The organism is Flavobacterium sp. (assembly GCF_004295795.1).
Lineage (GTDB): Bacteria > Bacteroidota > Bacteroidia > Flavobacteriales > Flavobacteriaceae > Flavobacterium.
In genome coordinates this window covers 173,015-288,357 of record NZ_SEBR01000004.1, presented here as the reverse complement: position 1 = coordinate 288,357, position 115,343 = coordinate 173,015, and the positions used below count along the sequence as shown (strand labels likewise).

Here is a 115,343-nt window from a genome sequence, read left to right as displayed (position 1 = left end):
TGGAATTTACTTCGGTATACCCCAAAAAAAAAGCATCCGCGTATTACGGATGCTTTCGTTTTGACTTGGTGTCTTGTCTTACAACTCAGTGATGATGAACTGGCTGCGACGGTTTTTCTGGTGTTGCTCTTCGGTACAAGTAGCTCCGTCTGCACAACCGTTTTGGCCGGCTTCGGTTTCCCCGTAACCTTTCGAGGTCAATCTTTCCTTGGCCACGCCGTGTGAGACCAGCCAATCAAGTGTTGACTTGGCGCGACGGTCTGACAACTTGAGGTTGTATTTGGCCGATCCGCGGCTGTCTGTGTGGGAACGGATGTCGATTTTCATATCCGGATATTGTGTCAACACGTCGAGAACTTTCGCGATGTCGACCGCTGCGTCCGGTCTGATGTCCCATTTGTCGAAGTCGAACAAGATGTAGTTGATTCCGAAGACATCGGCCAAATCATCTCCAACCTTAACAGCTTTGACTTTCTTCTCGAGTTGGATAGGCACATCTGTCTTTCCTTCGTTTTTCGGAATCTCGACCTTTTGTTCCTTGGTCTCGTATTCTTCTTTTTCGGCGCGGACGTAATAAACTTTTCCGCAATCGACAACTCCGAAATTGTAAGCGCCTTTTTCGTCGCTCATGACTTCGTTGAGTTTGTTGAACTTGTTGTCGAACAACGTCACTTTGGTATTAGGAAGTACTTCTCCCGTTTTGAGATCGGTTACGATTCCCGCCAATTCCTGCTCGCAGATCAATTTGCGGGTTTCGAGGAATTTATAGATATCGTCACTTCCGGCGCCGCCTTCGCGATTCGAGGTAAGGAAACCTTTGCGTGTTTTGGTGTTGATGTAGTAAGCGAAATCGTCCATTTTCGAGTTGGCCGGCGCTCCTAGATTTTGCGGTTCGTCGTAAGTTTTTCCATCTTTGCTGATGCGCGACATGTACAGATCCATACCACCAAGGCCTTGGTATCCGTCAGATGAGAAGTAAAGTTCGTTCTCGTCGGTCACGAACGGGAATGTTTCTTTTCCTTCGGTGTTGATCGCCTCGAGGTTGATTGGAGTTCCGAAAGCGCCTTCACCTGTGATTTCGACTTTCCAGATGTCCGATTGTCCTTTTCCGCCTGGCATGTCCGAAGCGAAGTACAACCATTTTCCGTCAGGACTCAAAGCCGGATGCGCCACACTGTAATTGCTGCTGTTGAACTGCACTTCCTTGATGTTCGTCCAGCTGACGGTGCTGTCTTTTTTGGTCTTGTCCTTGGATTCTTTCGTTTCCACGGATTTGGTCGCCATGTAGATCTTCAAAAGCGTGATGCGTTCGGCATTCTTGCCTTTTTTTCCGTCGTTGAAATCGTTTCTCGTAAAGTACATCGTCTTTCCGTCTTTCGAGAAAACCGGAGTCGACTCGTGGAAACGCGTGTTGATGTTCTTGTCGAACTTCAGCACTTTTCCGACAGAATCTGCCGTGATAGGCGCGCCGTAGATGTTCGTGAAATATTGGTTCGACCACTTGTGCTTGCGCTGGGCGACACTTCCCGTATCACGTGCCGATGCGAAAACGAGCTGACCTTGATAGACCGTGCTTCCGTAATCTGAATATTGGGAATTCACGCCCGCATCACCGATTTCGTAGCGACCCGAATTGGCCTCGATCTGTTTCATGTAATCTTTCTTGTCGGCGAATTTCTTTCCGCGGATGTCCTCGTTCGACTTGGTGATGAACTGCTCCATCATCTGGTCTGACTTGGCATAATTTCCGACAGCTTTCAAAGACTGAGAGTAGCGGTAGTAAACTTCGGCTTCCACATCGCTCGTCATCGCGAAAAGCTGATCGTACCAATTCGCAGCCTTGTCGAACTGAGAGTTGAAATAATAGGCGTTACCGAGTTTCTTGAACAGATCGGCGTTCTTGAAACCTTTCTCGGCAATGCGCTCGTAGGTCTTGATCGCATCTATATACGCGTAACCGTCGTAGTTCTTGTCGGCTTTTTTCAAGCCCACCTGTCCGTATGAATAAACGGCAAGGAAACCGAATAATAGACTGAATAGTACTTTTTTCATTTGTTGTTGCGTATTAGAAGAATCGTGGGGAAATGATCTTGTTTTTGTTGTTGAAGAACTCGTAGCGCAAGAAGATCTCGTGTGATCCGCTGTTGTAGTTGCGCAATTTCGTAGTCTCCAGATCGTATCCGTATCCGAGGAACAAACCTTCGGAAATCTGGAATCCGGCCATGGCACTCACGGCTGCATCCCAACGGTAAGCGACTCCAAGCATGAACTTGTCGTTGTAAAGTGTGTTAAGCGATACGTCGACCTGCACAGGCGCTCCTGTTATGGCTTTTGAAAGCACGGCCGGCTTTAGTTTCCACATCGGGTTGAGTTCGAAAACGTAACCTCCGATAAGGTAAAAGTTCATGCGCTCTTTGTTGATGGAAACGTCATTGTCGCTGTAACGCGTAGTCTGGATAAAGTTCGGAACGGACAAACCGATGTAATATTTGTCAGTGTGCCAGTAAACACCAGCTCCCACGTTAGGAGTGAACTCGTTCCTGAATCCCATAAGGCTAGGGTCGTTCTGATCTACCGGATTCAGCTTGCTCCTGTCTAGGTTGAACAGGTTGGCCGTTCCTTTTATACCGAACGATAGTTTGTGGATTTCGTCTGTGCGGATGGTGTAGGAGATGTCTGCGCTGAAAGCATTCTCGGTAGTAGGACCGATCCTGTCATTCACGAAAGAGACACCCAAACCAAGGTTGCTTTCACCCAGCGGCGTATTCACGGATACGGCGTTTGTCACCGGAGCTCCGTCGAGACCGATCCATTGCGAACGGTGTAGGCCGAATACGCTAAGGACGCCTCGTGAACCCGCATATGCAGGGTTGATGTTGATGGTGTTGTACATGTACATGGTGTACTGCGCATCTTGCTGTGCCCACGACGAGAACCCTGCCAACATCAAAACGAAAATTAATAATCTTGTTTTCATTAGTCTATTGTTTTTTACCCGGGGTTTTGGCGCCCCGGGCGTTAGATTTGAGTTTCTTATCTTGAAAGGTATAAATATCCGTCTTTTTTCACAGTATTGCTGCTGCTGGCAAACTTGTACGTGATGATGTAGAAGTAAGTTCCTGTAGGCAATTCGTCGTCTTTCTTCAACGTTACGCGTCCTTCGGATACGCCGCGGAAAGCGCGATCGTTGTTGTTGTAGCCTTTGGTTTCGTAAACCAGGATACCCCATCTGTTGTAAACTTCGACTGTGTTGCTTTCGATACACGTTGAATCTTCAAATCCATCGATTACGAAAACGTCATTTATACCATCATTGTTAGGGCTGAAAGCGTTGTGGATAACAACTGTTCCACATGGCTCTACGATACAATAGATGTCGTTTACCTTGAGTTCGATGCGAACCGTTCTAGGGCAAGTCGGATCAGCGATCACGTAGTCTACGTTGTAGATTCCGTTGGCGATCTGGAAGGGTGAGAACACCGTTCCGTTCAAGCCTGCCACGTTGTCTACGTTCACCCATGTTCCGCCGGCAGGTGTTCCTGCAGGAAGCAAAGTGACAAGATCAACATTCGCACTACTATCGGTGTTACACAACTCGCTTGATACAGTAACTAGCGCATTGCTAACTGTTACGTTCACCACTTGAGTGAATACAGCTTGGTTTGCGCAGTCGTCTGCAACTGTCCACGTCCATGTGATCGAATAGTTTCCGTTTACCGGAGTCGAGATCACTTCTGTGAAGACCGGAGTTCCAACTGTAGAACAAGCATCGCTGAAAGTCAATACAGGAACTGTAGGCACCTGGTCGCAAGTCACGTTCACTACTGGAGCGAGCGTTTCGTTTACGGTAGGAGCGGTAGTGTCCTGAACAGTCACGATCTGTGTGAATGTTTGTGGGTTGCCACAAGCATCGGTTGCAGTCCATGTACGTGTGATGACTTCTTTTACCGGACAGGTTCCAGGAACACTTGTCTCGGCGTAGACCACATTCACAGGTGTTGCGTTACATCCGTCAACTGCAGTGAGGACTGTTGGCGTCGGAACGCTTCCGCACTCAGCCGTGATGGCCGGAGCAGGCGTTGCTTCCACGAAAGTAGGAGCATCGTTGTCGATTACATTGATGTTCTGTGAAACTGTGGCAACGTTTCCGCAAGCGTCCGTCGCAGTCCAGGTTCTTACTATCGTGTAAGATCCGGCGCATGTTCCAGGAACGGTTGATTCTGTCATTGTCACGTTCACTGCAACGCTTCCGCAGTTGTCAGTGGCCGTTAGTGTCGCAGCTGCCGGGATTTGGGCGCAAGCCACAGTGACGTCGGCCGGAGCCGCAGTATTGAATGCCGGAGCAGTCGTGTCGTTTACCGTGATCGTTTGTGTGGCAACCGAAGTGTTTCCGCAAGCATCAGCAAATGTCCAGGTACGAGTGATCACGAATGAATTGGCACAACTTCCTGCAACGACCGTATCAACCGGAGCGACAGTGATTGGAGTAGTGCTACAATTATCGGTAGCTGTCAATGAAATTCCAGATGGAACATCAGCAGCACATTGAACCGTCACGTCAGCCGGAACGTTCGTTGGAAGAACCGGAGCCGTAGTATCGCCAACAGCGATGTTTTGTGATACAGATGAAGTGTTTCCACAAGCATCGGTGAACGTCCAAGTACGTACGATCGTGTATGAATTCGCGCAAGCACCTTGAGTGGTTACGTCAACACCTTGGGCAGAAATTGCACCTTGGCAGTTGTCCTGAGCAGTCAAAGTACTGTTCGCAGGAACGTCTCCACCACATGAAGCGGTCACGTCTGCCGGAGCTGCAGGAGCAACCGGAGCTTCGTTATCATCAACAGTGATTGTTTGCGATACGGTAGAAGTATTTCCACAAGCATCGGTAAACGACCAAGTGCGTACCAAAATGTATGAGTTAGGACAATCTCCAGGAGTAACTGTTTCAACCGGTTTCGGTGCAACAACTTCTCCGCTGCAAGCGTCAGTCGCTGACAATGAAACGGCTGCAGGAACTTGTCCGGCACAAGCCACGGTCACATCGGCTGGAGCCGCAGGAGCAACCGGAGCCACAGTGTCGATGACGTTGATCGTTTGAGATATAGACGATGTGTTTCCACAAGCATCGGTGAAAGTCCAGGTACGAACGATAGTCGAAGTACCGGCGCAAGCACCAGCAGTTGTCACATCAACACCTTGAGCAGTGATTTGGTCACCACAATTGTCAGTAGCTGTAAGCGTTGCGTTTGCAGGCAAAGCGTCTCCACACTGGACAGTTACGTCGGCTGGAGCCGTTGGAGCTGTAGGCGCCACGTTGTCGATGACGTTGATGATTTGTGAAACCGAAGTCGTGTTGGCACAAGCATCGGTGAATGTCCAAGTACGAACGATTGTGTACGTTCCGGCGCATGGACCGGCAGTTTGCACGTCAACACCTTGTACAGCGATTGCGCCAAGACAGTTGTCGGTCGCGGTCAATGTCACGTTAGCAGGGACATCGGCAGCACAAGCAACCGTTACATTAGCAGGAGCTGCAGGAGCAACCGGAGCCACAGTATCGGAAATCGTGAAAGTAGCCGATGTGGTCGAAGCGTTTCCGCAAGCATCAGTAGCAGTGAAGATCACCGTTACGGCAGCCGAACAATCGTTTCCGATTCCGTTGTAGTTGTTTGTCCAGGTCACGTTTGAACAAGTATCTGTCGCAGTAGCGCCACCGTTGTTGGCCAACCAGTCTTCGAGACCAGCGTTGGTTCCGTTTCCGCACTGGATTGACAGGTTTTGCGCCTGGGCAGTGATTGTCGGAGCAGTAACATCCTGAACATTGATAGTTTGTGAAGCTGTCGCTGTGTTTCCACAAACATCGGTAGCAGTCCAGGTTCTTACGATTGAGTAAGCGCTTGGGCAAGAACCTGCGATTGTCGCATCGACGAAAGTCAAAGTCACGGCACCGACGCAGTTGTCAGTAGCGGTAGCTTGAGCGAATGCAGGCGTTGCAGGACAGTCGATTGTTGTCGGCTGTGGCAATGCGGCGATCGTTGGAGGAACAGTGTCGGCAACAGTTATAGTTTGGGCTACAGATGAAGTGTTTCCACAAGCATCGGTAAATGTCCAGGTACGAACGATTACGAACGAGTTGGCACATTGGCCGGGAGTAGTCACGTCAACACCTTGAGCAGTGATCGCACCCGAACAATTGTCCTGTGCAGTCAAAGTCACGTTGGCAGGAACGTCTCCGGCGCAAGCCAAAGTAACGTCAGCAGGAACGTTTGTAGGAACTACCGGAGCAGTCGTATCGTTTACGGAGATCGTCTGTGATACAGATGAAGTGTTTCCGCAAGCATCGACAAACGTCCAGGTACGGACGATCGTGTAAGATCCGGCGCAAGTACCTTGAGTCGTAACGTCTACACCTTGAACAGCGATCGCACCAGAACAGTTGTCTTGGCCAGTCAGAGTCACATTGGCAGGAACGTCAGCAGAACACTGGGCAGTTACATCGGTAGGAACGTCTGTAGGAACAACCGGAGCAATGGTGTCATTTACGTTGATAGTCTGTGATACAGATGAAGTGTTTCCACAAGCATCGGCGAAAGTCCAGGTACGGACGATCACGAACGAGTTAGGGCAAGAACCCGGAGTCGTCACATCAACACCTTGAGCAGTGATCGCACCTTGACAAGCATCTTGAGCAGTCAAAGTCACATTTGCAGGAACTTCGCCAGCACATTGAGCAGTCACGTTGGCCGGAGCTGCTGGAGCAACCGGAGCGATAGTGTCGTTCACGTTGATAGTCTGTGAAACAGATGAAGTGTTTCCACAAGCATCGGCAAATGTCCAAGTACGAACTATGACGAACGAGTTGGCGCACTGACCTGGAGTCGTCACATCGACACCTTGAGCAGTGATCGCACCTTGACAAGCGTCTTGGGCGGTCAAAGTCACGTTGGCCGGAACATCAGCAGCACATTGCACAGTCACGGTTTGCGGAGCTGTTGGAGCAACCGGAGCGATCGTATCGTTTACGGTGATAGTCTGCGAAACCGATACCGAGTTGGCACAAGCGTCAGTGAAAGTCCAGGTACGGACTATAGTGTAAGATCCGGCGCAAGCACCAGGAGTCGTTACATCCACACCTTGAACGGCGATTGCACCTGCACAGTTGTCAGTAGCGGTAAGAGTTACGTTAGCCGGAACATCAGCAGCACATTGAACAGTCACGGCTTGCGGAGCTGCAGGAGCAACCGGAGCAGTCGTGTCAGATACAGAGAATGTAGCCGAAGTAGTAGAGGCGTTTCCACAAGCGTCAGTAGCAGTGAAGATCACCGTTACAGCCGATGTACAATCGTTTCCGATTCCGTTATAGTTGTTTGTCCAAGTTACGGCAGAGCAAGAATCTGTTGCTGTTGCGCCTGCGTTGTTGGCCAACCATTCGTTCAGGGCATTTGCGTTTCCGGCACCACACTGGATTGCCAAGTCTTGGGCTTGAGCAGTGATAGTCGGAGCAGTAACGTCCTGAACATTGATAGTTTGTGTAGCGGTCGCCGTGTTTCCACAAGCGTCAGTCGCAGTCCATGTTCTTACGATCGAGTAAGCACTTGGGCAAGAACCGGCAGTTGTTGCATCGACGAAAGTCAAAGTTACAGCGCCAGCGCAGTTGTCAGTAGCCGTAGCCTGTGCGAATTGTGGCGTTGCAGGACAATCGATTGTCGTAGTAGCAGGCAAAGCTGCGATTACAGGAGCGATGTTGTCGTTTACGTTGATCGTTTGTGAAACCGATGAAGTGTTTCCGCAAGCATCGGCAAAAGTCCAGGTACGGACGATCACGAATGAATTGGCACACTGGCCGGCAGTCGTTACATCAACACCTTGAGCGGTGATCGCACCCTGACAATTGTCCTGAGCAGTCAAAGTAACGTTAGCCGGAACTTCAGAAGCACAAGCCAAAGTCACATCTGCCGGAGCAGTCGGAGCAACCGGAGCAGTCGTATCGTTTACAGAAATTGTCTGTGATACAGATGAAGTGTTGTTACAAGCATCGGTGAAAGTCCAGGTTCTTACGATAGTGTAAGATCCGGCACAAGCGCCTGGAGTCGTAACGTCAACACCTTGTGCAGTGATCGCACCCTGACAATTGTCCTGGGCAGTCAAAGTCACATTCGCCGGAACATCAGCAGCACATTGAGCAGTCACGTTCGCCGGAGCGGCAGGAGCCACAGGAGCGATAGTGTCGCTTACATTGATTGTCTGTGAAACCGATGAAGTGTTGTTACAAGCATCAGTGAAAGTCCAGGTACGTACGATAACGAAAGAGTTAGCGCAAGATCCGGGAGTTGTCACATCGACACCTTGAGCGGTGATCGCACCGGAACAATTGTCCTGAGCGGTCAAAGTCACGTTCGCCGGAACTTCAGAAGCGCAAGCTACATCCACAGTAGCCGGAGCAGCAGGAGCAACCGGAGCGATCGTGTCACTTACGTTGATTGTCTGTGAAACCGATGATGTATTTCCGCAAGCATCGGCGAAAGTCCACGTACGAACGATCACGAAAGAGTTTGCGCAAGATCCCGGAGTCGTTACATCGACACCGGAAACTGAGATAGCACCTTGACAAGCATCTTGTGCGGTCAATTCGATATTCGCAGGAACTTCAAAGGCACAAGCCACAGTTACAGTAGCCGGAGCGGCCGGAGCAACCGGAGCGATCGTATCATTTACAGTGATAGTCTGAGATACGGATGATGAGTTGGCGCAGGCATCAGTGAATGTCCAGGTTCTTACGATCGTGTAAGATCCGGCGCAAGCACCAGGAGTCGTTACATCCACACCTTGAACGGTAATGTTCCCTGCGCAGTTGTCAACCGCGGTCAAAGAAACATTGGCCGGAACATCAGCAGTACACTGAACAGCAACAGCGGTTGGAGCAGCAGGTGCAACCGGAGCGGTCGTGTCCTGAACCGTGAAAGTAGCCGAAGTCGTAGCAGCGTTTCCACAAGCGTCAGTCGCAGTAAAGATTACGGTAACCGCAGCAGTACAATCGTTGGAGATTCCGCTGTAGTTGTTTGTCCAAGTCACGGCAGAACAAGTATCGGCGGCAGTTGCACCTCCGTTGTTGGCCAACCACTCGTTAAGAGCGTTCTGGTTTCCTGCACCACATTGGATCGTCAAGTTTTGCGCTTGAGCAGTGATCGTAGGAGCAGTAATATCTTGAACATTGATAGTTTGTGTAGCAGTAGCCGTGTTTCCGCAAACATCGGTTGCAGTCCATGTTCTTACGATCGTGTAAGCACTTGGGCAAGAACCTTGAGTAGTCACATCGGCGAAAGTCAACTGAACCGCACCAACGCAATTGTCAGTAGCTGTCGGGGTCGTCCAAGACGGAGTCGCCGGGCAGTTGATAGTAGTAGCGGCTGGCAATGCAGAGATTGTCGGAGCCACAGTATCGTTTACAGTGATTGTCTGCGATACAGATGAAGCGTTTCCGCAAGCATCGCAGCACAAGCAACGGTCACAGCTGCCGGAGCAGTTGGAGCAACCGGAGCAGTCGTGTCGTTTACGTTGATAGTCTGTGAAACCGATGAAGTGTTTCCGCAAGCATCGGCGAAAGTCCAAGTTCTGACGATAGTGAACGAGTTCGGGCAAGCACCCGCAGTCGTTACATCGACACCTTGAGCAGTGATCGCTCCAGAACAGTTGTCCTGTGCAGTCAAAGTCACGTTTGCCGGAACTTCAGATGAACACTGAGCCGTAACATTTGCCGGAGCTGCAGGAGCGACCGGAGCGATGTTGTCGTTTACGTTGATAGTCTGTGAAACCGATGAAGTGTTTCCGCAAGCATCGGCGAAAGTCCAAGTTCTGACGATAGTGAACGAATTAGGGCAAGCACCCGGAGTCGTCACGTCAACACCTTGAACAGTTACGTTGCCGGCGCAATTGTCAACCGCAGTCAAAGAAACGTTGGCCGGAACTTGTGAAGCACAAGCGACAGTAACGTTTGCAGGAGTGGCCGGAGCAACCGGAGCGATGTTGTCGTTTACGTTGATAGTCTGTGAAACCGATGAAGTGTTTCCGCAAGCATCGGCGAAAGTCCAGGTACGGACAATCGTATAGGATCCGGCACAAGCGCCAGGAGTCGTAACGTCAACACCTTGAGCAGTGATAGCGCCAGAACAGTTGTCCTGAGCAGTCAAAGTCACGTTGGCAGGAACGGCAGCACCACAAGAAACGGTAACAGCAGCCGGAGCAGCAGGTGCAACCGGAGCGATGTTGTCATTCACGTTGATAGTCTGTGAAACCGATGAAGTGTTTCCGCAAGCATCGGCGAAAGTCCAGGTTCTGACGATAGTGAACGAATTAGGACAAGCACCCGGAGTCGTCACATCGACACCTTGAGCAGTAATGTTTCCGCCACAGTTGTCAGTAGCAGTAAGCGAAACGTTGGCCGGAACTTGTGAAGCACAAGCGACAGTAACGGCAGCCGGAGCAGCCGGAGCAACCGGAGCAGTCGTATCGTTTACAGTAAAAGTAGCTGTTGTAGTGGCCGTGTTTCCGCAAGCGTCAGTCGCTGTAAAGATTACAGGAACCGCAGCAGAGCATCCGCCAGTTACGCCAGTGAAATTATTTGTCCAAGTTACCGCAGAACATGCGTCTGAAGCGACAGCACCACCGTGGTTGTTCAACCAGGCCGTCAAAGTCGCGTCACCTGCAGTGCTACACTGAACAGTGAGGTTTTGCGCTTGCGTCGTGATTGCCGGAGCAGTATTGTCTTGAACAGTAATTGTTTGTGAAGCCGTAGCAGCATTGCCACAAGCATCAGTAGCAGTCCAAGTGCGAACGATGGTGTAAGAACCAGGGCAAGAACCCGCAGTTGTCACATCGGCAGAAGTCAAAGTGACGTTTCCACCACAAGCGTCAGTAGCCGTTGGAGTTGTCCAAGATGGCGTCGCAGGACAGTTGATAGTCGTAGCGGCAGGCAATGCAGAGATCACCGGAGCAGTCGTATCGACAATATTGAAGACTTGAGAAGCCGTGGCGGTATTTCCGCAAAGGTCAGTAGCCGTCCAGGTTCTTGTGATCGTGCGAGCATTTCCGCAAGTTCCCTGAGTTGTTACGTCGGCTGAAGTCAAGCTCACGAAACCTTCGCAGTTGTCACCCGCAGATGGCGTGGCCCAAGTTGGCGTAGCGGGACATTGGATCGTCGTGGCAGTCGTCGGAACACCTGAAATCGTAGGAGCGATGTTGTCAAGGATGGAGATAGTCTGGGTAACCGAAGTCACACCGCAGGCAGAAGTTACCTTGAATGTACGCACAAGGCTCACCGGACAGTTTCCTGTGGCGACATCCTGATACGTAATAGTGTAAGTTCCGATGGCGGCGGCGTTGGTGATGTTTCCTCCGGCAGCCTGGAATTGCGCCAAAGTGATAGTCACGGGGTTCACGCTGCTGTAAGTCAAACCTGTCACTGCAGAAGTTCCACAGCCGTTAAGGTTCAAAGCGGCAGGTGGTGTAACGACCGGCGCAGGATATACGTTGACGGTAATAGGCACTTTCGGACCGATACAAGTCGGGCTTTGGGCTTCGGCCACATAATAAGTGAACGTTCCCGCCTGAGCTGTAGACGGCGTGATCGAAGGCTGTGCCTGACCGTTTTGCGTCATATAATAGTAGAGTGTCAAACCTGGCGAGCTCGGTGTAGCCGTAAGTGGTACAGCCGTAGCGCCTTGACAGTAGTTTACCGGACCGGCGACGTTTGGAGTCGTAGTGATGGTGGTAACGGTGATCGTGAACTGGAAGAAACATCCGTTCAAAGCGCCCGGTGGAACAGCATAATAGGTAATCGTTCCTTGAGTTGCCGGGAACGGGTTGCTGATCGTATACTGGATAGCGTTCGGTCCTACCGGATATTGGTTGTAGAACAAAGATCCGTTAGGGAAACTTCCAGATACAGCAGTGATAGGAATAGCCGAAGCACTACAGAATGTAAACGCAGTAATTGGCGGCGTAGACTGACAGTTCTGGTTGACGAAATCCTGTGCGTTGATCTGGACCAAAAGCGGAGCCGCAATCGCAGTTCCCTGACAGTTCCCGTTTTGTGTGTAACCTTGGATAAGATCCTTGTCGTTAAAAGTGATTCCCGTGATTGCTCCCGATCCTGTGAAAGATCCGTTTACAGCCACGATGTTCTGACAGTTGGCATTCTTTAGAAGTTCGCAATCCTCGGTTACTTTGATCTTGAAAGTCAAAGTTCCCAAAATATCGTCCGAGTTGGCGGGAACAGGAAGCGTTCCGATGTCCCAAACCACCGAACCATTGGAACCAACCGTCGGGTTGAACTGCAAGTTGTTGGGCGTTGGAGCTGGAGTAAAGAACACTTGTCTCGTGGCACTGTTGGCCACATAATTGGTGTTGTAAGGAATCGGAACGGTCAATTTGGCGTTGTTGATCGCTTCGGTACCACGGTTGCGAACGTTCACCTTGAACTCGAGTTCCTGACCTGGCAAAGCCGTATAAGGACCTGTCGCCGGAACCGGAGTACCGTTGATCGTAACAGCCGCAAGGTCGCCTTCCACATCCGGAACATAAGCATCGACGGCCATTGCGATGGCGAAGATCACATAAGTATCCTGAGTGGAACCGTACCTGAAAGTGGTCGCGGTCTGGTTGTTGGTGATCAGTCCGTTGTTCGTATTCGGAAGGTTGAACATACAAATGTCCAAACCGGAGTTGTTTTGTAAACTCGGAGTCCGCGCGCCCGGCACACTTATACTCGAGTTGAAGAAGTTGCCCGTCGTGTTCGATGAGTGGTTGAGACTTTGCCATGCATTGTTGTCCTGACGTCGAATCTGGAAGTAATCTCCCGAAATTCCGTTGTCACCTTCACCGGCAATCATACCCATCTTGATTCCAACAGGTCCTGATTGTACCGTGTTGAAACCGGAAATAGGCAAGTTGTAGTTTGCCGTTCCGCTAAGTACGTAAGCGTGCCCGTCAAAGATGGTCACGTCGCGGTATTTCATTTTGGAGTTTTCGTAAACCACGATCATTCCCCATCCACCGTAGTAGCCTGTTCCTCCGCCATCACCTTGTACAAGCGCGATATCGGCAGCCGTGTAAGCTCCCAAACCGTTCGTCTTTACGTAATCGGTAACTTCAGTGTAGGCAGAATACATATAATCATCCTGGTTCGTAGGATAATAGATGTTGTTGGCCGCAGCCATAAATTCCGTGTAACCGGAAGCGTTCGGTCCTTTGAGTTGGATCTTGCGCTTGTCGAAGTTTTTGGTCACACCATTTCTGGTCACGTTGAATGTGTTGGCGCTCGGATTGGTATTCGAGGCACGGCCGGTCCAGTAAAGTCCGGCGTAGATGATGTTCGAACACGCAGGCACGGCACCATTTTCCGTAGAAAGTGTCAGCGTCGCCGTAGACGAGTTGAACGTCGGTGTGCCGCCAAGACCTGTGAGTGTAGGCGAATCGACGTCTACGTAGATCATGGTATTTCCACCGTTCTGTGTCGTGTTGCCATAGTTCTGCAACGTAAGGTTCGTATTCCCCAACATGGTGAAGTCACCTTTGATGTTGTAGATCTGCTTTGTCGGCGTGTACTGTGAGGTACGTTGCGTAAAAGGGACGCGAACCTGGGCGCTTGTGGCAAAAACGAATCCGATTACCGCCAAAAGTGTCAGCAGGAGTTTCGAAGTCGTAATTTGAAGCTTAGAGTATAGGTCTTTCATATTCATATCTTTTGGAATACCAGCTTATTTCAGCGAAAGGATGTTATAGAAAACGCTGTAACGCGGATCGTTGTCCTTCACCGCAGCGACGATTTTCGGACCTTGCGTTTCCACCTCGCTCACGATGTAGACATATTGCAATCTCGGAAAAGCCGAAAGCGAAGCAAGATTCAATCCCGACAACTCGCCAAGGTTCTTGACTTTCACCGACACCAATTCGATCGTCTTTGGAAGATTAAGGGTTCCCAGACTCGAAAGCGAGCGGACATCCGTAAACAGGCATACCGGGTTTTCCCCGTACGTTTTCACATTGCCGGTCTCAACATAGACGGCAGATTGAGGTTCGTACAAAAGGCTTCGCACCTGCGAATCACCTCCTGATTTCGACTGTAAAGCCGAAAGGAACTGGTCCACGTGCAGAATCGCCTTTGTGCTTGTCTCGCTTTGTGCGACAGCGGCGCCGTTTTTGGTGCCTTTGGCCGTTTGGGCCCAAATGCCTGTCGAGGCGAAGACAAATGCCAAGAGGAGTAAAATTCTCATCATAGATTGGATTTGGTTTTCAGAATGCAAACGCATTTCTGGTCGGTTAGGTAATCTGATTGGGATCTTGTGTTTCATTTGAGTGTTTTTTGATTCTCACGACGATTGAACACATCGCTGCGATTTATCATCGGTGGGCTAAATTAGATACTCACTCCATTTTTGGATTAAATAGTCTATCAACAACCCGAAAAGTCGTTCAAAGACATTTTTTAACGCATTTTCCAACCGATTTTTGACGAGAAATAATCGATTTATAAAGAAATGTCTTACATAAATTTTACAGGATTTGGCGTTCAGTCTGACATATTTTTAGGTTTAATTTATGTTAATAGTCGTCGAAAGTATGTGTAATAAAAATAATTACCAAATTTGGGTTCGACAAAATGCATTATTTTATCGATAAAGTACATTTTATATCTTTAATTGAAATATAAAACTTACAAATAGCTGTCAACTAAGAATTGTTGATAACATTTCAACAACTGTTAATTTTTCTATTTCGAAAGTATTTTGCCGAATTTAATCGCACTTGGTCGGAAGGGCATGCGTAAATCATCGACGAACTGCTTCGGGATTTAAAAAATGTGCGAAAATACGTTCGTCGGTGATAGCTGTCTTTCGTCGGATAAATAGCTGTTTCGGCAGTTGCCGTTTTGAATCCGATGCGCCTCGTACACCTTCATAAATAATTGCCGACTATGGAGACTGGCAACAAAATTTTGACTAAATTGAAACTACAACACAACTAAGTAATCATGAAGAACTTAATCGTAGTAAGACATGCAAAGTCAAGTTGGGACGCTCCACTGCGGGATTTCGACCGACCGTTGCAGCAAAGAGGCATTATGGATGCCCACAAAGTATCGACTTCAGTGGCCCCGCATCTGCCAAAAACCTTTACAATCATAAGCAGCCCGGCCAAACGCGCGTCCGAAACCGCCATCATTTTCGCACAGAATTTTTCCTATCCTGTAGAAAGCATCCGCTACGACGAAGAACTTTACACTTTTGACGAACGCCAGCTCGAGGCGATCGTGAGAAGCATCGACAATGATTACGATAATGTTATTCTTTTCGGACATAACGAGGCCATCACGAATTTTGTCAATAAATTTGGGGATATCTTTGTAGATAATGTAACGACTTCGGGTTTTGTCTCTCTTACATTTGATTCTGACGACTGGAGCGGAATCTCGAAAGGGAAGACCCGAAATGTCGTTTTCCCAAGAGACCTCAAGAATGAATTCAAACCAATATAGGTATACAGACCGAGAGAAAAGCTGGTTGGCCTTCAACGCCAGAGTATTACAGGAAGCCGCAGACGAAACCGTTCCATTGTTGGAAAGGCTTCGGTTTTTGGGCATCTTTTCAAACAACTTCGACGAATTTTTCAGGGTGCGTTTCGCCGCGATACGTCGCTTGGTGCTTTCCGGCGAATCGGGTGAGAAAGTCCTGGGCGGATCGACCGCTCAACAACTCATAAAAGAAATCACCGAGATCGTGATCCGTCAGCAATCCGAAAGCTTGAGAATCCTCAATGTGATCGAGAACCAGTTGGCCAAGGAGAACATCTACATGGTCAACGAACAAGAGGTTTCGGCAGAACAAGGCGCGTTCATCAAGGATTACTTTATCCAAAAAGTGAGTCCGGCCTTGCTTACTATCATCCTCAACGATCTGGCCGAATTCCCTTTGCTCAAAGACACCGCGGGCTATCTCGCCGTCAAGTTGGTACTGAACACGACGCCGGACAAAAATCCGATCCTGAATCTGGTCAAGCCAAAACGCGAAGTGCGGTATGCGCTTATCGAAATGCCCAAGACCATCAACCGTTTCGTGGTGCTTCCTTCCCAGGACGACAAGCAATATGTGATGCTGTTGGACGACGTAATCCGATACAATCTCGACAGCCTTTTCAATATTTTCGACTACAAAAGCGTCAAGGCGCACATGATAAAAATTACGCGTGACGCCGAACTTGACATCGATTCGGATCTTTCGAAATCGATGCTCGAGAAGATCGCGACTTCGGTAAAAGAGCGAAGAATCGGCGAGCCCGTGCGTTTCGTGTACGATCAGTCGATTGGGAAAGACACGCTGAAATTTTTCCTGACGCACCTCAATATCGATTCTTCCGATTCCATAATTCCGGGCGGACGCTATCACAACAGGCGCGATTACATGGATTTCCCGAACTTAGGGCGCTACGATCTTTTGTATAAAGCCAAGCCGCCGGTTCCGGTGAAAGGCCTTGATCTCGACGGAAGCGTACTGAACAAGATCGCCCACAAAGACTACATGGTTTACGCACCGTTCGAGTCTTTTTCGTACCTGATCAAATTTCTAAGGGAGGCGGCGCTCGACCCGAACGTCACCACGATCAAGATTACCTTATATAGGTTGGCGCCGAATTCCCAGATCATCAGTTCGCTTGTCAACGCGGCCAAAAACGGCAAGAAAGTCACGGTCCAGATCGAGCTTCAGGCGCGTTTCGACGAAGCCAGCAACATTTCTTATGCCGAACAGATGCAAACCGAAGGCATCAACCTCATTTTCGGGATCAAAGGCCTAAAGGTTCACAGCAAAATCTGTGTCGTGGAGCGCATCGAAAAAGGAAAACTCAAGCGCTACGGCTTCATTTCCACGGGAAATTTCAACGAAAGCACGGCCAGATTCTATACCGATATTACGCTTTTCACGAGCCATCAGCAAATTCTCAAGGACGCCTCCAAAGTCTTCGAATTTTTCGAGGTCAATTACCGTTTGCACCGATACAAACACCTGATCGTCTCTCCGCATTACACGCGAACCAAATTCGGAAAGCTCATCGACCGCGAGATATTGAACGCTACTCTGGGACGTCCCGCCTACATCGACATGAAGATGAACAGCCTTTCGGATTTCCCGATGATCGACAAATTATACGATGCAAGCCGCGCCGGAGTCAAGATCCGTCTGCAGGTTCGCGGCATTTGCGCTTTGATTCCGGGCGTTCCGGGAATGAGCGAAAACATCGAAGCGATAAGTATCGTCGACAATTTTCTCGAGCACGCGCGGGTTTTTATTTTCTGCAACGACGATCGTCCCGAGGTTTTTATCGGTTCTGCCGATCTGATGCGAAGGAATCTCGACGCAAGGGTAGAAGTGACGTGCCCAATCTATGACGAGGAAATCAAACGCGAGCTTATAGAAACGTTCGAGATCGGCTGGAAAGGAAACGTGAAAGCGCGTCTTCACTCGGAAAAGCTCGACAATGTTTATCGTCCTAGAGGTGAGAATCCGGTGTTTCGCGCCCAATTCGAGATGTACAATTACTATTTGGACAAGATCGAACGGAGTCAACAGTTGCCTGAGAGTTTGGTGAAGTAGCAGTTGCAGTTGCAGAAGCAGTTGCAGAAGCAGTTGCAGATGCAGAAGCAGAAGCAGAAGCAGAAGCAGAAGCAGAAGCAGTTGCAGGAGCAATTTTGGAAATGGGACGCATCCGCGGAAGCGAAATATTGGTTTATCGAATATCGAATAACGAACGAAGAATAACGAATACCGAAATATAGTTGATTACAATCCGTAAATATGCTGCGATCGATATTGGCTCAAATGCCATCAGGTTGCTCGTGGCCAACATTGTCGAAGAAGAAGGAAAAGAGACGCAATTTTCAAAGAGTTCACTGGTTCGCGTGCCGATCCGTTTGGGTCAGGACGTTTTTACCAAAGGCGAGATTTCCGAGGAAAACATCGCACGTATGGTCGACGCCATGTCAGCTTACAAACTGCTGATGAAAGTGCACAAAGTCGAGAAATACATGGCTTGCGCGACCTCGGCCATGCGTGAAGCCGACAATGCAAAAGAAGTCGTAGAAAGAATTTCACGCGAATCCGGAATCGACATCGAGATCATCGACGGAAAAAAAGAAGCCGCGATCATCGCCTCGACAGACCTTCACTTTTTGCTCAAAACCGACAATACCTACCTATATGTGGACGTTGGCGGCGGAAGCACCGAATTTTCGCTGTTCTCGAACGGGAAAATCGTCGCTTCGAAATCGTTCCGAATTGGAACCGTGCGTTTTATAAACAATATGGTGCACGAATCGGTTTGGCCCGAAATCGAGAGCTGGATTCGCGAACACACGGCCGGCTACGAAAACATCAGCCTTATAGGATCGGGCGGAAACATCAACAAAATCTTCAAACTTTCGGGTAAATTGCAGGAAAAACCGCTGTCCTATATGTACCTGAATTCCCAATATTCGGTCATGAATGCGATGTCTTATGAACAGCGAATTTCAGATCTCGGACTCAATGCCGACCGTGCCGACGTAATCATTCCGGCGCTCCAGATTTACCTCAATGCAATGAAATGGAGCGGCGCGCGAAACATTTACGTACCCAAAATCGGGCTGTCGGACGGAATCATAAAAGCCTTATATTACGGGAAGATTTAAATCTTTCCACCATGAAATCACTCGTTATTTGTGCGTTGGCTTTGGCTTTTGCTTTTGTCGGATGCGATCGCGAACCGAAGTCGGAACAGTCCGCAACTGCGACTGCAACTGAAACTTATTTCGCCCGGACGTCGGATGGCGTCCAAAACGGAAACGTCAAAATGGTAGAGATTTCAACCGTAAAAGGAAATTTCAGGGTTTGGACGAAGCGGTTCGGGAACAATCCGAAAATGAAACTTTTGTTGTTGAACGGCGGACCGGGCGCTTCGCACGAGTATTTCGAGTGTATGGAAAATTTCCTGCCCGAAAAAAATATCGAGTTCATCTACTACGACCAACTCGGAACGGGTTTTTCAGATAATCCGAACGATACGATCCTGTGGGATTTGCCGCGCTACGTCGAGGAAGTCGAGCAAGTTCGCAAGGCCTTGCATCTCACGAAGGACAATTTTTTCGTACTCGGACATTCGTGGGGCGGAATCCTCGCGATGGAATACGCACTCAAATATCCAAACGAAATCAAGGGCTTGATCGTCTCGAACATGATGGCGAGTGCGCCCAAATACGGTGCGTATTCTGAAGTTTTGGCAAAACAGATGAATCCTCAAGTTCTGAAACAAGTTCGCGAAATCGAGGCCAAAAAGGATTTCTCCAATCCGAAATACATGGAACTTTTACTCCCGAATTTCTACGAAAAACATATTTTGAGATTGCCCGCAAAGCAATGGCCAGATCCCGTGAATCGCGGTTTGGGTAAGATGAACCAATCGCTGTATGTCACGATGCAAGGTCCGAGCGAGTTTGGGATTTCGGGCAAACTCGAGAGATGGGATAGAAGTGAAGACCTCAGAAATATCCAGATTCCGACGCTTGTGATAGGCGCCAAATATGACACCATGGATCCGACTTATATGGAATGGATGTCGAAACAGTTTCCCAACGGACAATATCTGTACTGCAAAAACGGAAGCCACATGAGTTTGTACGACGACCAACAAACCTATTTTGACGGACTTACCAAATTTATCACGTCAGTAAAATAAACGAAGATCTTGTACGCTCACTTTCGAACTTTGCACATGAAATTGGTGTTTCTTTTTTTTTTGGATTCCGATGTCGGTTGCGGCACAAACCCGCGTTTTGGCATATCGGCAATTTGACGAACTAGACGACGGACCTTGTTCGATTGTGAGTTACTTACAGAAGAATGACACTATACTGATAAAATCGGCGAAAAGTTCAAGCTCTGAACTGGCGTTGAAATTGTCAAGAGTGAAAAAAAAAGGTGGAAAGTGGCGCAAGATTTCATGGCCGTGCAAACCCGGAATGATCGGAGCCGAACAGATTCCGGTGCTATTGGTTTTCAAGGCCAATCGGGTAAATGACACACTTTTTCTGTCGGAAGATCTAAGATACGTGTTCGATCCGAAAAAGGGAAGATCGCGAATGGACGAAAAAAGTGAAATCAAGAAACTACTTTTTGCGGATGCCAAAATGCGGCCGCTTTTCGAACCCGATCTGCGCAGGCTTTATTCCGAATCCATTGCTCGCTACAAACCAGATTCCGTGAGTTTTGCCAACATCGGGATTCCGCTTTACGACTTGCATCTCAATGACCGATTGCGTTTGAGCCGCGATTTTGGATGGGAATTTTCGGTGGAAGAAAATAAGGTTTCAGCTGCAAAAATCGACTTGGAAAAAGCCAAAGGAAGAATATCCGAGGAGGTGTTTGGAATAAAATTGGCCGATCCGGAATCGAAAGTCGTCTCGCTCTTTCCATCATCCACAAAAGACATTGGAACTATCAGGACTTATTTCCCGAATTCGGACGGCAGTTATACCGTTGGCGTGCGAATTTCCGAGAACAGAGGTTGGTGCGATTTTGTGCTCAAGGATGCAAAAGTCGTAGCGATTGCGCTGGAGTTTCTGTATCCGAATTAGAAATCGAGATCGAAAGTACGCCTCAATGTATCCAACTGCGGATTGATCTGGTTGAGTCGATTGTAGCGATCTTGTGGTGTGAAGGCGCGTTTCGTCTCCATTTTCTCGTTCACGACCAGCCTGATGTTGAGATCGTGGTTGTGCAATTTTCCTCTCAGATAGCCGACCAAATCGTGAAGTCCGCTTTCAAAATCCATTTTCGAGCCTTCGTTTGGCAGCTCGTGGACAATGGTCGTGCCATCGAGTTTCGGATCGTTGATAAGCAATAAAGCTTCCATGATTTTCTGGCCGTTGTCCGAAAGTCGCTGTGCATATTTGTTCCATTGCAGCAACACGTCGTTTTCGGTAAAAGCCTCGGTAAGATGTTCGGTCGTGCGAACGATGGCTTTTTGGGATTGCTCGAGTTCACGCTTGGCGCGGATGCTCGAAAGCGAAAGCGCCGATACCGGAGTGACTTGTTTTGAGACAGTGGTTTCGGTTACCGAATTTTGTCCGTCAGAAACAGCGATTTGCGTGACTTGCGTAATTTCCTGGGTCAGGATTTGTTTTGGAGCTTCCTGGATTGGTGGCGCGACAACTACGACTTCGGGTGTTTCGACCTCGATTTCCTTGACGCGTCCGTAGAAAAAATTGGCGGGAATTATAAACCCGTCAACTTTTTTTTTTCTCCATCGTAAGTGATGGAGGCGAGTTGCATCAGCGTAAGTTCAACAAGCAGTCGCTGGTTTTGGCTGACTTTGTATTTTAGGTCGGAATCGTTCGCGACCTCGATTCCCTTGAGAAGAAAATCGCGGCTCGCGCGCAAAGACTGGCTCGAATAAAGTTCGCGTGCCGCTTCGCCTTTTTCCAGAAGTTTTAGCGTGGCCGGCGTTTGGCAAACCAGCAAATCCCTGAAATGCGACGCCAATCCTGAGACGAAATGATGCCCGTCGAAACCTTTTGCCAAAATGTCGTTGTATAACACGAGGAGTTCCGGGATCTTGTTTTCGAGAACCAGATCTGTTACCTGGACGTAAGTTTCGTAATCGAGCACATTCAGGTTTTCGGTTACGGCTTGTCTTGTCAAGTTTGTTCCGCAGTAGGAAACGACTCTGTCAAAAATCGACAAGGCATCCCGCATCGCACCGTCGGCCTTTTGGGCGATGATGTGCAAAGCGTCGTCTTCGGCCGTTATGCCTTGGCTTTTGGCGACTTCTGCCAAATGGTCTTTTGCGTCCTTGACCGTGATTCGCTTGAAGTCAAAAATCTGGCAACGCGAAAGGATCGTGGGAAGGATTTTGTGTTTTTCGGTAGTGGCAAGGATGAAAATCGCGTGCTTTGGCGGTTCTTCGAGCGTCTTTAGAAAAGCGTTGAAAGCCGAAGTCGAAAGCATGTGCACCTCGTCGATGATGTACACTTTGTATTGTCCGGTTTGTGGCGGGATGCGCACCTGATCGATCAGGCTTCTTATGTCGTCTACGGAGTTGTTCGAAGCCGCATCCAACTCAAAAACGTTGAAAGCGAAATCCTCGTTGGGATCGTCATAACCGGGTTGGTTGATCTTGCGCGCCAGAATTCTCGCACAAGTCGTTTTTCCTACACCACGCGGTCCTGTAAACAAAAGTGCCGAAGCCAAGTGGTTGGTTTCGATCGCATTGAGCAAAGTGTTCGTAATGGCCTGTTGTCCCACGACGTCCTTGAACGTCTGCGGGCGATACTTTCGGGCTGATACTACGAATTGTTCCATTTTTTCAATCGGGAAAGCACAAATATAATCTTAATTGGCAAGTCGTAAATAGCATTTGCCAATTAGTAATTAACAATGGAATCTGGAAAAATATAAGTTTTGGGGAATCAGGATTTTATATCTACAGTCGCTATTTGTCTGGCACTGACATTATCCATAATCGCTTGAAAACACGCCTTCTTATCGACAGCATAAAATTCTTTACACCGTTATTTTTGTTGGTAAGACGGCAGAATTTATTCGTGTATTCGTGGCCAATATTTTATCAGGCTACGACTCAGGAAGCGCTATCAACTCCCAGGCAATGCACGCATTTTCTTTCTAATTCTGGAGCAAAACGCCTTAACGTTCTTAATGAACTTAATGAACTTAATGGTTCAACAGCAATCTCGAGAAAATTGCCTCGCCGTCGCGTTGATTCTTCACTTATAATAAATACTTTGATTTGGAAGTCAGATCGCTCCGCATTTTGTTGGTGTTTAGTCGCTTCGCTCTTATTTAATCGCTTTGCTCTTTTTTGAACCATTAAGGTCGTTAAGGGCATTAAGGCGCTTCGCTTTTTTTCGGAGTCGCAGACTCCGTCACGCCCTTCTCGAAGTCACAGACTTCTCGAAGCCAAAAAAAGCCTCCATCCCAATAATTCCACCAAAACCCAGCCCGGATGGCAGCGGCTAGGCTTTTGCAGGAAACGTCCTGGTTTTGCAGGTTTGGCGCAGCGACCGAAGGAAGCTCGCGCCAAACCTCGCAAAAACCCGGCGTTTTCAAAAAAGCTAAAAGCGGACAGCCGGATTCAGCTGCAAAAACAAACACTTCCTATATTAAGGAGAATGCCTATTTTTGGGCAACATTCAAAACCATGCACCACAACTTACTTCTTATCCTCGGTTTACTTTTTGTCGTGATGTTGCTCGTCATGCTCGCGCGAAAAATCAAGGTCGCTTATCCCATTTTTCTCGTTTTGTCAGGACTTGGCATCAGTTTTATTCCCGGAATGCCGGAATTGGAACTCGATCCCGAGATCATTTTCCTGATTTTCCTGCCGCCGTTGTTGTATGAAGCCGCGTGGTATACGTCCTGGAAAGACTTTTGGAAATGGAGAAGGCCGATTGGTTTGCTGGCTTTCGGACTCGTGTTTTTCACCTCACTTGCCGTTGCTTACGCGACAAAAGCGTTCATTCCGGGATTTACTTTGGCTTTCGGATTTTTGCTCGGCGGAATCATTTCTCCGCCCGATGCCGTGGCCGCCGCGACAGTCTTGAAAGGTTTGCCGGTGCCGAAACGCATGCTCACGATTCTCGAGGGCGAAAGTCTCGTGAACGACGCGTCCTCGCTGATCGTTTTCCGATTCGCTTTGGCCGCCGTGATGACAGGCGTTTTTTCGTTCGAAGTTGCCGTTGGACAGTTTTTTTTGGTCGCCGGAATGGGAATCGTGGTTGGAATCGCGATTGGACACATCATGTATGCGATCCACAGGTTTTTGCCGACGACACCAGCAATCGACGCGACGCTGACGGTAATGACACCTTATATCATGTTTCTGGCTGCCGAACAATTCCATTTTTCGGGCGTGATGTCGGTTGTGAGCGGCGGACTTTTCATCTCGTTCCGATCGCATGAAATCTTCAAGACGGGATCGACACGCCTCAATATGTTGGGCGTTTGGACGACGCTTATTTTCGGGATGAACGCTTTGGTTTTTATCCTTATCGGACTCGAACTTCCGCACATCGTCAACGGATTAGGCGAATATTCGATGTCCGAAGCGATCACTTACGGATTGATTGTAAGTGCTATAGTTATCGTTCTAAGGTTTATTTGGGTTTTTCCGGCGACTTTCGTTCCGAGGTTGATGAGCAGGAAAATAGCTAAAAAGGAACCGAATCCGACCTGGAAAGGCGCAGTTGGCGTGAGTTGGGCCGGAATGCGTGGCGTGGTTTCGCTTGCAACGGCTTTGTCGATTCCGGTGGCTTTGCCAAGTGGTGAAGATTTTCCGCACCGCAGCCTGATCCTTTTCATCACTTTTATCGTGATTTTGGTGACGTTGGTTTTTCAGGGATTGACGCTCCCGTTTCTTGTGAAAGCCATCGGACTCAAGGAATTCGACTCGATCGTGCCCGAGGAAGAACAGCAAGCCGGAATTCGACTGCGACTCAAAAGAGCTGCGTTGACACGTCTGAATCGCCATTTCCAAAAAGAACTGGCCGAGAACGAACTCGTCGCGTTTTTGAAACAGGATTTGGAGAATGAGGTCGAAATTACATCCAAAAAATTGGCTTCGCTCGAATGCGACGCGAGCCAGATGCTGGAAGTGCAAGTTTACCGGGGCGTTCTTGAAGATCTATATTCGGTGCAAAGGCGCGAACTGATCGACTTGAGACGCGAACATTTTTTTAGCGACGAGGAAATCAGGAAGGCGCAAATGCAGCTCGATCTTGATGAGACGAAACTTAACCGACAGATCCACTTTTGATCATTTAAGCGTCATGTCGGGACGGAACATGCGATAATCCAGCGTCACGTCCTTGTCCTTCGGATGCACGATTACCGCGATGCAACTGTCTTTGACGAATTCGAATGCAACACCTTTTGCTTCATCGTCGTAAATCGAAACGAAATCCTTGGTTTTCCCAAAGGCATAATCGCCGACGTTTTTCAGTTGCGGGAATTTGGACTTGACATCCGGCAATTTACGTCCGGCGCCAATCGAATCCACTTGGAATTCGGGTGAAGTAGCTCGGATCAGCCTGACGACTTTTTCCTTCATCTCGTCGTCTTTGTAAGTCACGTAAATGTTGAGTTCGGTCTTTCCCGAAATCGCTTCGGAATTGTCGCTGTACCAGGTCAGCCAGGATTTTCCCATGGCCGAATCTGACAAATCGGGTTGTCCGAGGATTTGTTCAAGTTTTTGCGAATCCATTTCGAGGCTGATGTTTCCGATGGATTCGCCCGCGATTACCGATACGTTCGGTTTTGGTTTTTCGATTTCCGTTTTGGTTGCCGTCTCCGTCACCGGGATTATCGCTTCCGGTTCCGACTTTTTGCACGCCAGAGCCGTCAATGTCACAAATAGTAATGTTGTTTTTTGGAAGCTTCTCATTTTCATCGGACTTTACTTTAAAGGTTTAGGTTCTCTAACAACAGTGAACTTCTTTACGATATTTACTCTGAAGAAAAATTTTAACCGCGAATTCGCGAATTTACTTAGATACTTATGAGAAAATTCGCGAATTCGCGGTTAAAGATAAATTTGCTGTTAACCCAAAACTTCGGCAATCTTTTCGGTAGAAAGCAAACGCACCAAAGCTTCTTCTTCGGCATTAAGCTGGTTGTCCTTGATGTTTTTCCTGACCTCGTAGTTGTCGATGTGGCCGCTTTCATACGCTGCGATAACCGTCGGATGCACGTAATATTTGCGGCAGACCGAACGCGTGTTCCCAAGTTTGGATGCAACGCAATCGATCACTTCCACAACTTTTTTCTTCATTTCGGTGGCGGTTTCGGCCGGACCGATTTCCCGGAAACATTGCAAGGCGGTCACGCTTCCTGACCAGGCGCGAAAATCCTTGGCAGTAAAATCTTCACCGGTTATTTCCTTGAGATAGGAATTTACGTCAGACGAACCTATCGTGCAATGGTTTCCGTTGTCGTCATAATACTGGAACAATTCCTGACCCGGAATTTCCTTGCACTTCTGCACGAGATTCGCGAGTTTTTTGCTTCGAAGCGAAATACTGTGCTTGACGCCTTTCTTGCCCACGAATTCGAACTTCATGCTGGACTTGTCCATTTTGACGTGTTTGTCGCGCAATGTCGTGAGTCCGAAACTTCCGTATAGTTTTTTGTAGGCGTCGTTTCCAATCCTGATGTTCGTGTCCTCGATCAGGCTTACGACCAATGCCAGCACTTTTTCGTACGGCAAACCTTTTCGCTTCAGGTCTTTCTCGATCTGCTTTCGGATAATCGGCAGCGCTTTCGAAAAGTTGCGTAGCCGGAAGAACTTCGATTGGTTCCGGATCTTATTCCAATCCGGATGATACCTGTATTGCTTGCGTCCGCGCTTGTCCGTGCCCGTAACCTGTAAGTGTCCGTTCTCGAAAGGAGAAATCCAGACATCTTCCCAGGCAGGCGGAATGACCAGCTTTTTGATCCTATCGAGAACCTCAGGACTTTTGACCGTATTTCCATTTTCATCTGCATAAGTGAATGCGCTACCTTTCTTTTTTCTGAAATATCCCTTGCCTGAAAAAGCCGCATACCTCAATCCGACAGCTTTCGCAGTGGTTTTTGGGTCGCGGCCGATTTTTTCAAGTTTCGCCTGTAAGCGGTCCATATCAGTTCAGGTGTTCCTGACGGCCTTTGATGCTCAGGTCGTGCAATACTTGTGTGGCGCTTTTGTCATCCATGGACAAGTCTCCGGCAACGAAAACGCCCATTTCTCCTTTAGTCGACCGGATTCCGTAGACTGTCGCTTCGTCTCCGGGATCGCTTTCGCCTTCATATCTGTAAATGTGGACGATCTCGAATTCCTCCGGATTGTTCACGATTCTTTCTTCTTCGCGGTTAAAGTCTGTGGTAAAACCTTTCTGTGCCAACTCTTCCAATGCTTTGGAAACCGTTGCGTAATGATACATATTGCGTTCCATGTCGTTTGCTTTTAAATGATTTGTTTTTTTAGGTTATTGTGTATAGTGAAGTTAGTTCCGCAGCACTTAAAATCCCTTATACTTTTAATCCGAAAGTTTGCATTATTATAAAAACCGAAACTTATCTTTGCACCGCAGGCCGCCTTATCGCTGCTCTTTTTGAGTGGAGGAAAGTCCGGGCACCGTAGAGCAGCATAGCGGGTAACGCCCGTCACATCCAAGTAATTGGGTGGAGGACAAGTGCAACAGAAAGCAAGTACAGTTCGGCTGTAGTGAAACCAGGTAAACTCTATGCGGTGAAATGTCAAGTATACCGACTCCCGATTTTTTTGGGAAAGGGCGGCTCGCCTGATGTCGGAGGGTAGGCAGATAGAATTGTCCAGCAATGGACGATCCAGATAAATGATAAGGGCTCTTTCGAGTACAGAACCCGGCTTACAGGCCTGCTTTTTTTTAGTTCCTGAGTGCGGATCGTGGTGAGAGATTTTTTTTGTCGAGACTTTGTTGTTCGAGAAGTCTGTGACTTCGAGAAAGGCGTGGCGGAGTCTGTGACTCCGAAAAAAGCGAACCGCCTTAATTTCCTTAAACTATCTTAATGGTTCAAAAAAAAAGCGCAGCGCTTTAAGAAGTTTAGGCAAACAAGCTAAGCGCCTAAACAGCCAACGATCTTACCAGCATTTGCGGTAAACGAGCGAAGCGAGTGAGAATTCGCGAAAAGAGTCAAAAGAATATGAGCGCAGCGAGTCTGGTCATCTACCAAACTCAATCTTCAAACTCCGTTTCATCAGAAGCAAACTCGAAAAAAGAAAAACGCGATCCGCCGTAATTCTTCTGGAAACTGAAATTCGGCAAAGCATCCATCAAAGTATATTTCGAGTGTTCGATGACCATCATCCCTTCCTGAGACAAAAGTTCCCGATCAAAAACCGACAACACCACTTTCTCAAAGTCTTTCTGCGCCATATCATAAGGCGGATCGGCGAATATTATGTCGTATTCTCCCGAAGCCTTTTCCAAAAACGAAAGCACATTCGCCTTGATAGCCGTGATAGGAAACTCGAACTCGGCGGCCGTTTGCTTGATAAACTTCACACAGCCGAAATCTGCGTCGACAGAAACAATATGCCCGGCGCCACGCGACCCGAATTCATAAGAGATATTTCCCGTCCCGGAGAACAAGTCCAAAATCCGCAATCCGTCAAAATCGAAGTGATTGTTGAGAATGTTGAACAAAGATTCCTTGCTCATGTCGGTCGTCGGGCGAACCGGAAGATTTTTTGGAGCCGTCAACCGTCGGCCTTTGAACTGTCCAGAGATGATTCTCACGATTGGAAAAGTATGAAGTGTTTGCGGTTCTCGGCTTCTGTAAACTCATTTTTGGCCTGCAATCCCGAAACGTCCAAAAGCGAGACATTCCTTATATAAGTATAAGCAATTTTGTAGCAATCGTCATCCTGAGAGATATCGCCCAAAAGCTGAAGCTGGAAAAACTCCGGATTCAGGTTGAGCTGTTCGGCCGAAAAAAGCAAGTAGTAAATAAAGTCTTCTTTTGTGCGGTAATCGAAAGAGTTAAACAGGAGCAATTTTTGGTTCTGCACGACTATCAAATCGAAACGCCTGTCCGAAAAATGCACAAAAACCTGTTTCTCGTCGTTGTTCTTCGAGCTGTCGAGCAACCTCGCAACCAAAACCGAACTCGCATGGCGATATCGGACAGGCCCGAATTTGCCTTCCAGAAAAGAATTGATTCCGGCAAACGGCAAATAAACATTGTTCATCTCGTAAGTCGGCATTTCGTCGTAAGTCACTAAATCGGTCTCGAAAACCTTCACATTATATTGCAGGTAACTTCCGATGAAATTCTCGTCGAACAAAGCCCGCGGCACAAAAGTGCTCCAACCGTTTTCATGCGTCGCGACCACTTCGTCGAATCTTTGTGACAACTCGTCATTTTCGGCGAAAGCCCGAGCATAGTACTCATCGGCAGTGTTACCGTTGCCAACTTCGGAAAAACGCACTTCCTTGACGGAAAGAATTTTGTTTGTCAAAGTGTCGGTCGTACAAAACGAAAAACCGCTTGCATTCAAGCCAAGACTGAGTTTGCGGTAGTTTTTTTCGGTGATGTTCGGTCGGTTCACTAGCATTGGCGCGAAGTTAGGATTTAATTGGTGAATTCGGAAATTTAGAAATGGCGTAATGCCACATTTTCGGTGCAATTCAATGCCTACAAGTTTTTGGGCGTTGCGCCGATCGGATCTCCGGCATTATACACGCCCGTGCGGCGCCGGGCTGTCCGCTGTATCTTTTGCCTGGGCGAAATCTTTTTGCCGGAAATCCGGGGCAAGCAAAAGGATGCCGCTGCCATCCCTAACGCGGGCACGTTGTCCGCAGTCAAAACTTGCTTTGAGTGAAGTCTGTGACTTCGCGAACTGCGTGACGGAGTCTGTGACTCCGAAAAAGCGAAGCGCCTTAATTTCCTTAATGACCTTAATGGTTTAAAAAGAAAAAGGAGCGAAGCGACGTTTCCAAAATTTAAAAGCCACTATTATTGTCAGGCGAAAGCGACTCCGCCAATTGTCGTCGGTTCAAAAGTCCCGTAAAACATTTGTCCCCAAACTTAAAATACAGCCCGCCAAGCCGTAATTTTGCAAAATGTCATCACCGAATCTCTACAAGTTACTGCGCCAGGAATTCCCGTTTCAACCCACGGCCAAACAAGACATTTTTTTCCAGATGATCGCCGATTTCGCCACAAACCCGAATCCCGACGAAATGTTCGTGCTCAAAGGGTACGCCGGAACAGGAAAAACCTCAGTGATTTCGGCGTTGGTCAACGTCTTGCCGTCAATCCACAAAAAGTACGTTTTGCTTGCCCCGACAGGTCGTGCAGCCAAAGTCATCTCAGGTTACTCCGGACGTTTGGCGCAAACCATCCACAGAAAAATCTATTACCCGAAAAAAGGAAGCGGCGGCGGCGTACAGTTCCAGTTGATGCCAAACAAGCACACGAACACGATTTTCATAGTCGACGAATCTTCGATGATAGGCGATGGCACGCAAGATTCCAAATTCTATGAAAACGGCTCGCTTCTCGACGATTTGATCGAATACGTCTACACGGGAAAAAACTGCAAACTGTTGCTTTTGGGCGACACGGCCCAGTTGCCGCCAGTAGGGTCGGAGGTAAGTCCGGCTTTGGAAATCCGGACTTTGGCGAACTCTTACGGCATGGACATTCCAAACATCGAATTCGACGAAGTCATGCGACAGGCCGAAACTTCGGGGATTTTGTACAACGCCACCCAATTGCGCGAACTTCTCGACGAAGATTTTTATGAAGAATTCAAGTTCGACGTCAAACACTTCAAGGACATCATCCGCTTGACGGACGGATACGACATTCAGGACGCGATTCAGTCGGCATACGGGAATTTCTCGATCGAGGACACGGCGTTCATCGTGCGTTCGAACAAGCGCGCCAATCAGTACAACCAACAAATCCGGATGCGGATTCTCGACAACGAGAACGAGCTTTCGGTGGGCGATTTCCTGATGGTCGTCAAGAACAATTATTTCTGGCTCAAGGAATCGGACGAGGCGAGTTTCATCGCCAACGGCGACATCGTCGAGGTTTTGGAAATCTTCGGATTCAAGGAGCTGTACGGCTTCCGGTTTGCCAAAGTCAAGGTCAGGATGATCGATTACCCGAATCAGCGTCCGCTCGAAACCGTTTTGCTGCTCGACACTTTGACCAGCGAATCGCCATCGCTCACTTACGACGAATCGAACAGGTTGTACCAAGCAGTGATGGAAGATTATGAGGACGAACGCGCCCAATATCGCAAACTTCAGAAAGTCAAAGCGAACGAATACTTCAACGCGCTTCAGGTAAAATTCTCTTACGCAATCACTTGCCACAAATCCCAAGGCGGGCAATGGGAAACGGTTTTTATAGAACACCCATATCTGCCCGATGGAATTTCACGCGATTACGTGCGCTGGCTTTACACGGCGATCACGCGTGCGCAAGGGAAATTGTACCTTATCGGTTTCCCGGATACTTATTTTGAGGAATGATTTTTTGAAGTAGTTTTGTGATAATTTTTTTATCAGATTTCCGACAGTCCGAAAATTCGCCAATCCAAAAAAATCCAAACCCAATGAAAACAATCGCCGTCATTCCAGCCCGTTACGCATCAACCCGTTTTCCCGCAAAACTCATGCAGGATTTGGGTGGTAAAACCGTGATTTTGAGAACGTATGAGGCAGCCATTTCGACCAATTTGTTCGACGATGTTTTTGTTGTCACCGATTCCGATCTGATTCGCGACGAGATTATTTCAAACGGCGGAAAAGCGATCATGAGCGTGACAGAACACGAATCGGGCAGCGACAGGATTGCCGAAGCCGTGGCTGACATCGACTGCGATATCGTCGTAAACGTGCAAGGAGACGAACCGTTCATCAACGCTGAGCCTTTGGCAGAAGTGCTTGGAGTTTTCAAAAACGATCCGGGACGCGCCATCGATCTGGCATCGCTCATGATAAATATCACCGATTGGAACGACATCGAAAATCCGAATATCGTGAAAGTCGTCACCGATCAAAGCGGGTTTGCGCTGTATTTTTCGCGTTCGGTCATTCCTTTTCCACGCGATAGGGAAGCGGGCGCGAGGTATTTTCGCCACATCGGGATTTATGCTTTCCGCAAGCAGGCGATCCTTGATTTTGCCGCGCTTCCCATGAAATCACTTGAAGCCACCGAAAAGCTGGAACAGTTGCGTTATCTGGAATTTGGAAAGCGCATTAAAATGGTCGAAACTTTGCACGCGGGAATAGGCATTGATACGGCAGAAGATTTGGAAAAGGCAAGATTGCTGTTGTCGTAGGAAATTGCAGTTGGCCAGGCAGCTCTCGGGATGTCTTTTAATGGAAACTTGTCGAACGGGCTGTTGCTTTGCTTCTTTTTTGAACCATTAACGCGCTAAGGACATTAAGGAAGTTTGACTAGTTCAGCTTTCGGTCTTGGAAATTTAAAGCATTTGTTTTTAGGTTTTTACCATCGGGAAATCAGGGTCGCTCTGACTGCTTTAATTTTTCGGAGTCGCAGACTCCGTCACACAACTCGGGAAGTCACAGACTTCCCTCAACTCAAAACATCAAAAAAAGCCAACCCAAATTGTCCATCGCCAACTCACGATTTGCCGCCAAAATTCCATTCGAAATCGCTAAAAAATCAATCTTCCTGCTCGTTATAGAGATAGTGATAAGACTCAGTATTGTCGAGATAAGCGCCGTCGAACCCGACATTTATGATTTTCTTGAGATAGGAATCAGGCCCGCGGAACATGATGCCTTTCCACTCCGGATTCCAGAATTCGACATAAAATTCGCCTTCGTATCCCTCGTACTTTTTCTTGATCCAGGACGGTTTCCCCACTTTCCAGGACTTGTTCCAGTAGTAGCGCCATTTTTCGGCCGAACCGATGTTGATGTAACAGATCACAAGCCTTTTTCCACCGTCGGTTTTGGTTTTGAGACGCGCCACATCAGACTTTGAAACTTGTTCCATATCGTAGAACAGATCGATGATGAGCAGGTCGAAGTTGGTGTCGGAAATGGCCTTTAGATAAGCTTCCTTGTTTTCGAATTCCTTCGGATTGATCAGATACAGATAGTTCCTAACCTGATCCATGTTAGTCACATCGTCCTGATTCTGGTTTCGGATTCGCTCCGGAATGTGCGAATAGGCATAGTTCGACTTCATCCGGATAAAAGGCGTAAAACCCGCATCATTGTTGAGTTTTACGATTTTATCGATTTTTTTGGAATCGGGCACGAATTCAGAAACCAGCACCTTTTTGTCGTTCTTCAAGGCGTTCAGCAACGCGACTCTCGCAGAATCTATCGAACCGTCTTCGGTGTAGAAAAGTTCCTCCACACCAAATCCGTCTACCGACTGGATGTACTCGTAATTTTTTCCTTGCTTCGGATTCAGGTTCGTGTAGGCGAGCACCGACCCGTTTTGAGGTACGATGTTGAAATTCTTGTTTTCGGCTTTGGCATAGTTCGAGATTTGTCTCACGAATTTCTGCATTTCGAGGCCGGCCTCAAGTTCGTTCCTTGGGATTTCGCGAGGTGCCGCAGTGGGTTTTTCCTTTTTGGAACAGCAAACCAACAAAAGGGAAAGTAGAAAAAAGACAGAAAATCGCTTCATCGTAATTTTTTGGAAAAGGCTCAAAAATAGACATTTCACACGTGTCGGAATCCCAAGATTTGATGTTTTTTCACAAATTTCCGACAAATCCCAAAAACCGTATCGAAAGCGTTTGCGTAGATGAGCCTATAACAATCTAAATCACAACTTATGAAAACGAGAAATTTTTTTTCGACCGCGATCGCTGCTCTGGCACTGTTTGTTTCCGTTAGTGCTGTTGCTCAGGAAAAGACAAAAATGGTTGGAGGCGCAGCGATGTATCCGTCCAAAAACATTGTCGAGAATGCCGTGAATTCAAAAGACCACACGACTTTGGTCGCTGCAGTGAAAGCCGCCGGACTTGTCGAGACACTTTCCGGTAAAGGTCCGTTCACCGTTTTTGCCCCAACAAATGCGGCTTTTGACAAACTTCCGAAAGGAACTGTAGAAACCTTGTTGAAACCAGAGAACAAAACAATGCTGCAAAGCGTACTCACGTATCACGTCGTATCGGGAAAATGGAGCAGCGACGATATTGCCAAAGCTATCAAAAAAGGCAATGGCAAAGCCGAATTGACAACAGTACAAGGTGGAAAACTTTGGGCGATGATGGATGGGAAAAAGTTGGTATTGAAAGATGAAAAAGGAATGAAATCTACAGTAACCATCGCCGACGTGGATCAATCGAATGGTGTAATCCACGTTGTGGACGCCGTTTTGATGCACAAGTAATCCAACTTGAGATTTGGGTAGGAAGAGCTTTCGGATTCGGAGGCTCTTTTTTTTTGGAGTTCCTGAGTTCCTTAGCCGCTGATTCTGCCGCTGGAAAATAGTTATACTTAGTAAGGCTAACCGCGAATTCGCGAATTTATCCAGCAGCCGTGAAGGAATTCGCGAATTCGCGGTTGAAAAAAATAGCAGTTTGTTTAGATTATTTGCGTCGGATTTGAAAAGACGTCAGCCGAATTACGTGAGCATCTGAGATAAAAATCGCGTCAACGACAAATAGCTTAGGTGCCGATTTGTCTACTGTTTGTGACGCCACTAATTTATGAGGCCACGAATGCACGAATGATCACCGTTGTAGATTCGTGCATTCGTGGCAAAATAATGATGCCAGTTTTTGCGCATCTAAAAAAAGACAAAAACTTGTTTAAAATTATTTGCGTCGGATTTGTGGAAGTCAACATTCTGAGGCGAAAAAATCCGTGGCAACGAAAAAAAATAGCTTCCAAAAATCGGAAGCTATTATAGGTTTAGTAAGCAATCTCAGGCACTCAGAAACTTCACCTCAAACTCGCGCCAAGCTGACCTTCGAAATTCTTGAGCAACTTGCCCATGATCTTGTCGATCTGATCGTCTGTCAGGGTTTTGGTCGTGTCTTGAAGCGTGAAACTCACGGCGTATGATTTCTTGCCTTCCGGAAGATTTTTCCCTTCGTAGACATCGAAAAGGTTCACGTTTTTGAGCAAGCCTTTTTCGGTCTGTTTCGCCAGGTTGTAAATCGCGTCGAAATTGACAGATTGGTCTACCAGCAAAGCCAGATCACGTCGCACTTCCGGATATTTCGGGATGTCGGTGAACTTGATTTTATTGGATACGAATTTGAGCACGGCATCCCAATTGAAATCGGCGAAAAGCACTTCTTGCTTGATGTCGAAATGCTTCAACACCGATTTTTTGACGACTCCGAATTCCACGACAAGTTCTTCGCCTACATAAAGCGAAATCCCGTCCGAAATCAGATCGGTCACAAGCGGTCTGGTTTGTGTTTTCTCGATTCCGAGGCGCGACAGGATTCCGGTCACAAAACCTTTGAACAAGAAGAAATCCGATGGTTTTTGAGCGCCTGTCCAGGTTTCGCCAGAGCGATTTCCTGAAACGGTAAGCGTAAGGTGTTTCTTTTCATCAAATCCCAACAAAACTTTTTGGTAGCTTTTTCCGAATTCAAACAAACGCAAATCACCGTTTCTTCGATTGACGTTGTATGAAACCGCTTCCAAAGCCGAGAAAAGCAACGACTGGCGCATCACGGCCAAATCGCTCGAAAGCGGATTCAGCATGGCGACATTGGCTTCTTCCTTGAGCATTTCCGACAGTTGGATGTACTCAGGCGTGGTAAGCGAATTGGCCATCATCTCGTTAAAACCTTGAGAGGTCAATTGTCCGGCGATGATGTTCTGCAATTTATGGTCTTCGGTACGGGCCGAATTGGCGACCGTAGCGTTGAGTTTCTTGGTGAAATTGATGTTGTTGTAGCCGTAGACGCGCAAAATTTCCTCGATCACGTCAATCTCGCGTTGTACATCGACGCGATAAGAAGGAATCTGAAGTCCCAAATTGGCGTCGGAAGTGCTGTTGACCTTGATGTCAAGAGAAGCCAAAATCTTCTTGATCGTCTCTTTGGGCAAATCCTGACCGATGAGTTTTGCCGCTTTGGCGAAGTTCAATACGACCGGGAAGTCTTCGATTTTCTTCGGATACAGATCGATCACGTCCGAAGTGACTTCTCCGCCGGCAACTTCCTTGATCAACAAGGCCGCGCGTTTCAGCGCATATTCTGTAATCGAAGGATCGATTCCTCTTTCAAAACGGAAAGAAGCATCTGTATTCAAACCGTGGCGTTTTGCGGTTTTTCTGACGGAAACCGGATTAAAGTAAGCGCTCTCAAGGAAAATCGAGGTCGTGCTTTCGGTCACTCCCGAATTTTGGCCGCCAAAAACTCCGGCGATGCACATTGGGCCTTTGTCGTCGCAAATCATCAGATCTTCGGCCGAAAGCGTGCGTTCGACGCCGTCCAAAGTGATGAATTTCGTTCCGGCTTCGAGCGTTTTGACACAGACTTTGCCGTTTATTTTGGAGGCGTCGAAAGCGTGCAATGGCTGCCCAAGTTCGTGCAGCACATAGTTGGTCACGTCGACGATGTTGTTTTTTGGTGTGAGTCCGATGGCTTTCAGACGATTCTGCAACCATTCGGGCGAAGGTTTTACAGTGAGTCCGGACATGGTCACACCGCAATATCTCGGAGCCAGTTTCGCATCGGCCACGACCGCATCTATCTTCAGGATCCTTTTGTCCAAACGAAAAGCCGAAACAGATGGCGTGATCATCTCGACGTGTACGTTCTTCTGCAAAAGTCCGGCGCGCAAGTCTCTGGCAACGCCCCAATGGCTCATCGCATCGGCGCGGTTCGGAGTAAGCCCGATTTCAAAAACCTCGTCGTTTTCCACTTTGAAAACCTGTGCGACAGGCGTTCCCGGCTTAAGATTTTCGTCGAGGATCAGGATTCCATCGTGGCTTTGCCCGAGTCCGAGTTCGTCTTCGGCACAAATCATTCCCCAACTTTCCTCGTCGCGGATCTTTCCTTTTTTGATCGTGAAAGCTTCTCCGTCCTTTGAGTACAAAACCGTTCCTATCGTCGCCACCGGAACTTTTTGTCCTTCGGCTACATTCGGCGCGCCGCACACGATTTGCACCGGAGCGTTCCCGTCGCCCAAATCTACGGTTGTAACGCGCAATCTGTCGGCATTCGGATGTTGTTTGCACGTAAGTACATGGCCAACCACGACGCCCTGAAGCCCGCCTTTGACCGATTGGTATTTGTCAACGACTTCCACTTCGAGTCCAAGATCGGTTAGCAAGGCAGCGGTTTCTTCGCTTGTCCAATCGGTCTTGATGAATTGTTTGAGCCAGTTGTAGGAGATTTTCATAAACGGAATTTTGAAGCGCAAAGATAGTGATGCGAAGCTGCAAATTCCAAATAACAAATTCCAAAATACGGTGTCTATTTGCCTTCCAAAAGGTCGAAAAGTCGAAAATTGAGGTAAAGTTTCTCTTTTCCGACTTTAACCGATTTCAGAAATCCGTTTTGCTCCAACGAAATCAGGTAATTCCCGACGGTTTTCGGAGTGCCCAAACCGGAGTCGATCAGGTTCTGACGCTTGGTATAGGGAAGCCGGAACAGGATTTCGATCAGGTCTTTTGAGTAGACTTTTGGTAGTTTTGTCTTTATTTGGCTGGCAGTTTCGTCCATCAGCGAGACGATTTTTTCCAGTCTGGCAAAGCCGTTCTTCGCCGTTTTTTCGACCATGTCAAGCATGTAGACGATATAGGTTTCCCAATCGCCGTTTTCTGTGACATTGCGAAGATTCCGGTAATAGTCAATTTTGTTTTCCATGATGTATTCCGAAAGAAAAATCGCAGGAACCGCAAGCAATCCGGACATTTTCAAAAAGAGCAGCAACAAGATTCTTCCGGTTCGTCCATTGCCGTTGGCAAACGGGTGGATCGCTTCGAATTGGTAATGCATAAGTGCCATTTTTATCAGCGGATCGAGATCTTGGCTCTCGTTGATGAACTTTTCGAGATTGGCCATTTTTTCGCGGATCACGTTCTCGCCCGATGGAGGCGTGTAAACGACATCGCCATTCACGTTTGTAAGCGTGGTGCCAGGCGTAGGGCGAATTCCCGATTGGTTCTGTTTGATGCATTGCACGATTTCGACACACAGGTTTGTGGTGATAAACGGTTTTTTTTCGAGTTTTTCAAGTCCGAGCCAAATTGCTTCCTTGTAGCTCAAGACTTCTTTGGTAGCGTTGTTTTCGAACTTCTTGTCGGCGATCCAGGATTAATATAAGTCGTCGTTTGTCGTGATGATGTTCTCTATTTCTGAACTTGCTTTTGCCTCCTGAAGTTGTATCGTATCCAGGAACAACGTCGGATTCGGGAGGTTCGTGATCGCTCCGTTGAGTTGTGCCAGTGCGCGGCTTGCCGAAATGGTTTTGAGCAAAATCGCTTTTGATTCCACATCGACCTTCGGTGGAAGCGCAGGCAAATCATTATAAGGCTTTTCTCTGTCGTACATAGTAAGCAGGTAAAAAGTACACGCGTTTGTTTTATAAGTGTAAAAATAATTAAAAATTACCTTCGTTCGTCGTAGTGAGGTAAATTTTACGCTCGTTCCGTCCGGATTTCGTCGACTACATTTTAGTATCGTTAACCAAAAAATCTCCAGTAAAAATTGACGTATCTCCAATAAGCTGATGTTAAAATTGACGATGTGGAAGTTTCGTGCTATCGTCTGAACTTTTTGTGCTAGTCCGAAATCGATTTCGGGAATAACTTTGGGTGAAATCAAATACACAAATTATGAGCGAAGTAGCAACCGAACAACAAGCCAATATTGCGCAACGTCCGCAATTCAAAGAGAAATACGGAAATTTTATAGGCGGAAAATTCGTCGAACCTGCAAACGGACAATATTTCGACAATTCGTCTCCAATCGACGGAAAGAATTTCACGCAGGCGGCGCGTTCCACCAAAGAAGACGTCGAAAAAGCAATCGACGCTGCTCACGAAGCGTTCAAGACCTGGGGAAAAACGTCGGCCACATATAGAAGCAACCTTCTCAATAAAATCGCCGACAAGATCGAGCAGAATCTCGAATATCTCGCGGTCGTCGAGGCGATCGACAACGGAAAGGCGATCCGCGAAACCAGAGCTGCCGATTTGCCGCTAGTCATCGACCATTTCCGATATTTTGCAGGCGTTATCCGTGCTGAGGAAGGAAGCGCATCGGAACACGATGAAAATACGGTTTCACTTATAATCCACGAACCGCTTGGCGTGGTCGGACAGATCATTCCGTGGAATTTTCCGCTTTTGATGGCGACATGGAAAATCGCGCCCGCAATCGCCGCAGGAAACTGTTGTGTCGTAAAACCAGCCGAGCAAACCCCGACATCGATCATGGTTTTGATGGAATTGCTGCAGGACATTTTGCCCGCCGGCGTCGTCAACGTCGTGACAGGTTTCGGTCCGGAAGCCGGAAAACCGCTTGCGCAGTCCGAACGCATCTCGAAAGTTTCGTTTACGGGCGAGACTACGACGGGTAGACTGATCATGCAGTACGCGTCCGAAAACCTGATTCCGGTTACTATGGAATTGGGCGGAAAATCCCCAAATATCTTCTTTAAATCGGTTGCCGATGCTGATGACGAGTATTTCGACAAAGCCGTCGAAGGTGCGGTAATGTTCGCGTTGAACCAGGGCGAAGTCTGTACTTGTCCGTCGAGAATCCTGGTGCATGAGGACATTTACGACAAGTTCATGGAGAAAGTCGTAGAACGCACGAAAGCGATCAAAATCGGACATCCGCTCGCCGGCGATACGATGATGGGCGCACAGGCTTCGAACGATCAATACGAGAAAATCCAATCCTACCTAAAAATCGGTAAGGAAGAAGGAGCCGAAGTTTTGGCCGGAGGCGATGCCAACAAACTCGAAGGCGAATTGGCCGGAGGTTTTTACATCCAGCCGACAATCTTCAAAGGCCACAACAAAATGCGCATTTTCCAGGAAGAAATTTTCGGGCCTGTGGTTTGCGTGACGACTTTCAAGACAGTAGAAGAAGCCATCGAGATTGCCAACGACACCATGTACGGACTCGGTGCGGGCGTCTGGACTCGCGACGCGCACGAGTTGTATCAAGTGCCACGCGCCATCAAGGCAGGACGTGTCTGGGTTAATAATTACCACGCTTATCCGGCTCACGCGCCGTTCGGAGGTTACAAAAAATCGGGCTTCGGGCGCGAAAACCACCATATGATGCTCGCGCATTACCGTCAGACGAAAAACATGCTTATTTCTTACGACAAGAACAAACTGGGATTTTTCTAAAGAGCTGATTTTTGGGTTGGCGGACTTCCAGATCAGCGGATTGTCCATCAATCTCAAATCCGATACTAGGAGCAAAAGAATTAATTAGTTGGTTCGGAATGCCTGGCGGTTCATTTGCCGGGCGTTCTTTTTCAATTAATGATTAACAATTAATAATTAATAGTTAATAATTAATAATTGAGATGTTTAAGAGAGTTTCGCTGACAACCGCCGCCTTCGATTTGATCGAAGAATTGAAATCGCTTCACGGCGAACTTATGTTTCACCAATCGGGAGGTTGTTGCGACGGATCACAACCCATGTGTTTCGCAAAAGGCGATTTTCGGCTTGGTTCGAGCGATGTTTGTTTGGGCGAAATCGACAATTGTGAATTCTGGATGAGCAAAGACCAGTTCGAATATTGGAAACACACGCATTTGACGATCGATGCTGCCAACGGAAGAGGTTCAAGTTTTTCATTGGAGATTCCGCTCGGAAAGCGATTCATCACGCGTTCGAGATTGTTTACCGAAGAAGAAAGTGGCGATTTGGAACCGGTTCGGTTTGTGGAAGATTGAATCGTTGATCAAAGGATTGCCGGATTATAGGAAAATCCGAAAGTCCAAAAAATTCAATTCACCTGAAGCAACTGATATTGTTTTGGAGTGATTCCCTCGTGCTTCTTGAAAATTCGCGTGAAGTAATTCGCGTCTTCAAACCCCGACATATAACAAACTTCGTTGATCTGGATTTCCTGGTTTTTGAGCAGATGTTTGGCATGCCTTATCTTTTCGCTCAACACGAATTCGATCGGGCTCATTCCGAGTTCGCGTTTGAAAAATCTATAGAAAGATGTCGTGCTCATGCAGGCTTTGTCTGACAAATGCTTGAGGTTGATGTCTTCGGTCAGGTTTTTTCGGATGTAATCGACAACTTGTCCTATAGGATTTTTGGGATCGTTGAACACATTTTGGTCGAGCGATTTGACCGTTTGCGTCTGCACAATCCGGATTAGAAGTTCCTGCAAGGTCAAATCGGCAAGCGCGTCTTTGGTGACATCCGAACTCATGCATTCCTTGATGAGCTTGTTGATCGTCGTGGCCAGATCGACATTGTTGTAGAAAAAATAGTTCTGATAATTGAGTTGCCACGGCTGATTGCCTTCTTTGGGATATCGGTTGTTAAGAAAATCGAGCGTGTCGGTAATTTTGGATTGGTCGATAGCCAGCGCCAGACATTGTGTAGGATTGTCCTGACGCGCCTCGGGAAAATCGATCTTCATTTCCACATTCGACGGAATCACCACAGTTTCGCCCGGCAAATAAACAAACTCAGGATCGTCGAACAAATGCATCACTTTCTTGCCACGCAACATGCTCGTGACGACCAGATCGTTGAATTTCAAAGGCACGAGCTGTGATTCCTGATAGGTCTCGAACAAATTCAGCTCACAATTGTCAAGCGAGTAGATCGTGCGGTTCTCAACCAGGGTTTTCAGCGATTTCTCGTGCGTCAACTTTGGGGCGTGAAGCAGGTTTTTTTGGGCGTTCATGATCGAAATCGGTTTGTTGGTATGGGATGGAATTTACGGCTAAAAATTGCAAATCCCAAATTCCAAACCCCGATAAAAATTCCCATCCCGATAGCTATCGGGATGGAATTTGGAATTTGGAATTTGGGACTTGGAATTTGGGATTTGGAATTCAAATAAGTTCCTCCACATGCTTGCGGATATTCTCAGCGATCTTGCGCGTCGGCAAATCGTTTTCGTCGTCCCCGAAAGGTTCTTCGATTTCTTCGGCAATCAACTCGAGACTCGCCAAAACATAGAAAACAAAAACCACGACCGGCGCGACGTAATAGCCAAGCGTGAAAGCGTATCCGAAAGGCAAAGTCAGCACATAGATAAAGATGAATTTCTTGATGAAAGCGCTGTAAGAGTAGGGAATGGGTGTGTTTTTGATTCTTTCGCAAGCACCGCAAATATCGGTAAACGACTGGATTTCGGCATTCAGGATGATGAGTTGGTCGCCCGTTATCTTTCCGCTTTTGTATAGCGAATTTACGCGCTCGAACATTTGGGCGGCAATTTGGTTCGGATAATGCTTGTGGCGCTCGATGGCCAAATCGAGATCGTCAAAAAGCTGTTTTCCGGTGTCGGCGTCGTTCAGGTGCGTTTTCAGCACGGCGGCATAATCGGGAATCGTCTTGCGGAAAAACGCGCGGTCGTTCTCGTCGTCGAGCATAGCCGATAATTTGAGCGCGAAATTGCGGCTGTTGTTTACGAGCGAGCCCCAAAGTTTGCGGCCTTCCCACCAACGGTCATAAGCGGTGTTGGTCCGGAAAACCAACAACATTGAAATCACGAATCCCAAAAGGCCGTGAACCGCGTTGATATTGCTGATGTAATGATCTTCGCCAAGTTTCCAGTATTCGACCTCGAGCCAGCCCAAAAGAGCCGAGTAGATGCCGATTCCGACAACCATTGGCCACAATTTGTGGAAAGTGTCCGATTTCTTGACCTGGAAAATAAAGGAAACCCAATCTTTGGTATTGTACGAGTGCATTTTTATCGTGAAATTATCGAACGAATATACGTTTTTTCACATTTCGTCGACCGATGAAAAATGCTTGGCAAATCAAATTCCCGATCAATTCAAAACCAAATTTCCGGCCAATTCGCGCAACGTGATTTCCGAGACCTTGGCATTGTATTTGGCCACCGAAAAACGCAGATGCGCATTTACGAAGTTGAGTTGCGCCGTGCGATATTCGATCGTCGGGATTGTTCCGATGCGGTACTTTTCCATCGTGATATACAGGTTTTCCTTCGCGATTTCCTCGTTTTTCGACTCGAGATCGATGAGTCCGATATTAGTCAGATACGTTTGGTAAGCCTGACCCAAACTCGCGATAACGGCCTGGCTTTGTTGGGCAAGCTGAAGTTTCGTGGTCTCGATTTGCAGTTTGGCGACTTTCTCGTTGCGGTTTTGGTTGAGTCCGTTGAAGACGTTCATCGTCGCGGCGAATCCGTAAGCCCAACCGTTCGATGAAGTTTGCGTCGTAAACCCGAGACTGTTGCGCGTTTCGACGAAGTTATAGCCCGTACTGACACTCACCACGGGATAGCGATTGGCCTTGACCGCGCGAAGGTTGAATTCGGCGATCTTTTGGTTGATGATCTGGACTTGTATCGCCGGATTCTGTTTGGAAGCCAAGGTCTCGAGTTCGGGAAGCAGCAAGGCCGAATCGACCGCAATCTCATCCACGACAATGAAATCGATCTTTGTATCTCGCGCCATGATTTGATTGAGCACGATTTTCGAATTGGCGTACATTTCTTTTGCCCGAAGCAGATTCGTCTGGTCGGTATTTAGATCGACTTGGGCGTTCAAGACCTCGAGTTTGCTGGATTTCCCGATCGTATACCGATTTTGCGCAAGGTCGACCCGTTGGCGCGAAATCACCAAAGTCGTGTCGAGCGCATTCAGGTTCTGTTTTTGTTGGACAAGGTCGTAGTATGCGGTCAAAACGTCCGAGACGCGCGTCATCACCATGAGCTGCAATTCGGCTTTTCCCTGATTTTCGATCTGTTTCAACTGGTCGTAGCGCGCGAACATTCCGAGTCCGTCAAAGACCGTCCAATCGAGGGCCACGCCATAGTTGAGATTGCTGTTTCTGGCGTTGTCGAGTTCTTGCGTTGTGCCGTCGTTGCGGGTTTGCGAACTGCTTTGTACCGAATTGTTGTCGGTCACGCTGGCCAAAACACTTGGCAACATTCCGGCGTTCCCGATCGTGCGGTTGGTTTCGTCAATGCGGAATTCATTTTTGGCGATCCGGATGTCGAAATTGTTCTCGACCGCAATCTTTATCGCGTCTTCGGGCGTCAGCAATTCCTGGGCTTTTCCAAAAAATCCGACCAATAAAATCAATGTGGTTGCAAAAATTCTCATACAGATGCGCGGCTTTCTTTTTCGTATTGTTCGGCGTGCTCGAATTCAGGTCGGTGCACGCGTTCTCTTGACCACATGGAATAGATCGCCGGAATGACGAAAAGTGTCAACACGAGCGAGAAAATCGTTCCGCCCACGATCACGACACCCATCCCGATACGGCTTGTAGCGGCGGCTCCAAGCGACATTGCGATCGGCAAGGCGCCAAGTGCGATTGCCAGTGAAGTCATCAGGATCGGACGCAAACGCGCTTCCGAAGCCTCGACGATGGCTTCCATTTTGGGCCTGCCTTGTTCGCGCAACTGATTGGCGAATTCCACGATGAGGATTCCGTTTTTGGTCACCAATCCGATGAGCATCACCGTTCCGATCTGGCTGAAGATATTCCACGTCTGACCAAAAAGCCAAAGCGAGAAAAGTGCTCCGGCAACAGCCATCGGAACCGTCAAGATGATGATGAACGGATCGAGAAAACTCTCGAATTGCGCGGCCAGAATCAGGTAAATCAGCAAAAGTGCAAGTCCGAAGGCGAACAACGTATTCGACGAACTTTCAACGAAATCACGTGATTCTCCGCCCAAATCTGTCGTAAAAGTATCGTCCAAAACCTTTGCCTTGATACGATCCATGGCCTCGATTCCGTCGCTTATCGAATTTCCGGGAGAAAGTCCGGCGGAAACCGTCGCGGCCATATAGCGGTTGTTGTGGTACAATTGCGGCGGACTGCTTTGTTCCTGAACCTTGACGACATTGTCGAGCTGGATCAATTGTCCGTCTTTGTTCTTGACGAACATCGAGGTCAGATCGAGCGGTTTGGAACGGTCGACTTCCTCGAATTGTCCCATGACCTGATATTGTTTCCCGTTCATCATGAAGTAACCGAAGCGTTGTCCGGACAGCGAAAGTTGCAATGTCTGGGCAATGTCCATAACCGAAATCCCAAGACTCTCGGCCTTTTCGCGATCGATTTCCACGTTGATTTCGGGTTTGTTGAACTTGAGGTTGACGTCGGAATTCGAGAACGACGGATCGTTTGCGACCTCGTCCATGAACTGCGGGATTTTTTCGCGCAGCTGCTCGAAATTCTGGGCTTGGATAATGTATTGGATCGGGAAACCGCCTCGTCTGTTCACGGCGATCGTCGGTTGTTCCGAAACCGAAACGCGCGCTTCCGGATAGCGTTTGGTCCATTTGGTGAGATCGGCAGCGATTTCCTTTTGCGGACGATCGCGGTCTTCGGCCTCGGTAAGCGCCACACGGACGCGTCCGCTGTTGACCGAAGCAGATCCGAAACCTGGCGATGTGATCACAAGTGCAACCTTTTTTTCGGGGATCGAGTCGTTGATCAATTGCGACATTTCCGTCATGAACCGATCCATGTATTGGTACGTCGCGCCTTCCGGTCCTGTGACGTTGATTCCGACAAAACTCCTGTCGTCATAAGGCGCGGTCTCTTTGGGAAGAATCGAGAAAAACAACGCGATAAGTCCGAGACAGCCAATGATTATCGGAAAACTCAACCAGCGTTTGCCCATGAATTTCTTGAGCGAATTGGCATAACCTGTGTTCATTTTGACGAAATACGGTTCTGACCATTCGTAGAACTTCGACTTCTTGTGAGCTGTTTCGGCTTTCATCAGATAAGCGTTCAACATCGGCGTAAGCGTCAATGAAACGAATGCCGAAATGAGCACGGCCGCGCCAATCACGACACCGAATTCCCTAAAGAGTCGGCCCACGAAACCTTCGAGGAAAATGATCGGAAGGAAAACCGCGGCAAGCGTGATGGAAATCGAGATCACGGCGAAGAAAATCTCGTTCGAACCGCGAATCGCAGCCTCGATCGGTGACATGCCTTCCTCGACTTTTTTGTAAATGTTCTCGGTTACGACAATTCCGTCGTCGACCACCAATCCTGTCGCCAGCACAATGGCCAAAAGTGTGAGTACGTTGACCGAAAATCCAAGTAAATACATGATGAAAAACGTCCCGATAAGCGAAACCGGAATGTCGATCAAAGGCCGGAAAGCAATTGCCCAATCGCGGAAAAACAAGTAGATGATCAGGATTACCAAAACCAGTGAAATGCCCAGTGTCTCCACAACTTCCGTAACCGATTTCTTGATAAAGACCGTGTTGTCGATGGCGATGTTGAGCTTCAGATCCTGCGGAAGCGTATTCTTGAGCTGGTCGTATTGCTTGTAGAATTCGTCGGCGATCTCGATGTAGTTCGTTCCCGGTTGCGGCACGATGGCCAATCCGACCAACGGCAAGCCCGATTCCTCCATTTTGGTCTCGAGGTTTTCGGGCCCGAGTTCGGCATATCCGACATCGCTCAAACGCACGATCTTGTCTCCGACGGCAAGCACGATGATGTTGTTGAATTGTTCGGGTTTGGACAGATTGCCCATCGTTTTCACGAGCAATTCGGTGTTTTTTCCGGTCAATTTTCCCGATGGAAGTTCGATGTTCTGCGCATCCAAAGCGGTTCTCACGTCAGAAACCGTCACGCCGTACGAATTGAGCTTTATCGGATCGAGCCAGATTCGCATCGCGTAGCGCTTTTGCCCCCAGATCTGTACCGAGGATACGCCCGGAATCGTCTGCAAGCGCTCGGCAATCACGTTTTCGGCATAATCGCTGAGCTCGAGCGGATTCTTGGTGGTGCTTTGGACCGTCATGGTGATGATCGGTTCGGAATCGGCATCTGCCTTTGAAACGACAGGCGGCGCATCGATATCCTGCGGAAGTTGGCGCGTAGCCTGGGAAACCTTGTCACGGACGTCATTTGCGGCTTCCTCGAGGTTTTTCTCGAGCTCGAATTCGACCGTGATGTTGCTCGAACCTTGGTTGCTCGACGAGGTGATGTTGCGGATTCCGTCGATCTGGTTGATCGCTTTCTCGAGCGGTTCGGTGATCTGGGATTCGATGATATCGGCATTTGCGCCCGTGTAACTTGTCCTGACGGATATTTGGGCCGGATCGATAGAAGGAAATTCGCGAATTCCCAAATACGTGAATCCGACCACGCCAAAAAGGATGATGGCCAGATTCATCACGATCGTCAGCACCGGACGTTTGATACTCAACGTGGAAAGACTCATGATTTGGTCGGTTTTGAGATTTTGACCTTGACCGGCGCTTCATCCTTCAACGTCATCACGCCCGTCGTAATCACGGTGTCGCCGGCTTTGAGTCCGGATAGAACAAGGATTTCGGAATCTGTTCTCGTGGCCGTTTCAACCTTGACTTCCCTAGCTTTTCCGTTGTTCGACACAAAAACTTTCTTGCCGTCCTGAACCGGAACGACCGCTTCTGTGGGAATCACGATCGCGTTCTCGATTTTCTGTAGCGGAAGTTCGACGTTGGCGAATGTGCCAGGAAGCAGTTTTCCGTCAGAATTGCTGGCCAATGCGCGCATTCTCAGCGTTCGTGTATCGACTGCGATTTCGGGTTCGATCGCGTAGATTTTGGCCGAAAACTTGTCTTTTGAACCCGCGATCGCAAAAGTGATCTGGGAATTGATCTTCATTTGGGAAGCGTATTTTTCCGGAACCGAAAACGTAATCTTGACCTCGGAACTGTTCACGAGCTTGGCCACGATGGTTTCGGCCGTGACGTACGTTCCGGGTGAAATGGCGCGCAATCCGATCTTTCCGGAAAACGGTGCACGGACTGACGTCTTGCCGAGTTGGGCGTTTATGAGTTGGGTTTCGGCTTTCGCAGACTTGAAATCGGCCGAGGCGATGTCGTATTCTTCCTTGCTGATCGCTTCTTTCTCGAGCAGCAGTTTTGCGCGTCTCTCGTTCTCGCTGGCAAGTGTCTGGGCGGTTTTCGCTTTTGACAATTGGGCTCGCAACTCCACGTCGTTTACCTGAAAAAGAACCTGGCCTTTTTGGACGACCGTGCCTTCGCTAAAGTAGATTTTCTCGACGATTCCCGGCACTTCGCTGCGCACGTCGATCGATTCGTTGGCGTCGATCGATCCCGATAGCGCGAGGTTGTTGTCGAAGTCTTGCGGTTGGGCAACGATTCCGGCGACCGTCTGGGCTTTTTTGGAGCCTTTGTCCTCTTTTTTGGAATCTTTGTTGGCGGTGATCCGATAGAAAACCAAAGCACCGACGCCAAGGGCTAAAACGGTGTAAACGATGTATTTTACTTTCATTTGTCGTGTGGGCGAGTGCGTTTCTTTAGCTACAAATCTAGTGGAATGCGAAATGGTTTTCGCGAGGTGTTAATTTTTATTTAACAGGTAGATTTTATAGGGATTTTCATGCACTTTTCGCCTTGTTGGTGGTTGTTGTTTCTTTTGGAATCATTGTTCGGCAAAAGGTTTAATCAGATTGGGATTTTTGTATACAGGCTCACTTCAGGTTTTCAGATTGTCGGAAACTGGAACTTGCGCTTACAGCCAAATTTCACTCCCAACCATTTATTTATTTATTAGCTGTAAATCTGTAAGGCTTTTTATCAACCTCGTTGGTTTGTGGATTTTCAACATTAAGTTCATTAAGGACATTAATTTCATTGCAGTTTTTTTTCATTTGGGATAAGAATTTAAGAGCAGTAAGGCGCTTCGCTAATGTTGTATCGGATTTTTATCGCCGATCTGAAACATTAGGCTCGAAGCTTGGAACTTTAATGTCGTAATTTCTGCCACTGCCACTACAACTACAACTACAACTGCAACTACTACTGCTACTGCTACTGCAACTACCACTGCTACTGCACTGCAACTGCAACTGCAACTGCAACTGCAACTGCAACTGCTACTGCCACTGCAACTGCCACTGCAACCACAACCGCACCAAAAACTTCAACAATTTCAGCTATCTTTCCCGAAATAATCTTTCCGACATGAAAATAATCTCCTTGCTAGAACTGGAAAAACACAAGAATCCAGATGATTACAAGTTTGCCGAAGACTGGATTTACGAAGATTTGCACGATGAAATGGACGGTTCGCGCCATCGCATCGGATTGGTTCTGGAACTTGAGGAAGGCGAAGACTCGCAATATCCGCTTGAGGATTTGCTCGATGCCTATTTTTTGCATGTAGCCGATTTTCTCGATACTGATATGGAAGCCTATTTTTCTGTCGGAAGCGTGATGAATCTCGAGCTTGGCGGCGATCTGGAAGACATCCGAAAAATCAAGGAAATCGTCGGCAAACGCGCCTTTACTGAGGAATTTGACGAGGACGGCAGCACTTATCTTAGGCTGAAAATCGAATAGGAAACTTGTGTCAGATGTCCAATTGCCGGATGTCGAAATATCGCGCCACCACGAATTCGCCTCGCTTTATGGCAAAGCTTACAAATTGTCCTGATGCGATTTTTTCTGTTATTTTCAACACTTTGTCCGATTCTTTGAGCACCGACAGGAATTGTTCGCCTCTTTGTTTTTCCAATTTATTCAAGTTGGTATTTGTCGGATATTCGTCAATTTCCGATTCCAATTTCTCCAAATCCTCCAATGTAGCCGCAGTGATCATAGCCGATGCTGGGATTTCGGGCAATTCCCAAATTCCTTCCCATTCAGGCCCGATCGTCTTTTTTACGAATAATTCGCAGTTCGGACAAAATGCTTCAAATGTCCAGATAGGATGCGCCGGATTTTCTGCCGTCGCGAATGTTCTTGCGCGTATCAGTAGCTTCTCGTTTACAGGTTCGGTTTGGCAGATCGGACAACCTTTCATGTCAGCTGATGTAGTTCCAGATATTTTTCTTGTGGGTCAACTCGATATAAACCTGTCGCATCGCCGCGTGTTCGGGTTTGGCCATGCTCGGATCGTCCTTGAGGATTTGGATGGCAAAATGTCTCGCGTGAGCCAAAATGTCGCGATCCCGGACGATGTCGGCGATCTGGAGATTCAGCACGCCGCTTTGTTGCGTGCCCATCAAATCGCCCGGACCGCGCAGTCTCAGGTCTACTTCGGCAATCTCGAATCCGTCGTTTGTTCTCACCATGGTTTGCATTCGCGTTTTGGAATCGTGGGAAAGTTTGTGTCCGGTCATCAGGATGCAATAACTCTGTTCGGCTCCGCGACCCACGCGCCCTCTCAATTGGTGCAGTTGCGAAAGCCCGAATCTTTCTGCCGATTCGATGATCATGACCGATGCGTTCGGAACATTCACGCCAACTTCGATCACGGTCGTGGCCACCATAATATTGGTTTTGCCTTGGGAAAAACGCACCATTTCGGAATCTTTTTCGGACGGTTTCATTTTTCCGTGCACGATCGAGACCGAATACTGCGGAAGTGGAAAATCGCGGGAAATGCTTTCGTATCCGTCCATAAGATCCTTGTAATCCAACGTGGACGATTCCTCGATTAGCGGATAGACGATGTAAATCTGCCGGCCTTTGGCGATTTCGTCCCTGATGAATTTCCAGATCTTGAGCCTGTTGGAATCGAATTGGTGGATCGTTTTTATGGGTTTTCTTCCAGGCGGAAGCTCGTCGATCACCGAAACGTCCAGATCGCCATACAAACTCATGGCAAGCGTGCGAGGAATCGGCGTGGCGGTCATGACCAGAACATGAGGCGGGATCGTGTTTTTCTTCCAAAGCTTCGACCGTTGCTCGACGCCAAAGCGGTGTTGCTCGTCTATCACGGCCAGTCCGAGGTTTTGGAACCTGACTTTGTCCTCGAGGAGCGCATGTGTGCCAATCAAAATGTGAAGCGTGCCGTTCTCCAATTCCTCGTGGATGATCTTTCTGTCATTCGGCTTGACCGAACCCGTCAAAATCCTGATATTGATTCCCAAACCATCAGCCATTTCACTCAATCCTTTAAAGTGTTGGTTGGCGAGGATTTCGGTTGGCGCCATCAGGCAACTTTGGAAACCGTTGTCGAGCGCAATCAACATCGACATCAATGCGACCATCGTCTTTCCTGATCCTACGTCGCCTTGCAACATGCGGTTCATTTGGGCTTCGTTGCCCATATCGTTCCGGATTTCCTTGATCACGCGTTTTTGTGCGCCAGTAAGTTCAAACGGCAAATGATTGTTGAAAAAATCGTTGAAATAGGAGCCGATATTCTTGAAAGCGTGGCCTTTGATCTTGCTTTTCCTGACCAGATTCTTGGTAATCAACTGCAATTGGATAAAGAAAAGTTCCTCGAACTTGAGCCGGAATTGCGCTTTGGCCAGAATGTCGGTATTTTTTGGAAAATGGATGTTGAACATCGCGGCTTTCTTCGGGATCAGATTTGCCTGTTTGATCAGATTTTCGGGCAAAGTCTCGACGAAATTGGCCTGCGTCTCGAGAAAAAGCTGTTGCATCATCTTGTTCACGGTGCGATTGCTGATGCCGCGTTTGGACAGATTTTCGGTCGACGGATAAACCGGCTGCAGTGTCGAACGCAAACTCTGTTCGTGTTCACTGAGCGATTCCATTTCCGGATGCACCATATTGTGCTGGTTCGCGAATGCGGTCGCCTTTCCGAAAATTACCAAAGGCACACCGATCCTGAGCGCTTCCCGGATCCATTTTATGCCTTGGAACCAAACGAGTTCCATTTCGCCGGTTTCGTCCGCAAAGGTCGCGACAAGCCTTTTTCCCTTGCCTTCGACGGTTTTCACGTGTGTGATTTTCCCAACGATCTGAACCTCGGCATTGCTTTGGTTGAGTTCGTTTATCTTGTAATAACGCGTGCGGTCGATGTATCGGTTCGGGAAAAAATTCGCAAGTTCGGCATAGGTCGAAATGCCCAATTCCTTGCGCAAAAGCGCTCCGCGCGCCGGTCCGACGCCTTTTAGGTATTCGATTGGAGTTTGGAGTATATCGGCCATGGGAATTGTTGCGAATATAGTGATTGTGGCTGTTTTTTGAAACCGTTGGCGTATCTTGAAAGTTCAAAATCTGCTATGGAAAATTTGCTTTTGCATTTGTCGGATAAGTTCAGGTTTCAGATCAATCAAGTCACGGCAATCGCGGGCGGAGACATAAATCGCGCGTTCCGGTTGCGAACTTCCGGGGCAAATTTGCTGCTCAAAGTCAATACGACCGAGTATCCGAAATTGTTCGAAACAGAAAATGTTTCGCTTCAACGATTGCGTCAAACCGACACTGTCAAAGTTCCGAAAGTCATCGGATTCGGAAATAGAGAAAAGCTGCAATTTTTGTTGATGGATTGGATTCCGACCCAAAAAGCATCGGTTGGTAAATGGCGCGAATTCGGACGTTCGCTCGCGCGGATGCACAAATTGCCACAACCCAATTTCGGTCTCGAAAACGCAAATTATCTCGGAACGCATTTACAGGACAATTCTCCAAAGCAAACCTGGAGCGCTTTTTATTCGGAAAATCGCATTCTTCCGATGGCTCTTTTGTTGCGCGACCAGAAAAAGTTCGTTGATCAAGACGTTATTTTGGCCGAAAATTTCTGTCGGAAACTCGATGAAATCTATCCGAAGGAAAATCCTTCGTTGGTTCACGGCGATTTGTGGAGCAGCAATTTCGTGATGTCGGGCGAAGCGTTTTTGATCGATCCGGCGGTTTGTCGCGCCCATCGCGAAATGGATCTGGCCATGACGAAGCTTTTCGGCGGATTCGCTGCTGATTTTTACCTCGGATACGAACAGGAATTCCCGCTTGAAAAAGGATTCGAAAACAGGATGGAAGCTTCCCAACTTTATCCCTTGCTGTTTCACGCACTGGCTTTCGGCGGACATTACGTTGGGAAATGTCTGGAGATTTTGCGCGCGTTCGCGTGAATTTTGTTAAACCCAACCAAAACCGGACGCGTCCAAAAATCCACAATTCGTATATTTGGCTACTTCACGACCGCCATGAAATACCTTATTTTGCTCCTTTCGGCCTTCAGTTTTGCCCAACAGACGGCCAAAGTCGATTTCAGAACCCTTAACGGAAACATCAAAGTCGACTATGAAACGCGTTCCATAAAAGGATCGGGCGTTTATACTTTCGACGTGCTGAAATCGATCGACACGATTCGCATCGACGCTCGCGACATGGCATTTACCGAGGTCAAGATCAACGGGAAACCAGTGAAATTCGGCAACGACAAAAAACAGCTCAAACTTTACGCAGGTTTCAAAAAGGGAAAGAACGAGCTGACTTTCGATTTTTCGGCAAAACCAAAACAGACACTTTACTTCGTGACTGCCGCGAACGACTACCAAATCTGGACGCAAGGCCAAGGCAAATACACGAGCCATTGGTTTCCGAGTTTCGACGACGTGAACGAAAAAGCGGTTTTCGGACTGTCGATCACGCACGAAAACGGGTATGAGGTCGTCTCGAACGGCGTGCTTGCAAGCAAGGAATCTTCTGACGCAAAAAATTCGGTCTGGAAGTATCAGATGAAACATCCGATGAGTTCTTATCTGCTCATGCTTGCCATAGGGAAATTCAGCGATCACGAGCTTTTGGCCGAATCCAAAACGCCTTTGCATTTGCTGATTGAACCGTCCGATGAAGCCAAGTTCGAACCGACTTATCGCTATTCCAAGGAGATTTTCGATTATCTCGAAAAAGAGATCCAAGTGGCTTATCCGTGGGAAGTTTACCGACAGCTTCCGGTGCGCGACTTTCTGTACGGCGGAATGGAAAACACGACGGCTACGTTATTTACGAGAGATTATGTGTGCGACGAGATCGCGTTCAACGACCGGAATTACGTAAACGTGAACGGGCACGAACTCGCGCACCAATGGTTCGGCGACGTGGTAACGGCCAAGTCTGGCACGCATCACTGGCTTCAGGAAGGTTTCGCGACTTATTATGCGTTGTTGGCCGAAAGGGAAGTTTTTGGTGAAGATTACTTCCACTACAAATTATATGACATGGCCATAAACCTGCGTCAGGCGGCTCAAACCGACACGATTCCGATCCTGAACGAAAAAGCGAGCTCGCTGAGTTTTTACCAAAAAGGCGCTTGGGCATTGCACATTCTCAGGGAAAATGTCGGAGCGGAAAATTTCCGGAAAGCCGTAAAAAACTATCTCGAAAAGTACAAGTTCAGCAATGTCGAAACCGACGAGTTTCTCGACGAGATCGCCAAAGTTTCCAAATATGACGTGAAAGCTTTCAAAAAACGCTGGCTCGAGAGCAACAAATTCGAGGTGAACGAAGCCATCGACCTGCTTCGCAAAAACAAGTTCATGCAACAATTTTTCGAGGTCGGTGAACTTGGCAATCGCGCTTTCGCGGACAACAGGCCAACATTCGAAACCATGATGAAATCGGAAGCTTATTTTCCGGTCAAGGAACAGATTGTCTATCTCGTGAGCGATGTAGCTTTCGCCGACAAAAAACCGCTGATCGATCTGGCCATGCAGACCAATGAAATCGATGTTCGTCAGGCGGTTGCGCGCACGATGAAGAAAATCCCATCGGAATTCAAAACCCAATACGAGACTTTCCTGGACGACAAATCTTACATCACGCAAGAGATCGCATTGAACGCTTTGTGCCGCGACTTTCCCGAAGACCGCGCCAAATATCTCGACAAAACCGACGGCCGCATCGGCATGAACGACAAAAACATGCGGTTGCTTTGGCTCGCACTTGCGTTGTCGACGAAAGAATATCGCATGGACAAAAAAGCCGGTTACTATGACGAATTGCTCGCCTATGCACAAGCTGGAGAGGAAGCTTCTGTGCGCCAGGACGCAATCGAAAAACTGCTTTACATCAACAAAGCCGACCAAAATGTGCTGCCGTTGCTCGTAAATGCGACCGTTCACCACAAATGGCAATTTTCCAAATATGGACGCGACAAGATCCGCGAAAAGCTGAAACTTCAGAATACGCGAAAATTCTATGAGGAAATGATCCCGAAACTGCCCGAAAACGAAAAAGCACAACTGCAAAGATTGTTGGACGAAAAATGAGAGCACTCGTAATTTCAGGAGGCGGAAGCAAAGGCGCGTTCGCAGGCGGCGTAGCCCAATATCTGATGGAAGTCAAAGGCGCGAAATACGATCTTTTGCTCGGCACTTCCACGGGAAGCTTGCTCATTCCGCATCTGGCTTTGGGCAAAGTCGAGAAAATCCACGGCATCTACACCAATGTCAACATGGACAAGATTTTCAACGTGAATCCTTTTGTGGTCAAAAAACGCGATGGGATCGAAACCGTCGCGATCAACCACTTCAACGTGATCTGGCAATTCCTTCGCGGTCGCAAGACTTTCGGGGAGAGCAAATACCTGAGGAAATACATCCGCAAGAATTTTACGAGAGAAGAATTCCACGAGCTCAAATCGTCCAAATGCGACATTGTGGTGGCCGTGACGAATCTGTCGCACAACGAATGCGAGTACAAATGCCTTCGCGATTTCAACTACGACGAATTTTGCGACTGGATCTGGATTTCGTGCAATTATGTGCCGTTCATGAGTTTGGTCAAAAAAGGAAAGTCGGTGTATGGAGACGGCGGATTTTCGGCGCTTGTGCCAATTCGCGAAGCCATCCAAAGAGGTGCGACGGAAGTTGACGTCGTCGTTTTGGAAACCGAGACCTTGAGTACTCCGAGAGCTGTCGGAAAAAATCCTTTCTCGCTTATGGTCGATCTGTTCGGAACGTTGCTCGATCAGGTCGAAAAGCACGATATCACGATTGGGAAATTATCGGCCAAGAACAAAAATGTCAAGCTCAACATTTACTACACGCCAACTTCGCTTACTACCAACGCATTGGTTTTCAATAAAGAAGCGATGAAACTTTGGTGGGAGCAAGGGTATGAGTACGCGCAGAACAAGAGCGAGATCATGAGCGAGATTAAGCAGATGTGATTTTTTTTACTTTCTGATTTGCGGATTTTTGGAACGAGGATTTTGGCAGATTTTCACGGGATTGGCGCAGATTTTACTTTGCGGAATCTCTACCGATAATTTTCGACCAAATCAAGGCCTAACCTTATTACGCGTAATCACATTTTTCAACTTCGCCTTCAAATCTTCGCCGGTATCAAAAACGATCTGTTCGTTCGACGGAAATGGCATCGGACGTTGGTTGAACATCGGCAGATAATCTTTGGCCACGGCGCGTTTGTCGCCTTTGTAAGTCGCATAAACGTTCTGGAAAACGAATTCGCTCGAAATTGGGAAAGTGCGCAAAAGCTGGTTGTTTCCGAAGTCGATATAATCCACTTTCGCCACGACCTGAGCTGATTTGGTCTGCGTAAATTCGCGTACACGGCATTTAACGACCTTGAAAACGTCCTCGTAAACCTGTTTTCCGAGACTGTCCAAAACAGGCGTTCTTCCTCGCATTTTCTTGCGTCGGCCTGCCTTGACTTCCTTTTCGCGCTCGAATTCGCGTTCGCGGATCTGCTCCGGAGAAACATTTATCTGACGGAAATTCACGATGATTCCGTAATCGTATTTGGTGTTCGGCGATTTATTGCTGTGGTAAACCGTCCATTCGTCATTCAAACCATAAGTGCTGAAATCGAGCAGATCGCTTTCGAGCCTTTTCGGAATGATCACGTCCGTCTCATTTTTGGTGTAGACGTTCACGTAGTCGCAACCTTTTTGTTTGGCCGTCTTGATCAGTTCTGGAACGTCCTTGAAATTTGGTGAAATCTGGTTCAGATAGGTCAAATCGTCGTAAGCGCGGCGAAAAGTCATCTTGTCGTTAGTCGCCATAAGCGCTTTGGTGTTGTCGTAGAGATATTTCGACAGCGCATTTTTGCTGCTGATGATCTGGTCGGAATAATCGCCAAACTCGAACTTGGCGTCCTTGTTTTCGGCCAACTTGCGGAGCGGCAAAAGCGGACGTATTTTCTCCTGACGGTTGTTGAGTTGCATGTAAGTGTTGAAAATCTTCTCGAGATTGCGCGGACTTGCGTCTTTCATCATCAGGTCGATATCGCGCAGATCGCGTTCCCTTGCCTTGGCGAAAGCTTCCTCGAGAATGTAGACGTAATCCTGATTTCCCTTTTTGTCTTTGTTCGAGCGCAGTCCGTAAACCGCGTTGTCGATCGCATTGTCGTAATCGCCCGAAACCAGTAATTTCTTGGTCTGCTTGACTGCACAAGCCGAAATGGCGATAAATAGTACGAAGAGTATCGTTTTTTTCATGGTGTCTGTTTGGTGGCGTAAATTTATAAAAACAGACGACTTTGGGGCGAATTTGGTTGTATCGGTTTTTAATTTTTGATTTTCGGATACCGGAGCTTTTAGAACATGGACTTTAGGATGTTCGCGAATCTTTCGGATTTTATGTCGGATTCAAGAAAATCATTGTAATCAGTGTCATCCGTTCACTCCATATTTTCAAAGTGTTTCGTTAAAATGGACACATTTGACTGATGACTCAAGTCGGATTTTTTACCGGATTGGAATCGTTGGACTTTGAGATTTTGAAAGCCGGAAAGCAAATGCTGTTTCTCGTTTTCATGGCGCGATCAATCCAATCGAAGAAACGCGTCGTCGAGCTTTACATGGAAACTGATTTCTGTTTTCAGTGCTTTGAAAACCTTGAGGATCGTGTCTATCGTGGCGCTGTTCGTGCTGCTTTCGAGTTTTGATATCTGGGCTTTTTGCACGCCGACCAATTTGCCTAATTCTTCCTGGGTGAGGTTTCGTTCGAGCCGAGCGGTCCTTATCATTTTACCCAAAACTTCCATGCTAAGTTCGTATTCGTAGGAATCTCTTTCGTCTGTACCGATTTTTCCGAGGTATTTGTCTTTCATCTCGGAAAGTGAGACCTTCTTCATTTGCTGTTTTTCCATTTTTTTAAAGTTTTGAATCAAAATAGTTTTCTTTTATCCGCGCTGCTCTTTCAATTTCGTTTACCGCAACTTTGTCTGTCTTTTTTACGAAGCCGTGTGTCGCCAGAACGAGTGTTTCTTTCGCGCTCGTTTTGTCCCAAAAGGCGAGAATCCTGATTTGGGAACCGTTGTAGTTGGTTCGGAACTCCCAGATTTCGCTTTGCAGTTTCTTGAAAAGCCGCGGATCGTTTGTTTGTTGCGACAAATCGATATTGTAAAGCACTTTTCGGATCGTCTTTTTATCAAGAGTTGAAAGGAACTTTTCGGCCTCTTCCAGAAATACGGTTTCAAAAAAACTCAAACTCATCGCGTCTACAAAAGTATTAAAAGTTTCCAAATATAGAAACTAAATTAAAAATTATTTTGATTTTTTACTTTGCAACAAGTTCTGTGAAAGTGAGAAACTCCAATTACAGATTTTCTGTAAAATTTGTTAAATGAAGGTAGCCGGCGAAAGTCGAGGCTTTGGTCGCCATTGTCGTGATCACGCTTGAGTAATCTTAAGTTTTTCTGCGCCGGCAATTCGCAAATTATTTTCTAACGAATTGGTGCATCAGTATCGCCATTTCCAAGTGAAAAAAATTAACCGCGAATTCGCGAATTTACATTCAGTTCGAGCGTAAATTCGCGTATTCGCGGCTAAAAATTATCTCTTGGCAACGCAAGTTACCAATGCAGTCAAAAAATCCGTTGGAGTTTCGATATAGCCAAAAAAAAACGCCCCGAATTACCGGGACGTTTCCATTCAAAAAGCACGTAGCTTATTGCTTTTTCATATTTTTCATTTCCTTCTCGATCATATCGTAGAATTGGTCGATTTTCGGCATGATCACGATTCTGGTTCTGCGGTTGATCGCGCGGTTGTCGGCCGTATTGTTGTCGACAAGCGGAATGTATTCGCTACGTCCGGCGGCGATAAGCTGTTTGGCAGGAACGCCGAGATCTTTTGTCAACACTCTGATGATCGAGGTCGAACGCTTGACTGACAAATCCCAGTTGTCGATCAATGTTCCGTTCGAGATGTAAGGCACGTTGTCTGTGTGGCCTTCGACCATACATTCGAAATCTGGTTTGGAATTGATGACTTTCGCCACTTTTCCAAGTACTTCTTTCGCGCGGTCGCTTACGTTGTAACTTCCTGATTTAAAGAGAAGTTTGTCGGAAATCGAGATGAATACGACCCCTTTTTCGACATTCACCTGGATGTCCGGATCGCTGATTCCGACCTCGCGTTTCAAGCTCGTGACCAAGGCTAGAGTAACCGAATCCTTGCGCGTCAAAGCGTCTTGCAAGCGCGTGATCTTCAAGTCTTTCTCTTTCATGCTCTCGAGTGATTTCTCAAGATTTTCGGCACCTTTCGAAGACAATGTGGTCATGTTGCCCACGTTGTTGATCAGGTCACTGTTGTTCTTTTTGAGATAGTCGATCTGGCTGTTAAGAGCTTCTTTTTCAGATAGACACGTATTGAGTTTCACGGTTGCTGAATTCAGCAAATCCTGAATCTCCTTATTTTTAGCTTCGCATTCGGCAAGCTTTTTCTTGGTTCCGCACGATGTCATCAATACACCGACGACAGATAATGCGAGGAAGACTTTTTTCATAAGATTTCTATTTTTTGTCGAGTTACAAATTTAGCCCTTTAGCATTTTTAGCCGATACGATTCGACATAAACTATTGTTAAAATAGCTCTTTGAAAGTCTTTCGACCTACTACAAAATGCGCATAAACGATGCTTTTTAACTTAAAATAATTCTTTTTTTGCAAGGATTGACGCTTTAAATATGTTATTCTCAACATTTTGTAAAACACGAGGTGCGCAACGAAAACCTGCCAGAACAAATTGACCTTTCCTTGCGATAAAAATCGGAAGGCGGCAATTCCGTCGAGCAGCATACGCGAAAAGATTTTCGGTAAGATCTGTCCTGACGGAAGATTCTTGACAAGCATCAAAAGCGAATTACGAAAGTTCAGATGCGTCTTCTTCGGACTGCCTTCGCTCAAAGTTGCCCCACCGACGTGAAAAACCGTGGAATTTCCGACATATTTGACGATGTGTCCGGCGTTGAAGGCGCGCCAACACAAGTCGATTTCTTCCTGATGCACGAAAAAATCGGCATCGAATCCGCCCAATTCATCGAATACTGCTTTTCTTATAAAGAAACAAGCGCCCGATGCCCACAAAATTTCACAATCGTCGTCGTATTGGCCGTTGTCTATTTCCAGCTCGTCGAAAATCCGGCCGCGGCAAAACGGATATCCGTAAGCGTCGATGAAACCTCCGGCGGCTCCGGCATATTCGAAGTAATCCTTTCGTTTATAATCCCTGATTTTGGGTTGGATAACCGCAGTTTTTGGCTCGTTTTCAAAAGTCGTCAAAATAGGAGTCAGCCAATTCTCGGTAACTTCTATATCGGAGTTCACCAATACGTAAATGTTGGCATCGATCGATTTCAAGGCTTCGTTATAACCGCCGGCAAAACCTAGATTCGTTTGGTTCCTGACGATTTTGACCGATGGAAAGGCTTGTTGCGTAAACAAAATCGAGTCGTCGGACGAAGCGTTGTCAGCCAACCAGATTTCTGCTCCATCAGAATAGTTGACGACCGACGGCAGAAATTGTTCGAGAAGTTTGCGTCCGTTCCAGTTCAGTATTACTATGGCTGTTTTCATGGCTTGTACAAATGTAGTTCGGTTTGTCGTTTATCCTGTTGTGACATAATTTGTGTAAGCGAATCTTTTAGACTGTTATAAATCCGATTTTCGGGATAAACCATAATTTTATTCGCATATCCTGCCCATTCGGACAATTGTAGCACGAAAATATAGTAAGTCGGCTGAAGTCTGTTTATGTCGGTTTCGACCAAGGCCAGCATCGAGATTGCGATCAGTGCGAAATTGTAGTTTTTGGGCACGAATCCGAAAGTGAAAATCAAGATCGACACTGCCAAAAACACGATATCGGAAATCGAATCGGGAAAAACCAAAATCTGCGAAAAAGCCGGAATGAGCGGAAAAACGTGATTGGCCAGCCACAATTCTTTCGAAACCCAGAACGTCGTCAGTACCGCGATAACCGCAAGCCAACGCGAAGTGGCGATTTTATGGGCTTCCGCAATCATCTCGACGGAATCTCCTTGAGGAAAACGTAGCGTTTCTGCTCATAATCCAATTTGCAAAAATAGTGAACCAAGCCATTTGTGACCATCAGATATTGAGCTTTCATCTTGAGGTTGTAACGCGCGATCTGGTCGAAAACGCTTTGGGAGATCGCGACTTCTGGCGCTTTGCATTCCACCAAAAGGAAAATCGATCCGTCGGGATTGAAGACCACGGCATCGTAGCGCTTCGAAATTCCGTTGATCTTCAACAGTTTCTCGACGTTCACGAGTGATTTCGGATACTTTTTGGTCTCGAGCAAATACTTTACCACATGCTGGCGAACCCATTCTTCGGGCGTCAGGACCACGAATTTCCGCCTGGTTTCGCAAAAAATGGAAACGCGGCCGTCGGCATTTTTGAACCGGAATTGATAAGCGTCGAAGTTGAGCGCGGTCATGCGGCAAAGAAACGAAATCGCGGCCAAAATCCCCAATGCGAAAAGCGCGCGAAAAATACCTACTTGTGGCGATTGTACAACCCGAAATTCGCGCCTTAATTTGTCGTGTCGGCCGTAATCGTGTGGTATCTTTTGCGGTCGTCGAAACGCTCCTCGGCTTTGGTCGGGGAGTTTGCGTTTTACACCGTCACACGATTGCCCAAACCTGCATTTGGTATATTTAATTCGTATTTTTAGACAGATTGCCCGTAGGTTTACAATTCGCTTGATCTGGATGAACTTTCTTACCGCTTGGCGCTTGCTTCTGGTTTTTTTCGTGCTTTGGCTTTCGCCGATGCGCGCCCAGCAAGTGTGGCACGACGAGATTGTGCGCACTTTTCAGGGTTTGCCGTCAGATATCGTGCTCAAAACCCAAACCGACGACAACGGATTCGTCTACATCGCCACGGCAAAAGGCCTTTCGCGTTACGACGGTTATCGGTTCGTGCAAAGCCAATCGGTACGAACCAAAGTCACCGATTTCGTTTCTTGCGCGGGCGAACTCTATTTTCACGATGCCGTCGGATTGGCTTCGGTCGCCGATGTCTATTCAGATCCGAAAATCGTGCAGGCCAACAATTATCAGGACGAAAATCCGGACAATGACCATTTCGAGCATATTTTCGTCGATAGCAAGAAACGCATTTGGAGCAGCGATTTTTCGAACGTGAAGTATTTTTCGCAAGCCGATAAAAAACCAGTGATTTTCCATTTGGATTTGGGTCGCAAGGAAGAAAACCTCAAACTGCATTTCGTCGAGATTTCAAACGGAACGATTTGGGCTTTGACCTCGTCCGGCGTTTTCGTGTGGACCGAAAATTCAGGGAAATTGGTGCGTCACCCAAATCCTGAATTGGCGAAACTCTCGTGTTCGTCGGCGATCCGGTTGTCGAAAAACAGGATTGTGGTGGCGACTTCCGACAATAAAATAATCAGGATCGATCCCAAAATCGGGAAACCGGAAATCGTCGCGAATTCTCTGGAAACCATTATCGGAATGGCAAAACTTCCCGGGCGCGGCCTGACCTTGTACTCGAGAAACGCGGTCTATCTGCTCTTTGACAAACAACTGAAACAGATTTACGTTCCGCAGAAAAGCCAGATCAATCACGTGCTAGCCGACGGTTTTTCGGAGATTTTATGGATTTCGACCAACAAAGGCCTGGTGAAACTCTCGCCTGTGGACGCGATTTCGAATTTTCGGATTCCGGCAAAAAACCTCGAGAATTTCGTCGTGACCTCGATTGCCGAAGACAATTCGCGAAAATTGTGGCTCGTCGAGAACAAAACCGGTTTGTGGTCGCACGATGCAAGCGGGAATTTCATGCATTACGACATGCCGGCGGTTCGCGTGCTTTCGGTCAGTGCTTACGGGAATCTGGTTTTTATCGGAACGGACAAAGGTTTGTATTTGATGGAATCGGGGAAACCCAAAAAAGTGAAGCTGCATGATTTTGGCGATTTTCCGATAAAGAAAACAGTGCTGACCCAAAAATCCGAGTTGTGGCTTTTGGTCGAGGGCAAGCCGATAAGCCGATTTTCGTGGCCCGACCTGAATCCGCTTCAAGCGCTGAAAAACAAGTCCGAATTTTGGACGGAAAACACGTGGAATGACATTTTCGAGGCCAAAAACGGACAGATATGGCTTGGCGGATGGGCGCCGAAAGCTTACGGAATAGATCTGTTCAATACCAAAAACCAAGCGTTCATCGAAGTTTCCGATCTCAAATCAAACAAAAACCGCGACAAATTTTTCGGCGATTACGTGAACCGGATCGCGGAAAACAGCGATGGAAACTTGTTGTTTTCGGGTTATGGCGGATTTTCGATCGTACAACCTGATGGCAATCTCAAAAGATCGATAGACATCAACGCCTACGCGATCGCGGACGGACATTTTGAGGGAATCGCATCGGACGGAAACGGCAACATCGTCTTTGCGACCGGCGACGGACTGCATCTGTACAACCAAAAACGCGACGACATTCTCAGGCTTTCCCAATTCGACGGTTTGCCATCGGACGATCTGATCTACGGATTCCTGAAGCGCCGCGACGGAAAATTCGCCATCGGAACAGAAAACGGATATGCGCTTGTGAACCTGCAAAAGTTGCTTGAACCTTTGGGCGAAAGGACTTTGCGTCTCAGCGGCGTATCGGTTGACGGGAAAATGCGCCAACACGTTTCGGGCGCGATCGAATTGTCGAAAGAGGAAAGCGATGCGACGATCTTTTTCTCCGATCTTTCTTTTTCGGAAAAAAACAAGATCCAATACCGCTACAGATTCGCCGACGAAAAACATTGGAACGAACTCGGCAATTCGCCCGAAGTCTCTCTCAACCACATCGCTCCGGGCACGTACAATCTCGTGATCCAGAAAAAACACGCTTTCGGGACGTGGCAAAAAGCCGGGCTTGAACTGGTTTTGATCGCGCATCCGCCGTTTTACAGATCGCCGGTTTTCTACGTCTTTTGCTTTTTGCTGGCGATTTTGTCGGTGACGGGAATCTATTCGTATCTGCTAAGGCGGCAAAGAAAAGAGGCGGCCTTCGTGCAAAAGATCCGCGAAGCCGAAATGACGACCTTGAGAGTGCAGATGAATCCGCATTTCATGTTCAACACGCTAAATTCGATCAACAGTTATATCATCCAGAACCAAACCGAATCGGCCAGCGATTATCTGACGACTTTCTCGAAATTGATGCGCAACATTCTCGAATATTCGAAGGAAGAACTCATCCCGCTTGACAGTGAATTGCGCGCGCTCAGGCTTTATATGGAACTCGAATCGATGCGTTTGGAACAATCTTTCGATTATACGATCAAGGTAGATTCGGAACTCAAAGGCAATCCGTTGGTCAAAGTGCCGCCGCTGATCGTGCAGCCTTTCGTGGAAAACGCGATCTGGCATGGACTTTTGCACAAATCCGAACCCGGGAATCTGTTGGTCAAAGCCGAAATTGTGGACGAAGAGAAATTTTGCATCCGAATTGAAGACGACGGCATCGGACGCGAAAGAGCCGCCACTTTGAAAACGAGACAGACGAGCCATAAATCGTACGGGATCGACATCACGATTGAACGGATCAGGTTGTTGCATCCGGAAAATTCGGTGGAAATCCTCGATCTCAAAAATGCCGACGGAAGCGCCAAAGGCACGGCTGTCCTGATAACCCTAAAATTATAGATCATGATAAAAGTAATCCTGATAGACGACGAAAAGCATGCCATCGTCACCTTGCAACACATGTTGGAAAAGTTTGACGACGTGCAAATCCTGGCCACGACCCAAAAAAGTACCGAGGCCAAAGAACTGATCGAGAAACACAAGCCCGATCTGGTTTTTCTCGATATCGAAATGCCTTTCTTGAACGGCTTCGAGGTTTTGGAACAGTTTGCCGAAATTCCGTTCAAGGTGGTTTTCACGACCGCTTACAACCAATATGCGATCAAGGCTTTGCGCGTGAATGCGCTTGACTACCTGATGAAACCCATCGACAAGGACGAGCTGCGCGAGGCTTTGGACAAATATGTGAACAATGAACTTTCGACCACGCCCGAACAAGTGCAGCAAGTGAGCCAGTTTTCGTCTGGAAAAATTCCCGATACGCTGGCGCTTTCAACCCAGGAAGGCCTGCATTTCGTAAAAGTGGAAGACATCAGTTATCTCGAGGCCAGCGGTTGCTACACCTATATTTTTATGAGCGACAACACCAAACATCTCGTGAGCAAGAATCTCGCGATTTTCGAGGACGTGCTCAAGGAAAATCCTTTGTTTTTCAGGCCTCACAAGTCGCATGTCGTGAATTTGAAGTGCATCCGGAACTACATTCGCGGCGAGGGCGGCGAACTCATCATGGCCAACGGGTCGAGCATTACTTTGAGCCGCAATAAGAAACAGGAGTTTTTGGGGCTTTTTCACAAGGTTTGATTTTTCGATTTTTTGGATTGGTGGATTTTCAGATGCCCTGAAATGCGGATTCTTCGCGTGACTTTATTGCTCGATTTCTGCGGATGCTGTTTTGGAAATTTCGCCATTTTGGATTTTTGCAGCTTATAGAACTCAAAGGTTTAATAGAAAATCAGACTGACCCAAAATTCCCGCGTCGAGTGTCGTTTATCGATTAAACAACAACGACTTCCGCAGTTCATATAGCAAAAAAGACCGTTCGTATAAAATCATGCGAGCGGTCTTTTTTTTGTGGGTACACTTGTCCTGATAAAAAGACAGACCATGAAAAAAATGCTTTTACTCTTTGGGATTTCGGTTTTGACTTTGGCTTGTTCGGGTGACGATGGCGGCGGATGCGGGGTTGCAAATGCTTCGGAGAAAACCTCATCGGCCTTCCAGAACGGCTGCGGAATGGCGGTTTCGCCTCGCGGAAGAATCGCGGTCACGGTCTACAACGGCGGTTACGGACAGCCGGGACAAGTGAAAATTTTCGAGAATCTCGCAGCGCTTAAGGCGAACGACGTTCAGGTAACGCTTGAAGTCACCGCGCCCGAAGCTGTTGCTTTCGACTCCGAAGAAAATCTCTACGTAGCCGAAACCGAGGCTGTCGCCGGAGTTCGCGTGTACAATTCGAACGATTACTACTTTATACTGAACCGCGTGATCCAGCTGAACTTTGTGAATCCGCGCGGATTGGCCGTTGACAGTGAAGATCGGCTTTATGTGTGCGACGACGGAAACGGCCGCATCGTGCGCTTCAACAATCCAACGACGAGCAACGATTTTGTGGAGTTGACCAATCAGGGCGCGGGTGTGAAAGGCATCGCGATCTCGGGAAACAAGATGTATGTGACCAATTATGGCCTGAACCGCGTAACGGCTTACGAAATTGGCCCGGACGCGGCCGTGATAAATGCAACGCTTGGTTTTGTTACCGTCGAAAAGGCTACGGATATAAGTGCGAAAGGCAACAAGATCGTCGTGACTTCTTTTGATACCGGGAAGATTACGGTTTTGTCGGGTTGCGATTTCTCGGATGCCAATAAGAAGGAGTTTGGACTTGGGCAGTGTTTTGGGACGGCTTTTTTGAATGGCGGGAAGGTTTTGGGTGCTTTTTATGCGGAGGGTTTGGTTACGGAGTTGGCTGTGAATTGACTCATATGGCTTTTTTTGAACCATTAAGGACATTAAGGACATTAAGGTCATTAAGGTTTGGTTTTTTAAAGCCGAGAATTTTTAACCGTTGAGAAGTTAAGGTTAGTTAAGTCGGATGTATTTTTTAAGCCGAAAATTTTTAACCAGTAAGGACATTAAGTGCATTAAGGCTTGGTTTTTTAAAGCTGGAAATTTTTAACCGTTGAGAAGTTAAGGTTAGCTAAGGTGATGCCGATGAACTTTTAATTGGAAACCGCGCCCGCGTTAGGGATTCGCGGCATTGTCTGAGCTCTTTTTGCCAGCCTGGATTTACGGTTTGAAGGATCTTGGTGCAAAAAAGCGAGTGCCGCAAGCCCGGCGACGGCCCGCCACTGCATCTGCCACCGCCACTGCATCTGCAACTGCATCTGCAACTGCATCTGCCACTGAATAAACGGCCGGCGCAACGCCCAAAAAAATAAACAACAATAAATAAACAACGACATGAAGAAAATTTTGATTTTGGCATTGGCGGTTTTGGCCTTGCCGGCTTTCGGACAGAAAAAAAAGGAGGCAAAACCAGCGAAAAAGGCGAGTTCGAATTTTTACGGCGAGCCCTACAATTCGCGCAATTCGGGCAGTTTCGACAAGGGAACGCATTTGATAAGCCTCACTTACGGTTTTCCAAACACGCTCGATTATGAGAATTATGTGTTCGCGGACGACAACAAAGTGGGAATCGGGCCGGTGAACCTGCGGTATGAATTTCCGGTTCGCGATGAAGTAGGCGTGGGCATCGCGCTTGGCGGAGCGACCAAAAAATGGGATTACGCGGGCGGTTACGAGTATCGCATCACGGGAATCTCCATTTCGCCGCTTGGGTTTTACCATTTCAACAAACTCATTCCGATCAAGCAGTTGGATGTTTTTGCGGGCGTCGGGGCAAATGTGAATTATCTGATGTACGATTACGACGACAATCTGATCGACGACGATAACGAGATCGAGCTCTATCCGACGGCTTTGGTTGGCGCGCGCTATTATTTCAGCGACAATTTCTCGGGATTGCTCGAGGTTGGCGGCAGCTCTTTCGCCATTGTGAAAATCGGGGTTAGTTTCAGATTGTGAAATCCAAATATACCGATGCGATGAAAAAGCTGATTTTACTCCTTATTGGCATTCTTGCGATTTCGTGTTCAGGCGACGACTCGAACTCGGGCAAGAAATACCTGCCGACTGCGATCTTGAGCTCGACCGGACAATTTACGCTGGACTACGATTCCGAAAGGCGGCTCTCGAATTTGACTGTCGTCGGAAACGAGGCTTATGATTTCACCTACGAAGGCGACAGGGTCGCGACAATCACCAAACTCGGCGGAAATGGTCAGGGAATTTACACCTTCACTTATGAAGGCGAAACGATTACGGCTTACAATTTCAACGGACAGACTTATCCCGTGGTCTACAACCAACCGGCGAACATACTCAACAACGGTATCGAGCTGTATGAAAACGGCGAGCTCAAATCTTGCCGGGAAAACGACGGCGATGTCGTGATCTTCACTTACGACCACAGCCAAAAAGGCGCGTGGCACAACGGAAACGATTTTATCGTGCCATTGCTCATCATCAATCCGGAAGCTTACCAATTCGCGATTTACCTGAGCCGACCGGCACTCGCGAATTTTGCCGTTGCCGGAAATCTTTACACGACGACTTACGAACCCAACAACCGCAATTTGCCTCAAATGGCTTATTTTGTGGGAAGCCAGAACGAGGTCGTCGCCCAATACGAATACCAAAACCTATGATCATGAAAAAACTATATATGAGCCTGTTGCTTATCGGAAGTATCGCTTTCGCGCAACAAACCACACTTGAAGTGAACGGAAAAGTCCTGACGACGGTTTCCGGCCAGCAAATAACGTTGCGCGGCATCAATTATCCGATAATCGATGACGGGACGATCTCGCTTTCGAACGCGACCCAATATCAGCACAAGATCGATCAGGCGGCGCTTACGGGTGCCAACGCTATCCGGATTCCTTGGTATACGAACGGCACGCATTGGCGCGATGTGCAAACGCCCGGCACTATTTCGGGTTATGTCAACAACGGCCATTTGGGCAACATTCTGGCGTATTGTCACACGAAAGGCATGATTCCGATCCTGGAAATCCACAACGCCACGTGTTCGAACGACTGGACGTATTTCAACAACACCGTACTGCCTTTTTGGACGAATCCGACGATTCTCAACCTAATAGAAACCCACAAGCAATATCTCGTGATCAACCTAGCCAACGAGTTCGGATACGTGCGTTGGGCGGGCAATCAGGCGACGGCCACGACAACTTTCGTGAACAATTACAATGCGGCGATCTCGAACCTTCGCACTTTGGGCGTCGATGTCCCGATCATGGTCGATGCGCCCGATTGCGGCCAATCTTCGACCGAATTACTAGCCGTGGCGCAATCGATGGTGACTTCCGATCCGAATCACAACCTCATCTTTTCGTCTCACGCTTACTGGTTCGGATATGCGGCCACGACGGCTTTGGTCGAACAGAAACTGAACGAAGCCGATGCGACCAACGTATGTTTCATTCTCGGGGAAGTCGCCAATACGCAGGACGGCGATTCGTGCGGAAGCATTTCGCTGGCAACCTTGTATCCGACGATTCTCACGAAAGCTTGTGAGCGCAACATCGGCTGGCTTGCCTGGACGTTCGATCAGGATTGTTCGGCGCCACGCGAGATGATTACCAACGGCGAATTCAACACACTCACGGCTTGGGGAAATGACTTGGTAAACAACGTCGATTACGGACTTTTGTCGAGTTCGCCTTGTGCTGCACAGGAATTGTCGGTAAAACAAACAGCGGAATCGGCAGTTAAAATGTTCCCGAATCCGGCGGTTTCCGCTATAGGATTCTCGAACTCGGGCGAGATCACTTCGGCCGAGATCTACGATTTGTCGGGACGCCTTGTCCGAAAGGTGACTTCCAATTTCGAGGCTATTTCAATAGCTGATCTGCAATCTGGCAATTACCTGGTAAAAGTCAGCACCGCAGGAAATTCCGTCCAAACCTTCAAATTGCTCAAAGGCTAGACGCACTTCGTTTATCGGTTCACGCACTTGGTTTGTCGGCATGTTGGATGCTGGTCGAACGGAACTATCATTGTCCTGATTTTCGGATCATCCGATTGACCGACAGACCATTGGCAACCTTAACTCCAACACAGCATCAAATGAAAAAACTGGTAGTTCTACTATTGACAAGCTTTGCGCTGTTTTCCTGCGGGGACGACGATTCCGGCGCGGTTTCGGGACTGAGGCCGAGCGCTGTGAGCCTGAACGGCAATGTGCGCACTTACTCGTATGACGAAAAAGGCAGGATGGCCACCGTCACGAGATTCGGGGAAACCGCGACGTTCCACTATAACGACAAAAACCAGGTCGAGACAATCTCGAGTCCTCAAGGTGCGATAGGTTTCACTTATGACGAAGACGGGAAATACGCAAGTTTTACCAATGAAAACGGGCAACCGGTCGTATTGACGTACGTAGGTGACGACGTTTACACGGCCAATGGCGAGACTTTGGCTTTTCACCCAAATGGCGATTGGAAAATTTACCTTGGCGGTACTTTCGAATATTCGTCCGGCAAAGGCGCTTTCGCGAACGTGAGGCATCTCAATTTGTTGGCCTTGGCGGCGATCGATGGAGAATCGGTTTATTTCGCCTCCAAAAAGCGGCAGACATCGGTGCAAATACAAACGCAGACCATTCCTTATGTGACGATCGAAGGCGAAAAAGGCCTTCCGGAATCTGCAACCGTTTCCAATTATGGGGTTTCTTATACCTATTCGGATTGATTGCCGTCAAGCGGATAAAAAAAACAACTAAAAACGACCTATCATGAAAAAATTACTTCCACTTTTTCTGCTCGCACTTTGCCTTTTCGGATGTTCGGGCGACGATTCCGGCTCCAATTCCAAAGCCAAACCGACATCTGTGCTCTATGAGCTACAAGGCTTGTTCTCGAAGACCAACTATTTCACTTATGACTCGAAAAGCCGTATCTCGACAGTTTCCGACGGCCAACATCTGTCTACCATAAGTTACAATCCTGACAATTCCGTAGACGAGATCGTCGGTCCGGATCTGTTCTACAAATTCAACTACGACCAAAGCAAAAAACTGATTTCATTGACCGATGCCGACGAGAATCTCATCCCTGTTCAATCGCCGTCAAACGGTGTTCGTATCATCGAAGGACAGACATTTTCGACGAACAGTTCGGGCGATTGGACTTTGGTCGATGGCATTACATTCACTTACGGATCAAAAAAAGGCGCTTTCGCCAATGTTAAGAACGTCGATGCGCTTGCGATTTGGCTCGTCGAAAACATGTCGACGGTCTATCTGTCGAAAAAACGCATGGCTACGGGTTCGGCTAACGGCTCGAACTGGACTTTCGATGTGACGACCGAGGAAAAAGGACTTCCGAAAACGGCGATGTCAGGCGATGTTTCGGTGGTTTTTACCTATTCGGAATAAGCTTTCCCATCGACACAAAAATCATTTCGGCTTGACCGATAAAAAAACAAAACAAACACAAAAATCCATGAAAAAACTACTATTGATTTTGGCTTTCGCCGGATTGGTTTCGGCTTGCGGAGACGACGATTCGGGTGAGGCAAAAGGCCCAAAACCGATCACCGTCGAATGGGAACAGAATGGTGTCACCGAAACCCGGACTTTCACCTACGACGACAAGGACAGGATTTCGAGTGTCGCACTTGACGACCAATTGATCGTGTTCACCTACAACGAAAAAAACAAAGTCGCCAAATTGACCTTGGATCAGGACGAGTTCGTATTTAATTATGAGGGAAATACGCTTGTTTCGCTATCGTCTGGTCAAGATCAGCAAATCCCGATCACTTCGTTGGGTGACAACGCCTTTACGTATGCCGGAGTTCCGTTTTCGAGAAACAGCGTCGGCGATTGGTCTACGCTTTCCATCGCGAGCTACACTTACAAGTCGGGCAAAGGCGTTTTTGCCAACGTGCGCCATTTGGATCTTTTCGCGCTTTATCTGGTCGACAACCAATCGTATCTGTATGCCTCGAAAAAACGCATCAGCGCACTTTCGGGTGAAGGGCAAACGTATCCGTTTTTGGCCAGCGACGGCCAAAGCGGACTTCCGGCAACCGCCAACATTTTCGACAGGACTTTCACTTTCACTTATCTGGAATAGCGCAGAGTCACCTTTGGAACTCACGTCGGCTTGACCGATAAAAAAACAACACAAACACAAAAATCATGAAAAAACTTCTTTTGATTTTGGCTTTCGCCGGACTGGTTTCGGCTTGTTCCAGTGACGATTCAGGTTCGAATTCAGGTTTGAAACCCGCTTCGATAACCTTGCAAAGCAACGGAAACACTCCGGTGACACGCAATTTTACATACGACGGCAAAGGCCGACTGGCTACGGTGTCGAGTGAAAATTTCTTTGTGACGCTCACGTATCTGAACAACAATAAAATTGATAAGTTGATCAGTGATACAGGAAATCTCTCTTTCGTTTACGATGGAAATAATTTGGTGGCACTACAAGGCGACAACGGCAGCCTCCCGGTGACTTCTCAGTCTCAAGGCGTGCTTGTCTTTTCGAACCAGACTTTCGTAAGGAACGGTGCCGGCGACTGGAGCTCTATTTCCAATTTGACGTTTGCGTACACGTCGGGCAAAGGTGTTTTCGCCAATGTGAAAAGCCTCGATCTTTTCGCGTTGTACTTGATTGACAACCAGTCTTTGGTTTACGCCTCGAAAAAGCGCGTGGAAAGTATTGCGTCCGGCGGCGAGACGTTTCCTTATGTGGCGGGCGCTTTGCAGAAAGGCCTTCCGATTACTGCGACTCTTGCCGGAACGACCATCACGGCCACGTATTCGGAGTGAATTTCCCGCGAAACCAGATCGCATCGGCTTGACCGAAAAAACAGAAAATACTAACCTTAATACGAAAATCCCATGAAAAAACTTCTTTTGATTTTGGCTTTCGCCGGATTTGTCTCGGCTTGCGGAGACGACGATTCAAGCGGTGGCGGAAAAGTGCCCGCCAGTATCGTCATGACCAGTCCGGATGCGGCCTACACAGGCACTTACAGTTTTTCTTACGACAACAAAAACAGGCTGACGCAACTCGTGAGAACCGGTGCGCAAAACCTGATTTACGTTTTCGACTACGGCAGTAACGGCAAACCACAGACGATTTCCGTGACAGGCGACTCCGAGGCGACGGTGAATTTGACTTATGACAACAAAAAGCGGCTTGTGAACGCTACAAGCCAATTTTCCTCGCTTGACGTCACTTATACCGATGCAGGTTTTATCGTCAACGGCACGCCGGGCACGATTGCATCAAACGGCGATCTGACTTCGCTGGCGACTTTGCAGTTCAATTACGATACGTCCAAAAAAGGGGCGTTCGCCAACGTGAAAGGTCTTGATGGACTGATTATGGCGATCGTCGAAACGAATTCGCCTTATTACGCCTCCAAAAAGGCGATTTCGAGTTTGACGAATTCGGCGAGTCCGGCCGCGAATACGACGGTCTTGAACACTTACGAAGATGGACTTCCGGCGACGACACAAGTGAGCGGTGGTGCGACTTTCACCATGGCGTTCACTTACAACTAGGGTTAGGTTAGTTTTTTTATTGCGGACTCCGAAGTCGAAAGGCTTCGGAGTTTGCATTTTGATTGGTCAACGCCGCAGTTGGTATATCGGAACAAAAACAACGCTTGAACCGGATGTATTTTTGGCAGGTAATTCTTCTTGAGATGAAACGGATATTTCTTTACTCCATGTCAATTTTGCTTTTTGCTTTCGGATGCGGATGCGGCAACGATGACAACGCCAAAGCGCCATTCGAAGGCCGTTTGCTCAAACGCATGACGATCGAGGCCAATTATCCTGAAAATAACCAAACTGCTGATTTCACTTACGATTCCAAACACAGGATCGCGACGATAACGCTCGTTGGAGAAATTGACGACTTTTTCACGTATGCTTACAACAATAGAAATCAGGTCACGTCGATCAGCAAGGCAAATGGCGAAGATTTTGCTTTCGAGTACGATAACGAAGGTCGTCTATCGGGTTATACCGAAGGCAATGTCGATCATGCCGTGGTCTACAATTCGGGCAACCAGACCTATACGATAAACGGAAGCGCGTTCGTGCTCAAGGAAAACGGCGACATCCTGACCGAAAACGGCATGACTTACAATTATTCGTCGGTTGGATCGGCAACTTTGAAAGGGCCGCTTCGCGATGTTGTGGGAAGTTCGTACCAGCTTACGACTTATCTGGCGCAATATGACGCGATCGTCTACATGGTCAAGGACTCGTTTACGGGAAGAAGCGGCAATCCTGACGCACTTTTCAATTTCACGCTGACCAACGGATACGATTATCAGGATTATACCATGCAAACCAATTACGGAAGTTTCGGACTCACGTTCCATTGCACGTTCGAATATTTCCAGAACGAATAGCCTGACGGTTGTCAATACAGGAATTTGTCAGGTTTTGATGCCTCGATTGCGTGGTGGCACTTCGGGGCATTATTTTTTAAATTTCAAATCCCAAATCCCAAATCTCAAATTCCAAATCCCAAATCCCAAATCCCAAATCCCAAATCTCAAATCTCAAATCTCAAATCCCAAATCTCAAATCTCAAATCCCAAATCTCAAATTCCAAATTCCAAATTCCAAATTCCAAATCCCAAATTCCAAATCCCAAATTCCAAATCCCAAATTCCGTCTTGAAGGCTACCGGAACCAAAATCCGACGATCTGAAAATCCTTCGATCCGAAGCTTTTGATCCATCAAAAATTCACAAATCCAATAAATCTCAAATATGAAAAAAGTAGTACTGTTTTTACTCGCCATTTTCTTTGCAAGCTGTTCAGACGACGATTCGGGAACGAAAGTCAAATTGGTCCGGAGACTCGTGGTTTCGAGCCAGGAAAATCCTGATTTCAATTACACATACACTTTCAAATACGACAAATCGGGGCGTTTGACGCGCTATGATTCCGATTACGCCAATGGTCCCGATTGGGTCATGATCTCGTACAATTCGAACAATACAATTTCGCGCATTGAGCAGTCGAAAAACGGACAGATCAATTTGGTCGAAATGACCTATCTGGATGAAATACTGAGTCAATTCACCAAAAATGGAGTAGTTTACCAAGTGAGTTACAACGAGTCGACCCAAACCTATACCGCCGGACAGAACTCGTTTTCCCTCAATGCAAATGGCGACTGTACTGCTTTGCCTTTGCTTTCTTTTGGGTTTGAACCTTCCAGATTCGGGCCGTTTTACAATGCTCCGGTATCGCCGCATCGTCTGGATTTTTTCATTTCTGACAGCAATATTCTGTTTTTCGCTACGAGAATTCCGGTGCGTACGATTCAATATGGCAGTTTGTCGATTCCTTTGGAGAACACTTACGACAGCGAAGGCTTTCTCAAAACGTCTGATTTCGTAGCCGAATTCGATGTGCATTACGAGCTTACCTATTGAGTTTCGCACTCGTCTATAAATTTCGTCGTTTGTATATTGGTTTTCAAACCGATATAATCCGTTCTTACTTTTGGATTCAATCTAACCGTTTTATAATGATTTTGGCCCGGACGGAATCGTTCGATGTCTGACAGCAAAAGTTTGGGCTAGATTTCTGCTTTGGAACTTCGGATTTCGGTCCAAATTCTAAATCCCAATCCCGATAGCTATCGGGACAAATCCCAAATCCCAATAGCTATCGGAACAAAATCCAAAATCCAAATCGATAAAAAGTAATGCTGATTTACGAATGACACGGATCACACCGATTTCTTGCGTCCAGAATCAAATCCGAAAAAATGAAAATCCGTGAAAATCCGTTAAAATTTGCCAAAAGTCCGCGTTCCAAAAATTTAAAAACCAGACATCCAAAAATCCAAAAAAAATCCCTTTGTCTATAAATTTCGTCGTTCGTCTATTTACATCCGAAAGGAATTTTCCCGACTATAATTTTGCACAAACTAAAACTGACACCAATGAAAAAACTACTCTTTATCTTATCGGCGATCGTATTGCTCACTGCTTGTTCGGGCGACGACAGCGGCGGAACGAAGACCAAACTCGTCCGGAAAATCACCACAACAGGTTCTGACGAAGGCGACAACAGGACGTATTCGTTTTCCTACGACAAACAGGATCGCGTCAAGAAAATGAAAGTCGTGCTCGAAACGGCGACTTTCGAAATGACTTATACTTACAACGAACTCGACTATCTCGTCAAAGCGGTCAGGACAGGCAATAGTCCCGGTACGACTTTGTTGACTTACGACGAAGCGAATCACCTGAGTTCGATCTCGAGTTCAGAAGGCGTAATTCCGGTCACGTTTGACAACGCTACCCAAACTTACAATGTGGGCGGACAGTTTCCGTTCAAGGTCGATTCGGGTTGGGATTTCCTTTCGTATTATTCGTTTTCTATAGAATCTGAAGGGCAGATGAAAGGCGCGTTCTACAACGCCAAAGGAAATATCGGCGCTTTGCAGTTTGGAGGAATGCCGGATTTCTTTTACCTGGGCGGAAGAAGAAGCGTCAAGAACCTCAAACTGAACGGACAGGAAGCCTTGACCAAAGTTTCGATCTACGACGAAGAAGGTTTCGTAACGAGCTCAAACGTCGGCGGTGCGCTTATGACGCTTTCCGTCGAGTACGAATATTGAAGGTGGAGTTGGAATTTGCAGTTGGAAGACCTCGGCTTTTGTCGGGGTTTTTCTTTTTTGGAGTTTTGGATTTTCAAATCAGCGGATCATCGGAAAACCACGATCCGACAATCTGACAAACCGACGATCTGACGATCCGACAATCCAACAATCTTCGTATTTTTGCGCCATGGAAGAAGCCGTAAAAATCGTCAACGACATCAAGGCCGGAAATGTCGCGCCACTCTACTTTTTGATGGGCGAGGAGCCGTACTACATCGACCGTATTTGTGATTACATCGAAGCCAATGTGTTGACCGAAGACGAAAAAGGTTTCAACCAGACCGTGGTTTACGGACGCGATGTTTCTATCGAGGAGATTATCGGGACGGCGAAACGCTATCCGATGATGGCCGAAAAACAGGTCGTGATCGTAAAAGAAGCCCAGGAATTGGCCAAGACGATCGACAGGTTCGAGAGTTACTCCGAAAATCCGACGCCCACGACGGTTCTGGTCATGTGCTACAAATACAAGACGATCGACAAGCGCAAATCGACTTACAAAAGTCTCAAGAAGAACGCGGTGCTGTTCGAGAGCAACAAACTTCGCGATTACCAGATTCCGCAATGGATCGAGCGCGTGCTAAAGGGAAAAGGTTTCGGGATCGAGCCGAAAGCCTCGGCCATGCTGTCGGAATTCCTGGGAACCGACCTGGGCAAGATATCGAACGAACTCGACAAACTCGCGATCATTCTGCCAAAGGGCACGACGATAAACACGAAACACATCGAAGACAACATCGGATTTTCCAAAGACTTCAATGTTTTCGAATTGAGAAAGGCGATAGGCGAGGGCAACCGCGTCAAGGCGTTCCAGATCGCGAAGTATTTTTCAGACAATCCGAAAGACAATCCAATGGTCGTCACCACAAGCCTCGTGTTCCAATTTTTCTCCCAGTTGCTGCAATACCACGGACTCAAAGACAAAAAAGCCGCGGCTTCCGCTTTGAAGATCAATCCTTATTTCGTCAAGGATTACGAAGTTGCCGCAAGAAATTATCCAATGCGAAAGGTCAGTGGAATCGTCAATGTGCTGCGCGATGTCGATGTCAAAAGCAAGGGCGTCGGCGCCAGTTTGGGGATTGACGATCTTTTGAAGGAAATGCTTACCAAAATTTTCGATTGAGCCTCGCCTTTTTTCTTCGAATTTGTTTTTTGATACTTAAAAATGATAAAGCCACGAATTCACGAATCCAACTGAAAATTGTTGTGGAATCCGTGGATTCGCGGCGAAAAAGTTGCAACCTGAAATTACTGAGGTCGTGGCTTTTACTTCCGAACGGCGAGGAATCCGCCGGCGAGCGCCAGGACAGCTCCCAAAATACTAGTGAACATTCCCGTGGAATCTTCTTTTCCGAAGAAGTCCTTGATTTTCGATTCGGTGGAATCCATGTGCGTCACGCCGTAAAAAATTAGTGCGATTCCAACGAGAAGAATAATGATTCCGATGATTTTTCCTGATTTCATAATTGTGGTTTTGAGTGATTCCAAAGTTGGCGAATACCGGCAGTAGTTATCTTATAAAGAATCGGGAGATGGTTGTAAGATTTCGGGCTTTGGCCGATGCTAACTTTATAAACATGAAACGCTATGCCAACAAAAGCCGCCATTCCGGAGTGATTGCCTACGAAAAAGGGCCTGATTTCATCCGACTTTTATTCCGCGACAATTCTGATGTCTATACTTACAGCAATCGTTCGGCCGGAAAAACCAATGTCGAAAGGATGAAACGGCTTGCCAGCGAAGGCGAAGGCCTGACCACATTCGTGACTCGCAACGTCAAGGATAAATTCGAGCGCTAGGCATTCGGAAAAAATAGTATTTTTAGGCCACCAAACACAAAAAAATTGCAGCAATCCAATACAGATTACCGGATCCTTTTCGCCTCCATGCCGGGTGTGAGCGGCCTGTTGTTGCCAAACGATCCTGACTTCACGATCGTGGCCGCGACTGCGGAATACGCCAAATTTGCCGGGATTGCGATCGAGGATTTCGTAGGGACAAGCCTGCTTTCGAACTTTCCGGACAATCCTGATTCACCTCAAGGCTCGTCGAGCATCCGGGATTCCTTGGTGGAATGTCTCAGGACGAAGGAAAAGGTCGAACTCCCTTTGCAGCGATACGATCTCGTGCTCGAGGACGGACAATTCCATGAGATGTACTGGCAGATCGTAAACCGCCCGGTGCTCGATGAGACTGGAGAAGTCATATATATTGTACATTCTGCCGTAAACAAGACCGATGCGATACTGGCGGCAAGAAACGCCCAGACCATAAAGTCGATTGAGCCAGCTTACAATCTGTTCAAACAATCAGACATGGCCATCCATATTTTTATGGGTGAGGAAATGGTCGTCACGTTCGCCAACAACCGCACGCTTGAATTTTGGGGCAGGGACGAATCTGTAGTAGGAAAACCTTTGCTCGAAATTTTCCCGGAACTGTCGACACAGGATTTTCCGAAAATCATCAGGAACGTGAGAGAAACAGGCGAAAGTTATGTCGCTTATGACAAGGCGGCCATGCTTCACGTAAAAGGCGAGATGCAAACCCTGCACATCAATCTCGTCCTGCAACCTTTTTATGAAAGTGCCAAGACGAAAGCTACGGGCGTTGTTGCTTTAGTGACAGATGTGACTGAAATCCACAACGACAAGCGCGTACTGGCCGAACAGGAAAAGACGATCGAACTCGCAGTGGAAATCGGCGATTTAGGAACGTTCAACATCAACCCGCAGACCAGTGAAATCAATTATTCGCAACAGGTAATGCAGTGGTTTGGCGTTTCCCGATCGAATCTTCCGCTTACCGAATTGCTAAAAAAAGTGCATCCCGACGACGTTTCCAAAGTAAGCGAGACGTTGCGGCTTTTCGGCAAAGGCGACAATACCAAACACGATATAACATTTCGGGTTCCGGACCAAAAAACGGGCGAAATGCTTTTCCTGCGCTCGATAGGACAAGTGCAGATCGACAAAGGTGAGGCGATCGCGCTTTCGGGAATCATCCAGGACATCACCAACATCGTGCGTTCGCGAACCGAAATCGAGCAAAGTGAGCAAAGGCTGAGAAGTTTCATCCATGCGGCTCCATTCCCGATCGGTGTTTACGTAGGGCGCGAAATGCGTGTGGAAATCGTCAACAAAGCCTTGATCGACGTTTGGGGAAAAGGCCCGGAAGTGGTGGGAAAAACGTACTACGAAAATCTTCCCGAACTTGCCGATACCGGCGTTTATGAGATTCTCGATTCGGTTTACACCACGGGTAAACCTTATAACGCTTACAATCAATTGATAAAATTGGTGGTTGATGGAAAACTCACCTCGTTCTATTTCAACTACAGTTTTACGCCTTTGTTCGATGCCGAAGGAAAAGTCTACGGCGTACTGAATACGGCCGCCGATGTCACTGATCTCAATTTGGCGAACAAGGAAATCGAGGAAAGCGAATACCGCTACCGCACTTTGATCGAGGAATCGTCCGTGGCAACCGCGTTTTATTTCGGACGCGATCTTCGGATACAATACGCCAACGATCTCATGCTTGGCTTTTGGGGCAAGGACAAATCTGTTCTTGGAATGGATTTCGAGATCGCCATTCCGGAGCTCAAAGATCAGCCTTTCACAGCCTTTTTGAGAGAGGTTTTCGACAAAGGACAAACATATATCGGCTATCAGGAACTGGCGAAACTCGATGTAGGAAATGGTGTTCAGGATTTCTATTTCAACTTTACATATAAGCCGCTAAAAGACTCGGAAGGAAAGGTTTACGGAATCCATCACATGGCCGTAGACGTGACCAAGGAAGTTTTGGCCCAACACAAAGTAGAGGAAAGCGTGCGCAACTTCCGCAACATGATTTTGCAGGCGCCGGTCGCCATCTGCATTCTCAAAGGACGCGATCACGTCTTCGAGAACGTGAACCACATGATGGAAGAACTCGTCGGGCACAAAGCATCCGAACTTGAAGGAAAATCCATTTTCGAAGGTTTGCCGGAAATCGCTCACAACGGACTGCAACCGATTCTCGATGACGTCTTCGAAAACAAGATCTCTTTCCTGAGCGACGAACAGGAATTCGATTTGCCCAGAAACGGACAGCTGCAAACCACTTACCTGAGATATATTTACGAGCCGATGCTCGATTCCACTGGAAATGTCGATGGGATAATGGTCGTGGCAAGCGACGTTACCCAACAGGTTCTGGCGCGCAAGAAGATAGAGGATATCGTTTTCCAGCGCACGCACGAACTCGAGGAAACGAATCTTGCCTTGCAGAAATCGAATGCCGAACTCGAACAATTCGCCTACATCGCGTCCCACGATTTACAGGAACCGCTTCGCAAGATCAGCCTTTTTACCCAGATGCTCGAAGCCAATCTGGGCGAACTCAACGACAGGGCGAAATTCCAGATGGATCGCATCAACAATTCGGTCAATCGAATGACAGCTTTGATTCGCGACATTCTCGGTCTTTCGCAGCTTTCGAGAAGTCACGATCCGTTTGCGCTCACCGATCTCGACACGGTTTACGACGAAGCCATGGCCGATTTCGACATCATCCTTCAGGAGAAAAACGGAAGCGTGACCCACGAAGGACTTTGCACAATAGAAGCGATTCCGTTGCAGATGGTGCAGCTTTTCCACAACCTGATCTCGAATTCGCTCAAGTATTCACGCACTGACGTCGCGCCGCAAATCTCTATCATTGCCTCAGCAGCAGACGAAACGGAAATCCTCAAATACAAACTCCCGATTTTGGAAAAAGGCTATTGCCGCATTTCGTTCAAGGACAACGGCATCGGTTTCAAACAGGAATACGCCGAAAGGATTTTCCAGATTTTCCAACGCCTGCACGGAAAAACGCAGTTCGAAGGCACGGGAATCGGATTGGCGATGTGCAAGAAAATCGCCGAGAACCACAAAGGGACGATTTTTGCGGTCGGACGCGAAGGTGAAGGCGCGGAGTTCGTGGTTTTGCTTCCGGTGGAACAACCTTGATCGCAACGCTTTTTCATTTCCGAAATCCATCTGACTTTTCGCCGACTGGTTCTAGAACAACTTCCCAAAATTTTTATTTCAAAAGAAAACCCGCCGTGAAGCGGGTCATTTTTTATCACTTGATCTCGTCTTTGTGAATCGAGACCGAAAGTGTCGGTTTTTCGCCTTTCGCCCCGTATTCGTAGGTGATCGTCTCGATTCCGTGTTGCGCGATTCCGGGGAAAATCCTGCGGATGTTGCCGTCTTTGAGCAATTCCTGCTTGAGGATTTCCTTGATCGCGGGATTGTCAAAATTCGCTGTCAGGTCTTTTGGGATTTCGACCGAATACACAAGCTCGTTTTTCTCGTTCACGTCGATTCTCGTGATTTTCATGTCTGTTTCCTTGTCCACGACTATCGGCAGGTTCCGGTTCAGGACTTGCAGCATGTTCTTGAGTCCGCTTGCTATGTTAGCTTTGCTTCCCACGGATGGTTTTCCCGAATTATCCCCGAAGTTCTTGGAAGATTCCACGTTGGTAAGTTTCGCGATCGCGGCCTTGTCGAGCGTTTCGTCGCTGATGGTGACGCCGTCCCTGGTCTTGAAAATCACATGGAATTTCACGCCTTCGTCCATGAGATCCTTTCCGCCGGGCAATTGGTTGACCATTTCGGCTATGATTGGCGGGCCGAGTTTCGAGAACGTCGCCACGTCGGCTTCCTCATTGGTCGCTTCGAGTTCAGAGACGAACGTGATGGTTTTCCCGGGTTTGACTTCGGCTGAAATCGATCGGAACACGGCATTGCTCATCGTGCTCGAGGACTTGTTGACGTTGGTTACGAAATCCTGCATTTTTTCTTCGGTGGTTTTCGTACAACAAACCGTTGTCAGGCAAAGGCAAAAAAGCAGCGCAAATAAAGAGATTCGTTTTTTCATCAGAGTTGTTGTTAATGTGTTGGCAATATATCCCAAAAATCGGTAACTTTCTTTTGGGTACGAGCGTTTTTGGATTGGAATTCACATACGAAAAACCAATTATTTACCGATATTTGCGCTTCCGAAAAAATATATGAAAACAAATAAAAACACAATTCTGGGCTGGGCGGCTTTCATCATGGTCTTGATGGGATTGCTACTGATAGGACTCGGCATTTTCAGGTACACTGAAGTCGCCGGTTGGGGATTTGGCGCCGTAGGTGTCGGTTTCCTGGCCAACGCCTGGGTTTTCAGCTCGCTCAAGGGGCGCGTCTAATCATTCGCTAATTCATATCTGTTTATTATGTCAGACGATAAGAAAGTCATATTCTCTATGTCGAAGGTCTCCAAGACCTATTCGGCCAACAACAAACAAGTGCTCAAGGATATTTACCTGAGCTTTTTCTACGGCGCCAAAATCGGCATTCTCGGTCTCAACGGATCGGGTAAGTCATCGCTTTTGCGGATCATTGCCGGAGCCGATAAGAACTATCAGGGCGATGTGGTTTTCGCTCCGGGTTACACCGTCGGATATCTCGAGCAAGAGCCCGAACTCGATGAGAACAAGACCGTGATCGAGATCGTGCGCGAAGGCGTTTCCGAAACGATGGCGGTTCTTGAGGAGTTCAACAAGATCAATGACCAATTCGGTTTGCCCGAAGTTTATGAAGATGCAGACAAAATGCAGAAACTCATGGACCGTCAAGCGGAATTGCAGGACAAGATCGACGCTTTGGGCGCATGGGAAATCGACAACAAGCTCGAGGTCGCGATGGATGCTTTGCGAACGCCGGATCCGGACACGCCCATCAAAGTACTTTCAGGTGGTGAAAAACGCCGTGTGGCTTTGTGCCGACTTTTGTTGAAACAGCCTGACGTCCTGCTTTTGGACGAACCGACGAACCACTTGGACGCCGAATCTGTACTTTGGCTGGAACAACACTTGCAGCAATATCCGGGAACGATCATCGCTGTGACGCACGACCGTTATTTCCTCGACAACGTCGCCGGATGGATTCTGGAACTGGATAGAGGCGAAGGCATTCCTTGGAAAGGGAATTATTCGTCCTGGCTCGACCAAAAATCGAAGCGTCTGGAGCAAGAGGAGAAAACCGCCTCGAAACGCCGCAAGACCTTGGAACGCGAGCTCGAATGGGTCAAACAAGGCGCGAAAGGACGCCAGACCAAGCAAAAAGCGCGTCTGCAAAACTACGACCGACTTTTGAACGAAGACCAGAAAGAACTCGAGGAAAAACTCGAATTGTATATCCCGAACGGTCCGCGTTTGGGAACGAACGTCATCAATGCGAACCACGTGGCGAAAGCTTTCGGCGAAAAATTGTTGTATGACGATCTCAACTTCGTTTTGCCTCAAGCCGGAATCGTAGGAATCATCGGACCGAACGGAGCCGGAAAAACCACGATCTTCAAGATGATCATGGACGAACTGCAACCGGACGGAGGCGATTTCAAAGTCGGGGAAACCGTGAAGATTGCATACGTTGATCAGGCGCACTCGAACATCGACCCTGAAAAATCGATCTGGGAGAACTTCGCCGACGGACAGGAAATGATCATGATGGGCGGAAGGCAAGTCAATTCGCGCGCTTACCTGAGCCGTTTCAACTTTGGCGGATCGGATCAGAACAAAAAGGTTTCCATGCTTTCGGGCGGTGAGCGAAACCGGCTGCATCTGGCCATGACCTTGAAGGAAGAAGGAAACGTGCTGCTTCTCGATGAGCCGACGAATGACCTTGACATCAACACGCTTCGGGCGCTTGAGGAAGGACTTGAGAATTTCGCGGGCTGTGCAGTCGTAATTTCTCACGACAGATGGTTTTTGGATCGCGTCTGTACGCACATTCTCGCGTTCGAAGGCAACTCCGAGGTTTACTTTTTTGAAGGAAGTTTCTCAGATTATGAGGAAAACAAGAAGAAGCGACTTGGCGCTGACATCGTGCCAAAACGCATCAAATACAGAAAGTTGATCCGCAACTAACTTTCACGAAAAACCCCGATTTTGACGATCGGGGTTTTTTATTGGCCCAATACTTCTATATTTGAGCAACCAAATCGATTGCATTGCCTTTAAAACCAAATATTTTCCTGCTGCCGCTGCTTCTTTTGGCGTCGCTTTTTCACGCCCAGACGACCTACACTCCGAAAGGGATCGATAAACTTAGCGCCAAAGCCGACAGTTATCTCGCCGAACTCAACTTTCGCGAGTCGTTGCGCTATTCTCGGGAAGCGCTCAAGCAATCGATCGCCATCAAGGACAATTACCGCATCGCTTATGCCTACAATTGCATCGCGGGCAATTACGACGAGCTCTCGGAGAACGACAAGGCAATTTACTATTATAACAAAGGGCTTACTTACGCCAACAAAACCGACAACGATACGCTCAAGAACTGGCTCAACAACAATCTTGGGAATATGTATTTCTTCGAGAAAAAACAATATGAGAAAGGGATCGCATATTACGAAGCTTCGATCCATTACAGTGAAAAAACGGCCGACACAAGCCAAATGCTGTTCACAAAACTCAATATTTCGTGGGCGTATTTTGACATCGGACTTTACGATCAGGGCAGGCCGTATCTGCAATTCGTCAACAAAAATTTCTCCAAATTCGGACGCAAGAACCTAAGGGCGGCGCGATTGCTGCTGAACGGAATGCTCGAAAGCCACGACAGGCACGACAAATCGGCTGGCGCGTATTTCAGGATGGCCATCGACACGGCCAAAGCGACCAAGGAACGACTCGATCTTTCGTACTCGTATGAGGAATACTCGAAATTTCTGGCCAAGACGGGCGATCACAAAAGCGCTTATTATTATCTGCAGCAATTCGGCAAGATCAAGGACGAGGTCTACGACAGCGAGAAACTCAAGCGAGCCGCTTCTGAAGGACTGAATCTCGAATTGGACGAGTACAAAAGAGCCGTTGACCGGATCGCCGCCGAAAACGAAGTCCAGGCGTTGAGTCTGCGCAAATCGCAAATCATCGTGATCCTTTTCATCGTGAGTTTGCTGGCGTTGACCTTACTCGTCTACATTCTCTACAAAAACGTCAATTTCAAAAAGAAAACGAACGCCGAACTTTTGCAGGCAAACCGCGATCTGGTCGCTGCCAAGGAAAAAGCCGAAGAAGCCGCGCGTCTCAAAACCCAGTTCGTCTCGACGATAAGCCACGAGTTGAGAACGCCTTTGTACGGCGTTGTCGGGATTACGGACATGATTTCGGACGAACACAAGGAACTGGCCAAAAGTCCGCATTTGAATTCTTTGCGTTTTTCGGCAAAATACCTGCTTTCGCTCGTAAACGACATTCTTCAGATCAACAAAATAGAGGAGAAGCGCGTGGTGCTGGAAAATCACGTCTTCAATATTTCGGACGAGATCAGCACGATCAAAGATTCGCTCAAATTCATCGCCAACAGGAACCGCAACGAGATCGAGACCGAGATCGATCCGGCAATTCCCGAGACTTTGATCGGCGACAAATTGCGTCTTTCCCAGATTTTCATGAATCTCGTGAGCAATGCGCTCAAGTTTACTTCTGACGGAAAAGTCACGATCTCGGCCAGCCTGGTGAAAAACATCGGGGACAAATTCCATATCAAATTCGTCGTCAAGGACAACGGGATAGGAATCGCCGAGGAAGACCAGGAAAAGATCTTCGACAAATTCGTCCAGATCGAGCGCAAGGAAAACGACTACCAAGGCACCGGACTCGGCTTGTCGATCGTCAAGAAACTCATCGAATTGTTCGACAGCCAAATAAGTCTTACGAGCGATGTGAACCGCGGCACCGAATTCGATTTCACGATTGCCTTCGAACACAATTCCCACAAGACGCAGGAAATCATCAACAACATCGAAGTCGACTTGTCAACCGCGGCTTCGCACGACGTTCTGGTCGTCGAGGACAACAAGATCAACCAAATGGTCACGCGCAAGATCCTGCAGAACAACGGCTATCATTGCAAGGTTGTCGACGATGGTTTGTCGGCCATAGAAATGTTGCGCAAGAAGAAGTTCGATATTGTGCTGATGGATATCAACATGCCGATAATCAACGGTTTCGAAACCACAAGACGCATCCGGTTGTTCGATATGGAAACGCCGATCGTCGCACTTACGGCTTTCGACAAAGAGGAAATTACCGAGGAAGCGATCTCGGCCGGAATGAACGACATCATCATCAAACCCTTTGAGTCGGTGAAATTATTTCAGGTGATTTCAGCCCAGATCAGCAAGAGAAGGGAAGCCGAAGGAAGCGGAGTGGAATAAAAAAACACCCACGAAGGATGTTTTTTTGGTACGCGATTTCTCAGGCACTTTTATAACTCAGGCACTCCAATCAATACCAGCGCCGCTTGTTCTTCTTCGACGCATCTGATTTTCTCGACTGCGTGTGCTTGGTTTTTCCGCTTCTATTGTTGGAATTTTGCTGTGGTTTGGGTTCCGATGCCTGGATCGTTCCCGGCGCTTCGCCTTCTTTCCAGGGATAAGGGTGTTCCTCGATTATCTTTACGTCGACTTTGATCAACTTTTGGATGTCTTTCCAGTAAGGCGCTTCGTCCAGTCCGCAAAACGAGATCGCGACGCCTCCATTTCCGGCACGTCCGGTTCTCCCGATTCTGTGCACGTAAGTTTCCGGAACGTTCGGAAGGTCGAAATTGATCACGAAGGGCAATTGCTCAATGTCGATGCCACGCGCGGCAATATCGGTAGCAACCAAAACGCCGACCTCGTTGTTCTTGAAACCTTCGAGCACGCGCTGACGAGCAGACTGCGACTTGTCTCCGTGAATGGCTTCGGCGGCGACGCCTTTCTTGCGAAGCGAACGCACGACGTTGTCGGCACCGTGTTTTGTTCTCGTAAACACCAAAACGTGTTCGAGTTTTTCGTTGCGGATCAAGTGATACAACATGTTTCGCTTGTCCGATTTATCCACGAAATAAATGTGCTGTTCGACTTTTTCGGCCGTAGAGGAAACCGGAGCGACCTGCACATTGGCCGGATCGTTGAGGAACAACTCTGCCAGCTCGCGAATCTGCATTGGCATCGTGGCCGAAAAAAGCAACGTCTGACGGTTGTCGGGCGTTAGTTTCACGATTTTCTTGACGTCGTTGATGAAGCCCATGTCGAGCATCTGGTCGGCTTCGTCGAGAACCAAAGTGTGCAAGTGGTCGAGGTCGATAAAACCTTGTTTGTGCAAATCGAGCAAACGTCCCGGAGTCGCGATCAAGACGTCGACGCCCTTCTTGAGTTGGTCAACTTGCGGCACTTGGGAAACACCTCCGAAAATGGTGAGTTGTCGCAAATTGGTGTAACGTCCGTAAGTCTCGAAACTTTCCCCGATCTGGAGCGCAAGTTCACGCGTTGGAGTCACGACAAGGGCGCGAATCACTTTGTGTCTTTTGGACGTTCCGATGTTTCGGTGCAAATTGTGGATGATCGGGATGGCGAACGCCGCCGTTTTTCCCGTTCCTGTCTGGGCGCATCCTACGATGTCGCGGCCTTCCATGATTACGGGAATCGATTGTTGCTGGATTGGTGTTGGAGACGTGTAACCTTCTTCGGAAACTGCCGTCAGTATGGATTTGGATAAATTAAGATCTTCGAATTTCATATAAGGGCCGATTTTGGCAAGCGGCAAAGATAGTGAATTGCGTCGGGCCAAGGCGTTTTTAATTGATGGCGTTCGCCGATGCGATGCGGCTATCGGCTTGTTTCCAGATTTCGGACGACTCGTATGACATTTGAAAGTCTGACAAATAAAAACCAAAAAGCGGGCATTTGAGCCAAAATGATGTACATTTAGATATAACGACTTGGCTATGAAACTAGGAATTTTGCTAACGACCGAACACAGACTTTTGAGTGTGGCGGCGATGTTGGACGTTTTTCAGACCGTAAACCGATTTTACGAGGAAGCGAATCTCGAACCGTTTTTCGAGATAAATCTTTTGCATTCGCACGACAGAAATCTTTCGGCTTATTCCGATTGCAAAGTCTCGGTTCCGAATCCCGACGATACTTTCGATATTATTCTGATTCCGGCTTTCAAGCCCGAGGCCATGCCGATGCTTTTGTCCCAAAACCTCGACTGGATTCCATGGCTTCAGCATCAATACGCGAAAGGCGCGAACCTCGCCAGTTTTTGTACGGGCGCATTCCTGCTGGCTTCGACGGGTCTGCTCGACGGAAAACCGGCCACGACGCACATCAATGCCGAATACGCCTTTGCATCGGCTTTTCCAAAAGTCTTGATCCATTCCGATGCCGTCGTAACCGAAAAAGACAGGATTTTCACTAGCGGAGGCGCGACGAACAGCTTCCATTTGATGATCTACCTGATCGAGAAATGCTGCAACCGCGCGATTGCCGTGAGAACCGCCAAGATTTTTTCTGTGGACATCGACCGCAAGCAACAAACGTATTTCGGGACTTTTCTCCCAATTGAAGACCACGGCGACGCACTCGTAAAACAGGCTCAGACCGAAATCCGAAAGCATTTTCGGCAGGCCAATACCATCGAGCAAATCATAGTCGACGTTCCGGCCAGCCGGCGAAATCTCGTGAGAAGATTCAAGCAGGCAACGGGAATCACACCCATCGAATACCTGCAAAAGACGAGGATCGAGGCTGCAAAAACCTCGCTTGAGCAGTCGCGTCAGAGCATTCTCGAGGTGATGCTCGATTCGGGTTACAACGACCTCAAGTCGTTTCGGATGCTTTTCAAGAAAAATGTAGGCATGACGCCTACGGCTTATCGCGACAAATTCAATGCTCATGCCGCTTTATAACATTCATATTTTTTCGCCACGAATGCACGAATGAATGGCATTCGTGCATTCGTGGCCAATTGGAGTTCGTTTGCGACACGCCGAAAATAACAAGTTTGCCGCAATCGAATTCAACCGCGAATTCGCGAATTTCAGCACCTTCCCGAAAAATTCGTGAATTCGCGGTTTAAAATTTCGATCCATCAATCGGCCAAAGAACAGTTGCCATTTTCGAAAATAGATTCGGATCGCGGTCAAAAAATTCCCCTGTAATTTGCGGCAAAACACTTAAATTGCCGCGAAGCAAACAGAGAATGACTACAAAAGAAGCGCTGATCGCCTTTTATCATTACAACCAACTCAACCTCACGGACGACTTCGAGTCGCATTGCGTCCGGGTTTACATCGGATGCATTCTGGCGCCCGTTCCCAACATCAGGGCGCGCAAAAAGTATCTTAAATTCCACGATCTGCATCACATCATGACCGAATACGGGATCGATAGAGTAGGCGAGAGCGAGATAAGTGCTTGGGAACTCGGTTCGAGAAGTTGCCGCAAACCTTTGATTTCGGTGATGAACTTATTTGCGCTTTCGACGGGATTCGTGCTGAAACCAAAACGCGTGATCGCCGCATTTTACGGCGGTTGCCGAAGCAAGAATCTGTATTATATGAGTGACGGAATGTCGGAATCGGACATAGACCGCATCGATTTGGAAGCGATGAAAGCCGAACATTTGGAACGTGCGCCAAAAATCCGATATAAACTTTTCAGGCAAACCGAATTCGCGGGCTACCTCTTTTTCTCGATGCTGATCCACGTGGGCATGCTGTTTTTGGGCAAGTCGCTGCTGATTGCCGAAAGCGTCAGGAATCGGCTGCGACCGAAAATCGCCCCGTAAACGCCAGCTCACTTTATCTATCGTAGCCGACAGCATCGAGTGCAATAGGATCTGGATTCAAAAGCACCCATTTCACGGCAAGTTCCGAAAGCGTGTAGACGTTCTCGTCATTACGGGCATTGACTTCAACGGCGACAATTTTTACCTTGTCGAGTTCAGAAGTCGCGAGTGCTTTTCCGCGCTGGACGTATTGTACGAAAGCATTTGTCATTTTTTTGTAATCGGAATCCCAGTTTACCGCGCCATTGTCGAGTAGTTCGCGCGCGATTTTTCCTGTTATCCTTATGACTTCGCCTTGAACCGTATTGGCCGACCCGCTTCCCGGAACGAGCAATTCCCATAATTCCTGATGCTGTTTTTGCCAGGTTTTGGAATCGACCGAAATCTGGGATTTTCCGTCGTACAAAACGCGTGTCGCGACTGGCTCAACATCGAATAAACGATATAATTCGTGCAAGGCGGCACTGGTTTCGTCTACCGATTCGTCGTTGAATTTAGAGCGGTAGAACTCGAAAGTTTTGCCTATTTCCAATACGAATCCTTTCGTTCTGTAGGTATTATTTGCTCCCGCATTCAGCAGGATTTTCGAGATCTCGAGCGTATTCTGGATGTCGATGTTGCGACACGAGACCAGATTGAGTTCCAAAGGCGTGTAAAGGTTGTCTTTTCCGTACCCGTAAGCCGATTCCAAGTCTGTGTTCGCCCCAAATTCAATCAGCATTTTTACGTTTTCGGCATTGTGGTTCTGGATGGCGCAGTGCAAAGGCGTTCCGTGGCGGTTGTTCACGTGTATATCAGCGCCGAGTTCGAGCAGGCTTTTTATATTACTGTGATAGCGCATCGATCGCTGTTGGAGTGGTGTGTATCCGTATTCGTTCGCCGATTCCATTCCGCACCCGTTTTCGATAAGCCATTTGGCGAGTTCGTGCGGACATTTCTCAAAACCCAGAGCCGTTTGTTTGGAGTAGCCGCCACGGGCTTCGATTTCGACCGAATCAAAAAGTCGGATCAGTTCCTCGACAGACGAATTCTCGAGTAGCGATTCAAAATCTTTTGGCAGTGTTTTCCGTTTTTTCGGCATCGAATTTTTCTTACAAGATAAAAAAAGCCCCGGACTGATAATCAATCCGGGGCTACTTTTATAGGAATGCAACTGCAACTGCAACTGCTTCTGCAACTATTTCAAGCTTCCAACCATTTCCTCAGGTTTCACCCAAGCATCGAAATCCTCGGCGGAAACATAACCCAGACGAGCCGCTTCGTCTTTCAGGGTCGTTCCGTTTTTGTGGGCAGTTTGTGCGATTTCGGCTGCTTTGTAGTATCCGATTTTTGTGTTCAACGCCGTGACCAACATCAGTGAATTGTCTACCAATTCCTTGATGCGCCTGTGGTTCGGTTCGATTCCCTGGGCGCAATGTTCATCGAAAGACAAGCAAGCGTCTCCAAGAAGACGTGCCGATTGCAGGAAATTCGACGCCATCAAAGGCTTGAAAACGTTGAGTTCGTAATGACCTTGCGTGCCGCCGATCGTAATGGCGACATCGTTACCCATTACCTGGGCGCAAACCATCGTCAAGGCTTCGCATTGCGTAGGATTCACTTTTCCTGGCATGATCGACGATCCCGGTTCATTCTCCGGAATCAGGATCTCACCGATTCCCGAACGCGGACCCGAAGCCAGCATCCTGATGTCGTTGGCGATCTTGTTCAAAGAAACCGAGAGTTGTTTTAACGCTCCGTGGGTTTCGACAATCGCGTCGTGTGCCGCCAAAGCCTCGAATTTGTTTGGAGCTGTCACGAAAGGATGTCCGGTGAATTTGGCGATGTATTCGGCGACTTTCACGTCGTAACCTTCTGGCGTATTGAGTCCGGTTCCTACGGCTGTTCCGCCAAGGGCAACTTCCGAAAGGTGTTCCAAAGTGTTTCTGACGGCTTTCAATCCGTAATTCAATTGGGCTACATAACCCGAAAGTTCCTGGCCCAAAGTGAGTGGCGTGGCATCCATAAGGTGCGTGCGCCCAATTTTGACCACATTCATGAACTCTTGCGACTTGGCTTTCAAAGTATCGCGCAGTTTTTCGACGCCCGGAATCGTAATTTCGACAACCGCTTTGTAAGCCGCAATGTGCATTCCCGTAGGATAAGTGTCGTTCGAAGATTGCGATTTGTTCACGTCGTCATTGGCTTTTACGACCGCTTCGCCTTCACCTATTTTGAATCCCGCCAAAACCTGTGCGCGGTTGGCCACGACTTCGTTCACGTTCATGTTCGATTGCGTGCCTGATCCTGTTTGCCAGATCACGAGCGGGAATTGGTCGTCGAGTTTTCCGGCGAGGATTTCATCGCAAACCGCTGCGATAGCGTCTCTTTTTTGGGCAGATAAAACGCCAAGGTCGTGATTGGCAAAGGCCGCGGCTTTCTTGAGATAGGCAAAACCTTCCACGATTTCCTTGGGCATGGAACCTGACGGACCGATTTTGAAGTTGTTGCGCGAGCGCTCTGTTTGTGCGCCCCAATACTTGTCGGCCGGGACTTTCACCTCGCCCATGGTGTCTTTTTCTATTCTGTATTCCATTGGTTGTTCGTTATTCAACATTCGTTATTCAAAATTCGTTGTTCGGCATTCGTTTGCAGATTTCGCGACGACCCAAATTTAAGCCGAAATCTTTGTTAATAAAAATGAAAGTCGGCCTTTGACAGGAAAAATACTATCGCTACATTTGCGTATAATTCAAAAAATTCCGGAAAACATGTTTGAATTTCAACAGTACTTGGGCTTTTTGCTGTTCCTGTGCATCTTCACCACCGGTTTTTGGCTAATGATTTTCCTGATCAACTTTGTATTTTACTGGGTTGCAGGAGCGAGCTGGGAACTTTGGAAGGAGAAGCGCGCTGCGAAAAAACTGAGTAATCAGTAAATCGGTAATCTAGAAACCGATTTTTGGAAAAGGAAGTCTTCGGGCTTCCTTTTTTTGTATGTTCAATTTTTTCAAGCTTTAAATATGGTATTTGTAGCAATCCTGGTCTGTGCGCTTGTAATGTATGGCGCGATTTATCTGATGTCGAACGGAGACAAACTCGGTAAAGATCCCAAAAACGAAAATGCGGCACCAAACACCACAGCTGTCGAGGAAACCGCACGCAGACAAGCTGAGGAAAGAGACAACGCGATAAAAGCGATGTATGCCAATGCCGAGTTCACGAACAAGAACTGTGAAAAGCTCGAAGATTTCGTGATCGACGAGAAAATGAACGCGTTCGACTTGCGGAAACTCGCCGATCTGAACGAGATCCAACTCCAGATTTCGCAGGCCTGGTATCCGATTACGATCGAATTGGTAAAGGAAATCCACAAAAACGGATGGAACAAAAAAGTCTCGTGCATAAAAGAGAAATACGCCAGACTGGAATTCTATGCCGACTGCAAGTACGAAGGAACAGTTTACAACATCATCGAGAAGTACGGGAAATTGTCAGAGCACGTGTGCGAGACTTGTGGCGAGCGAGGTCAGATCAGACACAGTTCCGGTTGGGATTATGTGGCTTGCCGAAAGCACTATCTCGAGAATCGCGGCAAGATTGCGGGTGAAAATTCGGGTTTTGTGCACAATGGGAATAGATACGATTGGTCAGACGCAAAAAATGCCGTTTTCGACGATTTCGACCACAACGAAAAATTCCGTTTTCTCAAGCTTGAGTTTAGAAAGACAAAAGTTGCCCACGCCGGTTGGATGGACAACAAATTATATGTTTCAAGCAAGACTATCGGTTTTGGAAAGTTCCTGAGCAATCTTCCGGAGGCTATCGAAGGCTTGGAGTACGCTTACGCGGATAAATTCCGAAGCGTGGAATATTGCGACATCTGTGGATACGAAGCCGTGTATTTGGGCGAGTGCGAATGCTGCGAAAACACTTCCTGGGAAAGCCATCAAAAGCGATGGAAGGAAAAGGAAGAAGGAAAATGCGACTATATCAAATACAGACAGCTTTGGTGGACTTTGGACGAAGGTGAAACCTACGAATCTCAACAAAAGAACTACCCTAAAAACCCGAGATTCCAGATGCTGTTCACGTCCGAGGAACTTGAGGAATCCAAAAGACGGGAGTCCGAAGCAAATTTTGACTGATATCGGCTAAAACAAAAAACTCCAAACCGTTAAAGCTTGGAGTTTTTTTATCCTATCAAAAATTGGGGTTCGGAAACTGAAAAATTTATCCCGGGAATTCGTCATTTCCACCGCCTTCGCCATCTCTTGGCTGACGGTCGCGTTGGTCGCGTTCGTTTTTCTTCTTGTTGAAGCGATAGGTGAGTGAAAGCGTGATCTGGCGCACTCGCCACTGCATTTCGCTGTATGAATCCAAAACGCCCGGAATGTGGGTCTCGTTGATTCTCTTGCGCGAGTTGAAAACGTCCTGGCAGTTCAAGGCAATAGTCGCTTTTTCCTTGAACAAATCTTTGCTCAGACCAAGGTTCATGCTTGGTACGCCTTTGCTTTTCCCTTGCGCGTTCGTCTGCGGACCGTTGTAGTTGAAATTCGTCTGCCAATCGATTTTCCAAGGAAGATTCACTTTCGATGTCAATCGCGTCGACCACGAATAGGCCACATTGTCGAAACTTTGGGTGTCGATCGTGCCATCTGTCAAAGTAAAGCTGTAATCGCCTTGTGTCTCGTTTCGGAACAAGTTGAAGTTGCTGTTGATTTTCCACCATTTGAAAGGCGAATAGTTCAACGTGAACTCGAATCCTGCACGGTATTCCCTACCGAGGTTGATCGGCGTCGTGAGGATTACCGGCGTTTGCGAACCGTCGGCGTTGTCTACGAAATCGCCCGATTCACGTCTGACGAACTGGAAAGAATCCGTGGTGATGTTCACGAAAGCCGATGTGCTGAACGTGAGTTTCTTCCAACGCTTCAGATAACCAAGATCGAACGAATTGCTGAAAGCCGGATCGAGATCGGGATTTCCCTGGAACAGGTTGATGTTACTCGAATAGTTCGAAAACGGATTGAGCAAACGTCCGCGCGGACGCGAAATTCTTCGGCTGTAACTTAGGGAAATGCTGCTTTCATCGGCCAATTCATACGTCAGGAAAAGGCTGGGAAAAAAATTGTTGTAGTGTTTGTTGTTGTAATCCTGAGTGAACAATTGGTTGATGTCGATGTTCGAATCTTCCCAGCGCAAGCCCGCCAAATAGGAGAACTTCCCGTGTTTGGAACCGTATTGCATGTACAAGGCGTTGATTTTCTCCTTGTAATCGAGCTTGTTCGTAAAGTTGTAATTGAGGTCGTATTGTTGCGTCGCGTCGTTGAATGCACCAACGCTGTAATCAGTGAGGTTTCGGTTGAATTCCCCTTTGTAGCCGGCCTCGAACTGACTGTCTTTTCCAATCGGGAGCACATAATCGGCCATGTAGACATTCCTGTTCTGGTCGGCGAGATTCGTGGTAAGTTCGTCACCGTAATTGATGTCGGCTATGTCGTTGTCTTTGTTGATCGACCAGGCCGCGTTGATTGTCAGCTTGTGACCTTCTTTTTTGAAATTCTTGGTGATGTTGGTCGAGTATTCGAAGTTTTCGTCCGTTCCTGTTTCGTCGCTGAAACGCGTCGTCATTCCCGTGAAAGCGCGGTTGGCGTCGTAATTATAGTATTTTACCGTTTCCGGATTTTCGTTGTTCGACGTTCGCAAATTGATCTGGTTCGTCCAAGTCAACGATTTGTCGATATACCAATCGAATCCCGTGGTCGAGTTGATGCCTCGGCTGAGTCGGTCATTGCTTCTTCTTTCGTTGGTGTAAGTGTCAGTCGTCAGGTAATGCGTATCTGTCAAAGCGTTACCCGGACTTCTTCTGTAATTATAACCTGTTGTGGTAAAAACGTTTACGTCTTCTGACTTGAAGTTGACGTTACCCGACAATCCGTAGTTTTCAGGATCGCCCACAGTTCCAAGCAATTGTCCGTTTATACCTTGATTCTTCCCTTTTTTGAGGATGATGTTCAGCAAACCGCCTCCGCCTTCCGAATCGTATCTCGCCGACGGATTCGTGACAACTTCGACCTTCTCGATCGCGTCAGCAGGAATCGTCCTCAAGGCATCGGCCACACTGATGGCGTTCGATGGCTTTCCGTCGATCAGGATTCTCACGTTCTCGTTTCCGCGCAAGCTGATCGTTCCGTCCTGATCTACCGAAACCGATGGAATGTTGTCAAGCACATCGCTCACCGTTCCACCTTTTACCATCAGATCCTGCCCGACGTTGTAGACTTTCTTGTCGAGTTTGATCTCGACCGTAGTGCGTTCTGCGCGGATCACGACTTCGTTCAAAAGTTGCGAATCATCGGCCAATTCTACATTCGCCAATCGTTTGCTGGCATCGATCGATTGGTTTTTAAGGCTCACGGTCTTGAACGAAATGAACTCGAAATTGATATCGTAAGTTCCGGGGACGACGTCTATGCTGTATTCGCCTTTGGTGTCGGTAATTCCGCCTGCGACAGGTTTCGTATCGCCGGGTTTGAGGAAAGTCACCGTGGCGTATTCAAGAGGTTGCTTGCTGGTCTTGTCAGTGATTTTCCCGGTGACCGTCGCCTTTTGGGCTTGGGCAGATGTCAGCGACAACAAGAAAATCGCGCCAAAAAGCCATTGAAATGGTTTCATAGATAATTCGGTTATGTTTTGAGTGTTTGACTGCAAAAGTAGCTTTTGGTTTAGGCGCGGATTCACAAGTTTTTGTTAAACTGAGGTTTGGGGTTTGGCGGCAGTGGCAGTAGCAGTAGCAGTAGCAGTAGCAGTAGCAGTAGCAGTAGCAGTAGCAGTAGCAGTAGCAGTAGCAGTAGCAGTAGCAGTAGCAGTAGCAGTAGCAGTAGCAGCAGTAGCAGTAGCAGTAGCAGTAGCAGCAGTAGCAGTAGCAGTAGCAGTAGTAGCAGTAGTAGCAGTAGCAGTAGCAGTAGCAGTAGCAGTAGCAGTAGCAGTAGCAGTAGCAGTAGCAGCAGTAGCAGTAGCAGTAGCAGTAGCAGTAGCAGTAGCAGTAGCAGTAGCAGTAGCAGCAGTAGCAGCAGCAGTAGCAGCAGCAGTAGCAGTGGCAGTAGCGGAAGCAGGAGCGGTGGCAGTAGCAGTTACCGCGGCAATAGCAGAAAAATTGGCAGTAGCAGAAACAACCGTATAAAATAAAAGTACAACGGCCAATCTGATTTTGGGATTTTCGGTTTTGTTTCGGATGAATTTCCGGATAAGTTTTCGGACGAATTTAGGTTTGAGAAGACGTCACGCTCTTCCACTGCCACTGCCACTGCCGCTGCAACTGCCACTGCCACTGCCACTGCCACTGCCACTGCAACCGCCACTTTTCAACACAAGGAATTTCAGATATGGCCGTAATGGAAGCTCGGTATTTTTAAGGCAAATTTGAGGATTCCGATGCAAATTTGGCGTAAATTGGAAGTCTGTAAAATCCCAACACAATGTTTATAGAACAAGCCTACAAGGGCGACAATGCCTTGTGGAAAGTCCTGATCACGACGGCGCTCACTACAGGAATTTTCGTGGTCAACATGATCGTTTTTTTCCTGCTTCCGAGCGAAACCACCGACGAAATGTACGAAACCATGAAGAACATGCCCAAATTGGTGGCCATGGTCGGTAATCTCGTGCCTTTTATTTTTCTGCTGGGACTTTTGTTCCTGCTCGTCAGATTCTTGCACCAACGCAGCATTTTGAGCTTGACGACTTCGCGTCCGAGAGTAGATTACGGACGTGTGCTGTTCGCCTTTACGGTTGTCGTGGTTTTTACCGTCGGACTTTTCGCGATTTCGTATCAAGTCGACAGTTCGCACATCGAATACAATTTCCAACCGGTCAAATTCGCGATTCTGCTCGTGCTATCGCTTCTTTTGTTTCCGATACAGATCGGTTTCGAGGAATATCTTTTCCGGGGTTATCTGATGCAACAGATCGGGATTGCAAGCCTTAGCCGATTCGTTCCGCTTGTGGTCACATCGGTTTTCTTCGGACTTTTCCACAGCGCCAATCCCGAAGTCAACGAATTGGGTTACGGCGTAATGTCATTCTATATAGGAACAGGATTTTTGCTCGGCGTGATTGCTTTGATGGACGAAGGAATCGAACTCACATTGGGTTATCATTTGGCTAACAATCTGATGGCCGTTTTGCTGATTTCGTCCGATTATGCAGCGATCCAGAGCGATGCCGTCTTCCGCTTGACGGAAAAAGCCGCGCCTGAAGACACGCTTGGCGAAATGGTCGTGACGATGCTGATCAGTTATCCGCTTATCCTTTTGATTTTCGCCTGGAAATACAAGTGGAGAGACTGGAAAGGCAAGCTTTTCGGAAAAGTCGCTCCGCAACCCGTAAACGTCGAACCAACAACACATTTCCACCCATGAACACGATCCCGACATACAATAACGTACACCACAGGTTTCGCCTGAACGGATTCCATCTCGACCGGGACGATCTTTTGAGGGTCGCTTACAGTTTCATCAAGGAAGGCGACGATTACGAGAAGCATTGCGGCCTGTTTTTGCTCGATTGGTTCGACGACAAACCCGAAATCGAGATCAACACTTCGGGCACGACCGGAACGCCCAAAACGATTCTCGTCAGCAAGCAGGCGATGGTCAATTCGGCTTTGGCTACCGGCGATTTTTTCGATCTGCAACCCGGAAACAAAGCACTGCATTGCCTTCCGACGAAATATATCGCAGGGAAAATGATGTTCGTTCGTGGTTTTATTCTGGGATTGGACATGGAATTCAAGGCGCCGAGTGCGAATCCGTTAAGGAACGATGACACGCCATACGATTTTGCGGCCTTGGTTCCGCTTCAGGCCGAAAACGCTTTGGAGAAGTTGGACAACATCAAGAAAATCATCATCGGCGGAGCCAAAATCAATCCGGTTCTCGAAAAGAAACTGGAGCAGATTCCGTCCAAAATCTACGAAACCTACGGCATGACCGAAACCATCACGCACATCGCGGCCAAGCAGGTGGGCGAGAGCGCTTTCACGGTCTTACCGGGCGTAACGATTTCGTATGACGACCAGAATTGTCTGGTAATACATGCGCCGCGAATTTCCGAAGAAGTCATCATCACCAACGATCTGGTCGAACTCGTCAACGAGAACCAATTCGTGTTTTTGGGCCGACGCGACAACGTGATAAACAGCGGCGGGATAAAACTGATTCCGGAACAGATCGAAGCCAAGCTGGCAGGCAAAATTGACGCACGATTTTTTGTCTCGGGAATTCCCGATGCGACCTTGGGCGAAAAGCTTGTCTTGAACATCGAAGGTGACGAATTCGCTGTCGCGGATGCTGTTTTTTCTGGTTTGGACAAATATGAGCGCCCGAAGGAAATCCGGTTTGTTCCTGAGTTTTCAGAGACCGGAAGCGGGAAGATTATCCGGAAGCCACAGGCAGTTTAATTTGCCTCGAATTTTTAATTTTCTTTAGCCGATTAGTTAATTTCCACTGATCTAAATTAAAAATCAGGGACAAAAATAAACCGCGAATTCGCGAATTTACGCTGGGTGTGCTGCATAAATTCGCGGTTAAAATGAAATAGGAAGGCCACGAATACACAAATAATCTCATTCGTGCATTCGTGGCCAAATCTTTTAAGAGATTCGAGGTTGAATCTACAAACCTTTGGAATTCACAAGAAAATTATCCTTGACGAATTTCACCTCAGACAACTTTGCGTCTAAAGTTTGTGGTTTATCGGTTGGAACGATGCGTTTGGTTTTTCCGTTGATCGTCACGTCTACCGGAAGCGCGAATCCGGGAACGCAGTCTTCGTATCTGTAAGTGGTTTTTCCGTCCGCTTCGGCGAAAGCCAACGTCGGAATCTTTGTCGTACGAAGGTATTGCTCGAAAACCGGAGCAAGATCCAATTCCATTTCCTTGGAGAAAAACGTCTCTACATCCTTGGTGGTGATGATTTTGTGGCGATTCGTCTCGGAATATTTCAACAGGATTTTCCACCATTTCGCATCGTCGCCCACAACATGTCGCAAAGTGTGCAGGATCCACGCGCCTTTTGGATACATATCGCCCGAACCTTCGTTGTTCACGCCATATTTCCCAATGATCGGATCATAGTTGTAAATGCCTTTTCGGATGCCGTTCATGTATTGGTGCGCTTTTTCGGATCCTAGCGTACACTCGATATAAACCGCTTCGGAATACATCGTGAAACCTTCGTGAATCCACATATCGGCGATGTCCTGGGACGTGATCGAATTTCCGAACCACTCGTGTCCGCTTTCGTGCACGATGATGTAGTCGAAAGTCGTCCCGATTCCCGTTCCCGAAAGATCGTTTCCGCGATAGCCTTTCTTGTAATCGTTTCCATATGCGACCGCACTTTGGTGTTCCATTCCCAAATAGGGCGTTTCCACCAATTTGTATCCGTCTTCGGCAAAAGGATATTTCCCGAATTTCGACTGGAAGCAATCGAGCATCGTCTTGACCTCGGCGAAATGTTCCTTGGCTTTGTTCTCGTTGTATTTAAGGACGTAATAGTCGAGATCGAGGCCTTTGTGCGTGTCGTGGATGTGTGCGTAATCGGCGATATTGACCGTAATGTCGTAATTGTTGATAGGACTTTTGACTTCCCAATCCCAACGCGTGTAGCCGTTTTTGAGGTCTTTCGAACCCTTGAAGCGTCCGTTGGAAACGTTCATTAAGCCGTTCGGAACCGCGACTTTGATCGATGCGCCTTTATCGGGTTCATCGGTTTGGGAATCCTTTACCGGATACCACAAACTTGCGCCCGTTCCCTGAACCGCGACGCCCGCGAACGTCTTTCCGGTCCTGTCTTTTTTCCAGTCGAAACCGCCTTGCCAAGGTGCGCGAGGTGCGGCGATAGGCGTTCCGGAATAATAGACGCGAACCGTTTTTTGGGAACCTTTTTTAAGAGCCGAAGGAAAATCGACGAAAATCGCATTGAACTCGCGTTTGTACATCAGCTGTTTTTTGTCAGAAACGATGCTGTCGACTTTCATGTTCTCAAAAAGGTCGACCTGGATTTTCGAGGTCGCATCGACAACCTTGAACGTGATATCGTTGAAGCCGACGATCGTTTTGGCCTCGGTATCGATCTTGATGTCGAGGTCGTAACGTTGTACGTCGTAGCTCGTGCGTTCAGGACGCAATCCGCCGTGGAGCGAGTCTTTTCTCGTGAAGCTGTGTTCGGCAAAAATTTGTGCGGAAGCCGCCGACGAAGCCAAAAGTAAAAATAGTGCGATTCTCATTGTCGTATTTTTTGATTGGTTGGAAAAACCGTGTGAAAGTTACACCAATGACCGAAAAAATCAGCGTCTTCCCGTGAGTTCCTCGAGGAATTTGTTGACGGTCGAAACCGATGCGCGGCTTTTTACCAAGATGTAATTTCCGTCAGATGTTACGCAGACAGTTCCTTCACAACCGCGATTCTCGCTGAAGAAAGCGTTGTAAACCGTGGCTCCGACGTCGTATTTTATATATTTGCTCGCAATGCCTTTCTCGAAACACAGATACAGCAAATCAGACTTGATGTATTTCTTGTCTTTCGGTTCTTCCTTTTCGGGCTTGATGAATTTGTACACATCCGAATTCGGGCAGTTCACTTTTGGCTGATAATAGTAGATCGCGATCACTTTGAGGCTGTCGAGGTCTTTGCCATAGTTCGTTTTCAAGGACGATTTCAGTTCGCGAAGCATGGAAACCGACAGCTTGCTCTTGACTTTCTCTTTTTCGAGAAGTGCCGATGATTCCTGTGCAATTGCCGAAAATCCAATAAAAACAATTAGAAGCAACAGTTTTTTCATAACCGATTTTTCGTCCAATTTAAATCATTTGGTGTTAAAAAACGAACGCCAGAATGACTCGTTTTCCTCTTCGGTCCTGATTGTCGGATTCTCGATTTTGTCGATAGCGAGATAAGCCATACCCGAAATTCTCGCGGTCACCGGAATTTCGTTTCCCGAAACACGATCGGTTTCCGCACTCGGAATGCTGTGATCGGATGTATTTTCGTGCAACGACGGAAGACATTCGGCCAGACCCAAATTGCCCGCAACGAGCATGGCGTCGGATTTCACATTGAGGTTTTCGCCATCAATCAATCTGTTGAAAGCTTCGGCGGCAAATGCGCGATCGGTCGCACACTTTCTGGCAAGCCATCTGAAAATGTCAATCCTTATCTCAAGAAACGCCGCCATTTCCACAAAATGTAATTTCAGGACATCGTCATTAAATTCGGTGGAATATTTTCCGTCCTTTTCATACGCTTGTTCATCGGTCCAGCGGTCTTTGAACTTTTTGGTGAAAGCGAGTTCGGATGTTGGCGCGAAAACCTTTACGTCACGTCGTTTTTCCTCGATTAGCATCGGATTTCCGTTCTTGTAAAAATAAGCCAAATCCCCGCCGTCGATGAATTCGTAGAAAAGTTCACCTGTGTTTTCAAAAAACCGTTTGGTGTAAGGCGTCCCGAAATTCTCGTATTCGACCAGAAAACCGTTCTCGTTCCAGGTAAAATGCTCGCCAGTTTCGACGCCTTTCTGATAATGGCCCGAGTAAAATTTGCCGCCGTCGATAAAAGTGCCTTTGCTTTCGCCTTGCCGAAGCCCGTTCTCGTAAAGCAATTCTTGCCTGACATGTTCGGTTTCGGAAACCGCCAAACCCGTGAAAGGAACGCCTTGGTAAAACTCCAGATCTTCGAAATCGCGATTTTCCAAACCGAGTTCCTCGGCGGTTTTCAGTTCATCGTAATCGACGGTAAGCATAACTTTAGGAGTTTAGAACTTTATGACATCAATACTTCGGCACTTAAGCACTCAGGCACTCAGAACTTAAACCTGAATCACACCCAAATTGAATTTGCGTTCAATAGGAGCGTGGTTCGCCGCCTCGATTCCCATGGAAATCCAGGTTCTGGTGTCAAGCGGATCGATTATCGCATCGGTCCAAATCCTGGCCGCGGCATAATAAGGAGAAACCTGGGCATCATATTTGGCCTTGATCTTGTCGAAAAGCTCTTTTTCTTTGGCCTCGTCAACGGTTTCACCTTTGGATTTCAGAGAGGAAGCTTCAATCTGAACAAGAACTTTTGCGGCTTGCGTTCCGCCCATTACGGCGAGTTCGGCGCTTGGCCAGGCAAAAATGAGTCGCGGATCGTAAGCTTTTCCGCACATGGCGTAATTTCCGGCTCCGTACGAATTTCCTACGACGACCGTGAACTTGGGAACGACCGAATTCGAGACAGCATTTACCATTTTGGCGCCGTCCTTGATGATTCCGCCGTGTTCCGATTTTGATCCGACCATGAATCCTGTTACATCCTGAAGAAAGACCAACGGGATTTTTTTCTGGTTGCAATTGGCGATGAAACGCGTGGCCTTGTCGGCGGAATCGGAATAGATCACGCCACCGAACTGCATTTCGCCTTTTTTCGATTTGACCACTTTTCGCTGGTTGGCCACGATCCCGACAGCCCAACCGTCGATTCTCGCGTAGCCCGTAATCAGTGTTTGCCCGTAACCGGCCTTGTATTCGTCGAACTCGGAGCTGTCGACCAACCGCTTGATGATTTCCATCATGTCGTATTGTTCCGAACGCGATTTGGGTAAGATTCCGTAAATGTCATTTTGTTCCAAAGTAGGTTTTTGCGGCTTTTCGCGGTTGAAACCTGCCTTGTCATAGTCGCCGATCTTGGAAACGATGTTCTTTATCGTGTCGAGCGCGTCCTTGTCATCCTTGGCTTTGTAATCGGTAACGCCGGATATTTCGCAGTGTGTCGTCGCGCCCCCAAGCGTTTCGTTGTCTATGGTTTCTCCGATGGCGGCTTTTACGAGATAACTTCCGGCCAGGAAAATGCTTCCCGTTTTATCGACGATCAGGGCTTCGTCGCTCATTATCGGCAAATAAGCGCCGCCGGCCACGCAACTTCCCATGACTGCCGCGATTTGGGTGATTCCGAGGCTCGACATGATGGCGTTGTTGCGAAAAATGCGTCCGAAGTGCTCTTTGTCGGGGAAAATCTCGTCCTGCATCGGCAGATAAACTCCTGCGCTGTCGACCAGATAAATGATCGGCAGGCGGTTTTCCATCGCGATTTCCTGGGCGCGCAAATTCTTTTTTCCAGTAATCGGAAACCAGGCGCCGGCTTTCACGGTGGCATCATTGGCAACCACGACGCATTGTTTTCCTTTGACATATCCGATTTTCACCACGACTCCGCCCGACGGACAACCGCCGTGTTCGGCATACATCCCGTCTCCGGCGAAGGCCGCGATTTCTATGGCGGGCATTTTTTCATCCAACAGGTAATCGATGCGCTCGCGAGCCGTCATCTTGCCTTCGGAATGCAGTTTCTCGACGCGTTTTTCGCCTCCGCCGAGTTTGACTTTGGCGAATTTCTGTTTCAGGTCTGAAAGTAAAAGCTTGTTGTGGTCCTCGTTTTGGTTGAAGGTCAAATCCATAGGTGAAATCGGGTTGAATTGGCATCCGAAAGTTGGAAAGCATCGGAACCAAAATGTCGTCGGCAAAAGTACGAAAACGTTTGAAATGGCAATGTCCGTGAGAATTTGTCGTAAATTGGGCAGGCGTAAACTTAATATTGCCTTAACATTGGATGCCTACCTTTGCACCATCAAAATCAGATAGATGAACCTGAACACCATTTTCCAGTTTTTAGTTCCGAAAGATAAAAAATTCTTCCCGCTTTTCGAGCAAGCTTCGTTTAACCTGATCCTTTTGGCAGAAGCGCTTCACGAGGCCATCAACGTCCCAAAGGAACAAAGGGAAGAATACTTTAGAAAGATAGAGGAACTGGAAGCCAAAATCGAGGATATCACGCACCGTACGCACCTCGAATTGAGCAAGAACTTCATCACACCATTCGATCGCGAAGACATCCACTCGTTGATCAAAGCAATTGACAACGTGGCCGATTATATGCACGGAGCCGCGAGCCGCATGCGTCTGTACCAAGTGGAAAAAATCACCAAATCGATCCGAAAGCTTACTGAAATCAACCTTGAGGCTTGCCAGCTTATCGGAATCGGGATCAAGGAATTGAAAAATCTCGACAACCACAAAAGCATAGCCGAAGCCTGCAAGAAAATCAACAAACTGGAAAGCAAGGCCGATACCGTTTTCGACAAGGCCGTCGCCGATATCTTCGAGAACGAGACCGACGCCAAAAACATCATCAAATACAAGGAAGTACTTTCGGCTCTCGAATCTGCCTCTGACAAATGCAAGAGCGTGGCAAACGTGATGGAACAGATTTCCGTCAAGCATTCTTAAAGTACGCAAAGACTAGATATGGATCTTACCTTACTTATCGTCATTATCGTCCTTGCGCTGATTTTTGACTACATCAACGGTTTTCACGACGCGGCCAACTCGATCGCGACAATCGTGGCAACCAAGGTTCTCACACCTTTCCAGGCGGTACTTTGGGCGGCGATGTTCAATTTCGCTGCTTATTTCATCTCGAAATTCTGGATCGGGGAATTCAAAATCGGAAACACGATCGCAAAATCTGTAGATGAACATTTCATTACTCTGGAAGTGATTCTCGCCGGACTGGTCGCGGCCATCATCTGGAACCTGGCGACCTGGAAGCTCGGAATCCCGTCTTCGTCCTCACACACTTTGCTCGGAGGTTTCATGGGAGCGGCTTTGGCCAACGCCGGAACGTTCAGCGAAATCGTCGACGGAAAAGAAATCGACGTAATCAACTACGCCAAGGTAATCCCGACTTTCCTGTTCATTTTCTGCGCCCCGCTTTTGGGTATGATCATGGCTTATTTCATAACGGTCGCGATTCTCAATATCTGCAAAAAGGCCAATCCGAACAAAGCCGACAAATGGTTCAAGAAACTGCAGTTGCTTTCATCGGCCTTATTCAGTTTGGGTCACGGCGGGAACGATGCCCAAAAAGTCATGGGAATCATCGGAGCGGCCGTAATCTGTTACAAACTAGACATGGGTGATGCGGCGTTCGCTGCCGCGGATTCGTCCGAGCGTTTCAAGATGTTCGTAAACGACGGCTTCTGGTGGTGGGTGCCACTTGCGAGTTTCGTGGTAATCGCCTTGGGAACTTTGTCGGGCGGATGGAAAATCGTAAAGACGATGGGCTCCAAGATCACGAAAGTTACGCCTCTTGAAGGTGTGGCCGCCGAAACTGCCGGAGCTGCGACACTTTATTTGACCGAACACATGGGAATTCCGGTTTCCACCACACATACAATCACGGGAAGTATCATCGGGGTTGGGATCACCAAAAGGATTTCGGCCGTTCGTTGGGGCGTGACCATCAACCTCTTGTGGGCCTGGATCCTGACCATTCCGGTTTCTGCGGTGATTGCGGCATTGTTTTTCTACCTGCTCAAAATCTTCGTCTGATATAAAAATCCATGGGAATCATATAAGCCGCATTGTGCGGCTTTTTTTGCGCCATTTCGTATTTTCGGCGCATGAACCGTATTTTCCTGTTTGTCTTGCTTTGCGGACTTTCCGCCCATTCCCAAATCGATGCGTTGATACGCGACAACGCCCGTCCGCGCACGCTGAGCCAACGTTGGGAACTTGATTCTACCTCGACGCGCGGCACTTTCCAGATCACGCCTTATAAGCCAATTTTCCTTTTGCCCGTGCGGTTTTCGACCAATCCGAATGAAAAGCCGAAGTCCGGAAACGGAAGCGAGGAATACATCATTGACGAAGACCAGAAATACAACAAGGTCGAAACGAAATTCCAGATCAGTTTCAAGACAAAAGTGCTTCAGGGCATTTTTTGGAAACGGGCCGATTTGTGGATGGCCTACACGCAGGTTGCACACTGGCAGGTTTACAACGGATCGATCTCGCGTCCGTTTCGCGAAATCAATTACGAACCCGAACTGATCCTCAATTTTCCGTTGCACTTCAAGGTTCTCGGTTTCAATGCGAGAATGGTCGGCGTGGCATTCAATCACCAGTCGAACGGTAAAAGCCTGCCGTTTTCGAGAAGTTGGAACCGCATCATTTTCCACGCGGGTTTCGAATATGACAAATGGACGGTCTACGCGCGTCCGTGGATTCGGATTCCCGACGGCGAGGACGACAATCCCCAAATCGTGGATTACTTGGGAAGGGCAGACGTGAACGTGATCTATACAACCGACGGACACGTACTTTCGCTAATCGGAAGCCACAATTTGAGTTTCGGAACAGCCGTAAAAGGCAACTTGACGTTTTCGTGGTCTTTTCCGATAAAGGGAAATCTTCGCGGGTATTTCCAAGCGTCGCATGGCTTCGGGGAAACGCTCATCGATTACAACCACAAACAAACGACCGTTGGAATCGGATGTTCTCTTGTCGAGTGGTTATGAGGAAAGTAAAATCAATTTATTGGTCGTTTTCCAGTTTCTGGCCGTCGAAATCAGCTTGAGTTTGCGCTCGATAACGGCGTTGCTGAGTTTGGTGTTGGCGGCCGAATCGGCGTACCACAGATAAATCCTTTTCCCGATGACGATCCATTCGTCGCTTCCGAAATCACTGTCCGAAAGATTTTTGAGATTTTCCGAGGTTGGAATTTCAGACAGGAATCCGATGTAAGGCTGTGTCGAACCTTCGGGTGTTTTGCCCGCGAACGGATTTTCCGCGACAGCGACAGCCAAATCATCTGGCGTGACGACGATCACCGAAACGTCGAATCCGAAATCGGCCTTGATCATCCTGGAGATATTTTGTTGTAAGTCTGACGCGGAATCGTCCGAAACGAAAAGAACGTTCCCACTTTGAATGTAAGTGGAAACGTCCTTCAAGCCCAGATTTTTAAGCGATTCGCGCAAGGCTTCCATCTTGATCAGTTTTTGACCGGAAACGTTGATGCCGCGCAGCAAGGCTATATATTTGTTCATCAAAATATGGCGTAGCTGACCAAAAGCGCAAATTTACTGACGTTTCCGTCTGTCGTGCGGTAAAGTTCCTGATTGGTATAATATCGGATCTCGGCATTGAGTCTTTTGTAACTGACTCCGGCACCAATGCCGAAATTGTAAGAATTAGAATCCATTTTCCTTTTGGAAAACTGCGAAACGCCTTCCCCATAAACGATTTCCGACTTATCCGAAATGAAGTTCAGGTTGATCGTGGCATTGGCGAAAAACTTGAAGTCGTCAGAAAGGAAAGCATAGTAACGTCCGCCAATCGGAATCTGCAGGGACGAAAAATTAATTTTGGCACGTAGGTCGTTGATGCTGCTTCCGTCAGGGAAATCGATGTCACCTTCGAGTTTGTTGTATTCCATATCGATAAGGATAGCCCATTTTTTCTTGTTCGTGGGCAAGATGTATTCGAATTCCATTCCGTAAGCCAATCCGCTTTTCGTAATGGAAACGCCCGGATTTCCGGAGTATGCGCTCGCATCGAGTTTCATCGACTTGAACCCGAGGAACGGCCTGAGGTTGAAATCGCCTTTACTCTTTTTGACCTCGGTTACTTTTTCGCCTTTGCATTCGCTGGTTTTCCTATAATATTCGGTTAACTCTGAAATCGAGTATTTGAGTTTTGACATCGATTCGAGTGTGCTTCCTTCACAGGAAAAATTTGCGAGCAATTGGGAATAGTACTGATTGTAGTGTCTCAAATTGCTTTGGGAATCGACGTAAGCAATGTGCACGAGTTGGGTGAAAACGCCGTTCCTGTCGCGGTCGAAAAACTTGAAAATCCCGCTGTCCTCAAGTATGTAAAGCGAATGGCTGGCCTGAAAAAGAAGTCTTAGGAAGTGGGTTTCCTCGACAAGGGTAAACTTGGCATCGCGTTGCATCTGCATGTTCTGTACTTTTTCTGTCGAACGCTCCATGGCGACGGTAGCTTTGGTATAAGTTGGGCCATCTTCCAAAGAAAATTCGCGAACATCCTTTAAAGTGCCTTGCTGCGTCTCTGAGGTTTCTGAAATCTTATAGTCGAAAGAAGTCGGATTGTTGTTCCAGCCTTTGTTTCGGATAAGACATTCGACCTTTTTGCCGCCGTTGTCTATAAAATAGCCTTTCTGGAACCGAATTTGGGCAATAGTGACCAATGGCAGCAATAGCGCCAATGCGAATAATTTGTTCATTTCCTTGTGTTTGGTTTTTGCAAGTATATTGAATTATTCCGATAAAAACGGGCGAAATAACTTACTTATTTCAACAATTTCAACTCGGCCAAAACAGGCAGGTGATCGGACGGATATTTGCAGTTTTTGGAGTCAGACAGAATCGCGTACCTAAGCACTTCGACATTCTTTCTTGACACAAAAACGTAGTCTATCAGCAGGTTTACGGGCTCGTTGAACTTGAATCCGCTGAAAGTCCCGTTTGGTCCGAACGGTTTGGTTTTGCTTACATTTCTCGTGTCGTCCATTTGTGAAGTGATGGTCTTGTAAGCGCCGGTCGTCATTTCGCTATTGAAATCGCCTGTCAGGATAACGGGAAACGACTTGGTGTTGATTTCCGAAATTCTTTTCAAGATTAGCTTTGCACCATTCTCGCGAGCCAGTTCGCTGATGTGATCCATGTGCGTGTTGAACACGAAAAAGCGTTTTTTCGATTTGATTTCCTCGAACAATCCATAAGTACAGATTCTTGGATATGCCGTTTCCCAGCTTTTCGACTCAGGTGTATCTGGATTCTCTGACAACCAAAACGTGTTTTGGGAAACGAGCCTGAAACGCGTCCTGTCGTAGAATATCGCGCTGTATTCGTCCTGGGTTTGGGAATTGTCGCGGCCACGACCAATTCGCGCGTAATTTGGCAACGCCGTGTCGAGAAACTGCAGTTGGTGCAATTTTCCTTCTTGTGTCCCGATGAAATCCGGCGCGTTGTAGGTGATCTGGTCGGCTAGGAAATCGCGTCGGAATTCCCAATTGTTCTCACCGTCGCCTCCGAAATCAACCCTGATATTGTAAGACATCACTTTTATGTCCTGACTTTGGACAGTCCAAAGAACGAGTAGGAGCGAGGCGAGAAGAAAATTTGTTTTCATCGGATGAATTTTCCCAAAGATATTGATTTCGCTTTCGCGGATTTTGGGAAATGCTACAACAATGTGCGTCAATCCTATAAGTTTTTCAGCAATCATCTGTTTAACTTTCGGATACAAACAATAAACACGACTACCATGGACAGTATCAACAAAAATCAACCCGAAGACAATTTTGAAAATCTTTTCGGATCGGAAGGCATAGAAAAAATCAAATCGCTGGCGTCGAAAGCCGGTTCTTGCTTCATGTGCACCAAAATCGAAACGGGAAATAGCTTCTCGGCACGACCGATGGCACCCGAAAAAGTAGACGACCAAGGTAATTTTTGGTTTCTGAGCGCCAACGACAGCCACAAGAATGTAGAACTGGAGAAAGATCCGTCAGTCCAACTTTTGTTCCAGGGATCGAGTTACAGCGATTTCCTGTCGATTTACGGAAGAGCCGAAATCTCAAGAGATCCCAAAATGATCGACGAACTTTGGGACGCGACGATGAAAACCTGGTTCACCGAAGGAAAAGACGACCCGAGAATCACCGTAATCAAGGTAATTCCTACCGAAGGCTATTACTGGGACGTGAAAACCAATATGTTGGTCGCGATGGCCAAGCGCCTTTACGGATCTGTAGTTGGGGAAACTTATGACGATTCGGTGGAAGGGAAGATTGTTCCTTGACAGTTGCAGTTGCAGTAGCAGTTGCAGTAGCAGTTGCAGTTGCGGAAGCAGATGCAGTAGCAGTGGCAGTAGCAGTAGCAGTAGCAGTGGCAGTTGCAGTAGCAATGGCAGTTGCAGAGCGGAAACTGATACTTAGGCTTTTAAAATTGCAAAATACGGTGTTGGAATTTGCACGATCAATTTTCCTATTTAAACATTTTGCCGATTTGCATTGAAATAAAAAACGTTTCCGAATTTATTTGGAAACGTTTTTTGTTTTTCTCCGACAGCTGCTGTCTTTGTTTTTTCACCGACATGGTTTCGTCTGATATTCCCACTGCCACTGCCACTGCAACTGCTTCTGCCACTGCTTCTGCATCTGCTTCTGCAACTGCTTCTGCCACTGCTTCTGCCACTGCTTCCGCCACTGCCACTAATCCTCGTCCCGTTGTCCCATCATCATCAAATAAGCCTTCAGGAATTCGTCGAGCTCGCCCGAAAGAACGCCTTCCGTATCGCTCGTTTCATATCCGGTTCTCACGTCTTTGACCAATTTGTACGGATGCAAAACGTAATTCCTGATCTGGGAACCCCACTCGATTTTCATCTTTCCGGCTTCGATGTCGTTGCGCTGTTCCTGTTGTTTCTTGAGCTCTATTTCGTAAAGTTGCGATTTCAACATCTGCATGGCGCGCTGGCGGTTGTCGTGTTGTGAACGCGTTTCCGAACATTGGATTTGGATGCCCGTCGGTTTGTGCAACAACTGTACTTTGGTCTCGACTTTGTTTACGTTCTGTCCGCCCGCTCCTGAGGAACGCGCCGTGGTGATCTCGATATCGGCCGGATTGATCTCGATTTCGATCGTGTCGTCCACCAAAGGATAAACATAAACCGATACGAAAGAAGTATGTCGCTTGGCGTTGCTGTCGAAAGGCGAGATGCGCACCAAACGATGCACGCCGTTTTCACCTTTGAGGTATCCGAAAGAATAATCGCCTTCGATTTCGAGCGTCACGGTCTTGATTCCGGCCACGTCGCCTTCCTGGAAGTTGAGCTCGCGCACTTTGTAGCCGCTTTTTTCGGCCCACATCAAGTACATCCGCATCAGCATTCCGGCCCAATCGCAACTTTCTGTTCCGCCGGCTCCGGCCGTGATCTGGAGCACGGAACTCATTACGTCGCCTTCGTCCGAAAGCATGTTCTTGAGCTCGATGTTCACCACCAAAGATTCGACCTTGTCGAAAGCTTCGTCGAGTTCTGCTTCTGTCAATTCACCTTCGCGGTAAAATTCGAGTGCGAGCGTCAATTCATCCGAAAGCGAAACCGCCTTTTCATAATCCTCGACCCATTTTTTCTTGCTTCTAAGCACTTTCACGAAGGCTTCGGCTTCTTTGGCGTTGTTCCAAAAATCTGGGGCAAGCGTCTTTTCTTCCTCATTGGAAATCTCGATCTGCTTGCGCTCGATGTCGAGGTAACCTTTGAGCGCCGACACGCGTTCGGCTATATCTCTTACCTGTTCGGTACTGGTCATAATCTTGGTTTGAGGCGCAAAATTAACGAAAAGGAATGATTTTTTGGTTGTTGGATTTTTGGATATACGGATTTTCGAATCGGCAGATTTCCGTAACGCGGATTCTGATGGATTTTCGCGGATTTTACTTTTCCGATTTGATGTCGGTCATAACCGTAAACCCTCAAGCTTATTTTGAACCTGCAAGGTTTTTTAGCCTTGTAGGTTTGTCGACATTTACAGTCAAGTTTATCAAGTCTCCTGACTTTTTTCCTGATTCTGATTTTTTTTTTGAACCATTAAGTTCATTAAGGGCATTAAGCTTTGCTCGCCGTCGGTTCGGACTTCATTGATACGATTATCGGATTTTATCTGCCGTCGACGAAATTCAGTATCCTTTTGATCTGTTCAATCTGTGTTGCAACGGATTCTATAGCATTTGAGCTTGACGGCTCGAATTCGCGTCGGCATCGGATGATCTGAAAATCTGACGATCCAAAAATCAGACGACAGTTTTACCAAAATTTTAAAATCAGCTATGCCATAGGCGAACTTTTTTGGAGTTATTTTGCAGTAGCCGAAAAGGCAACGACAACGAATATTCTTTATGGAAATAAACCTGGTCAGCGATACAGTCACCAAACCGACGCCCGAAATGCTCGAATTCATGTTCAAGGCCGACGTGGGCGACGATGTGTACAAACAAGATCCCACGGTGAACGCGCTGCAGCGCATGGTCGCCAACATTTTTGGCATGGAAGACGCTTTGTTCTTTCCGTCAGGGACGATGGCCAACCAGGCCGCGATAAAACTTCACACGCAACCCGGAGAACAACTGATCGCAGACAAATATGCGCATGTTTTCAATTATGAAGGCGGAGGCGTTTCGTTCAACAGCGGCGTTTCGTGCCGACTTCTCGACGGCGACCGCGGTATGATAAACGCCCAGCAGGTCGAAGCTGCGATCAATCCGCCGGATTTTTACCACAGTCCGCTCACGTCTTTGGTCTGCGTGGAAAATACGACCAACAAAGGCGGAGGCGCTTGTTATGACATTGCCGAATTGCAGAAAATCCGTCAGGTTTGCGACAGACACAATCTGAAGTTTCACCTCGACGGAGCGCGCATCTGGAACGCTTTGGTCGCCAAGCGAGAGAATCCCAGGCTTTACGGGGAAACTTTCCACTCGATTTCGGTTTGTTTGTCCAAAGGACTTGGCGCTCCGATCGGGTCGCTTTTGGTTTCGGACAAGGAAACGATCAACCGCGCGTTGCGAGTGAGAAAGATCTTGGGCGGCGGAATGCGACAGGTAGGCTATTTGGCCGCAGCCGGAATTTATGCTTTGCAACACCACGTGGGCCGTTTGGCCGAAGACCACAGACGCGCCAAGGAACTCGCCTACATCCTGAGCCAGAAAGCCTGGATCCACAAAGTCGAACCTGTGGAAACCAACATCTTGATTTTCACGATAAACCCTCGCATTCCGGACGATATTTTTATGGAAAAATTGCGTCAGAAGAACATTCAGATAAGCAGTTTGGGACAAGGAAAACTACGAATCGTCACGCATCTGGATTATCGCGAGGTCATGCATTCTTATGTTGTGGAGACTTTGCAGAAACTCGAGTTCTAAATTCCAATTTTCAAATTCCATCCCGATAGCTATCTGGACCAAATTTCAAATCCCGTAGTCGGGACGAATTTAATCGTTGGTTCTTTTGGGGAGAACTTAAATAATTTTGGCCACGAATGCACGAATGCTTTTTATTCGTGTATTCGTGGCCGATTTTTTCTGCGGATTTTCACGACTTTGCCTATTGCCGATTTTTTTTGCGTTAGGGATAGCAGCGGCATCCTTTTGCCGGTCTGAATCTTGATTCCAACCGATTCGCTGTGGCAAAAGATACAGCGGATAGCCCGACGGCGCCCGGAAATTAGCGACACTGCCAAAAATTCGATGCGCCGGAACGCCCAGATTCAGGAAGCAGTTGCAGAAAGCAGTTGCAGGAAGCAGTTGCAGTTCGTCAGTCCGCTAATCCAGAAGATCATTTAAAAAGATCCATTCCCGGAATATTCGGCATGCCGTCTTTGGCAACCGCCGCGAGTTCGGCTTCGTTGACGTCAGTGGCTTTCTCTATGGCTTTGTTCAGCACGAGAATCAGGTAATCTTCGAGTTGCTCATTGTCCTCGAGCAGCGAATCGTCAAGGCTTATCGATTTAATTTTGCGGTTGGCCGTAAGCGTTACCGAGAGTAAACCGTCGCTTGATTTTTCGTCAATCAGTACAGTGTCAAGACGTTGCTTGGTTTCTTCTATTTTCTTTTGGGTTTCCTGGAGCTTGCCCATCATTCCCATCAAATCTCCGAACATATTTTTTTGTTTTGAAATGCATGCGAATTTACTAAATTCGTAGCTATGGCAATCGTTAAGAAAAGCCAAAATGCCTGTAATTTCGGGCTTATTGCGCTACTTTTGCGTTTCAAAACAACCTAAACAAATGCCAGAACAACCAATTGCTCCTGTTGCCGCGGTGCGTCCGCATTCTTTGGAAAAACACGGAGACGTTCGCATCGACAACTATTATTGGCTCAACGACAGGGAAAATCCCGAGGTCATCGAATACCTGAATCAGGAAAACGCTTATTATCATGAAATGACCAAGGGCGAAGAACCGTTTCGGGAAGCTTTGTTCGAGGAAATGAAGGCGCGCATCAAGGAAGATGACGAGTCGGTTCCTTATTTCTACAACGGATATTGGTACATCACGAGATTCGAGACCGGGAAAAACTATCCGGTTTATTCTCGCAAGAAAGGCAGTTTGGATGCGCCCGAAGAAATCTTGTTCGATTGCAACGAGATGGCCAAAGGACATTCGTTTTTCCAGCTTGGCGCAGTGAGCATCAGTCCTGACAACAAATATGCGACGTTTGGCGTTGATCTGAAAGGCCGACGGATTTATACCATTCGGATAAAGAACCTGGAAACGGGCGAAATTTTTGCCGATACGATCCAGAACGCGGCTCCTAACTGCGTTTGGGCCAACGACAACAAGACGTTGTTTTTTACACGTCAGGACAAGAAAACGTTGCGCTCGGACAAAATCTTCCGACACAAATTAGGAACGCACGAAGATGAGGACGTCGTGGTTTTCAACGAAACCGACGATACTTTCCACGTATCGGTTTCCAAAGAAAAATCGAAGAAATTCCTCGTGATCCATTCTTCGAGTACGCTTACGACGGAATCCCGAATTCTGCTGGCAGAAAATCCCGATGGTGAATTCGTGCCGTTCCAAAAACGCGTGCGCGGTCTCGAATACACAATTTCGCATTACGGCGACAGTTTTTACGTGATGACAAACAAAGACGGAGCCACGAATTTCAAGCTGATGAAAACGCCCGATACGG

General features: G+C 47.6%; 95 protein-coding genes and 1 other RNA gene (1 of these 96 cut by a window edge). 49 read left to right on the top strand and 47 right to left on the bottom strand.

Annotated elements, in window-relative coordinates:
- Positions 1 to 78 precede the first annotated feature (78 nt).
- Genes EOO49_RS04650 through EOO49_RS04630 form a run of 5 tightly spaced genes read right to left on the bottom strand, consistent with a single transcriptional unit; the run spans position 79 to position 14,273 of the window.
- Complete coding sequence (locus tag EOO49_RS04650; protein WP_290843193.1) at positions 79 to 2,052, bottom strand: OmpA family protein; 1,974 nt, start codon at positions 2,050 to 2,052, stop codon at positions 79 to 81.
- Between the two features lie 13 nt (positions 2,053 to 2,065).
- The gene (locus EOO49_RS04645) at positions 2,066 to 2,977 is read right to left on the bottom strand and encodes a type IX secretion system membrane protein PorP/SprF (RefSeq protein ID WP_290843191.1); all 912 of its coding nucleotides are present in this window, start codon (positions 2,975 to 2,977) and stop codon (positions 2,066 to 2,068) included.
- A 56-nt stretch (positions 2,978 to 3,033) separates the two neighbouring features.
- Entirely contained in the window at positions 3,034 to 9,438 is a 6,405-nt protein-coding gene (locus tag EOO49_RS04640) for a gliding motility-associated C-terminal domain-containing protein (RefSeq protein WP_290843189.1), read from the bottom strand.
- A gap of 8 nt (positions 9,439 to 9,446) precedes the next feature.
- The gene (locus EOO49_RS04635; RefSeq protein WP_290843187.1) at positions 9,447 to 13,733 is read right to left on the bottom strand and encodes a hypothetical protein; all 4,287 of its coding nucleotides are present in this window, start codon (positions 13,731 to 13,733) and stop codon (positions 9,447 to 9,449) included.
- 24 nt (positions 13,734 to 13,757) lie between these two features.
- Positions 13,758 to 14,273 (bottom strand): hypothetical protein, encoded by a 516-nt coding sequence (locus tag EOO49_RS04630; protein ID WP_290843185.1) that lies wholly within the window; start codon positions 14,271 to 14,273, stop codon positions 13,758 to 13,760.
- Between the two features lie 758 nt (positions 14,274 to 15,031).
- Here EOO49_RS04630 and EOO49_RS04625 point away from each other — a divergent pair.
- From EOO49_RS04625 to EOO49_RS04605, 5 genes are all read left to right on the top strand, one after another.
- Positions 15,032 to 15,535 carry a histidine phosphatase family protein gene (locus EOO49_RS04625; protein ID WP_290843183.1) on the top strand — a complete coding sequence of 168 codons (504 nt, stop codon included), beginning with the start codon at positions 15,032 to 15,034 and terminating at the stop codon, positions 15,533 to 15,535.
- Entirely contained in the window at positions 15,516 to 17,645 is a 2,130-nt protein-coding gene (ppk1, locus tag EOO49_RS04620; RefSeq protein ID WP_290843181.1) for a polyphosphate kinase 1, read from the top strand. The genes EOO49_RS04625 and ppk1 overlap by 20 nt, the downstream gene beginning before the upstream one ends.
- A 182-nt stretch (positions 17,646 to 17,827) precedes the next feature.
- Positions 17,828 to 18,718, top strand: a complete 891-nt coding sequence (locus EOO49_RS04615; protein ID WP_290843179.1) for an ethanolamine ammonia-lyase reactivating factor EutA — start codon at positions 17,828 to 17,830, stop codon at positions 18,716 to 18,718.
- A gap of 11 nt (positions 18,719 to 18,729) precedes the next feature.
- Positions 18,730 to 19,761 carry a proline iminopeptidase-family hydrolase gene (locus tag EOO49_RS04610; protein ID WP_290843177.1) on the top strand — a complete coding sequence of 344 codons (1,032 nt, stop codon included), beginning with the start codon at positions 18,730 to 18,732 and terminating at the stop codon, positions 19,759 to 19,761.
- A 229-nt stretch (positions 19,762 to 19,990) separates the two neighbouring features.
- Positions 19,991 to 20,659, top strand: coding sequence for a hypothetical protein (locus EOO49_RS04605; RefSeq protein ID WP_290843175.1), 669 nt, complete (start codon positions 19,991 to 19,993; stop codon positions 20,657 to 20,659).
- Here EOO49_RS04605 and EOO49_RS04600 read toward each other — a convergent pair.
- Positions 20,656 to 20,937, bottom strand: a complete 282-nt coding sequence (locus EOO49_RS04600; protein WP_290843173.1) for a DNA polymerase III — start codon at positions 20,935 to 20,937, stop codon at positions 20,656 to 20,658. The genes EOO49_RS04605 and EOO49_RS04600 overlap by 4 nt on opposite strands.
- On the opposite strand from EOO49_RS04600, the gene EOO49_RS04595 reads away from it, so the two are divergent.
- Complete coding sequence (locus EOO49_RS04595; protein ID WP_290843171.1) at positions 20,936 to 21,283, top strand: hypothetical protein; 348 nt, start codon at positions 20,936 to 20,938, stop codon at positions 21,281 to 21,283. The two genes, EOO49_RS04600 and EOO49_RS04595, sit on opposite strands and share 2 nt — an antisense overlap.
- A gap of 16 nt (positions 21,284 to 21,299) precedes the next feature.
- On the opposite strand, the gene dnaX is transcribed toward EOO49_RS04595, so the two are convergent.
- A complete protein-coding gene (dnaX, locus tag EOO49_RS04590) occupies positions 21,300 to 22,385 on the bottom strand; it encodes a DNA polymerase III subunit gamma/tau (RefSeq protein WP_290843169.1) in 1,086 nt (361 codons plus the stop codon).
- A 661-nt stretch (positions 22,386 to 23,046) separates the two neighbouring features.
- Here dnaX and EOO49_RS04585 point away from each other — a divergent pair.
- Complete coding sequence (locus EOO49_RS04585; protein ID WP_290843167.1) at positions 23,047 to 24,855, top strand: Na+/H+ antiporter; 1,809 nt, start codon at positions 23,047 to 23,049, stop codon at positions 24,853 to 24,855.
- Here the strand turns inward: EOO49_RS04585 and EOO49_RS04580 are convergent, their stop codons facing one another.
- From EOO49_RS04580 to EOO49_RS04570, 3 genes are all read right to left on the bottom strand, one after another.
- Entirely contained in the window at positions 24,856 to 25,482 is a 627-nt protein-coding gene (locus EOO49_RS04580; protein WP_290843165.1) for a hypothetical protein, read from the bottom strand. It lies immediately after the preceding gene.
- Positions 25,483 to 25,638: 156 nt separating this feature from the next.
- Positions 25,639 to 26,715, bottom strand: a complete 1,077-nt coding sequence (locus EOO49_RS04575; RefSeq protein WP_290843163.1) for a DNA topoisomerase IB — start codon at positions 26,713 to 26,715, stop codon at positions 25,639 to 25,641.
- Between the two features lies 1 nt (position 26,716).
- The gene (locus EOO49_RS04570; protein ID WP_290843161.1) at positions 26,717 to 27,028 is read right to left on the bottom strand and encodes a hypothetical protein; all 312 of its coding nucleotides are present in this window, start codon (positions 27,026 to 27,028) and stop codon (positions 26,717 to 26,719) included.
- Positions 27,029 to 27,159: 131 nt separating this feature from the next.
- On the opposite strand from EOO49_RS04570, the gene rnpB reads away from it, so the two are divergent.
- Positions 27,160 to 27,482: RNase P RNA component class A (rnpB, locus tag EOO49_RS04565), an RNA gene on the top strand.
- Between the two features lie 308 nt (positions 27,483 to 27,790).
- On the opposite strand, the gene EOO49_RS04560 is transcribed toward rnpB, so the two are convergent.
- Complete coding sequence (locus EOO49_RS04560; protein ID WP_290843159.1) at positions 27,791 to 28,354, bottom strand: RsmD family RNA methyltransferase; 564 nt, start codon at positions 28,352 to 28,354, stop codon at positions 27,791 to 27,793.
- On the bottom strand, positions 28,351 to 29,172 hold the full coding sequence (locus EOO49_RS04555; protein WP_290843157.1) for a DUF3822 family protein: 822 nt from the start codon (positions 29,170 to 29,172) through the stop codon (positions 28,351 to 28,353). Before EOO49_RS04555 ends, EOO49_RS04560 begins: the two co-directional genes overlap by 4 nt.
- 508 nt (positions 29,173 to 29,680) lie before the next feature.
- Between EOO49_RS04555 and EOO49_RS04550 the strand changes: the two genes are divergently transcribed.
- Complete coding sequence (locus tag EOO49_RS04550; protein ID WP_290843156.1) at positions 29,681 to 31,105, top strand: AAA family ATPase; 1,425 nt, start codon at positions 29,681 to 29,683, stop codon at positions 31,103 to 31,105.
- Between the two features lie 83 nt (positions 31,106 to 31,188).
- A complete protein-coding gene (gene kdsB / locus EOO49_RS04545; protein ID WP_290843154.1) occupies positions 31,189 to 31,917 on the top strand; it encodes a 3-deoxy-manno-octulosonate cytidylyltransferase in 729 nt (242 codons plus the stop codon).
- Positions 31,918 to 32,264: 347 nt separating this feature from the next.
- Here kdsB and EOO49_RS04540 read toward each other — a convergent pair whose 3' ends face one another.
- A complete protein-coding gene (locus EOO49_RS04540) occupies positions 32,265 to 33,245 on the bottom strand; it encodes an endo alpha-1,4 polygalactosaminidase (protein ID WP_290843152.1) in 981 nt (326 codons plus the stop codon).
- Between the two features lie 150 nt (positions 33,246 to 33,395).
- Here EOO49_RS04540 and EOO49_RS04535 point away from each other — a divergent pair, with 150 nt between their 5' ends.
- Complete coding sequence (locus tag EOO49_RS04535) at positions 33,396 to 33,956, top strand: fasciclin domain-containing protein (RefSeq protein ID WP_290843151.1); 561 nt, start codon at positions 33,396 to 33,398, stop codon at positions 33,954 to 33,956.
- 554 nt (positions 33,957 to 34,510) lie between these two features.
- On the opposite strand, the gene pheT is transcribed toward EOO49_RS04535, so the two are convergent.
- The 3 genes from pheT to EOO49_RS04520 all read right to left on the bottom strand — a co-directional run bounded on the left by pheT (position 34,511) and on the right by EOO49_RS04520 (position 38,088).
- A complete protein-coding gene (gene pheT, locus EOO49_RS04530) occupies positions 34,511 to 36,934 on the bottom strand; it encodes a phenylalanine--tRNA ligase subunit beta (protein WP_290843149.1) in 2,424 nt (807 codons plus the stop codon).
- Between the two features lie 74 nt (positions 36,935 to 37,008).
- Positions 37,009 to 37,803, bottom strand: coding sequence for a Fic family protein (locus EOO49_RS04525; RefSeq protein ID WP_290843147.1), 795 nt, complete (start codon positions 37,801 to 37,803; stop codon positions 37,009 to 37,011).
- Positions 37,804 to 37,851: 48 nt separating this feature from the next.
- Complete coding sequence (locus EOO49_RS04520) at positions 37,852 to 38,088, bottom strand: Fic/DOC family N-terminal domain-containing protein (protein ID WP_290843145.1); 237 nt, start codon at positions 38,086 to 38,088, stop codon at positions 37,852 to 37,854.
- Between the two features lie 284 nt (positions 38,089 to 38,372).
- On the opposite strand from EOO49_RS04520, the gene EOO49_RS04515 reads away from it, so the two are divergent.
- Both EOO49_RS04515 and EOO49_RS04510 read left to right on the top strand, forming a co-directional pair.
- Positions 38,373 to 39,902, top strand: coding sequence for an aldehyde dehydrogenase family protein (locus tag EOO49_RS04515; protein WP_290843143.1), 1,530 nt, complete (start codon positions 38,373 to 38,375; stop codon positions 39,900 to 39,902).
- A 182-nt stretch (positions 39,903 to 40,084) separates the two neighbouring features.
- Positions 40,085 to 40,459 carry a DUF779 domain-containing protein gene (locus EOO49_RS04510; protein ID WP_290843141.1) on the top strand — a complete coding sequence of 125 codons (375 nt, stop codon included), beginning with the start codon at positions 40,085 to 40,087 and terminating at the stop codon, positions 40,457 to 40,459.
- A 53-nt stretch (positions 40,460 to 40,512) separates the two neighbouring features.
- On the opposite strand, the gene EOO49_RS04505 is transcribed toward EOO49_RS04510, so the two are convergent.
- From EOO49_RS04505 to EOO49_RS04485, 5 genes are all read right to left on the bottom strand, one after another.
- Entirely contained in the window at positions 40,513 to 41,433 is a 921-nt protein-coding gene (locus EOO49_RS04505) for an AraC family transcriptional regulator (protein ID WP_290843139.1), read from the bottom strand.
- A gap of 151 nt (positions 41,434 to 41,584) precedes the next feature.
- Positions 41,585 to 42,448 (bottom strand): bestrophin family protein, encoded by an 864-nt coding sequence (locus EOO49_RS04500; protein WP_290843137.1) that lies wholly within the window; start codon positions 42,446 to 42,448, stop codon positions 41,585 to 41,587.
- 84 nt (positions 42,449 to 42,532) lie between these two features.
- A complete protein-coding gene (locus tag EOO49_RS04495) occupies positions 42,533 to 43,834 on the bottom strand; it encodes a TolC family protein (protein ID WP_290843135.1) in 1,302 nt (433 codons plus the stop codon).
- Positions 43,831 to 46,938, bottom strand: coding sequence for an efflux RND transporter permease subunit (locus EOO49_RS04490; protein ID WP_290843133.1), 3,108 nt, complete (start codon positions 46,936 to 46,938; stop codon positions 43,831 to 43,833). Before EOO49_RS04490 ends, EOO49_RS04495 begins: the two co-directional genes overlap by 4 nt.
- Positions 46,935 to 47,999 carry an efflux RND transporter periplasmic adaptor subunit gene (locus EOO49_RS04485; RefSeq protein ID WP_290843131.1) on the bottom strand — a complete coding sequence of 355 codons (1,065 nt, stop codon included), beginning with the start codon at positions 47,997 to 47,999 and terminating at the stop codon, positions 46,935 to 46,937. Before EOO49_RS04485 ends, EOO49_RS04490 begins: the two co-directional genes overlap by 4 nt.
- A 692-nt stretch (positions 48,000 to 48,691) precedes the next feature.
- Here EOO49_RS04485 and EOO49_RS04480 point away from each other — a divergent pair.
- Positions 48,692 to 49,069 carry a hypothetical protein gene (locus EOO49_RS04480; RefSeq protein WP_290843129.1) on the top strand — a complete coding sequence of 126 codons (378 nt, stop codon included), beginning with the start codon at positions 48,692 to 48,694 and terminating at the stop codon, positions 49,067 to 49,069.
- Positions 49,070 to 49,079: 10 nt separating this feature from the next.
- Here the strand turns inward: EOO49_RS04480 and EOO49_RS04475 are convergent, their stop codons facing one another.
- Both EOO49_RS04475 and recG read right to left on the bottom strand, forming a co-directional pair.
- Complete coding sequence (locus EOO49_RS04475; RefSeq protein ID WP_290843127.1) at positions 49,080 to 49,532, bottom strand: hypothetical protein; 453 nt, start codon at positions 49,530 to 49,532, stop codon at positions 49,080 to 49,082.
- 1 nt (position 49,533) lies between these two features.
- Complete coding sequence (recG, locus tag EOO49_RS04470; RefSeq protein WP_290843125.1) at positions 49,534 to 51,633, bottom strand: ATP-dependent DNA helicase RecG; 2,100 nt, start codon at positions 51,631 to 51,633, stop codon at positions 49,534 to 49,536.
- Positions 51,634 to 51,708: 75 nt separating this feature from the next.
- On the opposite strand from recG, the gene EOO49_RS04465 reads away from it, so the two are divergent.
- From EOO49_RS04465 to EOO49_RS04455, 3 genes are all read left to right on the top strand, one after another.
- Positions 51,709 to 52,557, top strand: a complete 849-nt coding sequence (locus EOO49_RS04465) for a fructosamine kinase family protein (protein ID WP_290843123.1) — start codon at positions 51,709 to 51,711, stop codon at positions 52,555 to 52,557.
- A 75-nt stretch (positions 52,558 to 52,632) separates the two neighbouring features.
- Entirely contained in the window at positions 52,633 to 54,699 is a 2,067-nt protein-coding gene (locus EOO49_RS04460; RefSeq protein ID WP_290843122.1) for a M1 family metallopeptidase, read from the top strand.
- Positions 54,696 to 55,601 (top strand): patatin-like phospholipase family protein, encoded by a 906-nt coding sequence (locus EOO49_RS04455; RefSeq protein ID WP_290843120.1) that lies wholly within the window; start codon positions 54,696 to 54,698, stop codon positions 55,599 to 55,601. The genes EOO49_RS04460 and EOO49_RS04455 overlap by 4 nt, the downstream gene beginning before the upstream one ends.
- A gap of 111 nt (positions 55,602 to 55,712) precedes the next feature.
- Here EOO49_RS04455 and EOO49_RS04450 read toward each other — a convergent pair whose 3' ends face one another.
- From EOO49_RS04450 to EOO49_RS04420, 7 genes are all read right to left on the bottom strand, one after another.
- Positions 55,713 to 56,891 (bottom strand): hypothetical protein, encoded by a 1,179-nt coding sequence (locus EOO49_RS04450; RefSeq protein ID WP_290843118.1) that lies wholly within the window; start codon positions 56,889 to 56,891, stop codon positions 55,713 to 55,715.
- A 326-nt stretch (positions 56,892 to 57,217) separates the two neighbouring features.
- Positions 57,218 to 57,544, bottom strand: coding sequence for a helix-turn-helix transcriptional regulator (locus EOO49_RS04445; RefSeq protein ID WP_290843116.1), 327 nt, complete (start codon positions 57,542 to 57,544; stop codon positions 57,218 to 57,220).
- 4 nt (positions 57,545 to 57,548) lie between these two features.
- Entirely contained in the window at positions 57,549 to 57,884 is a 336-nt protein-coding gene (locus tag EOO49_RS04440; RefSeq protein ID WP_290843557.1) for a type II toxin-antitoxin system RelE/ParE family toxin, read from the bottom strand.
- Positions 57,885 to 58,344: 460 nt separating this feature from the next.
- Positions 58,345 to 59,184 carry an OmpA family protein gene (locus EOO49_RS04435; RefSeq protein WP_290843115.1) on the bottom strand — a complete coding sequence of 280 codons (840 nt, stop codon included), beginning with the start codon at positions 59,182 to 59,184 and terminating at the stop codon, positions 58,345 to 58,347.
- Positions 59,185 to 59,261: 77 nt separating this feature from the next.
- Positions 59,262 to 60,254 carry a glycosyltransferase family 2 protein gene (locus EOO49_RS04430; RefSeq protein ID WP_290843113.1) on the bottom strand — a complete coding sequence of 331 codons (993 nt, stop codon included), beginning with the start codon at positions 60,252 to 60,254 and terminating at the stop codon, positions 59,262 to 59,264.
- Positions 60,251 to 60,703, bottom strand: a complete 453-nt coding sequence (locus EOO49_RS04425) for a hypothetical protein (RefSeq protein ID WP_290843110.1) — start codon at positions 60,701 to 60,703, stop codon at positions 60,251 to 60,253. Before EOO49_RS04425 ends, EOO49_RS04430 begins: the two co-directional genes overlap by 4 nt.
- Positions 60,700 to 61,140 carry a type I restriction enzyme HsdR N-terminal domain-containing protein gene (locus EOO49_RS04420; RefSeq protein WP_290843108.1) on the bottom strand — a complete coding sequence of 147 codons (441 nt, stop codon included), beginning with the start codon at positions 61,138 to 61,140 and terminating at the stop codon, positions 60,700 to 60,702. The genes EOO49_RS04425 and EOO49_RS04420 overlap by 4 nt, the downstream gene beginning before the upstream one ends.
- A gap of 274 nt (positions 61,141 to 61,414) precedes the next feature.
- On the opposite strand from EOO49_RS04420, the gene EOO49_RS04415 reads away from it, so the two are divergent.
- The 3 genes from EOO49_RS04415 to EOO49_RS04405 all read left to right on the top strand — a co-directional run bounded on the left by EOO49_RS04415 (position 61,415) and on the right by EOO49_RS04405 (position 66,286).
- Positions 61,415 to 64,366 carry a histidine kinase gene (locus EOO49_RS04415; RefSeq protein WP_290843106.1) on the top strand — a complete coding sequence of 984 codons (2,952 nt, stop codon included), beginning with the start codon at positions 61,415 to 61,417 and terminating at the stop codon, positions 64,364 to 64,366.
- Positions 64,367 to 64,369: 3 nt separating this feature from the next.
- On the top strand, positions 64,370 to 65,110 hold the full coding sequence (locus tag EOO49_RS04410; protein ID WP_290843104.1) for a LytTR family DNA-binding domain-containing protein: 741 nt from the start codon (positions 64,370 to 64,372) through the stop codon (positions 65,108 to 65,110).
- Positions 65,111 to 65,413: 303 nt separating this feature from the next.
- The gene (locus EOO49_RS04405; protein WP_290843102.1) at positions 65,414 to 66,286 is read left to right on the top strand and encodes a hypothetical protein; all 873 of its coding nucleotides are present in this window, start codon (positions 65,414 to 65,416) and stop codon (positions 66,284 to 66,286) included.
- Between the two features lie 242 nt (positions 66,287 to 66,528).
- Here EOO49_RS04405 and EOO49_RS04400 read toward each other — a convergent pair whose 3' ends face one another.
- Positions 66,529 to 66,771: a hypothetical protein gene (locus tag EOO49_RS04400; RefSeq protein ID WP_290843100.1), complete on the bottom strand. Its 243-nt coding sequence runs from the start codon at positions 66,769 to 66,771 to the stop codon at positions 66,529 to 66,531.
- Here EOO49_RS04400 and EOO49_RS04395 point away from each other — a divergent pair.
- The 12 genes from EOO49_RS04395 to holA all read left to right on the top strand — a co-directional run bounded on the left by EOO49_RS04395 (position 66,770) and on the right by holA (position 77,233).
- The gene (locus EOO49_RS04395) at positions 66,770 to 67,393 is read left to right on the top strand and encodes a hypothetical protein (RefSeq protein ID WP_290843098.1); all 624 of its coding nucleotides are present in this window, start codon (positions 66,770 to 66,772) and stop codon (positions 67,391 to 67,393) included. The two genes, EOO49_RS04400 and EOO49_RS04395, sit on opposite strands and share 2 nt — an antisense overlap.
- 20 nt (positions 67,394 to 67,413) lie before the next feature.
- Positions 67,414 to 68,076, top strand: coding sequence for a hypothetical protein (locus EOO49_RS04390; protein WP_290843096.1), 663 nt, complete (start codon positions 67,414 to 67,416; stop codon positions 68,074 to 68,076).
- A 2-nt stretch (positions 68,077 to 68,078) separates the two neighbouring features.
- Positions 68,079 to 69,377: a cellulase family glycosylhydrolase gene (locus EOO49_RS04385; protein WP_290843095.1), complete on the top strand. Its 1,299-nt coding sequence runs from the start codon at positions 68,079 to 68,081 to the stop codon at positions 69,375 to 69,377.
- 140 nt (positions 69,378 to 69,517) lie between these two features.
- Entirely contained in the window at positions 69,518 to 70,144 is a 627-nt protein-coding gene (locus EOO49_RS04380; protein WP_290843093.1) for a hypothetical protein, read from the top strand.
- Positions 70,145 to 70,187: 43 nt separating this feature from the next.
- Positions 70,188 to 70,829 carry a hypothetical protein gene (locus EOO49_RS04375; RefSeq protein ID WP_290843091.1) on the top strand — a complete coding sequence of 214 codons (642 nt, stop codon included), beginning with the start codon at positions 70,188 to 70,190 and terminating at the stop codon, positions 70,827 to 70,829.
- A gap of 67 nt (positions 70,830 to 70,896) precedes the next feature.
- Positions 70,897 to 71,532 carry a hypothetical protein gene (locus EOO49_RS04370; RefSeq protein ID WP_290843089.1) on the top strand — a complete coding sequence of 212 codons (636 nt, stop codon included), beginning with the start codon at positions 70,897 to 70,899 and terminating at the stop codon, positions 71,530 to 71,532.
- Positions 71,533 to 71,597: 65 nt separating this feature from the next.
- Positions 71,598 to 72,233: a hypothetical protein gene (locus tag EOO49_RS04365; protein ID WP_290843087.1), complete on the top strand. Its 636-nt coding sequence runs from the start codon at positions 71,598 to 71,600 to the stop codon at positions 72,231 to 72,233.
- A gap of 72 nt (positions 72,234 to 72,305) precedes the next feature.
- Positions 72,306 to 72,974, top strand: a complete 669-nt coding sequence (locus EOO49_RS04360) for a hypothetical protein (protein WP_290843086.1) — start codon at positions 72,306 to 72,308, stop codon at positions 72,972 to 72,974.
- 143 nt (positions 72,975 to 73,117) lie between these two features.
- The gene (locus EOO49_RS04355) at positions 73,118 to 73,834 is read left to right on the top strand and encodes a hypothetical protein (RefSeq protein ID WP_290843084.1); all 717 of its coding nucleotides are present in this window, start codon (positions 73,118 to 73,120) and stop codon (positions 73,832 to 73,834) included.
- A gap of 366 nt (positions 73,835 to 74,200) precedes the next feature.
- Complete coding sequence (locus EOO49_RS04350) at positions 74,201 to 74,872, top strand: hypothetical protein (protein WP_290843082.1); 672 nt, start codon at positions 74,201 to 74,203, stop codon at positions 74,870 to 74,872.
- Between the two features lie 515 nt (positions 74,873 to 75,387).
- A complete protein-coding gene (locus tag EOO49_RS04345; RefSeq protein WP_290843080.1) occupies positions 75,388 to 76,068 on the top strand; it encodes a lipoprotein in 681 nt (226 codons plus the stop codon).
- Positions 76,069 to 76,237: 169 nt separating this feature from the next.
- The gene (gene holA / locus EOO49_RS04340; protein ID WP_290843078.1) at positions 76,238 to 77,233 is read left to right on the top strand and encodes a DNA polymerase III subunit delta; all 996 of its coding nucleotides are present in this window, start codon (positions 76,238 to 76,240) and stop codon (positions 77,231 to 77,233) included.
- A 143-nt stretch (positions 77,234 to 77,376) separates the two neighbouring features.
- Here the strand turns inward: holA and EOO49_RS04335 are convergent, their stop codons facing one another.
- Positions 77,377 to 77,574: a DUF3185 family protein gene (locus EOO49_RS04335; protein ID WP_290843077.1), complete on the bottom strand. Its 198-nt coding sequence runs from the start codon at positions 77,572 to 77,574 to the stop codon at positions 77,377 to 77,379.
- 113 nt (positions 77,575 to 77,687) lie between these two features.
- Here EOO49_RS04335 and EOO49_RS04330 point away from each other — a divergent pair, with 113 nt between their 5' ends.
- Together EOO49_RS04330 and EOO49_RS04325 are read left to right on the top strand one after the other, a co-directional pair.
- On the top strand, positions 77,688 to 77,909 hold the full coding sequence (locus EOO49_RS04330; RefSeq protein ID WP_290843075.1) for a hypothetical protein: 222 nt from the start codon (positions 77,688 to 77,690) through the stop codon (positions 77,907 to 77,909).
- A gap of 45 nt (positions 77,910 to 77,954) precedes the next feature.
- Complete coding sequence (locus EOO49_RS04325; RefSeq protein WP_290843072.1) at positions 77,955 to 81,107, top strand: PAS domain-containing protein; 3,153 nt, start codon at positions 77,955 to 77,957, stop codon at positions 81,105 to 81,107.
- A gap of 115 nt (positions 81,108 to 81,222) precedes the next feature.
- On the opposite strand, the gene EOO49_RS04320 is transcribed toward EOO49_RS04325, so the two are convergent.
- A complete protein-coding gene (locus EOO49_RS04320; protein ID WP_290843070.1) occupies positions 81,223 to 81,936 on the bottom strand; it encodes a hypothetical protein in 714 nt (237 codons plus the stop codon).
- A gap of 217 nt (positions 81,937 to 82,153) precedes the next feature.
- On the opposite strand from EOO49_RS04320, the gene EOO49_RS04315 reads away from it, so the two are divergent.
- The 3 genes from EOO49_RS04315 to EOO49_RS04305 all read left to right on the top strand — a co-directional run bounded on the left by EOO49_RS04315 (position 82,154) and on the right by EOO49_RS04305 (position 86,355).
- Complete coding sequence (locus EOO49_RS04315; protein ID WP_290843068.1) at positions 82,154 to 82,336, top strand: CAL67264 family membrane protein; 183 nt, start codon at positions 82,154 to 82,156, stop codon at positions 82,334 to 82,336.
- 27 nt (positions 82,337 to 82,363) lie between these two features.
- Positions 82,364 to 84,058, top strand: a complete 1,695-nt coding sequence (gene ettA / locus EOO49_RS04310) for an energy-dependent translational throttle protein EttA (RefSeq protein WP_290843066.1) — start codon at positions 82,364 to 82,366, stop codon at positions 84,056 to 84,058.
- A gap of 83 nt (positions 84,059 to 84,141) precedes the next feature.
- The gene (locus EOO49_RS04305; RefSeq protein ID WP_290843065.1) at positions 84,142 to 86,355 is read left to right on the top strand and encodes a response regulator; all 2,214 of its coding nucleotides are present in this window, start codon (positions 84,142 to 84,144) and stop codon (positions 86,353 to 86,355) included.
- A gap of 70 nt (positions 86,356 to 86,425) precedes the next feature.
- Here EOO49_RS04305 and EOO49_RS04300 read toward each other — a convergent pair whose 3' ends face one another.
- Positions 86,426 to 87,700 carry a DEAD/DEAH box helicase gene (locus tag EOO49_RS04300; RefSeq protein WP_290843063.1) on the bottom strand — a complete coding sequence of 425 codons (1,275 nt, stop codon included), beginning with the start codon at positions 87,698 to 87,700 and terminating at the stop codon, positions 86,426 to 86,428.
- 208 nt (positions 87,701 to 87,908) lie between these two features.
- On the opposite strand from EOO49_RS04300, the gene EOO49_RS04295 reads away from it, so the two are divergent.
- Positions 87,909 to 88,877: a helix-turn-helix domain-containing protein gene (locus EOO49_RS04295; protein ID WP_290843062.1), complete on the top strand. Its 969-nt coding sequence runs from the start codon at positions 87,909 to 87,911 to the stop codon at positions 88,875 to 88,877.
- Between the two features lie 293 nt (positions 88,878 to 89,170).
- The gene (locus EOO49_RS04290) at positions 89,171 to 89,758 is read left to right on the top strand and encodes a hypothetical protein (RefSeq protein ID WP_290843060.1); all 588 of its coding nucleotides are present in this window, start codon (positions 89,171 to 89,173) and stop codon (positions 89,756 to 89,758) included.
- A 13-nt stretch (positions 89,759 to 89,771) separates the two neighbouring features.
- Here the strand turns inward: EOO49_RS04290 and EOO49_RS04285 are convergent, their stop codons facing one another.
- Both EOO49_RS04285 and fumC read right to left on the bottom strand, forming a co-directional pair.
- Positions 89,772 to 90,839, bottom strand: a complete 1,068-nt coding sequence (locus EOO49_RS04285) for an ankyrin repeat domain-containing protein (protein WP_290843044.1) — start codon at positions 90,837 to 90,839, stop codon at positions 89,772 to 89,774.
- A 96-nt stretch (positions 90,840 to 90,935) separates the two neighbouring features.
- The gene (gene fumC / locus EOO49_RS04280; protein WP_290843042.1) at positions 90,936 to 92,333 is read right to left on the bottom strand and encodes a class II fumarate hydratase; all 1,398 of its coding nucleotides are present in this window, start codon (positions 92,331 to 92,333) and stop codon (positions 90,936 to 90,938) included.
- A 427-nt stretch (positions 92,334 to 92,760) separates the two neighbouring features.
- Here fumC and EOO49_RS04275 point away from each other — a divergent pair, with 427 nt between their 5' ends.
- Positions 92,761 to 93,885 (top strand): hypothetical protein, encoded by a 1,125-nt coding sequence (locus EOO49_RS04275; RefSeq protein WP_290843041.1) that lies wholly within the window; start codon positions 92,761 to 92,763, stop codon positions 93,883 to 93,885.
- An 85-nt stretch (positions 93,886 to 93,970) separates the two neighbouring features.
- Here the strand turns inward: EOO49_RS04275 and EOO49_RS04270 are convergent, their stop codons facing one another.
- Positions 93,971 to 96,415: an outer membrane beta-barrel family protein gene (locus EOO49_RS04270; RefSeq protein WP_290843039.1), complete on the bottom strand. Its 2,445-nt coding sequence runs from the start codon at positions 96,413 to 96,415 to the stop codon at positions 93,971 to 93,973.
- A 94-nt stretch (positions 96,416 to 96,509) separates the two neighbouring features.
- Between EOO49_RS04270 and EOO49_RS04265 the strand changes: the two genes are divergently transcribed.
- The 3 genes from EOO49_RS04265 (at position 96,510) to EOO49_RS04255 (ending at position 99,200) form a co-directional block, all read left to right on the top strand.
- Positions 96,510 to 96,923, top strand: coding sequence for a hypothetical protein (locus EOO49_RS04265; RefSeq protein WP_290843037.1), 414 nt, complete (start codon positions 96,510 to 96,512; stop codon positions 96,921 to 96,923).
- 295 nt (positions 96,924 to 97,218) lie between these two features.
- Positions 97,219 to 98,160, top strand: a complete 942-nt coding sequence (locus tag EOO49_RS04260; RefSeq protein WP_290843035.1) for a CPBP family intramembrane glutamic endopeptidase — start codon at positions 97,219 to 97,221, stop codon at positions 98,158 to 98,160.
- Positions 98,157 to 99,200 (top strand): AMP-binding protein, encoded by a 1,044-nt coding sequence (locus EOO49_RS04255; protein ID WP_290843032.1) that lies wholly within the window; start codon positions 98,157 to 98,159, stop codon positions 99,198 to 99,200. Before EOO49_RS04260 ends, EOO49_RS04255 begins: the two co-directional genes overlap by 4 nt.
- Before the next feature lie 213 nt (positions 99,201 to 99,413).
- Here EOO49_RS04255 and EOO49_RS04250 read toward each other — a convergent pair whose 3' ends face one another.
- From EOO49_RS04250 to EOO49_RS04235, 4 genes are all read right to left on the bottom strand, one after another.
- Entirely contained in the window at positions 99,414 to 101,030 is a 1,617-nt protein-coding gene (locus EOO49_RS04250) for a M1 family metallopeptidase (protein WP_290843031.1), read from the bottom strand.
- A 60-nt stretch (positions 101,031 to 101,090) separates the two neighbouring features.
- The gene (locus EOO49_RS04245) at positions 101,091 to 101,585 is read right to left on the bottom strand and encodes a hypothetical protein (protein ID WP_290843029.1); all 495 of its coding nucleotides are present in this window, start codon (positions 101,583 to 101,585) and stop codon (positions 101,091 to 101,093) included.
- A 24-nt stretch (positions 101,586 to 101,609) separates the two neighbouring features.
- Positions 101,610 to 102,542, bottom strand: a complete 933-nt coding sequence (locus tag EOO49_RS04240; protein WP_290843028.1) for a hypothetical protein — start codon at positions 102,540 to 102,542, stop codon at positions 101,610 to 101,612.
- A 66-nt stretch (positions 102,543 to 102,608) separates the two neighbouring features.
- Entirely contained in the window at positions 102,609 to 104,237 is a 1,629-nt protein-coding gene (locus EOO49_RS04235; protein ID WP_290843026.1) for a carboxyl transferase domain-containing protein, read from the bottom strand.
- Between the two features lie 184 nt (positions 104,238 to 104,421).
- Here EOO49_RS04235 and EOO49_RS04230 point away from each other — a divergent pair, with 184 nt between their 5' ends.
- From EOO49_RS04230 to EOO49_RS04220, 3 genes are all read left to right on the top strand, one after another.
- The gene (locus EOO49_RS04230; RefSeq protein WP_290843025.1) at positions 104,422 to 105,066 is read left to right on the top strand and encodes a DUF47 family protein; all 645 of its coding nucleotides are present in this window, start codon (positions 104,422 to 104,424) and stop codon (positions 105,064 to 105,066) included.
- Positions 105,067 to 105,084: 18 nt separating this feature from the next.
- Entirely contained in the window at positions 105,085 to 106,170 is a 1,086-nt protein-coding gene (locus tag EOO49_RS04225) for an inorganic phosphate transporter (RefSeq protein ID WP_290843024.1), read from the top strand.
- A gap of 71 nt (positions 106,171 to 106,241) precedes the next feature.
- Positions 106,242 to 107,138 carry a phospholipase A gene (locus EOO49_RS04220; protein ID WP_290843022.1) on the top strand — a complete coding sequence of 299 codons (897 nt, stop codon included), beginning with the start codon at positions 106,242 to 106,244 and terminating at the stop codon, positions 107,136 to 107,138.
- On the opposite strand, the gene EOO49_RS04215 is transcribed toward EOO49_RS04220, so the two are convergent.
- The 3 genes from EOO49_RS04215 to EOO49_RS04205 form a co-directional block, all read right to left on the bottom strand.
- Positions 107,133 to 107,669, bottom strand: a complete 537-nt coding sequence (locus EOO49_RS04215; protein ID WP_290843020.1) for a DUF1697 domain-containing protein — start codon at positions 107,667 to 107,669, stop codon at positions 107,133 to 107,135. The genes EOO49_RS04220 and EOO49_RS04215 overlap by 6 nt on opposite strands.
- Complete coding sequence (locus tag EOO49_RS04210; protein ID WP_290843019.1) at positions 107,669 to 108,868, bottom strand: porin family protein; 1,200 nt, start codon at positions 108,866 to 108,868, stop codon at positions 107,669 to 107,671. The genes EOO49_RS04215 and EOO49_RS04210 overlap by 1 nt, the downstream gene beginning before the upstream one ends.
- A 65-nt stretch (positions 108,869 to 108,933) precedes the next feature.
- Positions 108,934 to 109,776, bottom strand: a complete 843-nt coding sequence (locus EOO49_RS04205; RefSeq protein ID WP_290843017.1) for an endonuclease/exonuclease/phosphatase family protein — start codon at positions 109,774 to 109,776, stop codon at positions 108,934 to 108,936.
- Between the two features lie 135 nt (positions 109,777 to 109,911).
- On the opposite strand from EOO49_RS04205, the gene EOO49_RS04200 reads away from it, so the two are divergent.
- On the top strand, positions 109,912 to 110,448 hold the full coding sequence (locus EOO49_RS04200) for a pyridoxamine 5'-phosphate oxidase family protein (protein WP_290843015.1): 537 nt from the start codon (positions 109,912 to 109,914) through the stop codon (positions 110,446 to 110,448).
- Positions 110,449 to 110,633: 185 nt separating this feature from the next.
- On the opposite strand, the gene EOO49_RS04195 is transcribed toward EOO49_RS04200, so the two are convergent.
- The gene (locus EOO49_RS04195) at positions 110,634 to 110,861 is read right to left on the bottom strand and encodes a hypothetical protein (protein WP_290843013.1); all 228 of its coding nucleotides are present in this window, start codon (positions 110,859 to 110,861) and stop codon (positions 110,634 to 110,636) included.
- The gene (gene prfB, locus EOO49_RS04190) at positions 110,861 to 111,958 is read right to left on the bottom strand and encodes a peptide chain release factor 2 (RefSeq protein ID WP_290843011.1); all 1,098 of its coding nucleotides are present in this window, start codon (positions 111,956 to 111,958) and stop codon (positions 110,861 to 110,863) included. The genes EOO49_RS04195 and prfB overlap by 1 nt, the downstream gene beginning before the upstream one ends.
- A gap of 586 nt (positions 111,959 to 112,544) precedes the next feature.
- On the opposite strand from prfB, the gene EOO49_RS04185 reads away from it, so the two are divergent.
- Positions 112,545 to 113,570 (top strand): GntG family PLP-dependent aldolase, encoded by a 1,026-nt coding sequence (locus tag EOO49_RS04185; protein WP_290843010.1) that lies wholly within the window; start codon positions 112,545 to 112,547, stop codon positions 113,568 to 113,570.
- Positions 113,571 to 113,982: 412 nt separating this feature from the next.
- Here the strand turns inward: EOO49_RS04185 and EOO49_RS04180 are convergent, their stop codons facing one another.
- Complete coding sequence (locus EOO49_RS04180) at positions 113,983 to 114,306, bottom strand: YbaB/EbfC family nucleoid-associated protein (RefSeq protein ID WP_290843008.1); 324 nt, start codon at positions 114,304 to 114,306, stop codon at positions 113,983 to 113,985.
- A 127-nt stretch (positions 114,307 to 114,433) separates the two neighbouring features.
- On the opposite strand from EOO49_RS04180, the gene EOO49_RS04175 reads away from it, so the two are divergent.
- Positions 114,434 to 115,343: the beginning of a S9 family peptidase gene (locus EOO49_RS04175; protein WP_290843006.1), read on the top strand. 1,151 nt of this gene lie beyond the right edge of the window; only the first 910 of its 2,061 coding nucleotides appear in the window; the start codon lies at positions 114,434 to 114,436; the stop codon falls past the right edge of the window.

Excerpts from the sequence above, each read along its gene's own strand:
- EOO49_RS04290 (WP_290843060.1), top strand. The coding sequence starts at position 89,171 with ATGACTACAAAAGAAGCGCTGATCGCCTTTTATCATTACAACCAACTC.
- EOO49_RS04180 (WP_290843008.1), bottom strand. The coding sequence starts at position 114,306 with ATGTTCGGAGATTTGATGGGAATGATGGGCAAGCTCCAGGAAACCCAA.
- EOO49_RS04240 (WP_290843028.1), bottom strand. The coding sequence starts at position 102,542 with ATGCTTACCGTCGATTACGATGAACTGAAAACCGCCGAGGAACTCGGT.
- EOO49_RS04505 (WP_290843139.1), bottom strand. The coding sequence starts at position 41,433 with ATGAACGCCCAAAAAAACCTGCTTCACGCCCCAAAGTTGACGCACGAG.
- recG (WP_290843125.1), bottom strand. The coding sequence starts at position 51,633 with ATGGCCGATATACTCCAAACTCCAATCGAATACCTAAAAGGCGTCGGA.
- EOO49_RS04570 (WP_290843161.1), bottom strand. The coding sequence starts at position 27,028 with ATGGAACGCAATATGTATCATTACGCAACGGTTTCCAAAGCATTGGAA.
- EOO49_RS04255 (WP_290843032.1), top strand. The coding sequence starts at position 98,157 with ATGAACACGATCCCGACATACAATAACGTACACCACAGGTTTCGCCTG.
- EOO49_RS04350 (WP_290843082.1), top strand. The coding sequence starts at position 74,201 with ATGAAAAAAGTAGTACTGTTTTTACTCGCCATTTTCTTTGCAAGCTGT.
- EOO49_RS04515 (WP_290843143.1), top strand. The coding sequence starts at position 38,373 with ATGAGCGAAGTAGCAACCGAACAACAAGCCAATATTGCGCAACGTCCG.
- EOO49_RS04580 (WP_290843165.1), bottom strand. The coding sequence starts at position 25,482 with ATGAGAAGCTTCCAAAAAACAACATTACTATTTGTGACATTGACGGCT.
- EOO49_RS04635 (WP_290843187.1), bottom strand. The coding sequence starts at position 13,733 with ATGAAAGACCTATACTCTAAGCTTCAAATTACGACTTCGAAACTCCTG.
- EOO49_RS04540 (WP_290843152.1), bottom strand. The coding sequence starts at position 33,245 with ATGAAGCGATTTTCTGTCTTTTTTCTACTTTCCCTTTTGTTGGTTTGC.
- EOO49_RS04245 (WP_290843029.1), bottom strand. The coding sequence starts at position 101,585 with ATGAAAAAACTGTTGCTTCTAATTGTTTTTATTGGATTTTCGGCAATT.
- EOO49_RS04485 (WP_290843131.1), bottom strand. The coding sequence starts at position 47,999 with ATGAAAGTAAAATACATCGTTTACACCGTTTTAGCCCTTGGCGTCGGT.
- EOO49_RS04645 (WP_290843191.1), bottom strand. The coding sequence starts at position 2,977 with ATGAAAACAAGATTATTAATTTTCGTTTTGATGTTGGCAGGGTTCTCG.
- kdsB (WP_290843154.1), top strand. The coding sequence starts at position 31,189 with ATGAAAACAATCGCCGTCATTCCAGCCCGTTACGCATCAACCCGTTTT.
- EOO49_RS04460 (WP_290843122.1), top strand. The coding sequence starts at position 52,633 with ATGAAATACCTTATTTTGCTCCTTTCGGCCTTCAGTTTTGCCCAACAG.
- EOO49_RS04420 (WP_290843108.1), bottom strand. The coding sequence starts at position 61,140 with ATGACCGCGCTCAACTTCGACGCTTATCAATTCCGGTTCAAAAATGCC.
- ettA (WP_290843066.1), top strand. The coding sequence starts at position 82,364 with ATGTCAGACGATAAGAAAGTCATATTCTCTATGTCGAAGGTCTCCAAG.
- EOO49_RS04595 (WP_290843171.1), top strand. The coding sequence starts at position 20,936 with ATGATTTTCTGGCCGTTGTCCGAAAGTCGCTGTGCATATTTGTTCCAT.
- EOO49_RS04490 (WP_290843133.1), bottom strand. The coding sequence starts at position 46,938 with ATGAGTCTTTCCACGTTGAGTATCAAACGTCCGGTGCTGACGATCGTG.
- EOO49_RS04465 (WP_290843123.1), top strand. The coding sequence starts at position 51,709 with ATGGAAAATTTGCTTTTGCATTTGTCGGATAAGTTCAGGTTTCAGATC.
- EOO49_RS04410 (WP_290843104.1), top strand. The coding sequence starts at position 64,370 with ATGATAAAAGTAATCCTGATAGACGACGAAAAGCATGCCATCGTCACC.
- EOO49_RS04500 (WP_290843137.1), bottom strand. The coding sequence starts at position 42,448 with ATGCACTCGTACAATACCAAAGATTGGGTTTCCTTTATTTTCCAGGTC.
- EOO49_RS04200 (WP_290843015.1), top strand. The coding sequence starts at position 109,912 with ATGGACAGTATCAACAAAAATCAACCCGAAGACAATTTTGAAAATCTT.
- EOO49_RS04315 (WP_290843068.1), top strand. The coding sequence starts at position 82,154 with ATGAAAACAAATAAAAACACAATTCTGGGCTGGGCGGCTTTCATCATG.
- EOO49_RS04585 (WP_290843167.1), top strand. The coding sequence starts at position 23,047 with ATGGCAGCGGCTAGGCTTTTGCAGGAAACGTCCTGGTTTTGCAGGTTT.
- EOO49_RS04630 (WP_290843185.1), bottom strand. The coding sequence starts at position 14,273 with ATGAGAATTTTACTCCTCTTGGCATTTGTCTTCGCCTCGACAGGCATT.
- prfB (WP_290843011.1), bottom strand. The coding sequence starts at position 111,958 with ATGACCAGTACCGAACAGGTAAGAGATATAGCCGAACGCGTGTCGGCG.
- EOO49_RS04285 (WP_290843044.1), bottom strand. The coding sequence starts at position 90,839 with ATGCCGAAAAAACGGAAAACACTGCCAAAAGATTTTGAATCGCTACTC.
- fumC (WP_290843042.1), bottom strand. The coding sequence starts at position 92,333 with ATGGAATACAGAATAGAAAAAGACACCATGGGCGAGGTGAAAGTCCCG.
- EOO49_RS04295 (WP_290843062.1), top strand. The coding sequence starts at position 87,909 with ATGAAACTAGGAATTTTGCTAACGACCGAACACAGACTTTTGAGTGTG.
- EOO49_RS04450 (WP_290843118.1), bottom strand. The coding sequence starts at position 56,891 with ATGAAAAAAACGATACTCTTCGTACTATTTATCGCCATTTCGGCTTGT.
- EOO49_RS04385 (WP_290843095.1), top strand. The coding sequence starts at position 68,079 with ATGAAAAAACTATATATGAGCCTGTTGCTTATCGGAAGTATCGCTTTC.
- EOO49_RS04575 (WP_290843163.1), bottom strand. The coding sequence starts at position 26,715 with ATGGACCGCTTACAGGCGAAACTTGAAAAAATCGGCCGCGACCCAAAA.
- EOO49_RS04455 (WP_290843120.1), top strand. The coding sequence starts at position 54,696 with ATGAGAGCACTCGTAATTTCAGGAGGCGGAAGCAAAGGCGCGTTCGCA.
- EOO49_RS04520 (WP_290843145.1), bottom strand. The coding sequence starts at position 38,088 with ATGTACGACAGAGAAAAGCCTTATAATGATTTGCCTGCGCTTCCACCG.
- EOO49_RS04405 (WP_290843102.1), top strand. The coding sequence starts at position 65,414 with ATGAAAAAAATGCTTTTACTCTTTGGGATTTCGGTTTTGACTTTGGCT.
- pheT (WP_290843149.1), bottom strand. The coding sequence starts at position 36,934 with ATGAAAATCTCCTACAACTGGCTCAAACAATTCATCAAGACCGATTGG.
- EOO49_RS04600 (WP_290843173.1), bottom strand. The coding sequence starts at position 20,937 with ATGGAAGCTTTATTGCTTATCAACGATCCGAAACTCGATGGCACGACC.
- EOO49_RS04375 (WP_290843091.1), top strand. The coding sequence starts at position 70,188 with ATGAAAAAATTACTTCCACTTTTTCTGCTCGCACTTTGCCTTTTCGGA.
- EOO49_RS04355 (WP_290843084.1), top strand. The coding sequence starts at position 73,118 with ATGAAACGGATATTTCTTTACTCCATGTCAATTTTGCTTTTTGCTTTC.
- EOO49_RS04550 (WP_290843156.1), top strand. The coding sequence starts at position 29,681 with ATGTCATCACCGAATCTCTACAAGTTACTGCGCCAGGAATTCCCGTTT.
- EOO49_RS04435 (WP_290843115.1), bottom strand. The coding sequence starts at position 59,184 with ATGAAAAAAGTCTTCCTCGCATTATCTGTCGTCGGTGTATTGATGACA.
- dnaX (WP_290843169.1), bottom strand. The coding sequence starts at position 22,385 with ATGGAACAATTCGTAGTATCAGCCCGAAAGTATCGCCCGCAGACGTTC.
- EOO49_RS04365 (WP_290843087.1), top strand. The coding sequence starts at position 71,598 with ATGAAAAAACTTCTTTTGATTTTGGCTTTCGCCGGACTGGTTTCGGCT.
- EOO49_RS04400 (WP_290843100.1), bottom strand. The coding sequence starts at position 66,771 with ATGTCGTTGTTTATTTATTGTTGTTTATTTTTTTGGGCGTTGCGCCGG.
- EOO49_RS04185 (WP_290843010.1), top strand. The coding sequence starts at position 112,545 with ATGGAAATAAACCTGGTCAGCGATACAGTCACCAAACCGACGCCCGAA.
- EOO49_RS04380 (WP_290843093.1), top strand. The coding sequence starts at position 69,518 with ATGAAAAAACTGGTAGTTCTACTATTGACAAGCTTTGCGCTGTTTTCC.
- EOO49_RS04335 (WP_290843077.1), bottom strand. The coding sequence starts at position 77,574 with ATGAAATCAGGAAAAATCATCGGAATCATTATTCTTCTCGTTGGAATC.
- EOO49_RS04345 (WP_290843080.1), top strand. The coding sequence starts at position 75,388 with ATGAAAAAACTACTCTTTATCTTATCGGCGATCGTATTGCTCACTGCT.
- EOO49_RS04610 (WP_290843177.1), top strand. The coding sequence starts at position 18,730 with ATGAAATCACTCGTTATTTGTGCGTTGGCTTTGGCTTTTGCTTTTGTC.
- EOO49_RS04535 (WP_290843151.1), top strand. The coding sequence starts at position 33,396 with ATGAAAACGAGAAATTTTTTTTCGACCGCGATCGCTGCTCTGGCACTG.
- EOO49_RS04625 (WP_290843183.1), top strand. The coding sequence starts at position 15,032 with ATGAAGAACTTAATCGTAGTAAGACATGCAAAGTCAAGTTGGGACGCT.
- EOO49_RS04510 (WP_290843141.1), top strand. The coding sequence starts at position 40,085 with ATGTTTAAGAGAGTTTCGCTGACAACCGCCGCCTTCGATTTGATCGAA.
- EOO49_RS04390 (WP_290843096.1), top strand. The coding sequence starts at position 67,414 with ATGAAAAAGCTGATTTTACTCCTTATTGGCATTCTTGCGATTTCGTGT.
- EOO49_RS04230 (WP_290843025.1), top strand. The coding sequence starts at position 104,422 with ATGAACCTGAACACCATTTTCCAGTTTTTAGTTCCGAAAGATAAAAAA.
- EOO49_RS04250 (WP_290843031.1), bottom strand. The coding sequence starts at position 101,030 with ATGAGAATCGCACTATTTTTACTTTTGGCTTCGTCGGCGGCTTCCGCA.
- EOO49_RS04445 (WP_290843116.1), bottom strand. The coding sequence starts at position 57,544 with ATGGAAAAACAGCAAATGAAGAAGGTCTCACTTTCCGAGATGAAAGAC.
- EOO49_RS04415 (WP_290843106.1), top strand. The coding sequence starts at position 61,415 with ATGAACTTTCTTACCGCTTGGCGCTTGCTTCTGGTTTTTTTCGTGCTT.
- EOO49_RS04210 (WP_290843019.1), bottom strand. The coding sequence starts at position 108,868 with ATGAACAAATTATTCGCATTGGCGCTATTGCTGCCATTGGTCACTATT.
- EOO49_RS04360 (WP_290843086.1), top strand. The coding sequence starts at position 72,306 with ATGAAAAAACTTCTTTTGATTTTGGCTTTCGCCGGATTTGTCTCGGCT.
- EOO49_RS04425 (WP_290843110.1), bottom strand. The coding sequence starts at position 60,703 with ATGATTGCGGAAGCCCATAAAATCGCCACTTCGCGTTGGCTTGCGGTT.
- EOO49_RS04270 (WP_290843039.1), bottom strand. The coding sequence starts at position 96,415 with ATGAAACCATTTCAATGGCTTTTTGGCGCGATTTTCTTGTTGTCGCTG.
- EOO49_RS04370 (WP_290843089.1), top strand. The coding sequence starts at position 70,897 with ATGAAAAAACTACTATTGATTTTGGCTTTCGCCGGATTGGTTTCGGCT.
- EOO49_RS04395 (WP_290843098.1), top strand. The coding sequence starts at position 66,770 with ATGAAGAAAATTTTGATTTTGGCATTGGCGGTTTTGGCCTTGCCGGCT.
- EOO49_RS04275 (WP_290843041.1), top strand. The coding sequence starts at position 92,761 with ATGGTATTTGTAGCAATCCTGGTCTGTGCGCTTGTAATGTATGGCGCG.
- EOO49_RS04495 (WP_290843135.1), bottom strand. The coding sequence starts at position 43,834 with ATGAGAATTTTTGCAACCACATTGATTTTATTGGTCGGATTTTTTGGA.
- ppk1 (WP_290843181.1), top strand. The coding sequence starts at position 15,516 with ATGAATTCAAACCAATATAGGTATACAGACCGAGAGAAAAGCTGGTTG.
- EOO49_RS04650 (WP_290843193.1), bottom strand. The coding sequence starts at position 2,052 with ATGAAAAAAGTACTATTCAGTCTATTATTCGGTTTCCTTGCCGTTTAT.
- EOO49_RS04225 (WP_290843024.1), top strand. The coding sequence starts at position 105,085 with ATGGATCTTACCTTACTTATCGTCATTATCGTCCTTGCGCTGATTTTT.
- EOO49_RS04205 (WP_290843017.1), bottom strand. The coding sequence starts at position 109,776 with ATGAAAACAAATTTTCTTCTCGCCTCGCTCCTACTCGTTCTTTGGACT.
- EOO49_RS04220 (WP_290843022.1), top strand. The coding sequence starts at position 106,242 with ATGAACCGTATTTTCCTGTTTGTCTTGCTTTGCGGACTTTCCGCCCAT.
- EOO49_RS04320 (WP_290843070.1), bottom strand. The coding sequence starts at position 81,936 with ATGCAGGATTTCGTAACCAACGTCAACAAGTCCTCGAGCACGATGAGC.
- EOO49_RS04235 (WP_290843026.1), bottom strand. The coding sequence starts at position 104,237 with ATGGATTTGACCTTCAACCAAAACGAGGACCACAACAAGCTTTTACTT.
- EOO49_RS04555 (WP_290843157.1), bottom strand. The coding sequence starts at position 29,172 with ATGCTAGTGAACCGACCGAACATCACCGAAAAAAACTACCGCAAACTC.
- EOO49_RS04480 (WP_290843129.1), top strand. The coding sequence starts at position 48,692 with ATGAAAATAATCTCCTTGCTAGAACTGGAAAAACACAAGAATCCAGAT.
- EOO49_RS04260 (WP_290843035.1), top strand. The coding sequence starts at position 97,219 with ATGTTTATAGAACAAGCCTACAAGGGCGACAATGCCTTGTGGAAAGTC.
- EOO49_RS04300 (WP_290843063.1), bottom strand. The coding sequence starts at position 87,700 with ATGAAATTCGAAGATCTTAATTTATCCAAATCCATACTGACGGCAGTT.
- EOO49_RS04475 (WP_290843127.1), bottom strand. The coding sequence starts at position 49,532 with ATGAAAGGTTGTCCGATCTGCCAAACCGAACCTGTAAACGAGAAGCTA.
- EOO49_RS04330 (WP_290843075.1), top strand. The coding sequence starts at position 77,688 with ATGAAACGCTATGCCAACAAAAGCCGCCATTCCGGAGTGATTGCCTAC.
- EOO49_RS04430 (WP_290843113.1), bottom strand. The coding sequence starts at position 60,254 with ATGAAAACAGCCATAGTAATACTGAACTGGAACGGACGCAAACTTCTC.
- holA (WP_290843078.1), top strand. The coding sequence starts at position 76,238 with ATGGAAGAAGCCGTAAAAATCGTCAACGACATCAAGGCCGGAAATGTC.
- EOO49_RS04215 (WP_290843020.1), bottom strand. The coding sequence starts at position 107,669 with ATGAACAAATATATAGCCTTGCTGCGCGGCATCAACGTTTCCGGTCAA.